Annotated in this window: 102 protein-coding genes, 1 tRNA gene and 13 pseudogenes (2 of these 116 running past the window's edge); 46 read left to right on the top strand and 70 right to left on the bottom strand. The window is 60.9% G+C overall.

Annotation, left to right across the window (positions count from 1 at the left end; translation table 11 throughout):
* The 4 genes and pseudogenes from HB777_33885 to HB777_33870 form a co-directional block, all read left to right on the top strand.
* Positions 1–725: the 3' portion of a COG4280 domain-containing protein gene (locus HB777_33885; protein ID QND68446.1), read on the top strand. The gene continues 25 nt to the left of window position 1, outside the view; only the last 725 of its 750 coding nucleotides appear in the window; its start codon lies beyond the left edge, outside the window; it ends in the stop codon at positions 723–725.
* Positions 722–925 carry a hypothetical protein gene (locus HB777_33880; GenBank protein ID QND68445.1) on the top strand — a complete coding sequence of 68 codons (204 nt, stop codon included), beginning with the start codon at positions 722–724 and terminating at the stop codon, positions 923–925. Before HB777_33885 ends, HB777_33880 begins: the two co-directional genes overlap by 4 nt.
* A 134-nt stretch (positions 926–1059) precedes the next feature.
* Positions 1060–2174 (top strand): annotated as a pseudogene (locus tag HB777_33875) (Fic family protein).
* Positions 2175–2642: 468 nt separating this feature from the next.
* Positions 2643–3179, top strand: coding sequence for a cytochrome b (locus HB777_33870; protein ID QND68444.1), 537 nt, complete (start codon positions 2643–2645; stop codon positions 3177–3179).
* 210 nt (positions 3180–3389) lie between these two features.
* On the opposite strand, the gene HB777_33865 is transcribed toward HB777_33870, so the two are convergent.
* Both HB777_33865 and HB777_33860 read right to left on the bottom strand, forming a co-directional pair.
* A complete protein-coding gene (locus tag HB777_33865) occupies positions 3390–3812 on the bottom strand; it encodes a DUF4112 domain-containing protein (protein QND68443.1) in 423 nt (140 codons plus the stop codon).
* A complete protein-coding gene (locus HB777_33860; GenBank protein QND68442.1) occupies positions 3805–4296 on the bottom strand; it encodes a YidB family protein in 492 nt (163 codons plus the stop codon). Before HB777_33860 ends, HB777_33865 begins: the two co-directional genes overlap by 8 nt.
* Positions 4297–4538: 242 nt before the next feature.
* Between HB777_33860 and HB777_33855 the strand changes: the two genes are divergently transcribed.
* Complete coding sequence (locus HB777_33855; protein ID QND68441.1) at positions 4539–4853, top strand: peptidoglycan-binding protein; 315 nt, start codon at positions 4539–4541, stop codon at positions 4851–4853.
* 71 nt (positions 4854–4924) lie between these two features.
* Positions 4925–5530, top strand: a complete 606-nt coding sequence (locus tag HB777_33850) for a L,D-transpeptidase (protein ID QND68440.1) — start codon at positions 4925–4927, stop codon at positions 5528–5530.
* A 1156-nt stretch (positions 5531–6686) separates the two neighbouring features.
* Here HB777_33850 and HB777_33845 read toward each other — a convergent pair.
* Positions 6687–7295, bottom strand: coding sequence for an ABC transporter (locus tag HB777_33845; protein QND68439.1), 609 nt, complete (start codon positions 7293–7295; stop codon positions 6687–6689).
* Between the two features lie 137 nt (positions 7296–7432).
* Between HB777_33845 and HB777_33840 the strand changes: the two genes are divergently transcribed.
* Positions 7433–8068 (top strand): DUF2062 domain-containing protein, encoded by a 636-nt coding sequence (locus HB777_33840; protein QND68438.1) that lies wholly within the window; start codon positions 7433–7435, stop codon positions 8066–8068.
* Between the two features lie 344 nt (positions 8069–8412).
* Here HB777_33840 and HB777_33835 read toward each other — a convergent pair whose 3' ends face one another.
* A complete protein-coding gene (locus HB777_33835; GenBank protein ID QND68437.1) occupies positions 8413–8688 on the bottom strand; it encodes a hypothetical protein in 276 nt (91 codons plus the stop codon).
* A gap of 170 nt (positions 8689–8858) precedes the next feature.
* Positions 8859–9068 carry a cold-shock protein gene (locus HB777_33830; protein ID QND69004.1) on the bottom strand — a complete coding sequence of 70 codons (210 nt, stop codon included), beginning with the start codon at positions 9066–9068 and terminating at the stop codon, positions 8859–8861.
* 1234 nt (positions 9069–10302) lie between these two features.
* Here HB777_33830 and HB777_33825 point away from each other — a divergent pair.
* From HB777_33825 to HB777_33815, 3 genes are all read left to right on the top strand, one after another.
* The gene (locus HB777_33825; GenBank protein QND69003.1) at positions 10303–11259 is read left to right on the top strand and encodes a magnesium transporter CorA family protein; all 957 of its coding nucleotides are present in this window, start codon (positions 10303–10305) and stop codon (positions 11257–11259) included.
* A gap of 212 nt (positions 11260–11471) precedes the next feature.
* Positions 11472–12224, top strand: coding sequence for a PRC-barrel domain containing protein (locus HB777_33820; protein ID QND68436.1), 753 nt, complete (start codon positions 11472–11474; stop codon positions 12222–12224).
* Positions 12225–12403: 179 nt separating this feature from the next.
* Complete coding sequence (locus HB777_33815) at positions 12404–12709, top strand: GlsB/YeaQ/YmgE family stress response membrane protein (GenBank protein QND68435.1); 306 nt, start codon at positions 12404–12406, stop codon at positions 12707–12709.
* Between the two features lie 137 nt (positions 12710–12846).
* On the opposite strand, the pseudogene HB777_33810 reads toward HB777_33815, so the two are convergent.
* Positions 12847–13135 (bottom strand): annotated as a pseudogene (locus HB777_33810) (ABC transporter).
* Between the two features lie 103 nt (positions 13136–13238).
* Here HB777_33810 and HB777_33805 point away from each other — a divergent pair.
* Both HB777_33805 and HB777_33800 read left to right on the top strand, forming a co-directional pair.
* Positions 13239–13544, top strand: coding sequence for a hypothetical protein (locus tag HB777_33805; GenBank protein QND68434.1), 306 nt, complete (start codon positions 13239–13241; stop codon positions 13542–13544).
* 147 nt (positions 13545–13691) lie between these two features.
* Positions 13692–15485, top strand: a complete 1794-nt coding sequence (locus HB777_33800) for a PAS domain S-box protein (protein ID QND68433.1) — start codon at positions 13692–13694, stop codon at positions 15483–15485.
* Positions 15486–15968: 483 nt separating this feature from the next.
* Here the strand turns inward: HB777_33800 and HB777_33795 are convergent, their stop codons facing one another.
* Positions 15969–16838, bottom strand: a complete 870-nt coding sequence (locus tag HB777_33795) for a PRC-barrel domain containing protein (GenBank protein ID QND68432.1) — start codon at positions 16836–16838, stop codon at positions 15969–15971.
* Between the two features lie 285 nt (positions 16839–17123).
* Between HB777_33795 and HB777_33790 the strand changes: the two genes are divergently transcribed.
* From HB777_33790 to HB777_33780, 3 genes are all read left to right on the top strand, one after another.
* A complete protein-coding gene (locus tag HB777_33790; GenBank protein QND68431.1) occupies positions 17124–17375 on the top strand; it encodes a GlsB/YeaQ/YmgE family stress response membrane protein in 252 nt (83 codons plus the stop codon).
* 186 nt (positions 17376–17561) lie between these two features.
* Positions 17562–17825, top strand: coding sequence for a hypothetical protein (locus HB777_33785; GenBank protein ID QND68430.1), 264 nt, complete (start codon positions 17562–17564; stop codon positions 17823–17825).
* Between the two features lie 656 nt (positions 17826–18481).
* The gene (locus HB777_33780; GenBank protein QND69002.1) at positions 18482–18787 is read left to right on the top strand and encodes a hypothetical protein; all 306 of its coding nucleotides are present in this window, start codon (positions 18482–18484) and stop codon (positions 18785–18787) included.
* Positions 18788–19219: 432 nt separating this feature from the next.
* Here the strand turns inward: HB777_33780 and HB777_33775 are convergent, their stop codons facing one another.
* On the bottom strand, positions 19220–20344 hold the full coding sequence (locus HB777_33775; GenBank protein QND68429.1) for an OmpA family protein: 1125 nt from the start codon (positions 20342–20344) through the stop codon (positions 19220–19222).
* Between the two features lie 1416 nt (positions 20345–21760).
* Between HB777_33775 and HB777_33770 the strand changes: the two genes are divergently transcribed.
* Positions 21761–22063, top strand: coding sequence for a hypothetical protein (locus HB777_33770; protein ID QND69001.1), 303 nt, complete (start codon positions 21761–21763; stop codon positions 22061–22063).
* Between the two features lie 62 nt (positions 22064–22125).
* On the opposite strand, the gene HB777_33765 is transcribed toward HB777_33770, so the two are convergent.
* Entirely contained in the window at positions 22126–22629 is a 504-nt protein-coding gene (locus HB777_33765) for a hypothetical protein (GenBank protein ID QND68428.1), read from the bottom strand.
* 79 nt (positions 22630–22708) lie between these two features.
* Complete coding sequence (locus HB777_33760) at positions 22709–23113, bottom strand: host cell attachment protein (GenBank protein QND69000.1); 405 nt, start codon at positions 23111–23113, stop codon at positions 22709–22711.
* A gap of 295 nt (positions 23114–23408) precedes the next feature.
* Between HB777_33760 and HB777_33755 the strand changes: the two genes are divergently transcribed.
* Together HB777_33755 and HB777_33750 are read left to right on the top strand one after the other, a co-directional pair.
* A complete protein-coding gene (locus HB777_33755) occupies positions 23409–23891 on the top strand; it encodes a DUF982 domain-containing protein (protein ID QND68427.1) in 483 nt (160 codons plus the stop codon).
* Positions 23892–24398: 507 nt separating this feature from the next.
* Positions 24399–25409: a PAS domain-containing protein gene (locus HB777_33750; GenBank protein ID QND68426.1), complete on the top strand. Its 1011-nt coding sequence runs from the start codon at positions 24399–24401 to the stop codon at positions 25407–25409.
* 92 nt (positions 25410–25501) lie between these two features.
* Here the strand turns inward: HB777_33750 and HB777_33745 are convergent, their stop codons facing one another.
* From HB777_33745 to HB777_33720, 6 genes and pseudogenes are all read right to left on the bottom strand, one after another.
* On the bottom strand, positions 25502–25849 hold the full coding sequence (locus HB777_33745; GenBank protein QND68999.1) for a response regulator: 348 nt from the start codon (positions 25847–25849) through the stop codon (positions 25502–25504).
* A 360-nt stretch (positions 25850–26209) separates the two neighbouring features.
* Entirely contained in the window at positions 26210–26512 is a 303-nt protein-coding gene (locus HB777_33740; GenBank protein ID QND68425.1) for a hypothetical protein, read from the bottom strand.
* Between the two features lie 209 nt (positions 26513–26721).
* The gene (locus HB777_33735) at positions 26722–26910 is read right to left on the bottom strand and encodes a hypothetical protein (protein QND68424.1); all 189 of its coding nucleotides are present in this window, start codon (positions 26908–26910) and stop codon (positions 26722–26724) included.
* A gap of 3 nt (positions 26911–26913) precedes the next feature.
* Positions 26914–27054, bottom strand: coding sequence for an EncA/B family entericidin (locus HB777_33730; protein ID QND68423.1), 141 nt, complete (start codon positions 27052–27054; stop codon positions 26914–26916).
* A 620-nt stretch (positions 27055–27674) separates the two neighbouring features.
* Positions 27675–28804: pseudogene (locus HB777_33725) on the bottom strand (murein L,D-transpeptidase).
* Between the two features lie 464 nt (positions 28805–29268).
* Positions 29269–29454, bottom strand: coding sequence for a hypothetical protein (locus tag HB777_33720; GenBank protein QND68422.1), 186 nt, complete (start codon positions 29452–29454; stop codon positions 29269–29271).
* Between the two features lie 371 nt (positions 29455–29825).
* Between HB777_33720 and HB777_33715 the strand changes: the two genes are divergently transcribed.
* The 3 genes and pseudogenes from HB777_33715 to HB777_33705 all read left to right on the top strand — a co-directional run bounded on the left by HB777_33715 (position 29826) and on the right by HB777_33705 (position 32319).
* Entirely contained in the window at positions 29826–30698 is an 873-nt protein-coding gene (locus tag HB777_33715) for a transglutaminase family protein (GenBank protein ID QND68998.1), read from the top strand.
* A 92-nt stretch (positions 30699–30790) separates the two neighbouring features.
* Positions 30791–31599 (top strand): annotated as a pseudogene (locus tag HB777_33710) (transglutaminase family protein).
* Positions 31600–31682: 83 nt separating this feature from the next.
* Positions 31683–32319, top strand: a pseudogene (locus tag HB777_33705) (IS630 family transposase).
* 276 nt (positions 32320–32595) lie between these two features.
* Here HB777_33705 and HB777_33700 read toward each other — a convergent pair.
* A complete protein-coding gene (locus tag HB777_33700) occupies positions 32596–32949 on the bottom strand; it encodes a hypothetical protein (protein ID QND68421.1) in 354 nt (117 codons plus the stop codon).
* A gap of 100 nt (positions 32950–33049) precedes the next feature.
* Positions 33050–33223 carry a DUF982 domain-containing protein gene (locus tag HB777_33695; protein ID QND68420.1) on the bottom strand — a complete coding sequence of 58 codons (174 nt, stop codon included), beginning with the start codon at positions 33221–33223 and terminating at the stop codon, positions 33050–33052.
* Between the two features lie 355 nt (positions 33224–33578).
* Between HB777_33695 and HB777_33690 the strand changes: the two genes are divergently transcribed.
* Positions 33579–33809: a hypothetical protein gene (locus HB777_33690; protein QND68419.1), complete on the top strand. Its 231-nt coding sequence runs from the start codon at positions 33579–33581 to the stop codon at positions 33807–33809.
* A gap of 315 nt (positions 33810–34124) precedes the next feature.
* On the opposite strand, the gene HB777_33685 is transcribed toward HB777_33690, so the two are convergent.
* Positions 34125–34577 carry a DUF982 domain-containing protein gene (locus HB777_33685; protein QND68997.1) on the bottom strand — a complete coding sequence of 151 codons (453 nt, stop codon included), beginning with the start codon at positions 34575–34577 and terminating at the stop codon, positions 34125–34127.
* Positions 34578–34797: 220 nt separating this feature from the next.
* Here HB777_33685 and HB777_33680 point away from each other — a divergent pair, with 220 nt between their 5' ends.
* Positions 34798–34956 (top strand): hypothetical protein, encoded by a 159-nt coding sequence (locus HB777_33680; protein ID QND68418.1) that lies wholly within the window; start codon positions 34798–34800, stop codon positions 34954–34956.
* Between the two features lie 223 nt (positions 34957–35179).
* Here the strand turns inward: HB777_33680 and HB777_33675 are convergent.
* From HB777_33675 to HB777_33650, 6 genes and pseudogenes are all read right to left on the bottom strand, one after another.
* Positions 35180–35328 (bottom strand): annotated as a pseudogene (locus HB777_33675) (DUF768 domain-containing protein).
* 1794 nt (positions 35329–37122) lie between these two features.
* On the bottom strand, positions 37123–37590 hold the full coding sequence (locus HB777_33670; GenBank protein ID QND68417.1) for a hypothetical protein: 468 nt from the start codon (positions 37588–37590) through the stop codon (positions 37123–37125).
* Between the two features lie 85 nt (positions 37591–37675).
* On the bottom strand, positions 37676–37885 hold the full coding sequence (locus tag HB777_33665; protein ID QND68416.1) for a hypothetical protein: 210 nt from the start codon (positions 37883–37885) through the stop codon (positions 37676–37678).
* 30 nt (positions 37886–37915) lie between these two features.
* Positions 37916–38260 (bottom strand): hypothetical protein, encoded by a 345-nt coding sequence (locus tag HB777_33660; protein QND68415.1) that lies wholly within the window; start codon positions 38258–38260, stop codon positions 37916–37918.
* A gap of 184 nt (positions 38261–38444) precedes the next feature.
* Complete coding sequence (locus tag HB777_33655) at positions 38445–38753, bottom strand: DUF1236 domain-containing protein (GenBank protein ID QND68414.1); 309 nt, start codon at positions 38751–38753, stop codon at positions 38445–38447.
* A gap of 49 nt (positions 38754–38802) precedes the next feature.
* Positions 38803–39057 carry a hypothetical protein gene (locus tag HB777_33650; protein QND62444.1) on the bottom strand — a complete coding sequence of 85 codons (255 nt, stop codon included), beginning with the start codon at positions 39055–39057 and terminating at the stop codon, positions 38803–38805.
* 233 nt (positions 39058–39290) lie between these two features.
* Here HB777_33650 and HB777_33645 point away from each other — a divergent pair, with 233 nt between their 5' ends.
* From HB777_33645 to HB777_33635, 3 genes are all read left to right on the top strand, one after another.
* Positions 39291–39554 (top strand): DUF1236 domain-containing protein, encoded by a 264-nt coding sequence (locus HB777_33645; GenBank protein QND68413.1) that lies wholly within the window; start codon positions 39291–39293, stop codon positions 39552–39554.
* Between the two features lie 217 nt (positions 39555–39771).
* Positions 39772–40248 carry a hypothetical protein gene (locus tag HB777_33640; GenBank protein ID QND68412.1) on the top strand — a complete coding sequence of 159 codons (477 nt, stop codon included), beginning with the start codon at positions 39772–39774 and terminating at the stop codon, positions 40246–40248.
* A gap of 799 nt (positions 40249–41047) precedes the next feature.
* Positions 41048–43735 (top strand): EAL domain-containing protein, encoded by a 2688-nt coding sequence (locus HB777_33635; protein ID QND68411.1) that lies wholly within the window; start codon positions 41048–41050, stop codon positions 43733–43735.
* A gap of 615 nt (positions 43736–44350) precedes the next feature.
* Here HB777_33635 and HB777_33630 read toward each other — a convergent pair.
* Complete coding sequence (locus HB777_33630) at positions 44351–45667, bottom strand: integrase family protein (GenBank protein ID QND68410.1); 1317 nt, start codon at positions 45665–45667, stop codon at positions 44351–44353.
* A gap of 153 nt (positions 45668–45820) precedes the next feature.
* Between HB777_33630 and HB777_33625 the strand changes: the two genes are divergently transcribed.
* Positions 45821–45890 (top strand) — tRNA-Arg (locus HB777_33625).
* Between the two features lie 238 nt (positions 45891–46128).
* On the opposite strand, the gene HB777_33620 is transcribed toward HB777_33625, so the two are convergent.
* From HB777_33620 to HB777_33605, 4 genes are all read right to left on the bottom strand, one after another.
* Entirely contained in the window at positions 46129–47376 is a 1248-nt protein-coding gene (locus HB777_33620; GenBank protein QND68409.1) for a hypothetical protein, read from the bottom strand.
* Positions 47377–47600: 224 nt separating this feature from the next.
* The gene (locus HB777_33615) at positions 47601–49241 is read right to left on the bottom strand and encodes an IS66 family transposase (GenBank protein ID QND68408.1); all 1641 of its coding nucleotides are present in this window, start codon (positions 49239–49241) and stop codon (positions 47601–47603) included.
* Between the two features lie 76 nt (positions 49242–49317).
* On the bottom strand, positions 49318–49662 hold the full coding sequence (gene tnpB, locus HB777_33610; GenBank protein ID QND68407.1) for an IS66 family insertion sequence element accessory protein TnpB: 345 nt from the start codon (positions 49660–49662) through the stop codon (positions 49318–49320).
* The gene (locus tag HB777_33605; GenBank protein ID QND68406.1) at positions 49659–50045 is read right to left on the bottom strand and encodes a transposase; all 387 of its coding nucleotides are present in this window, start codon (positions 50043–50045) and stop codon (positions 49659–49661) included. Before HB777_33605 ends, tnpB begins: the two co-directional genes overlap by 4 nt.
* 188 nt (positions 50046–50233) lie before the next feature.
* Here HB777_33605 and HB777_33600 point away from each other — a divergent pair, with 188 nt between their 5' ends.
* Positions 50234–50521: a hypothetical protein gene (locus tag HB777_33600; GenBank protein QND68405.1), complete on the top strand. Its 288-nt coding sequence runs from the start codon at positions 50234–50236 to the stop codon at positions 50519–50521.
* A gap of 270 nt (positions 50522–50791) precedes the next feature.
* Here the strand turns inward: HB777_33600 and HB777_33595 are convergent.
* The 3 genes and pseudogenes from HB777_33595 to HB777_33585 all read right to left on the bottom strand — a co-directional run bounded on the left by HB777_33595 (position 50792) and on the right by HB777_33585 (position 53644).
* A pseudogene (locus HB777_33595) lies at positions 50792–51295 on the bottom strand (mechanosensitive ion channel).
* A 151-nt stretch (positions 51296–51446) separates the two neighbouring features.
* A complete protein-coding gene (locus tag HB777_33590) occupies positions 51447–52790 on the bottom strand; it encodes an IS1380 family transposase (protein QND68404.1) in 1344 nt (447 codons plus the stop codon).
* A gap of 122 nt (positions 52791–52912) precedes the next feature.
* Positions 52913–53644, bottom strand: a pseudogene (locus tag HB777_33585) (mechanosensitive ion channel).
* Positions 53645–54099: 455 nt separating this feature from the next.
* Between HB777_33585 and HB777_33580 the strand changes: the two are divergent.
* Positions 54100–54738 (top strand): ankyrin repeat domain-containing protein, encoded by a 639-nt coding sequence (locus HB777_33580; GenBank protein QND68996.1) that lies wholly within the window; start codon positions 54100–54102, stop codon positions 54736–54738.
* 59 nt (positions 54739–54797) lie between these two features.
* A complete protein-coding gene (locus tag HB777_33575; GenBank protein ID QND68995.1) occupies positions 54798–55277 on the top strand; it encodes a hypothetical protein in 480 nt (159 codons plus the stop codon).
* Positions 55278–56653: 1376 nt separating this feature from the next.
* On the opposite strand, the gene HB777_33570 is transcribed toward HB777_33575, so the two are convergent.
* The 3 genes from HB777_33570 to HB777_33560 form a co-directional block, all read right to left on the bottom strand.
* Entirely contained in the window at positions 56654–57463 is an 810-nt protein-coding gene (locus tag HB777_33570; GenBank protein ID QND68403.1) for an adenylate/guanylate cyclase domain-containing protein, read from the bottom strand.
* 790 nt (positions 57464–58253) lie between these two features.
* On the bottom strand, positions 58254–59204 hold the full coding sequence (locus HB777_33565; protein ID QND68402.1) for a glyoxylate/hydroxypyruvate reductase A: 951 nt from the start codon (positions 59202–59204) through the stop codon (positions 58254–58256).
* 32 nt (positions 59205–59236) lie between these two features.
* The gene (locus HB777_33560) at positions 59237–59491 is read right to left on the bottom strand and encodes a hypothetical protein (GenBank protein ID QND68401.1); all 255 of its coding nucleotides are present in this window, start codon (positions 59489–59491) and stop codon (positions 59237–59239) included.
* Positions 59492–60142: 651 nt separating this feature from the next.
* Between HB777_33560 and HB777_33555 the strand changes: the two genes are divergently transcribed.
* Positions 60143–60739, top strand: coding sequence for a cytochrome b (locus tag HB777_33555; protein QND68400.1), 597 nt, complete (start codon positions 60143–60145; stop codon positions 60737–60739).
* Here HB777_33555 and HB777_33550 read toward each other — a convergent pair.
* From HB777_33550 to HB777_33510, 9 genes are all read right to left on the bottom strand, one after another.
* Entirely contained in the window at positions 60722–61156 is a 435-nt protein-coding gene (locus tag HB777_33550; protein QND68399.1) for a DedA family protein, read from the bottom strand. The genes HB777_33555 and HB777_33550 overlap by 18 nt on opposite strands.
* A gap of 6 nt (positions 61157–61162) precedes the next feature.
* Positions 61163–62671 carry a multicopper oxidase family protein gene (locus tag HB777_33545; GenBank protein ID QND68398.1) on the bottom strand — a complete coding sequence of 503 codons (1509 nt, stop codon included), beginning with the start codon at positions 62669–62671 and terminating at the stop codon, positions 61163–61165.
* Between the two features lie 204 nt (positions 62672–62875).
* Complete coding sequence (locus tag HB777_33540) at positions 62876–63229, bottom strand: cupin domain-containing protein (protein ID QND68397.1); 354 nt, start codon at positions 63227–63229, stop codon at positions 62876–62878.
* A 134-nt stretch (positions 63230–63363) separates the two neighbouring features.
* The gene (locus HB777_33535) at positions 63364–64257 is read right to left on the bottom strand and encodes a sugar phosphate isomerase/epimerase (GenBank protein ID QND68396.1); all 894 of its coding nucleotides are present in this window, start codon (positions 64255–64257) and stop codon (positions 63364–63366) included.
* Positions 64258–64361: 104 nt separating this feature from the next.
* The gene (locus tag HB777_33530; protein QND68395.1) at positions 64362–65300 is read right to left on the bottom strand and encodes an ABC transporter substrate-binding protein; all 939 of its coding nucleotides are present in this window, start codon (positions 65298–65300) and stop codon (positions 64362–64364) included.
* A 76-nt stretch (positions 65301–65376) separates the two neighbouring features.
* A complete protein-coding gene (locus HB777_33525; GenBank protein QND68394.1) occupies positions 65377–66375 on the bottom strand; it encodes a ribose ABC transporter permease in 999 nt (332 codons plus the stop codon).
* Positions 66372–67916 carry a sugar ABC transporter ATP-binding protein gene (locus HB777_33520; protein ID QND68393.1) on the bottom strand — a complete coding sequence of 515 codons (1545 nt, stop codon included), beginning with the start codon at positions 67914–67916 and terminating at the stop codon, positions 66372–66374. Before HB777_33520 ends, HB777_33525 begins: the two co-directional genes overlap by 4 nt.
* Positions 67913–69292 (bottom strand): carbohydrate kinase, encoded by a 1380-nt coding sequence (locus tag HB777_33515; protein QND68392.1) that lies wholly within the window; start codon positions 69290–69292, stop codon positions 67913–67915. The genes HB777_33520 and HB777_33515 overlap by 4 nt, the downstream gene beginning before the upstream one ends.
* Complete coding sequence (locus HB777_33510; GenBank protein QND68391.1) at positions 69289–70065, bottom strand: DeoR/GlpR transcriptional regulator; 777 nt, start codon at positions 70063–70065, stop codon at positions 69289–69291. The genes HB777_33515 and HB777_33510 overlap by 4 nt, the downstream gene beginning before the upstream one ends.
* Positions 70066–70258: 193 nt before the next feature.
* Here HB777_33510 and HB777_33505 point away from each other — a divergent pair, with 193 nt between their 5' ends.
* The 3 genes from HB777_33505 to HB777_33495 are packed head-to-tail and all read left to right on the top strand — an operon-like array spanning position 70259 to position 73440.
* Positions 70259–71302, top strand: coding sequence for a class II aldolase (locus HB777_33505; GenBank protein ID QND68390.1), 1044 nt, complete (start codon positions 70259–70261; stop codon positions 71300–71302).
* 15 nt (positions 71303–71317) lie between these two features.
* On the top strand, positions 71318–72592 hold the full coding sequence (locus HB777_33500) for an FGGY-family carbohydrate kinase (GenBank protein ID QND68389.1): 1275 nt from the start codon (positions 71318–71320) through the stop codon (positions 72590–72592).
* Positions 72589–73440 carry a TIGR01459 family HAD-type hydrolase gene (locus tag HB777_33495; GenBank protein ID QND68388.1) on the top strand — a complete coding sequence of 284 codons (852 nt, stop codon included), beginning with the start codon at positions 72589–72591 and terminating at the stop codon, positions 73438–73440. Before HB777_33500 ends, HB777_33495 begins: the two co-directional genes overlap by 4 nt.
* Here HB777_33495 and HB777_33490 read toward each other — a convergent pair.
* Complete coding sequence (locus HB777_33490; GenBank protein QND68994.1) at positions 73427–74332, bottom strand: sugar-binding transcriptional regulator; 906 nt, start codon at positions 74330–74332, stop codon at positions 73427–73429. The genes HB777_33495 and HB777_33490 overlap by 14 nt on opposite strands.
* Positions 74333–74595: 263 nt before the next feature.
* Between HB777_33490 and HB777_33485 the strand changes: the two genes are divergently transcribed.
* The gene (locus HB777_33485; protein QND68387.1) at positions 74596–75393 is read left to right on the top strand and encodes a hypothetical protein; all 798 of its coding nucleotides are present in this window, start codon (positions 74596–74598) and stop codon (positions 75391–75393) included.
* 23 nt (positions 75394–75416) lie between these two features.
* Here the strand turns inward: HB777_33485 and ptsP are convergent, their stop codons facing one another.
* The 5 genes and pseudogenes from ptsP to HB777_33460 form a co-directional block, all read right to left on the bottom strand.
* Positions 75417–77402 (bottom strand): phosphoenolpyruvate--protein phosphotransferase, encoded by a 1986-nt coding sequence (gene ptsP / locus HB777_33480; protein QND68386.1) that lies wholly within the window; start codon positions 77400–77402, stop codon positions 75417–75419.
* 56 nt (positions 77403–77458) lie between these two features.
* Positions 77459–77839: a PTS cellobiose transporter subunit IIB gene (locus tag HB777_33475; protein QND68385.1), complete on the bottom strand. Its 381-nt coding sequence runs from the start codon at positions 77837–77839 to the stop codon at positions 77459–77461.
* 27 nt (positions 77840–77866) lie between these two features.
* Positions 77867–78870: pseudogene (locus HB777_33470) on the bottom strand (PTS glucitol/sorbitol transporter subunit IIB).
* A gap of 16 nt (positions 78871–78886) precedes the next feature.
* Entirely contained in the window at positions 78887–79648 is a 762-nt protein-coding gene (locus HB777_33465; protein QND68384.1) for a PTS beta-glucoside transporter subunit IIABC, read from the bottom strand.
* 60 nt (positions 79649–79708) lie between these two features.
* Positions 79709–80146 carry a transcriptional regulator gene (locus HB777_33460; GenBank protein QND68383.1) on the bottom strand — a complete coding sequence of 146 codons (438 nt, stop codon included), beginning with the start codon at positions 80144–80146 and terminating at the stop codon, positions 79709–79711.
* Between the two features lie 195 nt (positions 80147–80341).
* On the opposite strand from HB777_33460, the gene HB777_33455 reads away from it, so the two are divergent.
* On the top strand, positions 80342–80983 hold the full coding sequence (locus tag HB777_33455; GenBank protein QND68382.1) for a hypothetical protein: 642 nt from the start codon (positions 80342–80344) through the stop codon (positions 80981–80983).
* Positions 80984–81085: 102 nt separating this feature from the next.
* Positions 81086–81844: an HAD family phosphatase gene (locus HB777_33450; protein ID QND68993.1), complete on the top strand. Its 759-nt coding sequence runs from the start codon at positions 81086–81088 to the stop codon at positions 81842–81844.
* Here HB777_33450 and HB777_33445 read toward each other — a convergent pair.
* The 10 genes and pseudogenes from HB777_33445 to HB777_33400 form a co-directional block, all read right to left on the bottom strand.
* Positions 81777–82824, bottom strand: a pseudogene (locus HB777_33445) (DUF930 domain-containing protein). The gene HB777_33450 and the pseudogene HB777_33445 sit on opposite strands and share 68 nt — an antisense overlap.
* A 105-nt stretch (positions 82825–82929) precedes the next feature.
* The gene (locus HB777_33440) at positions 82930–83673 is read right to left on the bottom strand and encodes a 5'/3'-nucleotidase SurE (protein ID QND68381.1); all 744 of its coding nucleotides are present in this window, start codon (positions 83671–83673) and stop codon (positions 82930–82932) included.
* Positions 83670–84836: an MBL fold metallo-hydrolase gene (locus HB777_33435; GenBank protein ID QND68992.1), complete on the bottom strand. Its 1167-nt coding sequence runs from the start codon at positions 84834–84836 to the stop codon at positions 83670–83672. Before HB777_33435 ends, HB777_33440 begins: the two co-directional genes overlap by 4 nt.
* Positions 84836–85915: an ABC transporter ATP-binding protein gene (locus HB777_33430; protein ID QND68380.1), complete on the bottom strand. Its 1080-nt coding sequence runs from the start codon at positions 85913–85915 to the stop codon at positions 84836–84838. Before HB777_33430 ends, HB777_33435 begins: the two co-directional genes overlap by 1 nt.
* Positions 85903–87606, bottom strand: a complete 1704-nt coding sequence (locus tag HB777_33425; GenBank protein QND68379.1) for an iron ABC transporter permease — start codon at positions 87604–87606, stop codon at positions 85903–85905. Before HB777_33425 ends, HB777_33430 begins: the two co-directional genes overlap by 13 nt.
* A 90-nt stretch (positions 87607–87696) precedes the next feature.
* Positions 87697–88683 carry an ABC transporter substrate-binding protein gene (locus HB777_33420; GenBank protein ID QND68378.1) on the bottom strand — a complete coding sequence of 329 codons (987 nt, stop codon included), beginning with the start codon at positions 88681–88683 and terminating at the stop codon, positions 87697–87699.
* Positions 88684–88949: 266 nt separating this feature from the next.
* A pseudogene (locus HB777_33415) lies at positions 88950–90319 on the bottom strand (pyruvate dehydrogenase complex dihydrolipoamide acetyltransferase).
* A gap of 3 nt (positions 90320–90322) precedes the next feature.
* Positions 90323–91321: an alpha-ketoacid dehydrogenase subunit beta gene (locus HB777_33410; GenBank protein QND68377.1), complete on the bottom strand. Its 999-nt coding sequence runs from the start codon at positions 91319–91321 to the stop codon at positions 90323–90325.
* Complete coding sequence (locus HB777_33405) at positions 91321–92349, bottom strand: thiamine pyrophosphate-dependent dehydrogenase E1 component subunit alpha (protein QND68376.1); 1029 nt, start codon at positions 92347–92349, stop codon at positions 91321–91323. Before HB777_33405 ends, HB777_33410 begins: the two co-directional genes overlap by 1 nt.
* Positions 92350–92351: 2 nt before the next feature.
* On the bottom strand, positions 92352–93680 hold the full coding sequence (locus HB777_33400) for a homoserine dehydrogenase (GenBank protein ID QND68375.1): 1329 nt from the start codon (positions 93678–93680) through the stop codon (positions 92352–92354).
* Positions 93681–93988: 308 nt separating this feature from the next.
* Here HB777_33400 and HB777_33395 point away from each other — a divergent pair, with 308 nt between their 5' ends.
* Positions 93989–95032, top strand: a complete 1044-nt coding sequence (locus HB777_33395) for an acyl-CoA transferase (GenBank protein ID QND68374.1) — start codon at positions 93989–93991, stop codon at positions 95030–95032.
* A gap of 57 nt (positions 95033–95089) precedes the next feature.
* Here HB777_33395 and HB777_33390 read toward each other — a convergent pair whose 3' ends face one another.
* Together HB777_33390 and HB777_33385 are read right to left on the bottom strand one after the other, a co-directional pair.
* The gene (locus HB777_33390; protein ID QND68373.1) at positions 95090–95854 is read right to left on the bottom strand and encodes a phosphodiesterase; all 765 of its coding nucleotides are present in this window, start codon (positions 95852–95854) and stop codon (positions 95090–95092) included.
* Positions 95855–95925: 71 nt separating this feature from the next.
* Positions 95926–96024: pseudogene (locus tag HB777_33385) on the bottom strand (3-hydroxybutyrate dehydrogenase).
* 176 nt (positions 96025–96200) lie between these two features.
* Between HB777_33385 and HB777_33380 the strand changes: the two are divergent.
* The 6 genes from HB777_33380 (at position 96201) to HB777_33355 (ending at position 103785) form a co-directional block, all read left to right on the top strand.
* Positions 96201–97151 (top strand): MurR/RpiR family transcriptional regulator, encoded by a 951-nt coding sequence (locus HB777_33380; GenBank protein QND68372.1) that lies wholly within the window; start codon positions 96201–96203, stop codon positions 97149–97151.
* 46 nt (positions 97152–97197) lie between these two features.
* On the top strand, positions 97198–98640 hold the full coding sequence (locus tag HB777_33375) for an amidase (GenBank protein ID QND68371.1): 1443 nt from the start codon (positions 97198–97200) through the stop codon (positions 98638–98640).
* 72 nt (positions 98641–98712) lie between these two features.
* Positions 98713–100245, top strand: coding sequence for an ABC transporter substrate-binding protein (locus HB777_33370; protein ID QND68370.1), 1533 nt, complete (start codon positions 98713–98715; stop codon positions 100243–100245).
* Between the two features lie 72 nt (positions 100246–100317).
* Positions 100318–101256, top strand: coding sequence for an ABC transporter permease (locus HB777_33365; protein QND68369.1), 939 nt, complete (start codon positions 100318–100320; stop codon positions 101254–101256).
* Between the two features lie 8 nt (positions 101257–101264).
* The gene (locus HB777_33360; protein ID QND68368.1) at positions 101265–102104 is read left to right on the top strand and encodes an ABC transporter permease; all 840 of its coding nucleotides are present in this window, start codon (positions 101265–101267) and stop codon (positions 102102–102104) included.
* 1 nt (position 102105) lies between these two features.
* Complete coding sequence (locus HB777_33355; GenBank protein ID QND68367.1) at positions 102106–103785, top strand: ABC transporter ATP-binding protein; 1680 nt, start codon at positions 102106–102108, stop codon at positions 103783–103785.
* A gap of 16 nt (positions 103786–103801) precedes the next feature.
* Here HB777_33355 and HB777_33350 read toward each other — a convergent pair whose 3' ends face one another.
* Positions 103802–104590 carry a 3-hydroxybutyrate dehydrogenase gene (locus tag HB777_33350; protein QND68366.1) on the bottom strand — a complete coding sequence of 263 codons (789 nt, stop codon included), beginning with the start codon at positions 104588–104590 and terminating at the stop codon, positions 103802–103804.
* Positions 104591–104811: 221 nt separating this feature from the next.
* Here HB777_33350 and HB777_33345 point away from each other — a divergent pair, with 221 nt between their 5' ends.
* Positions 104812–105558, top strand: coding sequence for an acetoacetate decarboxylase (locus HB777_33345; protein ID QND68365.1), 747 nt, complete (start codon positions 104812–104814; stop codon positions 105556–105558).
* 101 nt (positions 105559–105659) lie between these two features.
* Positions 105660–106819, top strand: a pseudogene (locus tag HB777_33340) (patatin-like phospholipase family protein).
* Positions 106820–107245: 426 nt separating this feature from the next.
* On the opposite strand, the gene HB777_33335 reads toward HB777_33340, so the two are convergent.
* The 6 genes from HB777_33335 to HB777_33310 all read right to left on the bottom strand — a co-directional run.
* Positions 107246–108847 (bottom strand): inorganic phosphate transporter, encoded by a 1602-nt coding sequence (locus tag HB777_33335; protein ID QND68364.1) that lies wholly within the window; start codon positions 108845–108847, stop codon positions 107246–107248.
* Positions 108848–108948: 101 nt separating this feature from the next.
* The gene (locus HB777_33330) at positions 108949–109647 is read right to left on the bottom strand and encodes an SDR family oxidoreductase (GenBank protein ID QND68363.1); all 699 of its coding nucleotides are present in this window, start codon (positions 109645–109647) and stop codon (positions 108949–108951) included.
* 1 nt (position 109648) lies between these two features.
* Positions 109649–111052 carry a beta-glucosidase gene (locus tag HB777_33325; protein QND68362.1) on the bottom strand — a complete coding sequence of 468 codons (1404 nt, stop codon included), beginning with the start codon at positions 111050–111052 and terminating at the stop codon, positions 109649–109651.
* The gene (locus HB777_33320; protein ID QND68361.1) at positions 111033–112682 is read right to left on the bottom strand and encodes an amino acid ABC transporter permease; all 1650 of its coding nucleotides are present in this window, start codon (positions 112680–112682) and stop codon (positions 111033–111035) included. The genes HB777_33325 and HB777_33320 overlap by 20 nt, the downstream gene beginning before the upstream one ends.
* 59 nt (positions 112683–112741) lie before the next feature.
* The gene (locus tag HB777_33315; GenBank protein QND68360.1) at positions 112742–113488 is read right to left on the bottom strand and encodes a transporter substrate-binding domain-containing protein; all 747 of its coding nucleotides are present in this window, start codon (positions 113486–113488) and stop codon (positions 112742–112744) included.
* 22 nt (positions 113489–113510) lie between these two features.
* Positions 113511–114391 carry the 3' portion of a substrate-binding domain-containing protein gene (locus HB777_33310; GenBank protein QND68359.1) on the bottom strand. 190 nt of this gene lie beyond the right edge of the window, so 881 of the gene's 1071 nt are visible here — the last part of the coding sequence; the start codon falls outside the window, past its right edge; it ends in the stop codon at positions 113511–113513.

The following is a 114391-nucleotide window of genomic DNA, read 5'->3' as shown; positions in this document are numbered from 1 at the left end:
CGACCATCACCGCCGCCTTCCTGGCTTCCTTCGTCGAGGTCGTCGAAGCTTTTACCATCGTGCTCGCGGTCGGGGTGACGCGCAGCTGGCGACCGGCGCTGACCGGCGCAGCACTGGCGCTGGCGCTGCTGGCCGCACTGGTGCTGGCGTTCGGACCGCTGCTGGCGCTGGTTCCCATCACCATTTTGCAATTCGTCGTCGGTGTGCTGTTGATCCTGTTTGGCATGCGCTGGCTGCGAAAAGCCATCCTGCGCAGCGTCGGCGTCATCGCCCTGCATGACGAGGAGGCGGCTTTTTCCAGGGAAACAGCAAGCCTGCAGCAGCAGGCCAATGACCGGCGCGCCGACTATCTGGCGGGAGTGGCGTCGTTCAAGGCGGTGCTGCTCGAAGGGATCGAGGTCGTGTTCATCGTTATTGCGGTCGGTGCCGCGCATGGGCAGACGCTTTACGCCAGCCTGGGCGCACTGGCGGCGTTCGTTCTGGTGATACTGATCGGCCTGGCCGTGCACCGGCCGCTGGCGCGCGTGCCGGAGAATGCGCTCAAATTCGTGGTCGGGCTGATGCTGACCAGCTTCGGCATCTTCTGGACCGGCGAAGGCATCGGTGCCGATTGGCCGGGCGCGGATCTCGCCCTTCCCGCCATTTTCGCTATCGTTGCGCTTGCGTCCTTTGCCGTCGTCCGCTGGCTGCGCAGCGCCTATCCCGCCGGAGGGCTCGCCCGATGAACATTGTCCGTCTTGTCATCAAGGAATTCGTCGACATGTTCATCGACGACGGCAATCTGGCGTTGCTGGCGCTGATCCTGATTGCGGCGGTGACAGCGGCGGTAAAGTTTCTGGCTATGCCGCCATTGCTTGGCGCCATCCTGCTCCTGGTCGGCTGCCTCGCCATCCTGATCCACAGCGTTCGCCGCGCGGCGCTATAAGCATTCGAAAAAATTGACCTGGATGGTAGTCGTGGGATCACGCCGGGGTAAAACCCGATTTCTGAGGCATAGCGAAGATTGCTATAGCTCACCATTTATGGCACGATGAGTTATAGAAAGGTGCCCTATAACTCATGCTATGGAATTGGGAGCAGGCTGACTGGCCGCATTTTACCTACGATAAAAGGTATTGGAACCGCTGGAAAGCGAGTTCCTGTTGCGATCGGGCGAGTTCCTGGGCGTCTTTCGTCATGTCGGTGCCGACGATCGTGATCAGATCCGCATTGATCTTATCAGCGAAGAAGCCTTGAAGACATCCGCGATCGAAGGGGAATACCTCAACCGCGAGAGTCTGCAATCATCCCTGCGCCAGCAACTTGGGCTGGGCAGCGAGACCAGGCGCATTCCACCTGCCGAGCGCGGCATCGCCGAAATGATGGCCGATGTTTACTTGCATTTTGCCGATGCCCTCTCGCACCGCACTCTCTACGCTTGGCACAAGATGGTGATGTCGGGTGAGCGGCGTATCGAGACCATCGGCAACTATCGCCAGCATGCCGATGCCATGCAAATCGTTTCCAATCGGCTGGATAAGGCCAAAGTGCATTTCGAAGCGCCGCCGTCGGCGCGGGTGAAAACCGAAATGGACGCCTTCGCCGCTTGGTTCAACGATACCTCACCCAAAGGCAAGACGCCGCTCCCTGCGTTGACGCGTGCCGGTATCGCTCACCTTTATTTCGAGAGCATTCACCCGTTCGAGGATGGCAACGGCCGCATAGGGCGCGCCCTATGCGAGAAGGCGCTGGCACAAAACCTGGGTGAGCCCACCCTCATCGCTTTGGCGTACACGATCGAACGCCACCGCAAGGCCTACTACGACAGCCTGGAGGCCAACAACAAGAACAACGCGGTTACGGACTGGCTGCTCTACTTCGCCAACACGATCCTTGAAGCGCAGCGCGTAACGCTCGCTCGTGTCGAATTTTCCGTCGCCAAGGCCAAGTTCTACGAACGCTACCGGGATCAGTTCAATGAGCGGCAGGAAAAGGTCATTGCCCGGATGTTCCGCGAAGGTATCGACGGCTTCAAAGGGGGGCTCAGCGCCGAGAATTACATCGCCATCACACAGGCATCACGCGCCACGACAACCAGAGATTTGCAGAACCTGATTGCCAAAGGTGCGCTAACAAAAACCGGGGAACGCAGACACACGCGCTACGCACTCCACGTGCCCGATTCCAACAGATAGCGATTCTACCATTCCCTATCCATGATCTCGCACGAAACGCCGCATGCGGTCGGTCACCGTCAGGGAACGCATCACCCATGGTTTCTGAATAATAATGTGCTGAGCTTGGATCAGCGCCTCCTTCCAGAAAACTTCCCGAGATGTTCATACGTCTCGGGAGCCAATCAGAAAAGCTCGTCGACAAATCATCAATTGCGATAGTCGCGACCCCGTTGCTGACAACCCAGTTCGCAATCAATGGCATCTTTGGATTGTGAAACTCCAAGCCGACGAAGCGGAGAAGGCAAAGGCGGCGAAATGGAAAAAGTGACGCGGAGCAGGCTTGGCAGGAGTGGCAGGCGATACAAACGGGCCAGCGGGCAGGGCTGAGAAAGCGAGAGGCATTACTAAATCGTAATTTAGCGGCCACAAGTCTGCCAGGAAGCCAACTGAAGGGGGAGAGACCCTTTTAACGGGAGCCGTCGTCGAATGACCTCTACCGCATACACGTCGATCCAGAAGTTTCTGCACTGGGCGCTCTTCGTGCTCGTCCTCCTGCTTTACGCACTGACCTACGGCGAAGACCTGTTGCCTCGTGGCGACCCGACAGTCGGTGCCATCTGGCGGCTGCACATTTCATTTGGTCTTCTGTTGGCCGGATTGCTGCTTTGGCGGGTTGTTCTGCGCGGCCTAAGAGGGGCACCAAGTCTTCCAGACGAAATGTCGGCGCCCGAGCGGACCGCAGCCAAGATCGGCCACTTTGTCCTCTATGCGCTGCTGATCGCGATCCCTGTCCTTGGCATCCTTTTGACATGGCTTAGGGGTGATGCGTTGAGTTTCTTCGGCCTATTCACAGTGCCGGCACCATTTGCACCCGATCGAACTACGGCTCGCACGATTCGAGAACTTCACTCGTTATCCGCCAATGGGATATTGATCGCGGCCAGCTTACATGCTGCAGCCGCGCTCTATCATCACTTCGTCCGCCGCGATGCAGTTCTGACAAGGATGCTCCCAAAGGGTTGAGCCTGGCGGGCTAAACGCTAAACCAAGGCGGGCCACCACGACGCGCGAGGTACTTCCACGCTGTCGGGCCGAAACGGGCGCTGGTGAGCCTGCCAGCGGCCCGACAGCCACAGTGCTAAACCATTGGGATGGCTGCTGTATTGCACCGAGCGAGTTATGACATCGTAACGCGAGGCCACTTCACGGCAGGCCAGCCTCCAAGCTTCGGCCTTACCTTTGGAGGTGACGGCGAAGCAGCCTTATGTTGCGATTGTTCGCCTTAAAATAGACGTCGAAGATTGAGCCGAGAATAGGAACGCTTCCTATCACAGTATCAAGCAGTACATTCCCTAACATGCGGGCGACCAAGCCATTTCCAGCCCCGCAGTTTCGGGCTCGCAAGACGATATAGGCCGAGACCAGGCCCGTCGCCACATCTCCGAGTACGGGCACCAGACCCACCAGGGCATCCAGTCCATAACGAACTGACGTCCCCGGAATGCGCCAGCGGGAATCAAGCAAAGCGGCCAATAGATCCAGCTCGGCGATTGCTTTTTCTGCCTCAGGGTCGCGATGGCCCTGCCCCCGCGTCCCAGCCGCCGGGCGTGTGCGATTTACCAGACCTCCCCGGTCTAGAGTTGTGACTCTAGACATTGCCGCCTGAATTCTTGGCTTGCGGCCTGCGCGGGGGCACGTCGTCGAGCAGGGTGGTCTCATCCGAGCCTTGCGTTGCCTCAGCTGGCAAATCACCATTTGGCGTCATCTTGTTGACTGCCTCGGGCAAGTCTCGTGTGATCCTGCGGATGAGGTCCTCGCGCGAAAGACCCGTCTGCATCGAAAGGGAAGTGAGCGTGTCTTCGTCAATAGCCGCTTCCACGTCGCTTGGCTGGATCGGCTCGTTCGGCCCGGTGCCAACCCAAGAGTCGACTTTCGATCCTGCCCCTGCCCCTCTGAATCGGTCGAGGATGTCGCCAAGGGCCGTCCCGGACACCCCTTTCGATATCTGATCCAGAATCCCGCCTTGCGGGTCGTTGGGATTACGATTTCCCGCTTCACGGATCATGTCGCCGATCTTGTCGCGATTCTGGTATGCCAGGACGCCAAGCATCGCGATCGCCAATTTTCCCAGATTTGCCATTTTGGTCTCCTCAACGGTTCACAAGAGGAAGGGCTCAGCTTCACAAAAGTTCCGCGAGATCTAATGTTGGTTGTCGTTGCGGCGCTGTCCGGAAGGTCGACCAATCTATCGACTGAGATGTGAGGGCCGTTACGAAGTTATGCTTGTGATAAAGCCTTGGATCCCAATGCCTTGGGCCGAGTTGACGGAACCAAACAGGGCGTGCCGCGTCATATAGGCAGGTCCCATCCGGAGTGAACTCGATGATCAGGCTCCTTTTCGCGGCAGCGTTCCTCCTCGCTTGTGGGGCAGCCGAAGCGGCGAAGCAGGATCTGGCCGACATCAACCAGGCGCAATTTGCATCCGACACCCCAAAGGGTTTCAGCCCCGCCGTTCTGAAGGCACAAATTCTCTTGGACCGCGCGCGCTTCTCGCCAGGCCTGATCGACGGCCACCTTGGTGAGAGCTTCACCAAGGCGATCAGCGCCTTCCAGACGGCGAACGGATTCCCGTCCGATGGCAAGCTCACCCAGGAAACCTGGGACAAGCTGCTGGCTACCTCGCGAGCCCGGTCCTGATCACCTATGAGCTGACGCGCAAGGATGTGCGCGGACCATTTACAAAGCGAATTCCGGCTCGCCTGGAGCGCATGGCCCGGCTGTCGAGGCTCGGCTATCACAATGCGGTCGAGAAGCTGGCGGAACGCTTCCACATCAGCGAACCGCTATTGCAAAAACTCAATCCTGGCATCGGCTCGAGAAAGGCCGGCACGAAGTTGCTGGTCCCCGATATTGGTCGGGGCGATCCTCCCGCCATTGCCGAGGTTGAGGTCGACAAGGAGGCTCGCGTGCTACGCGCGCTTGATCCTTCCGGTAAAGCGCTTGCAGTCTACCCCGCCTCGATCGGCAGCGACGAAAAGCCGGCGCCGAGTGGCCAGGCAGAAGTCAAACGCGTGGTGCACAATCCGACCTATCACTATGATCCCCACTTTGCTTTCAAGGGCGTCAAGGCCAAGCGCCCCTTCACCATTGCTGCCGGCCCTAACAATCCGGTGGGGTCTATATGGATCGATCTGTCGATCGAAAGCTACGGCATTCACGGCACGCCCGAACCCGGCAAGATCGGGAAGACCTTCTCGCATGGCTGCATCAGGCTGACGAACTGGGATGCCGAGGACCTCGCCTCGATGGTGCAAAAGGGCACGAAAGTTACCTTCAAGGGCGAAATGGCCGACTCTGGCGACAAACCTAAATAGGCATACCGCGCCAATCGGGTTCATTTTGAAATGATTCAGAATGCCTCCCCGAGGTCTGCTTTGCCGTGTCAAGTTTGGTGCACCGACGCGACGATCTCCGGGCTAGTTAGAGAACCATCGGTTCCTACTAGACCCACTAGCGTTGAGGGTGACCCCCAGTAGCAGACCCATTGCAGCGCCGATTATGAAGGCTGTCGACACAGTGCCCGGATTGTCCTGGACTGCCCCCGAAACAGATTGAGCCCCGCTCCGAAGCGCCTGAGCTGTACGGCCGGCCCGATCGGCAGCGCTGTCATACCAGCCTGTGGCTTCCTCGACGACCTCTTCTGCGCGCTCAGCAAGCGTCCGATTGATCTTGTTAATCTCGCGCTTCAACTGAGCAACCTGCTTCTCCAAGGCTTCCTGAGCTTCACGCTGCGTCGGCCTGGATGTCGCGGCTTCATTTGGGTCATCAGCCATCTTCAGACTCCTTGATTGTGAATCCTCAACGGCCAACGGCTGCGTAAGGTTCCTAAGACCGCGGGGACTGGCGTCCGATTCAGCTCGCTTTCTTTGCAGCCTCCAGCGAGCGGCGCCGGCTTTTCCAAGCGGCAGGAAGTAAAAATGAGCGATCAGATCAGCAGTAGACGAATGCCGACTGGCGCCCCCGGCAGGGCGTGGCGATTCAGATTTGGTGGTTACTCAGGGGTGTGGAGTGCGAACGAGCTTTGGAACCTTAGTGGTTGTGGACTGTTGAGGTAGTTATTCGAATGCCGCTTCTTAGCGTAAGAGGCGGGCCCGCATTGCCATCCGTCGCTCATTTGGCGGGCTCCTTTAGCAGAAAGCGAAAGATGATGAATCGGATTATTTGGATTGTTGGCGCGATCGTAATTGTCCTTTTTATCTTAGGCTTCCTAGGACTGCGATAAACCCTGCACGATAAGCCGTCCGCGGCCGCGCGGTCACGCTGCGCTTGACTTGCACCTCCTGCCTACGTCGCCTTTGGGGAGGGCAAACCCCTTTGTGCTTCAAAGTCGCTGGTGTCTTCGGATTATTGGATCCTCACCTTGGCGCAGCACCTGACGCTAAGGCGAGTCTCAATTACCAATCCAGATGCTAATCCGCTCATACGACGCATATTTGCATCGGACGCAGCGCAACCGTTGGCTTATCCGGATCAGATCGTCGTGTCCGTCCAGCGCACGATATTCTTGGCCGCCTCGCCGAAAGCGCTGTCCAGCGCGTTGACATAGGCCGGATTACCGCTGCCCGCGACGGGCGCGGATGCGGTGAAGTTTTTCGAAGCGCGCACTTCGCCGTTGCGGTCGTTCAGGATGCGCACGAACAGATTTACCTCGGCATGCTCGCCGCCATTGACGCGGACTTCGAAGGAGCGGACCTCGACGATCACCTGATAGTCGATCGCCAGCCCCTCGCCCGGCTTGCCGACACCGGCAAAGCTGCCGGAGCGCTGGAAGGTTTCGGCGAGCCTGGCCTGCACGATCAGCGGCAGCCGATCGGCCCATTGCGCGCCCTTGAGATACTGGATCGAGCCGTCGGACGGCTTGATGACGATATTCTGGCTGTCCAGCGCCTTGAGCGCGGAAGGCTGGGCGATCAGGATCTGGCGGCGGCTGTGGCCACGCGCATCGATCGAGGGGGCGGACAGCTCGAACGTATCGAGCGGCGCAGGCTTGCCTCCCAATGCCGCGCAGCCGGCGAGCGCCAGCGCAAGCAACGCCAAACTAGCTTTGAGGGCGTCCGATTTGACCCTAACCGATTTCACACGCGATCACCCTTATTACCGAATATTTTCTAAACCTGACAAACCGGAACAAAGCAACGCAGCCCGCGTTTTTTGTTTTTAGAGCCGATTTCATTCCGGCGGACAAGTCCGCAGCGTTGGCGAAGTTAGGAACGAGAGTGCTCTTTCGACGGCGCAACCCTGATGGCCTCTTCGAGCGCTTACGCACCTATATGTGGCCACGCAGTTCCTTCTCGCGCTCGCTTCAGTACTTTTCGAAGCGCATCCTGCGGCTGGACGCCACTCCACACGCCGTGGCGGCTGGGGTCGCGGCGGGGGTCTTCGCCTCATTCTTCCCGGTGGGTTTCCACTTCGCCATTGCCGCCGTCCTCTGCTGGCTGATTGCAGGAAACCTGGTGGCGGCAGCGCTGAGCGCAGTCGTTGCCGGCAATCCGTTGACGCTCCCCTTTTTGTGGGGTGCATCCTGGGAGACCGGCAAGATCATGTTGCACAACCGCCTGCCAAGTCATGGCCCGCCTGCGGATCTCAGTGAGATGCTGCATAACCTTTCCTTATCGCAATTGTGGGGACCGGTGCTGAAGCCGATGCTGATCGGCGCGGTGCCGCTTGGGTTGATCTTTGGCCTGTTGTTCTATGGCATCACGCTCTGGTGCATGACTGCCTTCCGCGAACAGAGAAGCAAACGGTTGGCCGAAAAGGCGAGTCGACTTCTTCAGCAAGAAGACGACGCGCTACTGCCCACTCTCCCTAGGCCGCCTGGAAGGCTATGGTGGAAGAGACCCCCGCCGGCTTGATGCAGGAAAGCGGCGACGAAGCTCTTGATAAAGCGCATGACGATTTCCGCGAGGTGACCAAGCAACTCGGCGGGGTAAATTTGGCGTAGCTACATTCTTGCAGGAGAAGGGCAGACAAATCCAGTTCAGTCAGGCGCTCCCGGCGAGCCGAAGTCCAGCTTCGCGGCGCACAGCTCGTTGAACGGCGACATGCCTAAACGCAATTGGAGCGAGTGCAGGCGCTGCGGTGGTGCCGAAGGGCCAAGGCGGAGTGGATCAGCCAGGTTGCGCGCCAATGGAAATTCTCGAAGGCGAGGAAAAGCTGGGCCACGCCTCGCGCGAGTTCGCGAAGACTGGCTTTGGTCTCAAACCCTATCGAAGGTGAAGGATGTCAGGAGCGTAGTGACGAAATTGCTGGCTTTTTCCTTGACGAGCAGTTCGGTCCATTCGTCCGTGCCTCGGAGCATGAGGCCAGTGTAGATGCTGTCCACCGCAGCCTCTTCTATGCGCTTGATATGCGACTTGAACACCGTTTCGTCGCCCGTCCTGTAAATATCTCGCACGACCATTCGCAGGATTTCCTGGATGGCGATTTGCCATGCGGTATTGATAGTCTGAAGCTCGCTCGTTGGTTCGGTCATCCAGATCTCCTTGATCTTGACGGCCATCGACAAGAGGCGGCGATACACGCGCAAATTAGTGGGTCGGTCGGCCGGACATAAAAAAGGTCAGGCAAATTTTGCCTGACCTCGCTTGGTCTCATGCTTTCAACAGTGCCAGTACATCCGTGGTCAAAGGAAAGCTGAACCGATCAGACGGCCTGCAGGTTGCAGGCCGACATTTTGCCCGACTTGTTGTCGCGTTCCATTTCATAGCCGATCTTCTGACCTTCGACGATTTCGCGCATTCCGGCGCGTTCGACGGCAGAGATATGAACGAAGGCGTCGGCGCCGCCGTTGTCAGGCTGGATGAAGCCGAAGCCCTTGGTGGAATTGAACCATTTAACTGTGCCAGTGGTCATGATGAACCCTTTCATAGCAATATTGGACGACGGCAACGCGAGAGCGCTGCCGATCTGTGACGATGACGATTTTGAAGGGAAGGTTCGTTCAGGGCGCGGTGCCAAACGCGCGATAACCAAAGCTCAGCAAGCAATATCGACAGGATTATTCATATCCTACCTCGATGGCGGCGTCAACTTTTGGTTTTGGAAATTGCGCCCTCAACTTTTTGTTGCCCTCTTCGAGGAGGAGGCAAATCGGCCTCCCACCCTCAGGACAGTGACTGGGAGAGAACGGCGTCTGGATCCACACGGCAGCCATGCAAAATTGTGCATTGCACAATGCCTCGCATCACTCGATGTTACGCAGATCGGCCATCTACTCCTCCCAGATGCGATGCCGATGCAAAGCGACCCACACCTCCTCCCGTGGTGAGCTTGATATAGAGCCCGCTGCCACCTCCTCCCGGCAGCGGGTTTTTCATGCCATGAATACGGCCCGACTAGGCAATTTCGCTCGCGAGAGCCAATGCCAGATCCAGTTCCCCGATTTCGTAACTGCTTGGAGGGCTTAAACTCTCCGCAGCTGTTCGTGACCGGCGCCTATCAGGATTGGACGTCGGCAGTGGCGGAGACGGATCTTCTGGAGCGCGGCCTGTACTGTGAAAGCCGTAATCACGCAGCGATCGCCTCATCTTTGCGCGACCTTCTCTCTACGAAAGCGCAAAAGTAATCGGCGCTCGGCTATTCGGCACAAGTACGTGAAATCATAAACGATGGAGATCCCCGGTGAGCGCTGGTGTAGCCGTTCTGCCACTATCGGGGTACGCACGGAGGCGAAGGGAGCCCCGGCCCAACAAATGCAGAGGCGGCTTTTCGATCCGAGCAGGGCATAGCAACAGCCCAGGCGTGCTGCCCTCCCACCAAAGGCGCACTCAGTCGCCGATTACTGCTTATGCCGGCTCATAACGGCGATCAGGGAAGTGCGCGGGCAATCCCGGAATCGAGGGGCGCACCATCGGAGAAATCGACGCGTTCCACTGACGATTGCCGCACTTACAACTTCCGAGATGAGAAGGTCTGGAACATTACCCTCAACCAGTCGTTCAAAATGGGAGGGCTCAACGGTTAGGATTGTCCAACTGGACGGCTTAGGAATGGCCAGAAGCCTGCTTCGTACACCGACCCTCAGTTCGATCTGGCTCACTGCCTAAGTCCCGTCCACGCAAGCCGGCCTTTCATGGCACTTCCGGAAATGTTGAGCATATATCCGCAGAGCAACTCCCCGAAAGCGACCATAAGGGCGCTCTGGCTGGATCTTATCGACCCCGATACGGTCGAGGTGAAAGAGGTCGAGGGGGTGGCCGGCGTTGCCCTCCCAAGCCGGGAAAATCTCAGCGAGATCGAAAGCTCCAGCCGACTAAAAGCCCGCGACGGCGTGCTTACCATGAGCGTTCCGATAGTCACCCATGTCGAAGGCGGCCCGCCGCTGGTTGCTCCCCTCGGCTTTGTGCTGTCGCGCGACCGTTTGATCACCGTTCGCTTCTCGGCTTTGCCGGCCTTTGACGCGGTTGCTAGGCGCTTCACCGATTCCGGCGAGCCGCCGACCTCGAGCCTTGAGGTGTTCCTAGATCTCTGTGATGAGCTTGTCGACCGCCTCGCCGACGGCCTTGAGCAGGCGGCGACGGACCTGCGCACCCTCTCTGCAACCGCCTTTCATGTCCCGGATAGCCAAGGTCGTAAGGCGATCCGCTCAAACAATGTTATTCGAGCCCAACTCCGCCATGTCGGCAGGCTGGGTGACGCTCTCTCGGAAAAGCGCGATGCGTTGCTTGCCCTTGGACGCGCCATCGATTTCGCATGCGGGATGACCGCAGGCTGGGGTGATGGAGAACTCGCGTCGCGTATGGACGGCCTCAAGCTCGACGTAGCGTCGCTCGACAATTACGAGGTTCATCTCTCCGACAAGGTGCAGTTCCTCCTCGACGCCATGGTTGGATTGATTGGCATTGCGCAAAACGACATCTTCAAAATCCTCACCATCGTCTCGATCGTCGGCATTCCTCCCACCCTAGCGGCGAGTATCTACGGCATGAATTTCAAGCACATGCCCGAATACGACTGGGCATTCGGCTATCCCTATGGTTTGGGGATCATCGCTCTCAGCGCAATTATTCCGCTGGCGTGGTTCAAATGGCGGGGTTGGTTCTAGGGGTCGTCCATTCCTGCGCAGGGAGTGGCGAGGACTCGCGCCGCGTGACACGGCGGAGCCAGTAAATGTTCTGTCACTCAATGATTAAGCTGCCGGAACCGAAATGCATTCGGTCCGTTGTTTCAAGCTGAACAAATGTCTTGCGGTACATTTCCACCTGATTTGCCTGCTCCAAGCACGAAGTCAAGGAAAGCCGCCGATGGGGAATTTTAATGAGATTTGTCTGGATCGCGGCGCCGGTGGCGTTGTTGCTGGGGCTTGGCGTCCAACCGGCGTTCGCCGTCTGTAATATATCCGATGCGAAGCTCGAAGAAGCTGTCCTCAAGAGCCCGGAATTGCGCAATCCGGAAAATCGCTATCTCGTTCGCGACCTGCGAACCCTTAGGGATGCCGCCTTCCTGCTGTGGTCGTATGGCCTACAGGACGACTGCGAACGCTTGCTCGCCAATATCCGACAGCTGATTGCCGCGCCATCAATGGCGAAGCTTGGGGGGAACGACGAGGACCTTGCCGATGAACAGGTGGCCGCCGAAGAACCACAACAGCATCAAGGTGGTGAAGTTCAGGGCAATCGCGGTGCTCCAGGCGCACGTCCTCTAATCAATATCGACGAACTTGGACCCGGTCTGCGTGTCGACGAGATCGTCGGCTCCGAGGTTCGCAGTTCGGACGACAAGATCGTTGGCGAAGTTCGCAACGTCGTAATTGGAACCAAGGACCGATGGGACTACGCAGTTATTGCCTCAGGCGGCTTTTTCATCGCCGGAAAAGACAGCATCGTCGTCCCGCTTCGGTATATGCAAGTCGATGAGGAGCGGAACAGTTTTTACCTGCGCATCTCCAGTGCCGATGTGAAAGCCGTTCCGTTGATGCCCGACCAGGAATATCAGTGGCTCGCAGATGAAGCATGGCGGGCGAAGAACGATGCGATCTTCCAGAAGTTGATCCCTGACTCGGTTCGATAAGTAGCGGTCGCAATTGATGATCATGCTGTCGACTGTCCTATTGCTTTGGGGCGCCGCGGCGGTCGCGTCGAACGACAGACGCGCTTTGGCTTTCGTGGGGATAGAGGATCGGCTATGGAACTAGTCGCTGGTTGCAGACATGAAATCGCGCTGCGAAAACGAAGGCCCGGAGGATCACTATGCATCTGACGAACGAGAGCATCATAGTCATATTGGTGGTCGGCCTTATTGCGGGATGGTTGGCCGGAAAGATCGTGCGGGGCTCAGGCTTTGGTCTAATCGGGGACATCGCAATTGGAATCATCGGCGCGTTTATCGGGGATTGGCTGCTGCCCCGCTTGGGCGTCCATCTCGGGAGCGGAACGATCAGCTTGATCGTCAATGCCACCGTCGGCGCGATTGTACTTCTCCTAATCATCCGGTTGGTTGCTGGTGGCGGTCGTTTCGGGGGCGGATGGAGGGGTCGATCTGGTCGGTGGCGGTAGCCCGGGGTTCGAACCCATCGCCCCAACGGACGGCGGCAATCGGATTTTGCACGGCCTCAGTCGAAGTCTGCATTTAGCCGGCGGGTCAAGACGACGCGCTCAACGTTCCACAGACCCAACGAATGTGCGGCCGGCACAATCGCGCTGACATAGGCCTGATTGCCGCCGCCCGAGACAGGCGCCGAAGCGGTGAAGCACTTCGAGGCAAGCAACCTCGCCATTGCGGTCGTTCAGGATGCGTACGAACAGGTCGACTGGGCATGGTCGCAGCCGTCGACGCGCGCTTCGAATGAACGGGTCTCGATCACCTGATAGTCGATCGCCAAGCCCTCGCTCGGGCTGCCGACGCCGGCAAACCTATCCGAACGCTGGAACGTCTCGGCCAGCCGCACCTGCACAATCAAGCAGCCGGTCGGCCCCCTGCGACGCTCAGGGCGCCATCACCGTAGACGCGTGACGCAGCGGTCTCGTTGTTATCTCAAATCAAATTTCGCTTGACGACCGACGTGACCGCTCCAGAGTCATATCCATGGCGTGGGACATAGAGATCGGTGATGAGATTACGTTGACAGCGACCATCATAAAGGTGCTGCCAAGCGGCCGCGCCAGCGTCAGTATTCCGACCTATGACTTCCCCTTCGCGATCGATGCTCCCAAGAAGAAAAGGTCCGGCGACAAGGTTAGTCTCGTCGGGCGTGTCATCCGCGTCGATGACCAAGATGGCAAGGTGACCGTGAAGGTTGGCGGTCTGGTCACGGTCGACATCGCCTCGATAACCGCGCACGGAAAGAGGCCGAAGTCAAAATCCCTACCGTCGAGAGATTGGCCCGACTAGTCGCTTTTGCCGGGATGACGGAAAAGTCTTCCGCACTCCCACGAACGACGGCGACAGGAGTCGTGCGAACCATCGACGGAACGACTGTTTTGGAACGAATTGCCATGAACCACATTTAGGTCGGTTAAGTCGCGATCGGGGACTCGGATGAAGGAAGTATCGCAGGCGAACGTTGTCGCCCTCAAGAGTCCGGACTTGTCTGGGGAGGATAGTCGGGCCTTCGACTACCAGGATTTCTTCGAGAACGGGGCCGTCGCGCTCCATCTGGTAAGCGCGGATGGTGTCATCCTTCACGCAAATCAGGCTGAGCTTGACCTTCTCGGGTTTAGTGCCGAAAATTATGTCGGCCGCCACATTGCAGAATTCTACCCCGACCGGGACGTGATCGACGACATTCTCGAACGTCTGACCCGTGGCGAGAAGATCACGCGATATCCGGCGCGATTGAGAGCCTGTAACGGATCGATCAAACATGTCGAAATCACGTCGAGCGGCCATTTTCGGGACGGCAAGCTGATCAACACCAGGTGCTTCACGGTCGATGTTACCGACCTGGAGCGGACACGCACCGAATTAAGGCAGCAGGGAAGCACCTATCACCAAATTCTCGACGCCCTTCCGGTTGCCATCTATACGACCGACCAGCACGGGACGATCACCTACTACAACCGCGCCGCCGCCGATCTTGCTGGCAGGGAGCCAAGAGTCGGCAAGGACAAATGGTGCGTCACGTTCAAGCTCTTCACTCCCGACGGCAACGAATTGCCGCATGACGAGTGCCCCATGGCCATCGCGCTCAAGGAAAACCGGCCGGTCCGCAACCAGGAAGCCATAGCGCGCCGTCCGGACGGATCCTTTTTTCCGTTCCTGCCCTACCCCACACCGCTGCGGGATGAGCACGGCAATCTGATTGGTGCCGTGAACATGCTCCTGGACCTGACCGACCGCCAACGTGCCGAAGAAGTCAGGCAGCATCTGTCAGAGATTGTGGAATCCTCGTTCGACGCAATTGTCAGCAAGGATCTGAATGCCATCATCAAGAGCTGGAATAACGGGGCCGAAAGGCTGTTCGGCTACACCGCCGAGGAAGCGATAGGCAGGCCGGTGACCATGTTGATCCCGGATAATCTCCAGGACGAGGAACCTCGCATCCTCGGACGCATTCGCCGTGGTGAGCGGGTCGAAACGTACGAAACAATACGTCAGCGCAAGGATGGCAGCCTTGTTCCGGTCTCGCTCACCGTATCGCCTATGCGCAACGCGACCGGGCGGATCGTCGGCGCATCGAAGATCGCGCGGGACATCACATCGGCAAAGGAAAACGAGCACCGTATCCGCATGCTGATGCGCGAGGTCAACCACCGCGTTAAAAATCAATACTCGGTCATCCTGTCAATGATCCGGGAGACCAACAAACGATCGGAGGCACCTGAGCAGTTTGAACGCCAGGTGCGCGAGCGCATCATGGCGCTGTCGCGATCCCACGACCTGTTGGTATCCGCCGACTGGAAGGGAGCCACCATCAATGAGCTCGTGGCGGCCCAAGCCCGGCCTTTCCCACGGGGTGAGGTTATCGATATGTCGGGGCCACCGGTGGTCCTCAGTCCCAATGCTGTGCAGTATCTTGGAATCGCCTTCCACGAACTCGCGACCAACTCAGCCAAATACGGCGTGCTCTCAGCGGACCTGGGCCGGATTTCGGTTCGATGGAACATTACCGGTTCCGGTGCCTCGAGGCTCATTCACCTTAGTTGGGCCGAAACAGATGGGCCGCAAGTTCAGGATACCAGACAGGGTGGGTTTGGAACCGTGGTGCTGAAGCGGGTTGCGCCTGCAGCTGTTGGAGGCCACGGAATTCTCGAGTACGGTCCGCATGGCATCACCTGGAGCCTGGAAGCGCCGCTGGCTGCCGTGGAAGCCTCTGTTGCCAATGGAGCTTAGAAACCTAGGCCTGGTTCTACAATACGCCGAGTTCAGCGAACTGTGACCACGGCGCCGGTGTCACTGCGTGGATGGCAGAAGGAACGCGCCTTCGGCTCCCACCAAATTGATTTGGCCAAGCAAACGCTTCCAACGCCGCTATCTCGATTGCGGCTACCATTTCACGCTGAACCTGAGTTTACCGCCTAAGGATGGCTGTCGCGAAATCCTTGAGTTGTCCGTAGCAGGCGTCCGTCCAGCTCAGCGAGCCACCAAGGCCACCACCGCCCCACAGCGCCTGCACTACATGTAGTTCCGAGAACCGATGGACGGCCTTCTCGAGAGCGCTGCTGCGTGCAACCGATAAGGAACCCTGAACGTGCTACGTTATTCAAATCGGAAGATCGAGATGATCTCGTGCTCACCTACCCGGGATAGTCAGTATCGACATACACGATCGAAAAAAGTGGCCCGCGCGCCTAACAGCGCGGGCCACGTTGGGGTCTACTGGGCAAGAATGATCCGCTGCTTGTCGCGATTCTGCGCGTAGGTGCCCTTGTCATAGGCAGTCTGCGCCTCAAGCTGAGCCTTGGTGAAATTGGTGTAGAGATACCGGTTTCCGTCTTTGTCGGAAAGGAACTTCAATTTCTCCAGGCCAACGGCCACCGGCTTTTCCCCCACGCCGAGGAATCCGCCCACGTCGACGACGACCGCGTCGACCTTCTTATCGCCACTGAGGACGACATCTCCAATCTCGCCGACTTTTGCATCGTCGGCGCCGTAGACCGTGGTGCCGATGAAATCCTTGGTGCTGATTTTGTCTATCGGCATCTCGGTCAGCGAAGACTTGTCGATTGCCGCGGTGGCCGTGTTGTCCGTCGTGGCTGGGGCAGCTTCATTGTTGGCGGTGGTAGCTGCGACATCATTGGAGTTCGAGGCCGCTGCCGTGTCGTAGACCTTCAGGTCAAAATCCTGTTGCGCTTGAAGGTCTTCCTTGGTGGTCTTCGCGACCAACCAGCGCTCACCCTTCTTCTCGACCCACTCAGCTTTGCTGAAATCGTAGGCGACGTTCTTTTCCCCCAGGCCTAGGAACCCGCCAACGCCGATGATGATGTACTTGGCTTTGCCGTCCTTGGAGAGGACGATGTCTTTGACGTCGCCGATCTTCGCGGCATCGTCTGCAGCGCTATCATAGACGTCGGCGCCTATGATCTTGGTGACGAGGCTGCCCTCTGCAACGGCCGCCGGCGCTGTCGCCGCAGTGGTCGTAGCGGCGGCAGGTTTGGTGGCATCTTCAGCGGCGGCCCCCGAGACCCACAGGCCAGACGACAGCAGGGTTGCAATAGCGGTGGTAGCCAAAAGTTTGCTGATCATGGTACGTTTCCTTTGTGCGTTAGTGTTGATGCACGCCGCGTTCGGCCGAACCGTCGCAGGGAGGCTGAGCGCGGCACAGTTTGCTACCTCACAACGGGCCGCACGAAGCGAAGTTCCCCTTGGAATTCGGAAGGCGCCTGGGAGGCGCTGACCGACGTAGAGTCAATTAAGCTGCTGCGATTCCGCAATTTTTTCGAGCTCGCACGCGCCTGTATCGCGGGAACCTTATTGGCTCCTTGACGTTCCCCGGTCGAACCAATTGCGGTTCGCGGAAAGGGGAAAACTATGCAGAATCCTGGCGTTGGCTGGCTGGCAGCGATCATCATCGGCGGCATTGCCGGATGGCTCGCCGAGATGTTCATGAAAAGCAACATGGGCGTCGTCATGAACATCATTTTGGGAATCGTGGGGGCGATCGTCGCCAACCTCATTCTTAGCGTGCTTGGCATATCGTTGGCCGGCTGGCTCGGCTATCTCGTCGCCGGCTTCATCGGCGCGTGTATCTTGATCGCGGTGGCCCGAGCGATCAAACGCTAATCCGCGAACTATTGCGGTCAACCTCAACCTGAGCCCTTCGCCCGACGAAGGGCTCGGCGTGCCTCAGCCTATGCAGTCCGCCCATGGAGCGGAGACGAGCCGTTCCATAAAGGCAACAGGGCCATGGATCGAAAAAACCGTTGGCGCATTTATGCTCCGGCCAATTAAGGCTTCAGGAGAGAACCCATGAAAAAGACACTGCTCATTTTGAGCCTGCTCATTCCGCTCGCAGCATGTTCCCGTACCGAACAAGGCGCTGCCGTAGGCGGCTTGGGAGGTGCCGCGGTCGGAGCAGCGGTGGCCGGCGATCCCGTGCAAGGGGCTGTCGTTGGTGGTGCAGTCGGCGCGATCGCCGGTGCGGTGATCGGGCACGCCAGTGAGGCCGGCCAGTGCCGGTATCGCGATCGTAATGGCCGCGTTTACATTGCCCGGTGCCCGGACGGCTACTGATACCAATACCTACGGCGCGTGATCTGTTGCGATCACGCGCCTCACTTGGCGGTCCGGGATGTTAAATTCGAACCAAAGGTCGGTTTCAGACAATCGGCAACCGGGGTATTGAGGCGGGCGAATTAGCCGGCTGAGCTTGGGCGTCCCTGCCGGCTAGGCCCGAGTTTCGATCGCTGTTTTGTCAGTATCAGGGACCGCAACGACAGCCTCGGTCTTTTGGGCGTGGTTCGTAGCGATTTTGAGTAGAGTTAAAGCCGTTTCATTGGGCGTCCACCCCTGGCCTTCTGCGGCAGTCACCAAGGCCGCGAAGGCGGCTTCCAAGGCGACCTCGCAGTTCACCTCCCTGTCTGGACTATTCTCGGGCAAGATAGGTGCTTCAACGGCTTGGGCCATGCTCAGAAAGCGGCTCGCCGACAAAAGGTTCCCATCTCTTTCAAGGCTTCCGCCGCAGCGTTCTTTCGTATCGGTTGGCACGATGCTCTATCCAGGGTTGCGGGTGTGGCGAATGAAGAGGAACGTCGATCTCCGCACCTGGAATGACACTTCCTGACCAAAACGCGGGCAAGGGCGGCACCGGGTGATTTTGTAGGGAACAACCTCCGCTCCAAAGCGTTTTTGTCCCGACGGGACACTCTCAGCTCAGGAGAGTTGTGATGATAAGGAAGCTAGTCCTCTCATCGGTGATCGCAGTCACTTGTGCCGCTACCGCCTTTCCGGCAAACGCCGGCGGCGTCATTATTGGTTTTGGTGGTGGTTACGGCGACGATTACGACTACTACCGTCGTGATCGGTATCCAGACTACTACGGTCAAGGCTATTCCCAATACTACGACATGTATGACAACGGCTATAGGCCCCGTTATTACCATCGGCATCATCGGCACCATTGCCGCGTCGTGCTGATCAAGCATTGGCGTCATCACCACCGCGTCATCGAGCGAGTTCGCATCTGCAGGAGGTAATGGTACAGGTCCGGCCAATCTGGCCGGACCTGCGCCTTCGACGAGCGCTCAGTACTCCAGTTCTCGCAGTCGATACGGTACTTAACGCGGGTGGTCTAGTTGGCGACATCGCTCGGCCGCGCGCCGTTTCGGCTCTAAGCCCTGCGCGAGCCACGCAGCCAGTCGGGGCATATTCCGGGGCGGCGGCCAGCCTACATAAGCGTCAATCCTGACAGCCGCGGCTTGTGCCTAAGGCAGGTACCCGTCGCTCTTAGGTGGACTGAGAACGACGGGCGGTGTTGCCTGAAAATGCGGAATTGCAACTTTAGCCGCAAGTGGGACGCTAAAACCGCACGGTAAATGAAGTCTTAAAAATGGGTCGGCCGGCCATTGGTCCGTTGGCTGGCAAGTCTCGCGATTCGGCGAGCTTTGCCGAACCGCGAGATGTCTTGGTCAGTTGGCGCTGGCGACGGGCGCCACCAGCGGCGTGATGCGTCGAATAGCGACGCGGCGGTTCTGTCGTTCAGGCCCTGTCGTGTTCACCTTAAGATAGCGCTCGCCGTAGCCTTGGGTCGTCAGGTTCTCTGGCGCGATGCCAAAGGCGTTGGTGAGGGCCTCGGCAACTGCCTCGGCTCGCTGGTCGGACAAGGCCAGGTTTGCATTGTCGCTGCCGACGGCATCGGTGTGACCTTCGATCAAGAATGTTTCCGCCGGGTTCTTCTTCAGCAGCCGCTCCATTGCGTCCGCAACGCCTTGCAGTTTTTTGACTTCGCTGTCCGAGATCGCCGCCGAACCGGACTCGAAATTCAACGTGTCCAGATCCACACGCCGGGCGATGTCGCGCACACGCGCCGAGCGCTTGACCTCGTCGACCGAGTAGAGGCGCTGGACCTTTTCCACCGGCGGTTGCTCGAGGAAGGTGTAATAATCCCCAGCATCCTCTACCAGATCGGACTCCAAGATGTATTGCTTGCGTGGGATGTTGAGCCGCATCGGTGGCAAGTCATCTCCAGGGTCGCGCCAATCCTGCACGTCCTGGTAATACCTCTCGTCGACATAGCTCAGAACATACTCGCGGCCGTCGGGCGTGATGCGGGAGCGCTGGATGACGTCGCCATAGCGGTTGCGGATGGTGATGATCTGGTTGCCGTTGCCGCGAACGATCGTCTCGCGTGTGCGGCCGCCCGGCAAATCCTCGTAATACACATCCTTGGCATCACGGTTCATTCGCCGCGCTTCGTCGCTCTCGACTATGGTCTGATTGTTGAACTGGATGATCACCCGGCCGCCAATTTCCGTGAGGACATCGGCTCCTTTGGGGCGTTCCGGCGCCTGGTTATCCGGCGCCTTTTCACGGCGGGTTCGGCACTCTCGCCCTCCTTGCACTTTAACTTGATAAAAATTGGCGGTGCGGATGCGACGAACCGTGCGGCACCGAATGCTGCGCTGAGCGGTGCTCCGAACGGCACTGAGGCGATGAGCAACCCGAGTGCGGTGCTGGCCAAAATCTTTGGTCGGCGTGTCATGTGAATTCTCCATGTCGTGTCCCGTCGCTATCCAAACTGGGCACTGCCACATTCGTTCCCCGTTCAATCTCGAATGACGCGCTTGCTGACAGACGACGGGCAGATTGCTCGGAAGCGGCGCGAGCCGAGGGCCGGAGATACCGTCGGAGGAAGCCGCAGCCTGTTCCGGTCTATTGTACGAAAACGCCCGCTGGCCGGGAGCCAGCGGGCGACGGGCCTTCCGGCCCTTTTGACCGCTTGGAGGGACCCAGCGGGCAAATGGCTTCGGTGCCGCGATCTGACTTGCGCGCCGCAGGCACACGACTTTAATCAGTGTAAAAAAATCGGCGGCTCGGGGACCTGGTCTGGATTGCTAACTGGAACCTGTTGCTTGTGCCGTTCATCGCCCTTGTTCGAAGGCTCATGCGCCTCGGAGAGGCTGCCATGGCTCAGATGCGTGCAGTGTTCATAACCATGGTCGCGCGCACCGCATCGAGAACAGCACATAGGGAATTGGTCTAACAGCATCCACTAAAATGCGCGACTTGGATTTTGGTTGCCCCAGCCGAGCAACGGTTGTTGGATTACGGCAAGGCACCGCCTCAAGCCGCCCCCGAGGATGCTGAGATGAGCTTCAATGTCCACGGGCCGTTTCGCGGTGCTCGGAGGCATCTAAGTTACAAGCGCCTCTGCTTGGCCGACAGGCGCCGCAGCCACCGCGCAGGCATCTGCCCAGCGGCTGCACAGATGCGCTAATCGGGCACTTACGCGGTTCGCTGGCCGCTGCGGGATTCTTGTTTTCGAAGACGCGAAATCCGGCTGGAACCTGTGCTGCATAGGTTCGGCTCCGTGCCGCAACTCGCGATACCTCGATAAGTACTATTCACTATCCGCGTCCGTTCTCCAACGCCGCAGGCGATGAAAAGTAGGAGAGCTCTGAAGATCTGTGCCGTAACGATTAGCAAGACCGCAAACAACAAGACCAGCGCAAACGCTAGCCCAAAAACCCAGCCCATCTAAAACTCTCCGTTACACCCGGACAACGCTCTCGTGGGCGTAAAGTTCACCAGATGGAGGGTTGCTTGTGCTAATTTCCGTTCCGAAGCGCTTTCGGTCGTTAGGCAGTTCAACCGGGCTGCAGGCGAGGCGTTAGTTACTTCCAGGGATGGGAAAACCGAGATAAGCACATGGTTTCGAATTCCGAGATGCGGGGTATTGAACTCTTGCCGCGAGTGCGGAAGCGCCTTAGTCCTCGAGGCCAAGCATGGCCTCGATGCGGCGGTCACAATGCAAATCGAGCAAGGTTCGTGGAACCGGTTAGAGCCCACTCTTCCACGGGCGCCTTCTTACTTTGCCGTTGCGATAAATCGAAGGCCGCGTGTCGCCGCCCACCCCTCGTACTCCATCGTTGACTCCCGTAATGCCAAAAGCGTAAGTGGCTCAGGCCTCACGTCCAAAGGCGCACGGTTTCACCTTCAAAGGTATCAAAATGGGCGGACAATATTCCAATGCGCGAGAGCACTTCTTCGCTGCGATCCGCACGCTCGCAGCCTCTTCCGACAGCATACAAACGCGCCTGATCGATGCGAATCTGAACATTTTGCACGTCACTCTCGATGAGTTCGATGGGGACCGGGAGCTCAAGTTCAAGTTTGCAAAAATACTGGATCTTCTGGCCGTCGATCAGGACGATATGGAAACGGTCGCTGTGGAGACAGCCGCGCACATGACGGATTTTGAAGCCGTCAAAGTTGCGGACCTCATTTGCGATTTTTACTACGAGCTCACGTAATAGTCGGCGCGGCAGCCCGTCTTCCCACTAGCGAGGCGCCGGATCTTGGCCAACCAACCACGCTAGGAGCGGCTGAGATCAATCCGGCTGATCACAATGGTCTTGCCGGTCGCCGGGTCCTTATCGATCGTCGTCAAGCGCATGCCATTGTCTCCAACCTTTTCCAGCCTTAGCTGGGCGGCACGGTCGCCATTGACTTCTTTTGCCCAATGGATGCCGAGGACCAGTGCGTTGCCCGAGCGACCGCCACTGAGGCCGGCCGGGCCGGTGCTCGATCCGGTGTATATGCCCGTATAGGTTTTGCCATTCGTCTTCACGTCGGCGCCGATCGCCCGCGAGAAGACCACGTAACCTGTACACTTGCCGTTAAGCGCCAAAGAGCTTTCCGTCGCGTCAGATGCAAATTTGCAGTTGATCTTGATGGGTTGGGAATCGGCGTCGACTTTGACCGTGCCCTTGCCAACCCAGTTGCCGGCAAACGATTTCAGAAAGGCGCCGTCAGCGGCCTGAGCAGGCGCTGCAATGCAAAGCATTGCTGCGGCTAGCCATCCAATGGATTTTGTCATGATAAAGTCCTTCAATTTGGCGCAGGCGCGAAAACGATCGTAGCGCGGGCGCGATGCAGATTTCTGTCGATGATGCGCCCTAGGCGCTGGCAACTGCCTTCTCTATCTCCTGGGCCGAATGGCCGGTCAGATCCTTGGCGATTTCGCCAATCAGAACGTCCGATAATTTCTGATGATAGTGCTTGCGCAGTTCGCCAAGCGTCCGAGGAGCGGCGATGATGATCAGGTTGGCGATTTGTCCGCCGAGGACCTGTCGGTTGAGCAGATCGGCGGATCCGGCTGCGAAACTGTCCTCCTCGATCTGGCTGCTGTCCGGATTGGCGGAGCTGCTCTGATGACGCGCACCGGATCCCTTGTTCTCGTTTGCCACGTCGTCCACTACCGAGGCCGTCAGCTTTGGATTGGCTTCGTCTCCTGAATTGCGGAACAGATTGAGCTTCTCGCCATCGGCCACAGCAACGGTCGCGCCTTTAGGAATATCCATGTGCGAATGTTCTCCGAGATTGCGCCAGCCCTTGGCTTTTCGGTTTGGAGGCCTGCTGACGTGAGTCTTAACTCCCCAACCCGCCAATGGATGCTTGAATCTGAGCCTTTCATCCACGCCCGGCCGACTAGGGGCCGCGCCGACCGGGCGCAAAGCCCCCAAACACCATGGGGCTTCATTGTGAGAACGGCATCAGCTGCCTGACGTTGGACGGATAGGCGGCATTACATGTTGCGCTGGAACGAATGTCGTCGCGCCTCGTTCGCTAAGAGATGGTGGGGACAGGGGTGGCGCGATGCACGATGCTTTTTTCAGGGTTCCAGTAACGATTGAGTTGCCAAATGGAGAACTTCGCAGGTTGTCCAGTGCCTCCGAGGCTGCGATCTTGCTGATGGAGAAGTGGCCGGAAGAGCACGGATCGATATACCGAGACGCGTTGCAGGCCTGCACCGGCTCACTGGCTTCGGAGGACGAGGTGGAGAATGCCCGGCAGGCGTTTTTGGCGGCTGCGGAGGAGGCAGGGCTGACCGTGCAAGGCGTGCACCACAACGAGGACGCTCCATCGCGGCGTTCGGTAGAACAGTTAAAATCGTCATACATCGCCGACGAGAAACGACGGGATCGTGGACACAGAGAGGAGCAAGAAGACTTTCTCATCCGTTTCCTAGCGCGCGAAACCGGGATTACGGAAGCCCAGGCGCGCGAGCTGATCAATATGGTCGGTACTGATCGTGGATCACTCCTGCGAGAGGCCAGAATATTGAAGGCGCAGCGCTGAGACCCCGGAATCTGGCAATGGTCGGGAAGGAATGAGCCGCCTAGGCTGATGATGGGGGTGCTGGACAGCCCCACGTTCAGTGCCTGATGCCGTCGCCGTGCAGCCTCATAGCCGGTTGAATGCAGAGGCCTCTTCGGCTGTGTCGAAACGCGTTGCGATCGCAGTTCCGTCAGGTGCCAGAACGACCGCCAGGTATGGGAAGCCGTTCATTGGCGGATGGTAGACTACATATACAGGTTGTGAATTTTTCATCGCCCTTTGTAGAAGGCGCGCAGGCTTTCGCCAAGGAGGCTTGCCCAAGGCCCACATAGCCACTCGTGCGCTAGGATTGGTTGATTTGAAACTGAGGGCGAAACAGCCGTGCCTCAAGTATGGTCAGGGGGATAAAACTCGTGGCATGATCTGTGGTTTTTTCTCATATGCCGGATGAATTGGGCTAATAGAACCGCCAGCCTGCTTGTTTATGACGTCACAACCGTTCCTTTTTCGACATCTTTGCGAGTTTCCATGACGACAACTGCGGAACATCTAAAACCCCTCCTCTGGGAACCCAAGAACCTGGTCCGAGCCATCGAAGCCGCAGGGGTCGCCCTTTGGTCATGGAACGTGGATAGCGACGCATTGGCAATGGATGACCGAGCCTATGACCTGTGGGGCATCCCTCGCACCACAGACGTCAAGTTCGAAGACCTGTCCGCACACATCCATCCGGCCGACCGCGACCGAGTACGGGCGGCCTTCAACGCCACGCGGGCGATTGTCGGCCCCTATGAGATCGACTTCCGGATCATGATAGGCGACGAACTCAAATGGATCTCCGCCCGCGGTCAAGGCGACGACGAAGGGATCGTCCAGCGGCTGATGTTCGGCATCTTCATTGATGTGACCGGCCGCAAACAGGCGGAAGAAAGCCGCGAGCTTCTCGCCGGCGAAATGAGCCATCGCGTCAAGAACCTGCTGACCATAGCCTCGGGCCTTACTGCCATCACCTCGCGTTCGACGACCACCACCAATGACATGGCGCGGGAGCTTACACAGCGGCTGACTGCCTTGGGGCGAGCCCATGATCTGGTGCGGCCTGTGCCCGGCCAGACCGAGGCCGCCTCAGCGCTGCTTGGCGACCTGCTTACGGTACTACTTGCGCCTTATGACGATCTGGGAGCGTTCAGCGGGCGCATTCGAGTGTCGGTACCAAGGATGAGCGTCGGCGAGTCCTCGGCAACTATCCTCGCGCTTATCATTCACGAGCTTGCAACCAACTCTCTCAAATACGGTGCCTTGTCTGCCGAGACGGGGACGCTGGACGTTTCCTGCTCGGCGCATGACGACGACGTCACCATCGTCTGGACAGAAAGTGGCGGACCGCTCGTTGAGGCACCTGCAGGTCCGCCCGGCTACGGCAGCAGATTGGTCGAGCGCAGCGTAACTGGGCATCTGCGCGGCTCGATCGCTTATGACTGGTCAAAACATGGCCTGGTCGTCACGCTGAAAATCCAGCCGCAGCGCCTCGCACAATAACCGCGCGCTCGCCTTCAAAGGCCGAAGCTAGTGATCGAGACCCGACCTACCCACGCCATGGAGGAGGAGGAAGAACTGGCTGGCTGGCCATGTCAAGTTGAGACCAGGTCGCGTAAACTTCCCGCTATGGCTGCGTTGTCATACGGCTTGGCATAGAACAGGCTGCCTTTCGGAAGGTCCGTGACCGACACCGCACGATGGCCTGACGTCGCTACAATTCTGACGGGTGGCCAGCGGTCGCGAACAGCAGCGGCGAGCTTTATGCCATCCATGCTCCCCGGCATGTCGATGTCGGTGAACATGATTTGGATCTGGGCATTGGCTTCGAGCAAGTCGATTGCCTCATCGGCATTGGCAGCCTCCAATACCTCGAAACCCTCGCCGAGCAGGAAATCCACGATGTCCATGCGGATTAGCGGCTCGTCCTCGACAACCAACACGCAGATGCTAGGCGCCAATGGACCCTCCTGCCAAAATGATGCTGGTGGTCCACAACTCTCTTGTGCCCAGATCGCTCCACAAAAACTTGCAATACAAGCATTTACGCCAAGAGCCGAAGTTCGCGGCCTATTAGCGTCGACGGGCAAGGGATTTGGGATAACGTGATGCTTCGCGTCCGAAACCCGCCTGACCTAGGCGGGCTTTTTATTGGTTGTCGCTATCAACGCGGTCAATTCCCCTTCGACCCGAGCAAACCATTGATCTAAAAGTGAGCCGATCGGCGGCCCCAGCACTGCATGGATTTGCGCCAAGATGGCGTAGCATGCGAGTTCGACGGTTACCGGCCCGACCTTTTATCCTCAGCTTCCACAGGCCGAGGTCTCTGGCTCGAGCAGGGCAGCGCCGTACTTGGCCCATAACCGCTCGCAGTCAATCAACCTAAGGCTTGGTGTGCCTGATTCCCCATAGAAGACCATCGCCGCGCGGACATCATATCCGAGCACTGAGGCATTTGCGACGAACTGGATTGCCTCTCCGAGGCGGGCGATGGGGAATTTGGCCTCCGTTTTGTTGCTGAGGTCGAGCACTCCAAGAATTTCCGCGTCGGCATTCCTGGACGACAGTGCCTCGGTCTCAGGCGCACTGCCCAACGCCAGCAGCATCACATTAGCCTCCACTAATATTTAACTACGCACCATACGTTTTGTTCCCTAGCCAATGCAGCCGCGCAGACGAGAGAGATCATTCACACCCGCACAGAGTTTCCGCCGAAATAGGTGACTTCGTAACGCCACGCAGGCGGCGAGGCAAGAATTCACAGGCCCGGTGCAGACGGGTTGCTTAAGTTATCCCTGACCTGGGTGGGGCCTACCTATTCGAGCCGGAATTCAAGCAAACGCGCATCAGCCTCATTGATGAGGCCGCTGTCGACTGCAGCTTCGAACGCCTTCGCGAAATACTCATCATCCGAGGATTGGTGAACTTGGCCTGCAAGATCGATTGGCAGTGCGCCGATCACCCGACCAGTTGCCTTCTCGATAACCGTGACGGTCCGCTGCATCGATCAGGGTTTTGTGACGGTGTCGTCAACTGCGTTGGCCGTCGATTTGACGTCCCTACCGACGCCTCGGACGGTATTAGCGCAAGCGGACAGAGCCAGGGCGCAGGCAAGAATAGCGATGGGGGCAAGGTGCAGCAATTTCACGGCGATGTCTCCTCTTCATGACGTAACCCACGGGTGCCCATCAAGTTCCAATCAAATAGAGGATCAGCCGGAAAGCCGAGCGTAGGGTCCAACAACATCTTTCGGCTTCCGCCCCACCTTGCGACTGGAGCACGCCTAAAACGAACAAGCCTATCAGGACGACAAAGAAAGCACTGGCAATCGCCGCACCCCACATGAGGGGGCGCCGTCTCGCCTGCGAGGTAGTTCCTTCAGCATTGCACCGGTCCTTTCATGATGGTGGGTGGCGTGCGGGCAACGCTCCTTCGTAATGCTTGTTCCGCAAACGCCCCGCGATTTAGACAAGTGTACAGCGTGCGACGAGATCTCCGGCTTATTCGGCGGTGCAAGGCGGCGACGCGCGGATTTCGACACCGACCCTGGTCATAATGTCGGTAGGAGACTGCCCGCTATCGTCGCGCGAGGCCCGGACTGCGTGGTGAAGTTGAATCCAAGGTTCAGCCGTAATGCAATTCTGGCTTCGTCTCGGTACCATTGAACTGGACTTCGACTCGATCATTCGGGCGCCAGCGCAGTTTCGGGGGCCTGCTCCTCGACATCGGGCTGATAGTCGAGGTCTACGCCCGGATTCTCTTCGCCGCTCAGAGGAACTGGACCGGCACGCCGGGTCTGAGAAGCTTGCCAAGCTCTCCAGCATCCCAATTGGTCAAGCGTACACAGCCATGGGACCCGGTCTTGTCGATACGGGCGGGCTCGGAGGTCCCGTGGATACCGAAGCTCGGTTCAGACAGGTCGATCCACACCGTGCCGACGGGGCCATTGGGGCCGGGCGGAAGGGTCAGGACCTTGTCGTTGTTGCCCTGTTTGAAATTGAGCTTGGGATTGTAGGTATAGGTCGGGTTCGAAACTACCCCCTGACCGTATGTGTTCCGGATGGCGATGGGTTTTCCTCGCTGCCAATGGTGGCAGGATAGGCCGCCAGAAGGGACCCGTCTTCCGTGTAGGCGCGAACCTGGCCTTCGGCCTTGTCCACTTCGAGCCTGACGGCTTTCCCGCGCTTGCCCGGGCCGAGATCGGGCACGGAGATCGTTTCGCCCTCGGCGAAGGTCGCCCCCGGATTGAGTGCCTTCAGAAAATCCTCGTCCATGTGGAAGCGCTCGGCCAGGGCCTCGCTTGGACGAGCGTAGCCGAGATACTTCATCTCGGCCATTTTGGCGTAGTCCTTCGGAATGGCACCCACTACCGTGGAAAGATCGTCCGCCGTGACGACGTAGCTGCCGATCACCTGCTTGTCCCCGTCTATGGCGGCGATGACCTGGGGCCCGATCTTTCCGTCGACCGGAAGGCCACGCATCAATTCAAAGGCTGCGATGGCGTGCCGCAGGTTGCCCCCATCAAGACCGTCAATTACTCCTGGCGACGCCCCTGCCCTGTCCAGCAATACCTGCAGGCGGACAATGGACGGTGAGGGCGTGTCGCTCACGGCGGCCGTGGTGAATTCCGTAGAAGGGGCGGCGGCACCGACATTGAACGTGCTACCGGTGGTCAGCGGATCGATCTTCGAATCCCGGGGCGCATACGTCGGCGAAATTGCGTCGAGGGGCGCTTCGTTGACGGTATCGGGGGTAAGCAATGACGCGGCGTGAGCTGGTGAGATGACCAACGTTGCCGTGCCAGTGCCAAGCGCCGTGCTGAAGGTGAGTACAAGTAGGCCGAGGCCGCGACGCATGTGCAGTGTCTCCTGGCAGCGAAAAGAGGCCGCAAGCGACATTCTTCCGGATTGGTTACTGATCTCTTAACATCGACGTCCACTTGAACCTCACTGTCCCTGCAGACCTGCGAGGGGGGGTTAGCGCCGTGACGCCCCTGGGTTCCGACGTCGTTCAGAAAGCATGCGATCCGCCCGGGAGGAGCCAGAAGACTCCGATCCGTTCCTTGCGCGCGAACCCGGATTACCGAAGCTCGGACGCGAGATGATCAACATCACGGTACCGGTCGTGGATCAAGCTGGGAGACCCCGACTGTAAGGCGCAGCGGAATTCTCGACGGTACAGAAGCAATACGTCGTTGGTCTACAGGCCAGGGCAAAGGTCTGCTAAGCCCCAGGTCTCGATAGGTTGGCGTTCAGTGCCTGATGCCGGCGCCGTGCTGCGTCTTAGCCCGTTGAGGGCTTTCGCCAAAGGAGCAGGGATGGGGACGGAAAATCTCATTCTAAGCCTGACAAGATGCGGACGATTAGTTGCTGCCAGCTTGGCTGAATACAACCGTGCCGTCGTCCTTGCGAACCTCGACCGCTACGATACCGCCTATGTTTCGAGCGGAAAAGGTCGCCAGCGCGTTATCCCGTGCAGCTTTCTCGGTCTCGAACGACGCTTTCTCGACGATGCCTTGCTTGCCGTACCAAATCACAGTGTAAGCCAAACGTTTCGGCGTCCTTCTCTGCCTTAGTTTTCTTCGCGCGCTCGCAAGGGGTCGAAAGAGACCGGCGGGACATTACGCCTTGGGCAGGATATTTCAAATCCATAGATCAGACGTATCTCGGCGGGAAAGTTCGAACCGAGAGGTGAGCAGGTTTGAGGCAACGCCTATCCCGATCTCGCGTGGGTCTTGATGCCCTGCCGCCTCCGGCATCGACATTGTAGGAAGCCCGGCAGTAGCGACATTGTCCGACTAGCGACCGGTTTTTGGCCGCTTTGATTTGTTTAGTCAGGCGTTGAGTCTCTCCGCGCCCGAGGCCATTCGATCGTCCCGGAGAAACCGGTGTGTGTATGCAGAAGGCATTAAACGACGTCATGCCAATTTTTTCAGTGAGGCACTCGACTGTCTATCGTTACAGCCGACCTGTAAGGTTTGGCGAACACCGGCTGATATTCAGACCGCGCGACAGCTTCGACCAGAGACTTCTAGACCACGCCATGTCCATTGATCCCGAGCCGAAAGAGCTCCGGTGGATCCACGACGTTTTTGGAAACTGCGTTGCGGTGCTCGATTTCAAGGGGGCGGCTAAAACACTGCACTTCGAAACAGCCATTCGGCTTGATCATACGCCTCAGCACGCCCCCGATTTCCGCATCGACGAAGCGGCACTCAGCTATCCGTTCTCCTACGAATCTGACGAGGCAGCCGACCTTTCCCAAACCATCATGCGTCATCATCCCGATGAAGGCGACGAGATTGGAAAATGGGCACGACAATTCTTGAGCGCCGGTGGCCAGACAGAGACGGGCACACTGTTGATGACACTCTGCTATGCCATCCACGAAAGCTTTGTGTATTCCCGTCGAACGGAACCCGGGACGCAACCCCCTCTTGTCACGCTACATCTGCGGCGAGGCACATGCCGTGACTTCGCACTCTTTATGATGGAAGCTGTTCGATCGCTTGGTTTCGCTGCGCGTTTCGTGACCGGATATATCTACGTCCCAACCCGAGACAAGTTGGAGGTACGAGGGGGAGGATCGACCCACGCCTGGTGCCAGGTCTATTTGCCTGGAGCCGGTTGGGTCGAGTTTGATCCGACCAATGGCATTGTCGGTAATCGTGAACTGATCAGGGTGGCAGTCGCTCGACACCCACGGCAGGCGATCCCACTTTCCGGCAGCTATTCGGGAAGTGCTTCGAGTTTTCTGGGCATGGACGTCGAGGTGAAAGTTACCAAGGAATAGAGCAGACTAGATCCTCACCCGTTGATTTTCGTGGAACCGATTGGTCAAAGCGGAGTTTGGTCGTCTCCTCAAACAAGACCATTGGAGCGACGATGCGGATACGCGCAGGGTACAATCTGACCTACGAGTGTCCGAAGCCAACGCCGATGCTGCTGGTCCTGGAAATCCACCCGTCACGTCGGGTCGACCTTCTGACGGAACAGGTGATCGGTTTTGATCGGCCGATCGAAGCGAGGGGCTACATCGACAGTTTCGGCAATGCCTGCACGAGGATCGAGGCTCCTGCTGGACTGACTAGGATTTCAACCACCTTTGAAATCTACGACAGTGGCAAACCGGACGTCGTCGCACCCGAGGCCATACAACACGATATAAAAGACCTGCCGGATGAAGTGCTAACTTTTCTTCTAGGAAGCCGATACTGCGATACCGATCGCCTTGGGGATTTCGCCTGGGCGACTTTTGGCAATACAAGGCCTGGATGGCCTCGCGTCCAGGCGATCTGCGATTTCGTTCACAACCACATAGCGTTCAACTACCAGAACGCCGACGCGCTGCGCACCGCCCATGGGGGCTTCATCGATCGAACCGGTGTTTGCCGTGACTTTGCCCATCTGGCGATTACACTGTGCCGCTGCATGAACATTCCCGCGCGCTATTGTACCGGCTATCTCGGGGATATCGGAATTCCCCCGTGCCAGATCCAATGGATTTCAGCGCTTGGTTCCAAGCCTATCTCGGTGGTCATTGGTTCACCTTCGACGCTCGGCACAACCACCCTCGCATCGGAAGAATCCTGATGGCGACGGGCCGCGACGCGACTGACGTTGCCCTCTCGACCAGCTTTGGGTCGTCGAGCCTGACCCACTTCGAAGTTATTGCTGAAGAGGTGGACACCTAGAGCACGTCCTTGATCGATGAATCGATTGTGATGTGACGGCTGCGTTTTGTGCTTGATCCAACATCCACCTCGATGGTGTGACGATGGGAAGAGCATTGAGCGTGGGGCTTCGGTTGCGGGTCTTGAAGGCATCGGACGAGGGCATGTCGGCGCGGCAAGCGGCGCGGTTCGGCGTGGGGGTGTCCAGCGCGATCCGCTGGATTGCGCGGGCGAAGATCGGCGAACTGGCGCCACGCCGCGGCGCCGCCGCGCCAGCCTCGATGCGCATGAACTTCATCGTCGAGTGATCGAGGAGCGCAAGGACATCACGCTGAACGAGATGGCGGAGGGGCTCGTCGCCGAGCAGTCGGTGCGGATCAGCCGCAGCACCTTGAGCGCCTAGCTTCGGCCACGGCTGGACATTCAAAAAAAAGGAGTCCGCGCACGCACTGGAGCAGGATCCGGCGAAACTCGTGTTCATCGATGAGACCGGCCTCTTCACAAAGATGGCCCGCCTGCGTGGAAGAACGCCGCGCGGCGAGCGCTGCCGGGCCTGCGTGCCGCATGGCCACTGGAAGACCACGACCTTCACCGGAGCGCTGCGGCTGACGGCATGACTGGGCCCTTCATCTACGACGGCTCAACGTGTTCCTGGCCTATGTCGAGCAGGTGCTGGTCCCGACATTGACGGAGGGCGACGTAGTCGTCATGGACAATCTGCCCGCCCCTAAGGCCGCCGGGCGTGCGCGACGTCTTTGTCAGTTGCCTGTAACTGCGGTGCTTGAGCCGCTTGGATATGGTGATCTCAAATGGCTAGCAGGAATGTTAAACAGAGCGCTCATGTCTAAATGACGCCCGCCGTTCGACATCGCCAATCACGCACCGAAACCTTTCCCGACAACACAGCTCCAACAGGGATTAGCGTGAAGATACGGCAAGCTTACCAGCGGCGGCTCGCGGTCGCCAAGCGCATGCATTGTGCCGGAACGACACCGGCGTGCTAGCTGACCATCGATGTTAATATCGCGGCCTTTTATCGGAAACCACGACCAGCCTCCCTCCAACATTCTGGCAGCGTTTGCAGACAAGCTTCGATGCCAGCCGCTTTTCGGTGATGAAATCATAGTGCGTTCCGTAGGTCTCAATTAGACCATCGAGATCGAGCGGACGTAGATGACCGCATCGGGGATTGCCGCAATATACGCTGAGGCCCATGCCTTGATCGCGAAGCTCGCCAAGGTTCGCGTGCTGAGCGATCGGCAGGACAATAGCTGCCGTGTCCGCGGGATGAACCGCTGCGCGATCAATGACGCCGATTGCCTGGACCGCCTTATCTTGGGCGACGCCGATGAGGGAATCGATCTCTTCCATTGCAGCGGTATGCCCGCGGACAAACAAGGCCCTTCGCAGCACGTGCAGCGCATCTCTTGTCTCGCAAAGTGTCGTCCGGAGCGTGAGAGGCATTTCGTGCTCAATTCTTCATGTAGCTGTCGGGAAGGCATTCGGCTTCAATGGCCGCCGCTATGAAGGCTCGGTGAACTTCCCTTGTGCTGCAACATCCCGCCCGTTCCCCCACCAAGGCGGCAAGGGCGGCTAGAAACATTGGGCCATCGGATGGCCAGTCGTTCGCCAAGGCGTCGGCCATTTGAGGCAGCGTAGCAAGGACTGAGATCGTGCCGTCCCTGTTCGCGATCGGGATCCCCGAAATATGTTTGGCTGGCTGATTGTCACTGCATAGCTCCCGCTGGGGCGGGAGAATGTTATGCTCTCTCAAGCACCAGCGCCCGTACAATGGCTGATGACAAACTTGTTTAAGCACTTAAACAAGTTCACGTCCATTAACTATAGGGCTGCAGATTATTTACTTTGCATCGGTACCTGCGGATTTGACTCGCTACCCGAATGTCGGAAGCGTACAGTTGGGCCGTCGCTCGGTCTTTAACGGCAACGAGCGCTTGAAAGAGTCGATCACGCTTTCGCCCTCTGAGGGAGTATGCGAGATGACCATTCGCGGAACGGCTGACGAAATACAGTTGGCAACACTCACCAGGATTTTGGACGACTATTGCGAGCAGGCCGGGATCGAAGGCTCCCACCCAGCACGGGAGCATCTGGCGCGGCGCCTGATCGCTCTTTTTAGCGGCGGGATCGATAGTCCGGACGACATCAGAATGGCCTTGGATGGCGCTGTGAAGGACTGGAGCGGGACATCTGCAGCCAATCCTTCTTAGCCAAGGCCGTCTTTTCCAGCAGGTGTTTTAGGAGGTTCGGTGCGGTGGATCGAGAATTCCGAAATCGACGGATCGCGCCCCTTGCAGTCCATCATATCCGGTCGCCGACTGACCGAGCCGAAGCAACTCCCGCACCGCGTCAGATCGGCTCGACATTCTTTTCTCAAACCGCCAAGCGTCCAAGACGGCGAGTTCCTCGGCATTGAGCATGATCTGTAGACGGTATGTTCGCTTACGGGGCGGCAAGGCGCTCCTCTTTCTTAGAACTGGAATGCCATACTGACGTCCTGATGGAGGCGCCGCGCCTTCGCATGACTACCGCTCCTTCAATATTCTGGCCTCTCCCAGCAATGATGATCTATCCGTGCCAATCACTTTGATCAGTCCACGGGCCTGCGCCTCGGTGATGCCTGTTTCCCGCGCGAGGAACCGGACGAGAAAATCCTCCTGCTCCTCCCTATCCCCGCGGTCGCGTCGTTTCTGATCGGCGATGTAGGACGACTTGGGCTGCTCAAGTGAGCGGGGCAATGGAGCATCATCCTGTACCGAAACAGCCTTCACATTCAGCCCAGCTTCCTTGGCAGCCGTCAGAAAGGCGCGCCGAGCATTCTCAACATCTTCGGCTGTACCCAGAGGGCCCGTGCAGGCCTGAAGTGCAGCCCGATATCTTCGCCCGTGCGATTCCGGCCAGCATTCCATCATGAAAATGGCGACCTCGGAGACGCTGCTCAAGGTGCGAAACTCCCCCACCTTTTCCGTTTCAACCATGATTGGAACTGCAAAAAACGGGTCGTGCATAGGTACCCCCCTGGCAATTCCAGGAGCGAACGGCGGAGCACTGTTTTCGTTCCGGTCGCCGCGAGAAAAGCACATCGGACCATGCGTCAATAGGCATGTAGACGGGTCGCCGGGCGGTCGCTAAACACATCCAATGGATAACAAGCGGCTCGACCACAAACTGGATTGTAAGGCGTGCGGGACGATCCAGATGGACATTCCCGCGGGTGCTGAAGAGCACACGCCGATTCACTGCAGGAAGTGCGGTGGCTACCTCGGAGAATGGGGAGCACTGCAGGACGATTTTTATGCCCAGACGCGCGGCATTGAGGCCTTTGACCTGAACAACGGCAACATCACCAAGAAGTAGCCTTTGGGGGTGATGCTCCTGATGGTCGGCTGAAAGCGTGGTGAGGGTGATGATGAAGCGGCCGATCCACTACAACTCCATCCACCATATCACGCCAGTGCCACCACGATGCCGACGAAACAGAACGCGACCCCGACGCTGGGCATGGGTTGCAGGGCATGGCTTTAGTCAGCCAAGCTGGCATCCGCGTCGGGGATAGTCTCGTAGACAAGCCGGTCTCCTCCTAGATCTCGACGCTGCTTATCCCGATCATTTGGGGTCGGCGAATAGATTTTGAGTGAACTCGGCAACTGAGATAGATGTCGGCGCCGACCGTTTCGGCGACGTTGCCGGAAGCCACTTGTGAAGGAAGTTGGTGCCGCGTGTGCTCATGAGTGGATAAAGCGCGCGGCTTTTATTAGGTTCCGTTTAAAGACATTCCACTAGGGAAGAACGCATCCCGTACTCAAGGTGAACGAAGCGTTCTATAACCGCGTGACCTAGTTGAGATGCAGGCGCGGGTCTTCCTCGCCCGCTTTCCCTCGACCATGCGGACAAACCATTCGCCGCAGGCTTCGTTCACTACAACCGTTTAGTTTTGGGTGTTTTTGACTGTGCCGTCCATCGCAATGCCTCGCGCCAGGACAGGAAAAATTCCGGGATTTATAAGACCGATTTTATCGGTCTTTCAAGTGGAGTTTTTGGACGGTTTTTACCAATTACAGAAATCGTGAAAGCCCGCGCCTCTGTGGGAGAGCGCGGGCCGATCGGAGGCCCGATCTTCGGCAGGCAATGGAGGGCACCGCCTACCGCTCGCATCAACCTTTAGCAACCAGCAATGTTCCGAATTCCTAGATAGCCCGGCCTGCTTATCGAGGGTGACACAGGATTTGGCACGCCGGGCTATGCCCCGGCCTTTGTGGGGGGACAAAGCGCGCCCATTGTGCGTACGATGAGAGATCGGCAGCAAGCGCTCATGCTTCGCGGAATCCTGCAATGAGGCAACCGTGTCGCCTCAACCCTGATAACCGCGCTCGGCGCCGTAGCCTTACTGCGCGTGAGAATCCGCCAAGCTAGGCCCATCCCCAGCCATCGCGGTTCTTTATCGCATCGAGGAGACCTCGTGGCCCGTTCTCGGCGTTGAGCCGGAACGGGCCAAGGAGCAACAGTCACAAGCTAAAATCGCAGGACGACTGAAGGGCCGCGTCTGCGATAGCACCGGACGCGGCGGCGACCATGTCGCCAGTATCTCCTACAAACCCGTCTCCAACCCCGCCGGCGGTGATAGCGGCGATGGTGCCAGTGCCGATGGTACACTTGCTGCACTTCTGCCTGGGGATCTTCGTCGATGGCCTCGGTTCGTGGGGCGTCAAGTTCATCGAGGACACCGCTTCCAGCGCCTGGAACACCAGCCATGGTTTCGATTGGCCGAAGAGTAACTGCGAGAGCTGCTGCCCCGGCCACGCCAAACATTGCTGTCAAGAAGGATCGCCTATCCATTAATGCCTCCCAAGTTATCGTTTGCGGAACAAGGCGCAGGGCTTGCCGAATGAAGCTCCAGCGCAGGTCTATCGAGGACCCGCCGCCACCGCAGTGGCTGGCGGGTCCTATCAGCGCAGGAAGGGACGTGGCTGCGCCAATTCATGAGATGTCAGCCAAGCACCATACCCATCACCAGAAAGGTGACGGCTGTCGCGAAAATTGGCGCGAGCAACCAACGCGCTTGACCAATGCTTTTATCCATCTGTTTTCTCCGAATTTGGAGAAACAACTAACTAAAGCCTAAGCCGTTCCGCCTAGTCACAGGTGTAGGACCATTGCATTTATTTCAATGGTACTTAGTCTTATAGGGCTTCGGGCCGAAGTCCGGTACAACACGAAGCATAGTTATCCACAAGTTGACAAGATCGATAAAACTGTCTGGATTTTATCAATGTGTAATCTGTCTAGGTCCCAGCGACAACGCAACGAACTCGGCGTGATTTGACGCCCTGCCGGCATATCGGGTTCGGTGCACTACCGCGCGCTTCGTAAGGTCCATGAGCCCTGTTGAAATCGATCGAGACCATCACCGGGAAAAGGCGCCTTTTATTCGGCTGATCGGTCCATCCGCATGACTGCGTCGATCAGAGATCAGAACGTCCAAACCTTCGCAGGCTTGGTTCTGCTCAAAGCCCAAGACCTATTCTAGCAACCATCCGCTTTCAGGGATCGCACCATCCGAACAACAACTGGGTCATACGGGACTTTTTCCGATCTGCTGTAATTTATGGTGAAGAGTGCGGCACGGTCGTTGCAGATCGCTATAGCGCGGACATATCGAATCTGGCCATCCTTAATGCCCGAGTAACTCGCCCACCTCGGGGTGACGCGACGGTAGGTCAGCTTCCAACCGACCTTTTCGTCCTCAATCATGCGGTGCTCGATCTCAGCGGGAAAACTGGCGTTCCCGAGTCTGGCACCCCACACAGCAAGGAAGGCATCGTTTTCGCCTTGAAAAGCCGCGCCTTGGTCCGAACGCTGCGTTAGGACAAAACCCGGCGGAACATCAAATGTAAAACCGAACTGCCTGACACCGAACTGCTGCCACGCCTGGGCCTGAAGAAGCGTGCTGCAAAATAGGACCGGAACTAGGCTCAGCAGAAAACGTACCATGACGGGAAAAGGGTAGCCCTGCGATTCCGTTCCATCAGCAACAAATGATATTCCCAAGACAATAGGGCCAAATCGGGATGCGCCTTTAGCGGCCGAGCGGTAGCCTTGAAAGCGTAATCAGCTCCGCTTCATCAACCACGCCGGCCATATAGTTGGCGATGATCCGGGAGGCCAGTCTGCCCTGCGCATCAGCTGATTGGTCTGCGAGTTTCAGCTGTTCGAAAACTCGGCCCAGCAATGCCAATTCGGCAGGATCAAAAATCCCCGCGTCCACAGCTTTTCGTCTGATCGGCATGGCTACGCGTCCTCCTCCTGCAACCAAGCGTCACGTAGATCTTACTTGCCGTGCGAGTGCCTCTTCTTCCAGCGTATGAAGCTTTTCCCGAATCTCCTCCGGCTCGGCATGCTCTAATCCGACGACGTCATTTCTGGTTTCTTCCAGGGAGACGATGATTTCGTCAAGTTTGGCGTGAATGGCAGCTGTGTCGCGATAGCCTTGGATCAGCACCACGCCAGTGATCACGATGGCCGCAACCGACAATGCGTAAGTGACTACATTTGTCAGGCCGAAAGGGACCAGCGCTGTGCAAAGCAACATGGCGATAAGCAGGACATAAAAACCCGGAGGGCGAGATAGGAAGTCCCCCGCTAAAAATAGGTAGCGGTTCATATCCAGGCTGAAGTCAAGAGGACGACCAGTGCCGTGAAGGCGACGGAAATAGGCACTGCCGCGAGCCAGCTCGCCTCCAGGAACCAAGTCTCCTTGTTACGAAGCATTGGACATCCTCCTCTTATGTTCTCTGCAGCCGCCAAACAACACCCACCGCTCCTGTTTGGAGCGGCGGGCACTCCGATTATTCGATGATCTGCACGACCTTGCGGGTGTCTGGGTCGACGAGAACTGCATGGTCTCCGACAACGGTGTACTTGTACCGGACGTCCGGAACGTCGATCGTGTGGAGCTCAACGGTATCGGGAAGCGCCGTACCGACGTTGAGTTCGACACCGAGCAAGCTTACCGACGCCAGCTTCTGCTTGTGAATGTATTCGCGAACGACGGTCTGCTGTTCGGGCTTGAGAACTATCACGTCCTCAGCAAACGAAGTGCCGATGCCGGCCATGAGAACGAGGGCGCCGGCGGCGCTGACGAAATATTTGGTCATGATAGTCTTCCTTCACAACAATCGGTTTGAGAGCTTTGGATGCGAGTGATCAGCCGCCACTGGCCGGGGCTGGGGCAGCAGGCTTTGCCGGTTCGGCTGGAGCTTCCACCTTAGGCGCTTCAACCTTTGGCGCTTCCGCCTTTGGCGCCTCAACCTTGACATTGATGTCCTGACCGCCGCCACCATGGATATTGATGACGCCGGTAAATATCAGCAAGACTACGATTGCGATAAGTCCAATAACGACAGCAATCGCAGTGCCGCCGCCCCCACCAGAATTAACAACAGTTGGGCCGTCAGCCATGAATTCCGCTCCTATTTTAATTGCCTACATTGAACAACGGTCGCCACGGGTTAGCGTTCCACTGAGGGGGCTTGGGTCTGAGAGAGGGTAGGACATTGGTCTGATAGACTTCGGACCGAAGTCCCAAGGTAGGAACAATCTGCCTGCATTCCAGTTCGGGTTCCTGGCGAGTTGGCCTGGTGCTGTCGCCATGTTGAAGAGGTACCCAACTTATCGGCGCTGGTGCAGCGCTTATGCTGTTGGCAGGCGCTGGCGCTGTCGCAGCACAGGACGTGATCATCACACCGGAACAGGACACGGTCGTCCGCGAATACGTGAAGAAGCAGCCGCTGGCCTCCCTGAAGCTTCCGGGTGTGGAACTGAATGTCGGCACGGCTTTGCCTGACACAGTTGAACTTCACGAGGTTCCCAACGTCAAATATCGCTATGTCGTGGTCGACAACCGCACCGTTCTGGTCGACCCTGGCACCCGGAAAATCATCAAGGTCTACGACTGATGAAATAGCTGTCGCCCGCCGCCATGACTGGCGGCGGGCTGCGGCTTCACATAGCCAACCAGGACGATTAAAATGATGAATGACGTCGAGACTTCGCCAGCCCTCGATAGCCGATTGGCTAGTCTCAAAGCCAGAATGCGCGACGCCCGCATAACAGAGACTGAGATGCAGACCTTCCAACGAGTCGCATCCATCATGGGCGACAGGAGCGGTCGAATTGACGGCGATGACCTCATTGCAGCTTCGTTCTTTCTCGATGGCCAGCACGACGACCCCTAAGCCTTTATCCGACATCAAATCGCTCACGGTTCTTGGCGTGATTTCGGACGCCGGAATACAGACGCGTCGGCTGGCACTAAGGGCATTGAATAACGAAGCACATTTTCATCGCGATCCTGCGCATGCGGGCATTTGGAAAATATTGCTGAGCTTTCAGGAAGTTGGTCCATTCGTCGAAGCCGGGTTTGTACGTTCCCGAACCTTGATTGGCGCCGCCGGCGGTGATTGGTTTCAACTCCGATCTACGGGAGAGCAGCGCGATGTCAACACCGTTGGCGATCTTGCCGAGAATAGCTATCGAGGGTCTCGGCGCGATCGTGATAAGATTCTGGTGAAGTCACAGTTAGCTTGGTCCGGCGCGCCAAAGCACCTCGCCAAGATGTACGGAGGGGATGGCGTCCGAAGACGGACCTGACCACGACGTATGATGGGCTCCATCCCGCAAGGACTTATAATCATAATCGTGCATGATCCTTGCGAATAGTAGGTCCGTGGTGATGATTTCTGATTGCACCCGATTGAGTTCGCTCATTTGTTTTTGCCTTTACTCGCCATACCAACCTACAGTATAGGCATAGGTTCCAGGACAAACCTAAGTTGCTTCACTCGATCAGCGCCACAGGGCTCAATCTGAGGCGGCAGCGGCAGGCGGCTGGACGTTCGCAAGAAGAGCTGGCTGACCGCGTGGAAGCCAAATGGCATCTATATCAGTGCGTTGGAACGCAGCGTCTACGGCGACAATCGACCTCGTCGACAAGTGGCAAAATTCTCGGGATCGAGGCCGCGGACCTTCTAACGCGACCTCCATTGCGCACTAGAAAGTAGAGAAACCGATCCCTTGTATCTTGTAGGGCAGTTGCCTCGCTAGCCAGTTGAGGCCAACGAATGGCCGCCGTATTTGTAATCGGCAATACGCTGAGGCTCCGCATTGGCACCGTCAATTTCGGCCAAGATGCTGGGCCGCGCATCAGCTTTGGCGGCGACCCTAGTCCCGATGAGGCACTAAGCCCGACCGGCCGTCGCCCAGTCGCATCGCCGGGCGGCGAGAGCTTACTTTTCAGGAGCATGGCGTTTATTTGCAGGCATATGGCTCTAGTGGCCTCAATCATTGAGGCCGATTCATCTGCGATTAGTACATTTAAGAGTAGCCTTCGCAACTTCAGTTCACAACTTCCTCTTTGCTTTCTCCAAGCACCAAACCGGAGGAGCTCTGTTTGGTCACGAAATCATCCGCGAAAGCCGCCGAAGCGCCGGATTCGCCCGGTCTAGCCGCACTGGCAAAACTGGCGACTGCTTCCTACCAAACTCTTGAGCATGAGTTTGGAGCTAGGATCGCCGAACTCGAAGGCCAGGCGCTTCGATTATCCACGCTGATCGACAACATCTCGCAAGGCATCTGCTTTTTTGACGCCGATGAACGGCTGATATTGTCCAACCGACGTTATGCGCAGATCTATCGCATTGCACCCGAGCAAATGGGGCCGGGTCTGACGCTCGGTGAGATTGTGGAACGACGTGTCGCCGCCGGAACATCCGCTATGTCAGCCGACGACTATCTCGCATTGGCCCGGACGGTCAATTCGGGCACCGCGTCGAGAACATGGACGACCAGCCTAGCAGATGGGCGGACAATTCAGGTTTGTCACCAACCTATGTCCGACGGCGGTTGGGTCTCAACGCACGAGGACATCACCGAACTTGCCACCAAACGCCAGATCGTCGACGAGCGCATCTCGCTGCAAACGTTGATCGACTGGGTGCCCGACTATCTCTGGGTCAAGGATACGCAAAGCCGTTTCGTCGTGGTGAACAGCGCCCTTGCAGCCGACAGTGGCCGCGTCAAGACCAGCGATATGATCGGCTTGACCGATTTTGATCTGCATGCTCCGGAACTGGCCCAAAAATTCCGCCTCATCGAGCAGAATGTCCTCAACAGCGGGCAGCCGATGATCGACGAGGAAGAGTATGTTGTCGATGCGTCGGGCGCCGGCAAATGGCTCTCGTCGACCAAGGTGCCGTTGCGCAATGTCCAGAATGAGATATTCGGCCTGGTCGGCATTGCTCACGACATCACCGCCCGCAAACAAGCGGACATCCTTCGAAACGGACAGGCGCAAATCCTGGAAATGATCGCGATGAGTGCTCCGCTTGAAGATGTGCTCGATAGTCTCATGCGCCTCGTGGAATCCCAGTTGAGCGGGATATTCGGTTCCGTCTTGCTGCTCGACAAAGACGGCATCCACTTGCGGCACGGCGCCGCGCCGAGCCTGGCGAAAGACTATACCGTTCTCATCGACGGGATCGCCATCGGTCCCAAGGTAGGGTCCTGTGGGACCGCCGTTGATCGGCGGGAACCGGTCATTGTCGCCGACATCCTGCAGAATCCCCTATGGGAAGATTACCGCGAGCTGGTGGCGCCCTACGGCTATCGTTCGTGCTGGTCGACCCCGATCCTGTCGCATCAAGGTGCCGTGTTGGGTGTCTTTGCGATGTATTCGATGACGGTGCGTGAACCGGCCGAAGCAGAGACCCGATTGATTGATTTCACGACCCGCATCGCCGGAATCGCGATCGAGCGCAAATTGGCTGAAGATCAGATCCACTTCATGGCCAATCATGATGTGCTTACCGGACTTCCCAATCGCGCCTTGCTGGAGGACCGGCTATCTCAAGCGATCCTGTACGCGCAGCGATACGATCGCTGGGTGACAGTGGTGTTCATCGATCTGGACAATTTCAAACTCGTTAATGACACGCTGGGCCATAATGCCGGAGACGAACTGCTGAAGGCTGTCGCCGGCCGCATGGTCGAATGCGTAAGGGCGACCGATACCGTGGTGCGGCTTGGCGGCGATGAATTTGTCATCGTTCTGTTCGACCAGCCTACGAATGTCGATCTCATTTCGGAGACCTTGCAAATGATCCGGGCAGCGATTGCAGCGCCGGTTCATATCGGAGAGCATCACCTGAGGACGACGGCCAGCATCGGCATTGCAAACTATCCCAAGGATGGGACGAGCCCGGATAGGCTCCTGGCCAATGCCGATGCGGCCCTGTATCGAGCGAAAGAATTCGGCCGCGACAATTTCCAGTTCTACGCTCCCGAATTCAACACCAGGGCGCATGAAAAATTCGTGCTTCAGGAGGAATTGCGAAACGCCGTGGCCCGCTCGGAATTCGTCTTGCTTTATCAGCCGCAAGTCGATCTTCGCTCGGGGCGCGTCTTTGCGGTAGAAGCGCTAATACGCTGGAACCATCCGACATTAGGCATGGTAGCACCGATGACGTTCATCCCGACGGCCGAGGAGACAGGTCTGATCGTGCCGATCGGCGACTGGGTCCTGCACGAAGCCTGTCGACAAAACAAGGCCTGGCAGGATGCGGGTCTGCCGCCGATGACCGTTTGCGTCAATGTGTCGGCACGGCAGTTCAAGGAAAAGAACCTGGTCGGACGTGTCGTCAATGCACTTACGGAGAGCGGCCTGGAGGCAAGCTATCTTGAGCTGGAGTTGACCGAGAGCCTCATCATGCAAGACATCGACCTGGCGGTCGCGACGATGAACGAACTGCAACATCTCGGCGTTCAGATATCGATCGACGATTTCGGAACGGGCTACTCCAGCCTCAGCGCACTCAAGAGATTTCCGGTTGCCCGGCTGAAGATCGATAAATCGTTCATCAACGACGTCGCCGAAGACGAAAACGATCAAGCTGTTGCGAGCGCCGTGATTTCGTTGGGTCAAAAGTTGAACATGAGGGTTATCGCCGAAGGCGTAGAAACCGACGATCAAATCGCCTTCCTGCTCAAAAACAATTGCGATGAAATGCAGGGCTATCATTTCAGCAAACCGGTCTCCGCACGGGATATAGAGAAATTGCTCAACGTGCCCGGCAACTCCTAGTCAGTCCTGAACCTGCGCTGCAATGAAGCACGTGCACCCGCAATGTCGCCTGAGCACGCGATGAGATTGTCGGCACCCTTATGAGGTCGTGACACCTGACATGTCTCCAAAGCAGCTTATGAAGGCGGCTAAGAAAGCCCGCCCAAAGGCCGCGAGGAAAGACACCGCGCCGCCGACCCCGTTGCGGGACATCGATCGCCAAGGAGTCGCCAAAAGTTGCCCACGGGGCCCCGGTCAGATTATGATCGATGATGAGCGAAAAAAAGATGATCTGAAGCGAGAGATTGACAGAGCGGTGACTCAGCTACGTGAGTGCGAGACCGCTATGCGCCTTGGCGAAAGCAGTCGCGCGCACGACATTGTTCGGGACACGATTGTTAGGCTGGAGCAACTGCTCCATGACGCCCGACGCCCCCCTCACACATGATGACGGTCTCCCTGTCGGACCGATGGTGAAGGCCCGCCCCCGGTGCCCACGTCGAGCAAGCATCAGCGCGAATATCAGCGGGTGTCCGCGCGTGAGCGCTACTGCAAACCGTGCGATCGTGGCCACCACATTGAGGCTATTCTGATTGAAACGCCCTCCCGACTCGACCTCAAACATGTTTGAAGCCGCTATTCCTTCGCGCTCACCAGATCAGAAAACACGCGCCTGCTTGGAAGTGCAGGCCAAGCGCAACCTAGGGGTTTCGCGGCCTTCTGGCGCGACCGACCGGCCTCCATCATCCGCCGTGAAATGGCTTCCTGCTGCTGGCGCAGGTGGTCGCTCAGCAGCTTGTTGCGGGTGATGTAGCCTGCATTAACGCCCGGGATGGAGTGATTCATCAGAAGGTGAACGTCCAGCTCCGCAACGCCCGCAGTTTGGGCGATTGTGCGGAAAGTCTGCCGCAAATCATTGCCCCATTTCGACAGATCGCAACGCTTTTCCTTGTGCTCGATAATGTGACCGCTTTTGCTTTCGGCCGGGAAGAGCCATTCACGCGATTGCTCGCTATAGAGAGCCCTACCGATGCGCATGACACGAACCAGACAGCGGATCATGGCTCGGGAAAGCGGGATATCGAATGCCTTGACCTCGCCCCCCTTCGGCTTGGGTATGTGCAAGACACGCGCGCGAAAGTCGACATGCTCGACCCGCGCCTTCCTGATCGCTTCCGGGCGATGGCCTGACAGCAGCATGAACAGATGGAGCTCCCGACGAACTGGGTTCTTCAATGCTGCGAGTTGAGTGAACCAGTCCTCGAGATCCGAAAGCCCGAGCGCGGTATTGCGCCGATGTTCGGCATTCCAGTCTATGGCTGAAACCGGGTTGTCGGCAGGGAGTGTGCGGGCGACCTTGCGAGCATGGTTGTAGACGGCGCGCAGCGTTCGCATGCAGCCATTGGCGATATAGGCACCGTTCTCCTTTGAGAGTTTCTCGTGTCGCACAGTCACGAGGGACGGATCGTTACCCAGCTTGGAAACCGGCTCGTCGAGCCAATCGACCAATAGCCGCTCAATGTGATCGCGATAGTTGTTGATCGTCCCATCGCTTCGGCCTTTGTTCTTCATATGCCCGTCGCGATAGCGCTCCCAGGCAGTGCGCAGCGTGGGGTTCGTGATAGACGGCAGATCAACCGCTTCAGCATCTCCGTCCCGCTTGCGCGTCGACGCGCGAGGGTCAACGCCGTTGGCGATCTTGCCGAGAATGTCCTTAGCCTTCGCCCGCGCCGCGCGCGTTGTGAGTTCTCCAACCTCGGCAACCTTCATTCGGACGGAAAGACGCTTCCCCGCCTTCATTCGATCACCTTGGACAACGAACGTCTTTTTCCGTTTGCCCACGAGCACCATGAAACCCGGCAGATCGGTGTCGCGAGCAAAATATTGCCCTGAGGATGCCAGATCAAGGCTTGCGATGGCTCGGTCTGTAAGGGGGAGTCGAAGGTCTGTCATGAGATTAGTACGGGATTAGTACGACAATTGCGCTCTGTTAGATCAGACTCGATCTGTTGGTTTGTCCACGCTACCATAGCCGCGCAGTGCGAAAACTACAACAGCTTGAGCATGTTAGCACGATACAAATCGTATAACGACCGGCATTGGGAAAGGACAGGAAAGGCCGTCTGACAAATTCCTAATCTGTAGGTCACAGGTTCGATTCCTGTCGGGATCACCATTCAGTCACAGGTAGATATAGCCCATATCCGCTGGCTCGAAATTCGGCGGACTTATCCGAGAGTTAGCCGCAGCAGTCTCCGAACGGTCGGGCTGAGCCGCGCAATCCGTCTCTGTTTCCGCCGAGTTTTGAAGGTCCGTCTCTGTGACTGGCTTTCCGTGCCCTATTGTTTTCGTGACTGATGCAGGGGATCGCCTATGTCTCTCGCCGGATGGAGCTGGGTAGATTTGGGCTGTGACTAAAAGCCTAGGAGGGGGCGTTGCCGGTTCCAATCAACCGGAAGATCGGCGATCCGAGCGAGCCGCCGGGCGGTTAGACTGACAGGTTGGTTGCCCGCCAAGATGTCGCCCACGATCGCCGGAGAGAGGAAGGCCAACGGCAATGCCTTGCTTAGGTCAGCGCGATGGACACCGGTAGCTTTCGAGAGTCCAGAGATGCTTCGAGCCGATCCATTTGTGAGCGCCGACAGCATCGAGTGCGACCTAGCCAGCAGGTTGACGAGGCTCGGGTCAGGAGCTTTTTCGCGCGTTGGCTGATTTCCAATGATCAAGCGCGCCTCATTTCCACGCCTCTGAACCTGGTATGCGATGGTGATTTTGTGAGTCTCTGCCGCGGTGACAGGTCGTTGGGAGTTTGTAGAATCGGATTGTCCGTTGCCGCCCTGTGATCTTAGGATCACACTCACCAAAGCAGCAGGGTTGATTGCGAGCTCAATCGTCTGGGACGAAAGCGTTATCCTCAGGATCGCGCTTTTGACGATCGATCTACGCTTTGCACTACATCCTGGCGAGTCGCTCAAGAACCCGTCCGCCTTGTTCAACCCGCTCGCGATCGCCTCCTTAGAGGCGTATCGCTGGATCCATTCAGCCAGCAGTGATTTGCCTTTGAGCAAAGCAATTAGCTGCTGATCGACGAACGCTTCCAGTTCGTCGGCTGGAACTCGCCAGCAGGTATCGTCTTTGCGCCTTGCGACCTTCAGCCGGTTGGAGATGTAGTAGCGGTAGCGTTTGCCGTGATTGTTCGCATAGGCAGGGCTCAATCTGTCGCCTGTCTCATCGAAGAGGAGGCCCGTAAGCAGATGCAGGTCCGGGGCATTCGATCGGGAACGGCGTTTCGGCCCTTGCTCCTTCAACAGTGCCTGAACCGATGCAAACAATTCCGCGTCTACGATCGGCTCATGAGCGCCTTCGTAGCATGTGTTTTTGTGACGAGCCTGGCCGATGTAAACGGGGTTTGAAAGCAGGTGATAGAGTCGTCCGCGACTGACCCGGGCTCGAAGCGGCGTGGACCCGTCCACCGTTTGGCTTTGATTAAGCTCATCGGCCAAGGCCAGCACTGACTTCAATTCCAGATAACGCTGGAATATCGACCGGACGATTGTCGCTGCCGCTTCATCAACCACCAGCTTCTTATCAACTGCACAGTAGCCGAGCGGAACGGTACCGCCCAAGGGACGAAAACGCGATATGGCTATGCTGGCATCCATATGTTCGAGCGCACGTCCAGCCTTAGGCGCCCATCGAAGTCGCAGAACATCATTACGGAACAGCGATAAGCGGATCGGACGCCGGGCAGCAGACGTGCTCGGCCGAAGAATCTAGCGATTAGACTAGACAGTGATCGGTCGGGTCCTAAGCCAATTTCCGCCTGTCGCGCTCCACGTTATTGCAAGACGTTCAAATTTGAGCTTCCGCACTCATGCGTAAGCGGTCAGCCGATAACGTCAGGCCTAAAGTTCCAAGGCATGAGCATTTCGATTTCGGATGCCGGCCAGCCTTGAGCGATGCGGGTCAAGGTCTGCGAGAGCCAGTCGAGCGGATCGACGCTGTTCATTTTGCAGGTTTGCAGCAAGGTGGCTACCGTCGCCCAGGTTCGTCCACCGCCGTGGCTGCCGGCGAATAGACTATTCTTTCGCGTGATCGTCTGGGGCCTGATTGCACGCTCGACGATATTGGAGTCGATTTCGATGCGACCGTCCATCAGAAAGCGTTCCAGCGCCTCCCGCCGGGTGAGCGCGTAGCGGATCGCCTCGGCGGTCTTGGATTTTCCGGAGACCTTGCCCAGTTCCGCTTCCCATAGATCGAAGAGGCTCGCGACAATGGCCACGGACTTTTCCTGACGCAGCGCGGCGCGGCTTCCGGCATCCTTGCCGCGAACCTCGTCCTCGACCTTCCACAATTCGGTCATGGCGATGATCGAATCCGTCGCGGCCTGCGAGACCCCGCTGATGTGCAGGTCGTAGAATTTGCGCCGCAGGTGAGCCCAGCACCCGGCGAGCCGGATTGTTTCATTGCTGCCGGCTTTGGCCCGTGCCTTGACCAGGTTGGTATAGGCCGAGTAGCCATCCACTTGCAGGATACCGCTGAATCCGGCGAGGTGGCGCGCCACGCAATCCGCACCTCTGCTGTCTTCAAAACGATAGGCAACCATTGGCGGACTGGTTCCGCCATAGGGTCGGTCATCCCGTGCGTAGGCCCACAACCAGGCTTTCGTGGTTTTCCCGGAACCAGGGGCAAGGGTGGGCAAGGTCGTCTCGTCGGCGAAGACCCTTTCGCCCTCCTTGATGCGCTCCAGTATGTAATCAGCAAGCATCTGCAGCTCGAAGCCCAGATGCCCCATCCATTGCGCCATCAACGACCGGCTGATCTCGACGCCGTCGCGCAGATAGATCGCCTCCTGCCGATAAAGCGGGAGGCCGTCGGCGTATTTGGAGACGGCGATATAGGCGAGCAGCCGCTCCGTCGGCAGGCCGCTTTCGATGATGTGCGCCGGCGCCAGAGCCTGGACCACGCCGTCACGGCCCCGGAAGGCGTATTTGGGACGGCGCGTGACGATGACCTGGAACTTCGGCGGCACGACGTCCAGCCGCTCGGATCGATCCTCGCCGATCAGAACCTTTTCAAGCCCCTCGCAGTCGGCCGGGATTTCCGGCTCGACGACCTCCTCGATGCGTTCGAGGTGGGCAGCAAAGCCCTTGCGCGGACGCGGGGCGCGCTTCGGCTTGTTCCCGACCGCGCGGTCGAGTTCGCTCCGGATTTCCGAAAGGCCGGTCTCGACCTCTTCGAAGGCAAAGGAGGCCTGCTCGTCGTCGATGGCCAGGCGTAGCCGCTCGGAACGCGTGCCATGTTGCGTGCGCTGTAAAACTTTCAGGATTGACGTGAGATTGGCGATCCGCTCGCTGGCGCTTTTCTCGACAGCTTTCAGCCGGGCGACCTCCGCCTCAGATGCTGCGATCCGAGCGTCGGCGACTGCGATCCGGGCCTCGCTTGCAGCCTGCTCGCGAGCCATGGAAAGGATCATCGCCTTCAGCGCATCAACGTCGTCGGGAAGGGCAAGACCCGGTAGAACCATGGCAAGCAACAGAGCACAAAAACAGCCGCTTTCCCAACCGTTCCAGCCGCATGATTCATCTTGCCGCAGGCCGGTTTCAGCCCGTCGATAACGGCCGCCTGACCCTGGCCGGACGAATCTTTTTCCAGTCCAGTCCGGCCAGAAGCGCCATCAACTGGGCGTGGTCGAGACGCATGCGCGCGGCCGATATCCCCGGCCAGCAGAAGCTGTGATCTTCCAGAGTCTTCGAATAAAGACAAACCCCGCTGCCGTCCCACCACACGATGCGAACCCGGTCCGCACGCTTCGAACGGAATACGTGAAGTGCCCCCGAGAATGGGTCCAGGCCGCCATCCCTGACCAGCGCCATCAAAGATGCCGCGCCCTTGCGGAAGTCGACCGGCTGGCACGACACGTAAACCACCACACCGGAAGCGATCATGCCTTACGAACCGCGCGGATGATCCTCGCCAGGCGATCGGGATCGACATCGCCGCCGGCGCGCACCACTGCGTCGCCAATGACGATTTCCACCGTGTCGCTGCCCACCGCTTCAAAGCGCGTGAACTTCGCCGGCTTGCTCGCTCCCTCCGTCAGTGGCGCAACCATGCCCGACGAAAGCGCCTTGCGGCGCCACGCATAGAGCTGCGAGGGGTCCAGCCCCTCGGAACGCGCAACCGCCGAGACATTGCCCCCTGGCGAGAACGCTTCGGCGACAAGCCGTGCCTTCTCTTCGTCCGACCGATGGCGCGGCTTGCGTCGGGACGGCACAGGCTCCGCCGTCAAAATCTCGAATGTTCGATGATGGCTCATACTGTCGCTCATAGGATTCTCCGCATGATTCATGCTGAAAATGAGCGATCAACCGCCTGCACGCTACGTGGGGATGCCTACGCGCTTACACTCATGCTTTGTCGAGAGTATCTCCTGTAGTCATTTAGACCTTCTGCGCCGCGAGGTCCCGCCGTTCTGAATGGCCGTCGGCGACGATGACGAAGAAATAGGAGAACGCAATGACTCGCAGTCATGTTGAACGTCTTGATGAGTTCAGGGAAATCCTGGTCGCGACTCGACGCGAAGGAGTCCGTAACGTGCACCATACTCGCGACGCAATGCGGGCAAGTGGCTTTCAGATCGGGGACAGCGACGGCTCCAGCTACGGAGCCGAGCTGAAGGCGCTCCAAGAGGAAATTGAGGCAGTCGATCGCGCCATCGAAGACGAGAAGCGGCTGGCCCTGGCCCTCGAGAGCGCCGCCCAATCCCGACGACCGACCAAACCGAGAATCGTGAAAGGGGCATAGATTCAGATACGGCTCTTGGCGCCCGTCGATCGCCTTCGGCACCCTGCCGATCAGGACAATGCCGGCCGGGTGCGTGCATCGATAGGCGCGTGTCGCTCACGGACGAACGCGGATGATCGCCTTTCCATTCAAACTGTGGTCGCGCGTCTGCGCGCGAGCGGCGCGGCGGGCGGCGGCCGCGAGGTGATCCGCAGCTGAGAAAGGAGATCGCGGCATCTTGGAGCCAGCGTGCGTAGCAACCGCTGGCGCGATCATGACTAGCCGGTATGCTCACGCAGATGCCCCGAAATTAGATGTCAGTGGCTTTGGGACGGCCTGAATGCTGTGTTCCTGAAATGCTTGGTGTACTGCGGTCAACGCGGCGCGGCGGATCAATATGTGTTTGCCTGCTTTCGCCTTGAATTTGGCCCGGATGACCAATGTGCCGTCCTCAAGTTCGGCAATTCCCTGGCTCTTGAACGGCTCGAGCAGATCTCCGGCAAGTTCCGGATTGTCCGAAATATCCTGGCCGATCTTCTTGAAAATCTTGCGGACTTTCTCGACATCGGTGTTCAATGCAACGCGAAAGGTCAGTTTCTCGATCATCCAGTCGCGGCTGAAATTCTGGATCTTGCCAATCTGGCCATAGGGAATTGTCGCCAAGGCACCGCGCTGATGGCGTAGCGAAACCGACCGGACCGAGATTTTCTCTACGGTCCCTTTGGCGCCTGACGTTTCGATATATTCGCCAAAGCGGAACGCATCGTCGATCAGGAAAAACAACCCGGAGACTAGCCCGTCCTATTCACGAGCGGCCTGGTTCCTTGCCGCTTGGCGTTCGGTCATGAAGGTGTGAGGCGTCTTTTTCACCGCAGCTGAGACTGGACTTTGGAACGCGCTGGAGGGTCAAGGTATCGGGTTCGGTGGGGCTTTGATGCCCCGGCGCTCATGGCCCTGCGGGCTGCAGCGTGATGGCGATCGTTCGGAACAGACTTGCTTCGGGACAGGCGGCGGCGAAGGCCAGACGGATGCGCGAGACGGTTTCGGTGACGCGGGCGCCGAGCTTGAGAAGCCTGAGCCGCAGTGTAGAGAACTCGGCGTTGCACAGATGATGGGTCGTGGGCACTGCCTCGCGCAGGGTGAGCATCAACCAGTATGCGGCGGTGTGCAGGACGAGACGGACCTGGTTGGCAATCGGTGAGCGGCAGCTGGTGCGGTCGGAGGCGAGCTGGCTCTTGTGCATCTTGATCAGGTTTTCGGCCTGGCCGCGGGCGCAGTAGATCACATCGTAGACATGCTCGGCGGAGCCTTTGTCGAGATTGGTGACGACGAAGCGGATGTCGAGGCCGAGGGTGGTTGCCTCGATGCGGGCGCAGGCGCGGCGTTCCGTCCTCCAGGATTTCGCCTTGTATCGGGTCTCGGCATAGCCGCGCAGCACCGGCTTCTGCTCGAGCGCGCGGCGGGTGCGGATATCGTCGGCGGCTTCATCAACGAGACGCTGGAGAACCTTGTTGCCGGGCAATCCGAAGAGGTAGTCGACCGCATTGTCCTCGCACCATGCCATGACTTGCGCCCGGCCATAGTGGCCATCGCCGCGGATCAGAATGCGGGTGGTCGGCCAGCGGGCGCGGATGCGCCGGACAAGCCGGCGCAGATGGCCGCGGATCTCCTTGCCCGCCGGGGTCCTGCCAGGACGCAGGATCATGGCGACCGGGCGTCCTGTCGCGGCGTCGTAGATGTGGATCGGCAGGAAGCAACGCTCGTCGTAATGGGCGTTGAACAGCGAGAGCTGCTGATGGCCGTGAACGACATCCACCGTGTCGTCGATGTCGAGCGTGACGCTTTTGGGCGGCGCGGCATAGCTCGACAGCCACAGATCGACCAGCACCCAGCCGAGCCGGATGACGGTGCGCAGGTCGGGCAGGTTCTCGAGGCGCGAGCATGTCGGCTGCGAGCACAGATCAATCCCGCTGTCGGGCAGCCGCCCGCAGGCGAGCTTGAAGGCCGGGTCGGTGCGCAGCCGGTCGAGATCGTTGGCATCCTCGTAGCCGCATGCGATCGCAAAGATGCGGGCGCGCACAATGTCGGCCATGGCGTGCGTCACCCGCGCTGGATCGCGCGGATCGTGGATCGCGGCGGCCAGCCTGTCGGCCAGTTGCAGGCGTCGCTCGGCCGCTGCCAAAAGCATGACGCCACCATCCGAGGTGATGCGTCCGCCGTCAAACGCAGCTGTGATCTTCTTGCGTCCAACGGCTGGAAATGAGAGCGGCAGCAACGTATCATCGGTCATGGCGGGTGTGGCTCGCGAGAGGCGGTGGCAGGGTTGGCTTAGACAACCGAATCCTACGCTAAATCAATCGCTTAGGCTACATCCGCCAACCTCTCAGACGCAACGTCGTGCATAAGACGGGCTAGGTCCTTCACCAGCGTCTGCGAACCGAAGCCAATGGCAAGTCCGAACACACTCAGGCCGGCGATCAGCGGCCAGACATTGACCCCGATCGACACCAGGATCGAGAGCAGCGCCAAGGCCACAATGCTCGATTTGCCGATCGCGCTGAGCAGCGGCACCAGCGTGCCCAGCCGTGAGCGCGGTGCACCCACCTCCTCGTCGACACCCGCTGCGGGTAACTCCGCGCGCATGGCGCGAGCCGTCCCCGTGCCTACCACGTTCCACATAAACGCCGCCCCCAACATGATCAGCGCCACACCGGATGCGCCCTTGACGACCTCTCGCAGATCTATGCCGAACCCGGCAGCCAGCGGTGTCGCCCATAGTGTTCCCAGCATGGCAATCATGATAGCCACGACGGCGAAGCGGGCGGTCTGTCGCCCTGCCGCTGCCAAGATCGAGATGTCAGGGGACTCCAATCCGCGCTGCGCCCAGTTCCCGATCATTGCGTCGAGATGCGGCGCGGCGAGAAACATCAAGGTGGTCAGCAGAACGGCCGATCCACGAAGCGATGCTCCCAGGGTTAGCGCGGGCTGAGTGCTGAGCAAGGTGATTGTCAGGAACGCGATCACGATTGCCGGCCATATTTTGGCGAGACGGGTGCGCCAGCGGCTTCTGGGGCGCGGACCGGCGGCGGCGGCTGCCATGGTGCGTCTGTGCCTCCATACCACCCATGCAAACAGAAGGTAGATAACTGCGAGACGCTCGGCGCCCTCGACTGTTCAAACCCCGTTCAAAGACCGTTTTAGAGCCGTTTTAGGATTTGGCGTTTTGAATGAGTGCAATAATTGCACTCATTCACGAGCCATAGAGCTGGCTGTTCCAGCCGTACGACGGTTTGGAAACACGAGAAGAAGCCAAACCGGACGGTGGTGATTCGCAGTTCTGGCCCCCGAGATTTTTCCAAAGTCGCCATTCCAACACCCAGAGAGATCTACCCGGCATGCAGCGGAACGGTGGGGCAACTGGGAGTGGATCTCGCGTTCCGGCACCTCCGGGAAGAAGCTCAGCCGCCGACTCGCGCACAATCTGGACACCCTATGGCTCCGCTGCGCCAAATGTATTAGACTGATCTTATACACGTCCATCCGCGGGCGAGCGCCCGGAGGGTTAGACGATGACGGTCTACAGGCGATTGTTGCTGCCGATGGCCTTCCCGATCCGGGTCAGGCTTTTCGAAACCGGTTGGCTTCTGCTTGTCAGTCGGGCTCTGGTCGTTGCTTTCATTTCTTGGTTTGCCGTCGGTGCGGTGACGGCCGGGCCGCTCAACGACGCTGCTCGGGAGGGCGATGCCAGAAAGGTTGCCGAACTCTTGGCACAAGGCGCCAATGTGAACGATCGCGACGAGAGCCGTCAGACCCCGCTAATCGATGCGGCGCTTGCCGGCAAGACCGAGGTCTCCATTGCGTTGATCGGGGCCAAGGCGGACATCGAAGCCCGCAACGATCGTGGCTTCACCGCGCTACATGCGGCAGCCTACTCAGGAAGCCTGGACATCGCAAAATTGCTGCTCGACCACGGGGCCGAGGTCGACGCGTTGAGCACGCACAAGATCACGCCGCTGCATGTGGCAGCAGAGGAGAACCAGACGGCCATCGCGGAACTGTTGCTCGCGCACGGCGCACAGCTAGAGGCAATCCAGGAATACGGGTACACGCCTCTCAGCCGCGCGACATTTTTTCAGAGCGCCGACGTGATGGTCTTGCTCAAGAAGCACGGCGCAAAATGCCAACCTAGGGAGACGATGGGGTCGTCGTATAAGGTGTGCATCGCGCTCGGCAACTGACATCGAGAAGGTTACGGGAGAGGAACATGACAGAGAACCGTTCCAAGACGTTTGACAGCATGCTTTGCGCGGGACTGGCCGCCGCGTCTCTCCTGCTCTTCGGCACTGGGGTATCCTACGCTGGCGACGGAGTGAACACCGGATACTTCGGCAACGTCGCCATACTTGGCTACGATCCGGTGGCATATTTCACAGATGGTCGCGCGACGATGGGTTCGCCCAAGATCTCGAAGAAGTGGCTCGGAGCGACCTGGTATTTCGCCAGCGTCCAACATCGTGATGCCTTCATTTCCCAGCCGGTGCGCTACGCTCCTCAGTTCGGCGGCTTCTGCACGGGTGGAATGTCCGCGAAGGAGGCATCGGCGAACCTTGACCCGGAAGCCTTCCGCATTGTCGATGGCAAGCTCTTCCTTTTCTCTGGGAAGGAGGGCTTGGAGGAGGATTTCGATGCCAACCCGGCCCCTGTCATTGCGAAGGCGGAAGCCCAATGGCCGGCGGTGGCGGCGAATGAATTCAAGGCCCGAGAGGCAGCCAATTAGCTCAGGCGCGAGGTTGCGAGCCCGCGAGTTGCATGGAGCCCGTCACCGAGACACCGAGAAATACCAGACGGAAACGGAGTCCGGCCAAACATATTCGTCCTGCGTCTCGTTGCTCCCTTGGGGATTGCGATAGACCGGGGCGCAGAACTTGCGGCCGAGCAAGGTTGCGGTGGATTGCGTGCAGAAGAGGTTGCCATCCACGCTGAACGCGCCGGTGATGATGCTGCTTTGCGAACTCAGGGCGAAATCTCCATCTGCACTCAGCTCCATGACGAACGTCGCACCATTGTGTTGACGTCCGACCCATGTCCGATCACCTGTTAGGGCTCGTATCGCGGAGGCATCCAGGCGGTCCTCCGCCCGCCCGCGAAAATCGAAGCTCCGCTCGGGAATCCCGGCGGCGCGAAGGGCGTCCAGCCGGTGATCGAGGTCCTCTTCGCGCCGATGGTGGGCGTAAACGACACGATAAGCAGCGAGGTTCTGCTCGGGTACCTTGTTCAGGATTGCTGCAGCCGCATCGTGCGCCTCGGCCATGCGGCCAAGCCGTGCATTTGCCATGGCAAGCGTCTCGAGGCCGATATCGCTGCGCTCCTCCGACGGAACTTCGCTCAGCGCCTGCAGTGCCTTCTCGTATTGATGGTTCATGTAGAGCACGAAGCCGTAATAGTCGAAGACTTGGGCGCGTGGCTTTGGGTCGAGCTGCAACACACGTCCCATCGCCGCCAGCGCCTCCGGGTTCTGTCCCGCGTAGGTCAGCACGATCGCCAGGTTGAGCTCCGCCTGCGCGCCGTTCGGGTCGAGCCCGACGGCTTTCTTGACGGACGCGAGCGCCTCGTCGATTTCGCCATCCAGCATCTGCAGGATGCCGAGAACTGCATAGGCGCGCGAGGACTGGGGATTGAGCTCCAGTGCCCGCCCCGCTGCTTCATAGGCGCGCTGGCGGGCGACGGCGCTGAGCATGACCGTCTGGAAATCAAAGCCGAGCACGTCCACGGTGGCCCGAGCATAGCCCGAATAGGCGTCCGCGAACACAGGATCGAGCTTGATGGCCTTTTTATAGAGGGACAGAGCCTCACCGAGAGACCTGAAGTCGACCGCGTATGCTTTCTGCTCGGCGCGGGTGTAGAAATCGTACGCTTCGAGATTTCGGGTCGGCAGGCGGTTGATCTGGTCCTTTTCGCCTTCCGTCAGGCGCACCGAGAGAGCGTCGACGATGCGTCCGATCACTTCGTCCTGAAGGGCAAATATCTTGGAGTAATCGCGGTCATAGCGCTCGGCCCAGATGTTGCTCCCCGTTTTGGCATCGATGAGCTGAACATTGATCCGGACTGCGTCGCCCTCCCGGCGGACACTGCCCTCGACCACGTAGCGGACGTTCAACTGTTCCGCGATCTTGTCGATATCGAGGGATCGATCGTTGAAGGAGAACGCGGAGTTGCGTGCGATGACGAGGAGCCCCGAGATCTTCGAGAGATCGGTGATGAGATCGTCTGCGAGCCCTTCCGCAAAATAATCCTGGCCTGCCTTCTCGCTAAGATCGGTAAACGGTAGCACGGCGATGGAGGGCTTGCCGACCGACGAACCGACCGGGGGGAACCGTGACCGGGCAGCAGGGCAATCGCTTGCGGCCAGAGCATCACCGCAATCCCCGCTATCAGAGCCAAAACGAGCACCGTGGCGCCGATCACAGGCCATCGCCGAGAGCGCGACTTATTGGCTCCTGCGGTCTGTTCCAGCAGAACCCGATAGGCGCGGACCCGCTCCGGAATGTTCTTGAGACGCCGTTCGCCGAGCGACTTGAAGGTCAGGCCGAGCTTGTTGTGAGCCTGATCGTAGGCCGTTCCCGAGATGACGATGCCGCCAGGATCGCTCAGTCCTTCCAGCCGGGCCGCGATGTTGACGCCGTCGCCGTAGAAATCGTCCTTGTCGATGATGACGTCACCAAGGTTGATCCCGATACGGAACACTAGCTGGGTATCTTCGGGAAGACCGAGGTTCTGCTGCGCGGCGACCCGTTGGATTTCGACGGCGCAGGCTACCGCATCGACGACGCTCTCGAACGCGACCAGAGCACCGTCGCCCATGAGCTTTACGATGCGGCCATGGTACCCTTCGATCGACGGTTCGATGAGTTCGCGCCGGAGCGCCTTGAGCCGCGAGAGGGTGCCAGTCTCGTCCAGCCCCATCAGCCGGCTGTACCCCACCACGTCGGCGGCGAGGATAGCGACTAGCTTCCGTTCAAGATGTTGGGCCTGCTCCACAGCGCATGACTATAGGGAAAGCTCCATGGCAAGACCATATGCGCGGTCAAGGAGCCGGAACCTGGGATGCGGCACGTCGCGCACTAAGCCAAGTCTTTGAAAACGCCCAGTGCGGGAAACCTTTGCGCTAAATCGTGTACCACACAGGTTTTGTGAAGCATTACAGGGATCGCGAACGCGGATCCGATATCGCCGATCTCGAGCAGGCCGGCGTCACACCGCTGGGTTCACGCGGAACAGAGCGTCAAGGGCATGCTTTTGCTACATAAGGCCGGAAACCGCCCTGGCCCGGTCCGGCCGGACTCGGAGCATTTGAGAGGTTCGACAGGGCCACGAGCATGCCAAAGACGGCCAGCCGCTTCATCGGATGCTCCCCAGCACGCTTTTTAAGGCCGGCCGGATCGCAGAAGCGCCGGGAATATCCGGCCGGAACACCACCTCCTAGGCAGGTATCAGGACGGCAATGCGATGGATGCCGACCACCTTGCTCGTGTTCGTCGCCGTCGGTCTTGCCCTTGGAACACGTATACATGTCGCCTTCCTTGAGCTTGAATTCCTTATGGGACCGGCCCCTCCAGGCTTGCCGTCCCCCTAATGCCCCGTATGCGGAGGTATCCACTCGGCTGCCCATGCAATAGCCGGGTGACGCACGCGCTGATGTCCGCACTTCATGAATATCGGAACCTGCTAAAGTGGGTAAAGACGCTACTTCGATTCAATAACCCCGTTCTAGGTCGATCCTATTGGACAGAGGCTCTCCTCTAGCGACTTGACCGCAGAGATCGACGGCCTGGTCGATTCCAGAATCCACCCAGAAGCTCGCGACATGAGGTGTGATGGTCACCCTGGGATGAGTCCACAACGGCGATGAAGCCTCCAGCGGTTCACGCTCAAACACGTCAAGACAAGCACCAGAAAGCTGACCTTCGTCGAGAGCGCCGATCAGGGCGGCTTCGTTGACATGCGCGCCCCTGCCGACATTCACAAGGTAGGCACCTCGCTTCATTTTTCCAAAGGCACTGGAGTCCAGTATCCCACGAGTGTCACCAGTCAGGGGAAGTGAACAGATAACGTAGTCCCGACTTGTGAGTGCGTCCGCAAGCTGGGCACGGCCAAAGTAACTATGTATACCGGGAAGCGTCTTTTGATGACGAGACCAGACTGCCGTGTCGTATCCCAAGTCCGCAAACAGCTTTGCGGCCCAGCCACCGATCCGGCCCGCACCCAGCACAACAATTCTTGTCTCGGAGATCTTCCGCGGCGCGATCGGATTCCAAAGCTTGCGGGCTTGCAGGCTCATGTAATCCGCAACATGCCGTTGCTGGCAGAGAACGCGAAGGACGATGTACTGCGCCACTTCCGAAGCCTGCTCACGCGTTGCGAGCCTGATGAGCGGAACACTCTCGGGAAAGCTCTGAAGATCAATCCCCTCGACACCGGCCCCCAAATAGACGACGGCGCTTAGCCCCGTCATGGCGTCAAAAAAGCCAGGACTGGCGCCCTTGTCGATCAGCACGATATCTATGTCACTTTTGTTTCCGGCGTCTGGCCAAAGCCTGAACTCCAGCTGCGGCACACGGGTTTTCAGCTCAGCAGCCCATACTTGTGCATCAATGTAGTCAGGATACTCATTGACCATCAGAACGGTAATGGACTCGCCGAACACTTCGCCCCTCGCAGATTCAGGTAATTAGGCATTCACCGCGATGAAACACCATCGTCTCGACGCAGTGGTTTAACGGGGCTGGCGGGCTCCGGTTTTGCGTCCGTGCTTTCAGTCGAACGCTGATAGAAAAGCCCGAAAGCCAGGAGGAAATACCCGACCTGCAAAATAATCAACGTAAGTGCGGTCCAGACGAGCGCCTTCCAGACGGACCCCGCTGCTATGTAGGTCCAGATCGCCACCACGGCCGACGTGGTGAACATCCCAACCAAGAACCGCGGAAGATGCATCGTGCTCATTACCTGGGGCAGAGTAAGTAATAACTAATTTAGCAATCGCTTACGTTATATGTCGAGTTGTTTTTGGAAATGATCCTCGCGGGCTGGAATGAACCCCTGCCCTTCATAGTGCGACAATCACATCCCAGCTAATCGCACCCCGTTTTCGGGAAGGAGCAAACCGTTCCCGACTTTCTTCACTGCGCAACCGCTATAGGACATCCGGTTCCCATCAAACGACAGCGCGTTCCCGGACAACGACAATTCGATCCCACCTAATGACAATCGCACACCGGATAGCGACAACGGATTTCCCTGTTAAATCATCGCCGACGGCAGAATTTGCCTGATACCTGGTCGAATTTCCCTGATAGGTCGTACTGGGAATTTTCCCCTAAATAACTGAAACCGCACGATGATATCGCCCTTCCACACCACGCAAATCGAGCGTTTCGCGTAAATACCCTGTTTTTTGCCTGTTATCAGGGAATATCAAACGGAGACTGGTTCGCCTGTGACTGCTCGGTTCACCATGCATTTCAAAGGCTTAGTGAGCCGCCAACCTTTTTGCGAAATTGGGTTCGTTGGAGTGGACGAAACCATCACGCCCTCCTTCGCGCATTTGACAACGGTCGGGCCTCGGATGTGAAAGAGAATCCTCGCTTGCGCTGGCATTTCGGCATTCGTCTGCTGCATTGGCTGACCGTGATCGCTCTCGCGGCGCAAATCGCCATTGCCTTCGGACCGATGGACGGGCCGGGGATGGCAACGATGAACTGGCTTCCGCTTCACATGTCGGTCGGCGTGACGATCCTTGCCGTCATCGTCCTCAGGCTTTGCTGGCGCATCTTCACCCGGGCCCCTGTCAGGCAAACCTCACGGTTCATGCGGTTTGCGACGGCTTTCTTCCACATGTTTCTCTACGTTGCGATTCTCGCTGTCCTGATAACGGGATGGCTGGGCTATCGGCCAATGCCTTTCATGCCTCCTGCACGGCTTTTCGGAAACTTGCCTGTCCCGTTGGCGCCATCCGTCGGCGCGCTGTCGGCAAGGGGTTTCGCGCTCATCCATGCAAAGCTGGTCTGGATATTGCTCGGATTTGTCGGCGTTCACGCGCTGGCTGCGCTTGTGCATTTCCTGGTGCTTCGCGATGGTGTCATGCGCACCATGTTCTTTGGGCGGCCGGACATCGCTTCGCGGGAAGAGCAAGCGCCACTTGCGGTCGGTGATGAAGCCGGCGGCTCACGCGATCACCCATAATCCTCCCGCAATGATCACCGCATAGCGCGCGGCCTTGCCTATTGCGACAAGAGCAACGAACACGCCAAGGTTCACGCGTGCCGCGCCCGCCGCAAGGGTGAAAGCATCTCCGACAACCGGCAGCCAGGCAAACAGCAGCGTCCATTCGCCAAAGCGTCGGAACGTCCGGCTTGCCTGCTCATAGCGCTCGGGACTTACAGGAAACCAGCGTCTGGTCCGCAACGTCTCAATGCCACGCCCCAGAATCCAGTTCACCACGGAGCCGAGCGTGTTGCCGATCGTGGCGACCGCAAGGAGCAGCCAAGGATCACCGCGGCCCGAGACGATCAGGCCAGCGAGCACCGCCTCCGACGAGACCGGCAGCACGGTTGCGGCGAGGAACGCGCTGATGAACAGCGCGCCATAGAGCGCGCCCACGCCGGACTATGCCTGCACGTCGACAATGCCCATCATACCGAGCTGCTCATGCTCGAGGATGTGGCAGTGATACATCCTCGGCCCTGGCCGGTCTTGCCGCAACAGCAGACGCACCGTCTCTCCGCGCGCGACATTGACGGTGTCTTTCCAGGCGCGATAGGCCGGCTTTGATATGTTGCCACCGCGTTCATGCTCGACCACTTGGAACTGCGTCCCATGCACATGGAATGGATGATCCATGTCCGCCTTGTTGACGATTTCCCAGAGTTCGACCTGTCCAGCCTGGGCGACGACATCGACGCGGTTCATATCGAAGGCGGCGCCGTTGATCAGGAACCCCATCTCCATGCCGTTGGCGTTCATGGCCATGGTTTCGGTGAAGACGAAGCGGCGGCGGACGGCAGGAGCGCCGAGCTGCGCGATCGGCCGCAGCCTGTCGGGCAAGGGCGGGACCGGCCCGGCCGGCGTCTCTGAAACATTGACCGTGAAGAGCGTCAGCCCGGCATCGGCGGGACGTCCAGCGCCCATCCAGCCGCGATCGTATTCGAGCGTGGTAAGCGTGGCCGCGCCGGGCTTGTCGAAAGAGACGACCAGCTCAAGCCGTTCCGCCGGGCTGAGCAGGATGTCGCCGGCTGCCACCGGCGCCTCCAGCAGACCGCCATCCGTTCCGATGATCGTCATCGGCGCGCCGTCGAAGGAGAGCCGCAAGAAGCGCGCGTTGGTCGCATTGTAGAACCGGAAGCGCCGCTTCGCGCCCAAGGGGACGGTCAGTGCAGGATTCTTCTGGCCGTTGACCAGCACATGGTCGCCGACGCGCCCGTTCATCAGGTCCGTCATCGTGTTGTCGGGCAAGGTACCGTCGGCCGCAAGGCGCAGGTCGGTGAACACCAGCACGGTGTCGCCATAGGCGGCCGGGATCGGATCGGCCTTCGGCTTGACCACGAACGCGCCGGCAAGGCCGCGATAGACCTGCTCGGCCGTCTTGCCGTGCGGATGCGGGTGATACCAGTAGGAACCGGCACTGCCTTCCGGCAGGTCGAAGCTGTAGGTGCGATCGGTGCCGGTCGCGACCGGATCCATCGGATTGCCGTCCTGGTCGGCCGGCACCGGCATGCCGTGCCAATGGATGGTGCTCGCCTCGTCCACAATCCGGTTGGCGAAGGTGATCTCAACGCGGTCGCCCTCGACCGCCTCGATCAGCGGCCCCGGGCTGGTGCCGTTGTAGCCGAGGATCGGCGTGTCCAGCCCTTCCGCAAAACGCACCGTGGCGGACCCGGCCGTCAGCCTCGCCTTGAACAGGCCGGGCGTGCCGGCTTCGTTCGCCAGCAGGGGCAATTCGCGAAGTGCTTCTCCTTCCGGCAGCACGGCCGCGCCTTGCGGCTCGGCGCCCATGTCGTGGCCCGCGTGGCCACCCATGTCCATGCCGGGCATGTCGTCCATCTTCATCTGGGCGACGGCACGCCCGCTCACAAGAACCGTCGCAAGACCAGCCGCCAGAAAACCACGTCGATGCATCTGTCGTCTCCTCGATCAGCCATGAACGCCAGGGGCGATCCCAAGAAGACTGCCGAAGCCCAACCAGGTCAATGCGGCGTTTAGGCCGCCTGACCGGCCCAGCATCATGGCCGTTGGAAAGCCGCGTCTAGCAGAGCGGGCAACCATCGCGCCAAAGACCCGCCAGGGGCGCCAACCGACGGCGGCCCACGCAATCAGGCCGCTTCAGCCGACCCTGACGACAAAATGCTTCGTCACCGGCTCGATGATCTTCCAGGTGCCCTTGAAATCGGCTTCCACCACGAAAGCGTCGCCGGCGCCGACTTCAACAGGCGTGCCGCCGTCTGGCGTGATGATGATGCGGCCGGTGATCATGTGCACGAACTCATAGTCGGTGTAGGTCGCGTGGTAGGTGCCGGGCGTCGCCTGCCAGGTGCCCGACAGCACCTTGCCGTCCTCGGTCGTGTGCTGGACGGCGGTTTTCATGGTCGGCTTGCCCTCGACCACGACCCAGCCGGCCAGATCGCCGGCGTCCGCGTTCTCGACGGCGCCGAATTTGAGGATCGTGCTGCGTGTCATGTCCTTGGCTCCGTCTGGTCCGTTGTGCCGGCGTTATGTGCCTGGACGGTCAGATAGCCGATGCCCCTGCCGCGGGCAATGCCGGCGCCATGCGGCGCATGGCGCGCTTGCGCCTCCGGTTCGACGGGCGGGGTCTAGGGTTTGTGTTGTGCCGAGACAAGTTCGGCCTTGCGCCGCGCCGTCTCCAGCCCGAGGCCGATGAAGGCGCGCGCGTGCCTGGCGAGCGCCATATTGTCTGTCCACAGATTGCGCCAGATGGCGGTTTTCTTCGACAGGTTCTCATCGACGATCTCCGACGAGAAGGATTCGAAGCTGAGGTCGTCGCTGTAGCCGATGGCCGTCAGCGCATCGAAGATTGCAGCGAAGTCGATATTACCGGTGCCGAGGAAACCGCGATGGCTCTCGCCGATATGGACGTAGCCGATCTTACTCGCGGCATGGCGGATGGCCAGCCCGACATCGGCTTCCTCGATGTTCATGTGGAAGGTGTCGAGATGCAGGAAGATGTTGTCCGAGCCGGTATCCTCGATGAAGGCCAGCCCTTGCGCGGCGGTGTTGAGCAGGTTGCTTTCGAAGCGGTTGACGATCTCGAGGTTGAGCGTGACGCCGGCCGCCTTGGCCGTCTCGGCGACCTTCGCCAACGTGCCGGCGCTGCGCTGCCATTGATCGCGCGTCGGCGCCAGCGTCTGCAGTCCGTGGCTGGTTGAGAGAATGCCGCCAATCTTCTGGCCGCCAAGATCGCGCGTCAGCGCGACGGTGTCGTTGAGGATCTCGACGCCGCGCGCGGCAATCGCCTTGTCGGAGCTCGAAATGTCGCCATCCCCAGGCAACCCGATGCTGATCGCGACGCCGAGGCCGAGATCGGCGATGCGCCTGGCAAGCCCGCTGATGTCGACATCGGCCGGGTCGAGATAGGAGAATTCGATGAGGTCGAAGCCGGCCTCCCTGGTGTTGGCCAGCGTCCGCTCGAGATCGGCCTGTGCCGAGCTCGCCGACCAGACGAAAGAATGGATTCCAATGCGCGACATCATCGTCTCCCGGCTTCTGCGCAGCATCGGACCCAGAAGCGGAAACCGATGCCTGGACAAAACGTGCGGCCGGGTGATCCCGGCCGCACTCTACTGGTGGAAGTCTAGCGGGCCGCGGTCCAGCCCTTGTAGTCCTTCAGGTTCTCGGCCGTGATCAGCTTCGGGTCGAGCAGCACGATCGGCTCCGCCGGCTTCTTGCCGGCAAGAAGCTCGGCCGCCATCGTCAGCGACTGGCCGGCCATCACATAGGGATCCTGCGAGGCCGAAGCCTTGATCATCGAGGTGCCGGAGGAGAGTTCCTTCTCGATATCGGGCGCGCCGTCGACGGCGGTGAAGATGAACTCCGCGCGATTGAGCTGCTTGGCGGCGAGCTGGGCGCCGATCGCCGTCGGATCGTTGATGGCGAACACCGCATCGATCTTGTCGAAGCGGGTGAGCAGCGACTGGAACACCTTCAGGCCGCCGTCGCGCGAGCCTTCGGCATTCTGGTCGTCGGAGAGGATCTTGATGTCGGGATGCTGCGCCAGCACGTTCTTGCAGCCCTTCACCCGCTCCAGGATCGACGACGATGCCGGGCCGTTGAGGATGACGTAGTCACCCTTGCCGCCGGTATGATCGACCAGGTACTGGCAGGCCTCTTCGCCGGCCTTGACGTTGTTGGTCATCACCGTGACGTCGGCGCCCGGCGCCGAAACGTCGAAAGCGGCAACGACGATGCCTGCGGCTTGCGCCTTCTTCACAGCCGGCGCGATCGCCTTGGCGTCGACGGCATTGAGCATGATCACGTCGACGCCGGCGGCGATGAACGAATCGACCTGCGAGACCTGCTTGTTGAGGTCATAGTCGGCCGATACCGAGGTCACCTCGACCTTCGGATTGATCTTCTTGGCCGCGTCCTCGATGCCCTTGATGGTGGCGACGAAGAAGGGGTTGCCGAGCAGGCCGACCGAGATACCGACCTTGTTGAGGTCCTTGGCCGAAGCAGGCGCGATGGCGAGCGACGCGAGTGCGACGCCGCAGAGCAGTTTGGCGATGGTCTTCATTGCTTTCCTCCGATTGCCCCGCGCCTCTCACGGTGCGTTACACAAACCGGTCGTTTACGCCGGCGACTAAGGTCAATCACGTTCTTGCTCCTGCCTGGAGCCTGTAGCGGTCGAGGGCGACCGCCACGATGATGACCAATCCCTTGATGATGTACTGCCAGATGTCAGAGACACCGGCCAAGATGAGCCCGTTGGAGAGCACCGCGATGATCAGGCCGCCGATCAGCGTGCCCCAGATCGAGCCGACGCCGCCGACGAAGCTGGTGCCGCCGAGAATGACCGCGGCAATGGCGTCGAGCTCGTAGGACTGGCCCAGCTGCAGGCCGTTGGCGGCGTAAAGCCGGGCCGCCGACATGGCGCCGCCAAGGCCGGCCAGCATGCCGGAAACGCCATAGACGAAGAGCAGCACCAGCGGCACCTTGATGCCGGTCAGCCGCGCCGCTTCGGCATTGCCGCCGACGGCATAGATCCAGGTGCCGAGCACGGTGCGCTTGAGCACCAGCCAGGACAGCACGACTACCGATAGCGCGATAATGACCAGCCAGGGAATGCCGAACAGCGAACCGTTGCCGATGAAATCGAACGGCAGGTCCGAATTGAACACCGTCGTGTCCTGGCCGAGCAGGCGGGCAACACCGCGCACCGCGGTCAGCGAACCGAGCGTGACGATGAAGGGCGGCAGCTTGATGTAGGCGATGAGCAGCCCGTTGATCAGGCCAAAGCCGAGGCCGACCAGAATGGCCGCCGGCACGCCGAGCAGGCCCCAGTCCGGCACCAGCGACACCATCACCGCGACCATCGCCGAGGCGGCAAGGATGGCGCCGACGGACAGGTCGATGCCGCCGGTCAGGATGACGAAGGTCATGCCGGCCGCCAGCACGATGTTGATCGACGACTGCTGGGTGACGATCAGCAGATTGGTCTCGGTCAGGAAGCGCGGGTTCAGGAATTGGAAGCCGGCCGCCAGCAGGATCAGCACCGGCAGCATGCCAAGGGCAGCGAAAGCGGTGCGCAGCCGCCGGCTTGTGCCGGTGACCTGGTCGCCTGCGCTGGTCTCGGTCGCCTTGTCGGTCATTGCTGAGCCGCTCCCGTTGCAAGTTCCATGATTTTCTCCTGGCTGAGCGGCTCGCCTTGCGATGCCGTCACCTCGCCCGATATCGTGCCGTCGCGCATCACCAGCACGCGGTCGGCGACGCCGATCACCTCCGGCAGTTCGCTGGAGATCATCAGGATGGCGATGCCCTGCTTGGCGAGATTGTCGATCAGCCGGTAGATTTCCGATTTCGCCCCGACATCGACGCCGCGGGTCGGCTCGTCGAGGATGACGACCCTCGGCTTGGTTTCGAGCAGGCGGGCGAGCAGCACCTTCTGCTGGTTGCCGCCCGACAGCGAGCCGGCATTGGCCTGCACCGAGCCGGTGCGGATGGAGAGATCGGCAACAGCCTTGGAAGCGCGCCTTTCGGCGGCCGCGAAGTCGCGCAAGCCGCCGGCGCGCGAATCCCTTGCCAGCACGCCCATGCTGATGTTGTCGGAAATCGACATGTCGAGGAACAGGCCGAGTTCCTTGCGGTCCTCGGTCAGATAGGCGATGCCGGCATCCAGCGCCTCGCGCGGCGAGCCGATGGTTACAGGTTTGCCGTCGAGCTCCAGCGTGCCGGAGGTGCGCCTGTCGGCGCCGAAGATCAGCCGCGCAAGCTCGGTGCGGCCGGAGCCGACCAGGCCCGCCAGCGCCAGCACCTCGCCCTTGTGCAGGTCGAACGAGCAGTTCTTCAGGAGACGGCCGTCGGACATGCCGCGCACCGAGAGCGCCACCGCGCGCTTTGCGTCCGGCGGCCGATGGTCCTTCTTGTAGAAGACGGACAAATCGCGGCCGACCATCATCGAGACGAGGCGCGAGGCGCTGAGTTCGGCGCGCTCGAGCGTACCGACATAACCGCTGTCGCGCAGCACGCTGACGCGGTCGGCGAGCTGGTAGACCTCTTCCATGCGGTGGCTGATGTAGATGATGGCGATGCCTTGCGATTTGAGCGTCGCAATGACCTCGAACAGCCGGTCGGTTTCGCGCGAGGTCAGCGACGTGGTCGGCTCGTCCATGACGATGATGCGCGCATTGGTCGACAGCGCGCGGGCGATCTCGACCAGCTGACGCTCGCCGAGCGACAGGCTGGAGACCATGTCGCGGGCAGAGAAGGAGACACCCAGACGCGCGATGATCTCTCTGGCGCGCCGGGTGCACTCGTCGCGGTCGACGATGCCGAAGCGGCGCGGCTCGTTGCCGAGGAAGATGTTCTGCGCCACCGTCAGATTGGGCGCCAGCGACAGCTCCTGATAGATCACCGCGACGCCGCTGGCGCGCGCCTTGATCGGATCGCCTGTCACGGCGGGCATGCCGTCGATCAGGATCTCGCCACCGGCATCAGGCCGATAGGCGCCTGAAAGCACCTTCATCAGCGTCGACTTTCCGGCGCCGTTTTCGCCCATCAAGGCGTGCAACTCGCCTGCATGGACGCTGAGCGAGACATCCTGCAAGGCGCGGATGGCGCCGAACGTCTTGGAGATGTGCCGCATTTCCAGCACCGGCTGGCGCGCCGCCTCGACCTTGGCGGCCGCACTCATCGCGCGCCTCCCACCGCCGCACCGGCGATGCCACGGTCCACGGCGAAGGCACGCCAATCACTGCGATAGCCGGCCAATCCAGTGAAACGCGACGCACGCACCGGCTCCGGAACCTCGGCGGCGAATTCGCGCCCGACGCTCTCGAAGGCGAGCGCCGCCGCGCCCGTGGCGCTGCCTTCCAGCGTGGCACCCTGCAGGAAAGCTTGGCCGGGACGCAGCTCAGCCAACAGCCCGGCGAGCAGGCCGCCTGTGTTCAGCCCGCCATCGACGATCACGGTGTTGTTCGAATGGATGAGGTCGAGGCAGAGATCGACCATCAGCGCGACATAGAGCAGCGCGACCGCCGCGCGCTCTTCGGCATCGGGCGTGCGCCCGACCAGCCGGCCGGAATGGCCGGACATCGGCCCGCCCGGTGCGAAGCTCGGCAGCGCCATGATGCCGGCGTCGATCACCCGCTGGATCGAGGACAGGCCGATCTCGCCTTGCCAGCCGGCGCTGATGGTCGCGAATTCGCGTCCTCCCATGAAGCGGATGGTCGGCACCGGGCCGCCATCGACATCGACATTGACCAGCATGTCGCGATCCCGGTCGAGCACGTCGAGCGGGCAGTCCGGATTGAGCACGATGACCCAGGTGCCGGTCGAAACGACGGTGACCGGGCCGAGCTCCTGCCGGCGATAGGCATGCAGCGCCGCATTCGAGTCATGGACGCCATTGTGAATGGCAACCGGCCGCGCCGTCCCGCCAAGGTAATGCTGGCCGGTCACGGCGCCGGCGCGCTCGAAGGAGGGCATCCGGTCGCGCCAGCCCTGGGCGTCGACCAGCGAGGAGAAATCGCGCTTGCGCGGCGCCCATAGATGCGAGTGACAGCCGAGATAGGACACTTCCGAAACCGCCCGCCCGCCAAGGCGCCAGCTCCAGTATTGCGGATAGCCGAGGATCGATTTCGACGCCGCGAACGTGTCCGGATCGACCTCCTGCAGCCACAGCATGTGGCGACCGTAGTTGAAGCCGAGCGGCAGCCGCGGCGAGAAGGTCTCGGCAAAATCCGGAATGCGGCGATCGATCCGCGCGGCAATCTCGGCCGGCGGCTCTTGTTCGTAGTCGAGGATCGGATGCGTCAGCGCCGCCTCGTCGATCAAGGCAAAGGTGCAGCCATGGCCCGAAACCATCAGCCCCTCGACGCCGTGGCTGTCGACAGCATCGGCGACGGCACTGAGTGCCCAATCGTGGAGCGCTGTCTCGTCGAGCACGCTGAAGCCGCCCTGGCGCACCCATTTCGGCTGCGTGCGACGCTCGTCGATGATGCGCCCGTCCTGACCGAAGACGAACAGCTTCGAATTGGTCTTGCCGAAATCGAGGACCGCCACCTTCACTGGATGGCTCCCGAGGCTATCCGCACCATGACGCCGGCATCTTCCAGCATGCGCGCATCGGTGTCGGAGAGGCCGTCGTCGGTGACCAGCGTGCCGATGCGGGAAAGCGGCAGCGCGACGTTGCGTGCATGGATCGACAGTTTGCGGCTGTCGGCCAGCACCACGATCTGGTCGGCGCACAGGCTGAGATCGATGATGGAGCGCACCAGCAGCGGATGCGATTCCATCACGCCTTCCTGACCAAGGCCTTGCGCGCCGAGAAAGAATTTCGAGGCGTAGAAGGGCACGGCCTGGCTGAGCGAATGGATGATGCCGGGTTCGCGATGCAGGTCGCCGCCGGCAACTGTCAGGCTGCAATGGCCGTGGTCGCTGAGATAGGCCGCCAGCGGCATGGAGTTGGTGTAAAGGCGGATGTTGCGCTCGGCGAGCTTGACCCCGAGATGGAAGCAGGTCGAGCCGCCATGCACGATGACCGCATCGCCGTCGCGCACCATGGTCGCCGCGAGAGCTGCGATCTGCCGCTTGGCCTCGACCGCAAGGTCGCGGTTCTCGTCATAGGGCCTGGCATAGGCGACCTCAGCCTGGGAAGCGCCTTCGAGCGCCGAGATGCCGCCATAGACCTTCCGTGCTTCACCAGCCTCGTCGATCCTGTCGATGTCGCGCCTGACCGTCGCGGCCGAAACGCCGAGCCGCTCCTGCAGCTCGCGCACCGAGGCGAACGGGCGATCCCGCAGCAGTTCGACGATCTGACGCTGGCGGCCGGAGTCGCTCAACACTTTCCTCCCGAATGCCCTTTTTTATGGCAATTGGCGCAACTTACTCAACATTAGCCAGATTGCAAGCGGGTTTTGATGATAGTAGATCACTGTTGACGTAGATCACTCGTATCTGCGATATCAGCGCCAATTCGATCCCGGCAACGGGATTTCGCGCAGGACACGGCCGAGCCGTTGGAGGAAAAGCGCCATGGCGACCCAAGCTGATGCGCAGGAACTGGCGGCCTTGCGGGCGCTTTCGGCCAGCATCGGGCAGAGCCCGCATCTGACCCAGGCAGCAGGCGGCAACACTTCGCTGAAAGCTGGCGACACGCTGTGGATCAAGGCCTCCGGCACCTGGCTGAAGGACGCGCTCACCGACGACATCATGGTGCCGGTGGCGATGGCGCCGCTGCTCAGGGCGGTCGAACAGCGCGACCGCGCCGCCGACCAGCCGCAGGGTTTCACCATTGCGGCGCTCAACCCGCGCGGCTTGCGTCCATCGATCGAGACCACGGTACACGCCTTGATGCCGCAGCGCGTCGTCCTGCATGTCCATTGCGTCGACACCATCTCGCTTGCCGTGCAGACCGATGGCGCGGCCGAGGTCGCCAGGCGGCTCGATGGCATCGAATGGGCCTATGTGCCCTATTTCCGGCCAGGCCTGCCGCTTGCCCGAGGCATTGCCGAAAAGCTTCGGCCTGATGTCGACGTGCTGATCCTTGGCAATCACGGGCTGGTCGTCGCTGCCGAAACCGTCGCCGAGGCGGAGCTTCTGCTGCGCCGCGTCCGGTCGCTGCTGGCCCGGCCGGCGCGCGCGACCGCCGCACCCGACTTCGCGGCTTTGACGGTGCTTGCCGGCGACAGCGGTTACAGATTGCCGGCCGATGTCGAAGCGCATGCGGTCGCGCTCGACCCGGAGAGCCGCCGCATGGCGGAGGCCGGCAGCCTCTATCCGGACCATGTCATCTTCCTCGGCCAGGGCTCGGTCGTGGCGGGGCCCGGCGAGACCGTGGCCGACGTCATCGCACGACTGGGCACACCACCGGCCGCGATCCTGTTTCCCGGCGCCGGCGTGTTGATGCGCAGCGACGCCAGCGCCGGCGCCGACGCCATGCAACGCTGCCTCGCCGACGTGACGGCGCGCATCGACGTCGCGGCGCGGTTGAATTATCTCACCGCCGCCGAGAATGACGAGCTGGTCAACTGGGACGCCGAGCAGTATCGCCAGAAGCTCAACGCGGCCGGCGGCTAGCAAAGGACAGATGACATGATGCCACTCGTCATCGGCATCGACATCGGCACTTCAGGTGCGCGCGCCGTCGCCATGCGCCCGGATTTTTCCCTAGCCGGGCATTCCGCCGTTCCGCTCGACAGATTTGGTCGCAATGGCCGCGACCCCACGGCATGGTGGCAAGCGGTTCAGGCGGCACTGACGGAGTTGCTTTCCGGCATCGACCGCGCAGCGGTCCGCGCCATCGCCATCGATGGCACGTCGGGCACACTGCTGCCGGTCGATATTGCCGGGCGGCCGCTGGCCGAGCCGCTGATGTACAACGACAAGGTCGCCGACGGCGACATCCTGGCCGCGATCGCCCGCGAGGCGCCGGCTGCAAGCGCCGCGCACGGAGCGACATCCGGCCTCGCCAAGGCGCTGCGCTTCCAGAGCGTAGCTGGCACTGCGGCGGTGCTGCACCAGGCCGACTGGATCGCCGGAAACTTCTCCGGCCGCTTCGATATCAGCGACGAGAACAATGCGCTGAAGACAGGCTATGACGTCGAGGCTCGCCGCTGGCCGGACTGGATCGCGGCGGCCGGAATGCGCATGGAACTGCTGCCGCGCGTCGTCGAGCCGGGCGATGTCACCGGCACCCTCGCCGCTGCCGCCGCGGAGCTGTTCGGCTTGCGGCGCGATGTGGCCGTTGTCGCCGGAACGACGGACGGCTGCGCCTCGTTCCTGGCGACCGGCGCCGCGGCCACCGGCGACTGCGTCACGGCGCTGGGATCCTCGCTGACCATCAAGATCCTGTCCGACCGGCCGATCTCGGCGCCGCGCTTCGGCATCTACAGCCATCGGCTCGGCAACGCCTGGCTGGCGGGCGGCGCTTCGAATTCCGGCGGCAAGGTGCTCGCCCAGCATTTTCCGCTCGCGCGCATCATCGAACTCAGCGCGGTAATCGACCCCACGACCACGACCGGCCTCGACTACTACCCGCTCAGCACTTCAGGCGAACGCTTCCCGATCGCCGATCCGGCGTTGCCGCCACGCCTCACGCCCCGGCCAGCGGACGACGCCGACTATCTGAAAGCGATGTTCGAAGGCATCGCCGCGATCGAGGCTCTTGGCTATGACAGGCTCGCCGAACTCGGCGCGCCTGCGCTGACATCGGTCAGGAGCGTCGGTGGCGGTGCGGCAAACCCGGCCTGGACGGCAATCCGGCAGCGCAAGCTCGGCGTCACCTTCCTGCCGGCACTTTCGGACGAGGCCGCCGCCGGCACGGCGCGGCTGGCGCTGAAGGGCGCGGCCAAGGCGGGGCTTCTATGAGCACGAAAACAATCGAACGTCTCGATGGCATCGGGCCACTGGCGGAGCGCTACGAGACCTTCCTGCTCGACCAGTTCGGCGTTCTGCATGACGGCACGCGGCCCTATCCGGGCGCGGTGGCGGCCCTGTCGGCTCTGAAGCGCGCCGGCAAGACCGTCGTGCTGATTTCCAATTCCGGCAAGCGGGCACAACCCAATGAAAGCCGGCTCATTAAACTCGGCTTCGAGCCGGGAAGCTGGGACCATTTTGTCTCTTCCGGCGAGGTGGCGTGGCGATCCTTTAGTGAGATGGCGGCAACGGGAAAGCTGCGCCCCGGGACAAAATGCCTGCTGATCAGCCGCGACGGCGACCGCACCGCGATCGAAGGTCTGCCCTTCGTGCTGACGGAGGCCGGTGAAGACGCCGAACTGGTGCTGATCTCGGCCAGCGAGGGCGATCGCTACGACCTCGACCATTACATCAGGCTGCTTGCCCCGGCAGCGGCGCGACAGGTGCCGTGCTTCTGCACCAATCCCGACAAGATCATGCTGACGGCTGTCGGCCCCCGCTTCGGCGCCGGCGAGATCGCCGATCTCTACGAAACCCTCGGCGGCAGCGTCACCCGTATCGGCAAACCCTACAAGGCGATTTTCGACGCGGCACTGGAGATGGCGGGCAATCCAGACCGTGGCACCGTGGTCTGCGTCGGCGACAGCGTCGAGCACGACATATCAGGGGGAAACAACGCCGGCATCGCCACGGCGCTGGTTCTGAGTGGAATACTGGCGGACACACCGGATCTCGCCGCTGTTTTCAACGAACAGCAGGCCTGGCCGGACTACATCACGGACAGCTTCAGCTTCCGCTGACCGCTTCCAGCATGCGCCGCGCGCTTTCCTCGTCGGTGATCAGGATGGTCGGGGCGATGAGGGTCATGGCGCCGAGCAGCGCCTCGGTCTTCTCCGCACCGCCGGAGGTGAGGATGCGGATCGGCGCCGCGCGCAAACGGTCGACATCCACCGACATCACGTGGCTGTTGACGGGATGGTCGACCAGATCGCCATTGCGGTCGAAGAAATGGAACAGAAGGTCGCCAACGGCGCCACGCGCAAGCAGGGCCTCGCGATCCGCTTCCTTGAGAAAGCCGCCGCGAGAGAAGGTGGTGGCCGAGGCAATGCCGCCGACGCTCAGCAGAACTGCATCGAGCACGTTGGCCATCTCGAAAACCTCCTGCAGGCCGCAGCGCTCGACCAGCGCGATCTTGGTCTCGACGCTGTCGACGACGGCCGGCGTCGGGATCAGATAACCGTCGCCCTGGAAGATTTGGGCGAAGCGCCAGGCGAACTCGGCCGGGTTGTAGCGGCGCACGACGCCAACACCGCCAAGCAGCGAAATGACCTTGAAGTCGGTGAGCGACTTGGCGCTGATGAAGGGCAGGCTCGAGAACAGCGTCTGACCCCAGCCGACGCCGACACGCATGCCGGACTTCATCGTGTCGGCGAGGAAACTGCCGGTCTTGGCGCTGATCGCCGGTATCGGGTCGGCATCGGGCGTGGAAAGCGGCGCCACCAGCGCCTGCTGCAGCCCGAAGGTCTTTTCCAGTGCGCGCTCCAGCCGCACGATTTCCGACAATTCGCTCTCGATGCTGATCTTCACCTCGTTGCGCGCACGGGCGTCCGCCAGCATGCGCACGATGGTGACGCGGCCGACGCCGAGCACATCGGCGATCTCGTTCTGCGTCATCTGCTCGACGAAATACATCCAGGCGGCGCGGATCCTGAGGCGATCCGTCCGGCTTTCGCTGGCGACCTGCTCGGTTGCCGCGCCTCGCCCGTCTTCGCTTTCGCCCTGTCGTCGCCTGCCCACGCCTGTCTCTCCCCCTGCAGCGACGGACGAGCGCGCCGTCGCCGATTCTGCATGCTGGTCTAGTATCGCCTATTGATCTACCAATCGATAGGAACAATGTAGAGGTGGTGGCCGCCCCCTGTTGGCGGCCATCCGCAGCAATTTCGAGGCGATCCGCGATGCTCCGACAAATCTCCGAAGATGTCCGCGTCAATCTCAAGGACCGGCTGCGGGAAGTCCGCGAAATCATCCGCCAAAGCCGCCACGACGGCAGTGGCGACGCCAGTGTGCTGCGCGAAGCAACCAGCCATCTGCCGCCGTTTCCGGGCAAGGGCATCGAAGGCCTGCTCAGCCATGCCGCGAGTGCCGTCGACGAAGCGCTGTCGATCGCCGAATCCTTTGTCCCGCATGAGCGCCCGATCAAGGTGGACGGCACGACGGTAAAAGGCCTCGGCACCTACTTCCCGGTCGGCAACGAGGATCGCCAGCTGAGCGCCGAGCGCCTGTTCCGGCGCGATATGTATTATCTGACCAAGGCGGTGCTTGCCGGCCTGAACATCGACAATGCCCGCATCCTCGAAGCCGATTTCGCCGCCGTCCATGCCGCGATGCGCAAGCGGCATGGCGATCTCCTGGCCGCATTGGCCGCGCCGGATGCTGGACTGCAGGCAATCGCGGCCAGCTGTTCGGCGCTGCTGGTCGAGTGCCTCAACCACCGTCCCGTTCGCTTTGCCGAGACCGCGCCGGAAACGCCGGCGGCCGGCCGGACGCAAGACATAAGCTGCCTGGCGCCGCTCGCTCTGGCCTGCGGCCTGGCGACCACCGGCAGGGACGGCGCGCCGGAGCCGGACATGCTGGAGATCGCCATCCTGGCCGCCGATATCCGTCATGACCGTATCGTTCAGGCCTGCGCCAAGGCGAGCCCGATCGCTGAATTGACACCCGTTTTCGCCACCTTGCTTGCCCATTTGCCGTAACTGACGGTAGCGGTCACTCAGGTTTAGTCTCCAGAAGCCATCGCCATGATCGTCTTCTTGGCGCGCTGGATCGAGGCCGGGCTCATCGAGAGCTCGGTCAGCCCCATCTTCACGAACGTCGCAATGAGGTCGGGACGGCCGGCCGCCTCACCACACATGCCGACCATGATGCCGGCGGCGACCCCGGCTTTTGCCGTCATCTCGATCGCCGACATGACGGCTGGATTGGTGACATCGTTGAGCTTGGCCACGGTCGGGTTGAGCCGGTCGGCGGCCATGATGTACTGGGTGAGGTCATTGGTGCCGATCGAGAAGAAAGCCACCTTCTTGGCCAGTGCCGGCGCGATCAGCACGGCAGCCGGGGTCTCGATCATCACGCCGAGATCGAACGTCGCATGCGGCACGCCTTCGGCTTTCAGTTCGGCGGCACATTCCTCAACGAGTGCGCGGGTGCGCGTGACTTCGGAAATATCCGACACCATCGGCAGCATCACCTTGATGTTGCCGAGCACGGCGGCCCGCAGCAGCGCCCTGAGTTGACGCTTGAAGATGTCGGGCCGGTCGAGACACATGCGAATGCCGCGCCAGCCGAGGAAGGGGTTTTCCTCATCGGGAAATTCGATGCCGGCGATCGGCTTGTCGCCGCCAATGTCGAGCGTGCGCACGATGACCGGATAAGGCGCAAAAGCCTTGGCCAGCGCCGCATAGGTCTCGGCCTGCATGTCTTCCGAGGGCAGATGCATATGGCGCATGAACAGAAGCTCGGTGCGGAACAGGCCGACGCCCATGGCGCCAGCCTCTAGTGCTGCCTCGATCTCCTCCAGCGAGCCGATATTGGCCGCGACCTCGATGATCCTGCCGTCGGCGAGCTTCGGCGTCACCGTCTTGAAGACGGTCAAGCCGGCGCGCTCCTTCGCCGCCGCTTCAACGCGGCCGGCGAAATCGGCGCGGGTCGCCGCGTCGGGATCGATGATCACATGGCCGCCATTGCCGTCGAGCGCGACGTCTCGCGCGATGCGCAAGGCATTGATCTGGTCGCCGAGGCCGAGCACGGCCGGAATGCCGTGCGAGCGGGCAATGATGGCGATGTGCGAGGTGGCGCCGCCATGGCCGCACACCACGCCGCCGATGCGCTTCAGCGGCGCGCGCGCCAGATCCCAGGCGCCGATATCGTCGGCGATCAGAATGGCGCCTTCGGGGATGTTTTCGAGGCTGACATCGTCTTGGCCCAGCAACACCAGGCAAATCTGCCGCCCAACGGCGTGGACATCGTCCGCCCGCGCATTGAGATAGTGGTCATCGACAGCGCTGAAATCGGCGGCGATGGTGGAGGCTGCGGTGATGACCGCCGAAATCGCATCGTTGCCGCCCTTGATCAGGCCCTCGGCCTCGCCAGTCAGACTGTCGTCGGCGGCAATGTCCCGGAGTGCGGCGACGATGCCGCGGTCTCCAGCCGACAGGCTGTCCTGCGCCAACGCATGGTCCATGCGTGCCTGGACCGCGCGGACCGCAGCGCGGAACCTGTCGATCTCTCCGCCGATCTCCTCGGCCTGCAACATGCGGCCTTGTCCGGCTATATCAGGCGGGAAATGCGCAAAGGCCGGGCCAATGGCGAAACCCTCGCTTGCGGCCACGCCGCGCAAGCCGTTTGTTCGGCCAAGTGCTGCCGGCGCTGATTCGGGCACTGGCGCGGGTACCGCTTCCTGCCCGGCATCATTCGCCGGGCTCTGCGCTTCCGCTTCATCATCCAGGCCAGCCCTCGGATTCTCGAGATAGCCGATCAGCGCCTCGAGCGCCTCGATGGCATCGGCGCCGTTCGCCCGCACCGTGACTTCCTGGTTTTCCTTGACCGCCAAAAGCATCAGCTTGACCGAACTCTTGGCGCTGACCGCCTTTCCGTCCTTGACCAGTTCGACATCGGATTCGAAGCCCTTGGCGAGCTTCACGAACCGCGTCGCGGGACGGGCGTGCAAACCTTCATGCACTCTGACGATGGTCGAGCGTTCCATGGCAAATACTCTGGTTTTGGGCGCCGCTCCCAACATAGACCGCGGCGCGAATGCTGTCAGGCGGCGATGGTGATGATCGCGCCGGTCTTCAGGGCGGCCACGAGCGCTTGCGGATCGACTTGCGATGCACAGATTTCGCCCGGCCTCTCGGCCTCGGTGGCGCCGTTGAACGAGATGACGACATGGCCCATTTCGAGCACCTTGCTCCAGGCGCTGGAACCGACCGCCGTTATAACTGCGGCAACCGGGCCGAGGGTGATCGAAGCGCCCTTGGCGGGCGCTCCGTCACTTGGTCCCTGCTCCGTCTTGTGGAGCACCGAAACCTCGGCAAGCTCCGGTGGCGAGCCATCCGCGAACAGGATGACCACGCCCCCTTCGGCAAGGTCCGCCACTTCGGGTCCGATGGCAGTGACCCGTGTTCTCAGCAGAACCGTCATATGGCGAACCTCATTTTTGTATCTGTCTTAGAACACGATCAGGCTGACGACCCAGGCGATCAGCACCGAGACCGGGCCCATGATCTGGCGGCTGATGAGCACCGCCGGAACACCGATTTCGATCGTCTTGGGTTTGGCCTCACCGAGCGCCAGGCCAACGGGGACGAAGTCGCAGCCCACCTGGGTATTGTAGGCAAACAGCGCCGGCAGTGCCATCGCAGGCGAAATCGTGCCGTTGGCGATCTGCGGGCCGATGATGGCGACGCCGATGACCTGCGCGATGACAGCGCCTGGCCCGAGGATGGGCGACAGGAACGGCAAGCCGCAGATCGCCGAGATGATCAGCAGGCCGACGATGTTGTTGGCCAGCGGACCCATCGGCTGCGCCAGCACATCGCCGATGCCGGTGTACAGGATCAGACCGATGAGCATGGTTACGAAGGCCATGAACGGCAGCACGTTGCGGATGACCTGGTCGATGGTGCGACGGCCGGCATTGAAGAAGATGCCGACGATGCGTCCCATGACGCGGCCGATCGTGCTGATGAGGCCGATCAGCCCACCTTCGCTTGGCAGCGGCTGTGGTGCCGCGGCCGCATTGTTATTGCTCGAACTCATCGCTGCTGCTCCCCCGCAGTCGTGACCGTTTCGGATCCGTCCGCCATTGTGATGTTGGCCGGCTTCACGCCCGAAACGTAGATGTCCTCGGTGATGAACTGGGCCAGCGGCCCGGATTGACCGACCGGCGTCAGATTGACGGTCGGGATACGCTTGCGCGGATAGACGCCGCATCGTGCGGTGCCGCCGCAATCGACGACGACAACCGCCATCTCGCTTTCGATCGGCGGCGCCCTGAAGCCGTCGACGGCTTCGGCACCGGTCATGTCGGCGATGAGCTGCGCCACCGGGTGAATGCCACCACCGGTGACGGAAACAACCTTGCTGCGCTGTTCGGTCGGCTCGATGACGAGCGGGCCACCCCAGCCGGTTTTGCCCTGGGTGATCCTTACGGCTTTGTATGTCTTGGCCATGATGTCCTCCCCGCCCTTACAGCTCGACGCCCTGGCGGCGTGCCATGATGGCGGTGATGCGTTCGGTCAGCATGCCCTTGAGCAGGATGACGACGAGGCCGACAATGGCGTACCAGATCGCCACCTTGACGTGGTAGCCGGCGACGACGACGCCCTTCTTCTCCAGCTCCAGCAGCGCGACGAGAATGCCGCCCCAGACGAAATACTCGCCGGGATTGATGTGCGGGAACAGGCCGAGCGGCGGGTGCACATAGGACACGGCCGCGTCATAGAAGGCCGGCTTGTGTTTTTCTTCCAGGAACGATCCGAACGTATAGGCCATCGGATTGGTGAGGAAGAACACCGCCAGCAGCGGCAGAAGCGTATAGCGCGTCAGTGCGATCCGGCCGGCGCCGCGCGCCAGGCCATGCACGCGCTCTTCACCGACCAGTTCGGTGACGGCGTAGAAGGCCGTCATCAGCACCACCAGCGTCGGAATGATGCCGGTGACGAAGCCGGCAAACACCTCGCCGCCCTTCTGGAAGATGCCGATGAAGTACTTGCCGATGGCGGTCAGCCAGCCGAGTTGCTCTTCCTGCTGGACGTCCTTCAGCTTTTCCTTGAACTGATCGACGGTGATCGGTCCGCTGTCCGCCTGTGCGAGGACAACGAGATGGTCAGAGGCATGCTCGACGGCGAGCTTGCCATGCAATGCAGCATCCGAGACCATGGCACCTGCGACATGCAGATTGTGCACGGCCATGTCGGCATGCTGCGCCAACAACGAAAATACAGACATTTCTCCTCCTTATGCCGCCCGCCGGTTGATCCCAGTCGGTGCGCGGCGTCCTCTCGTCCTCTAGGCCCTTGCTATGTTCAAGCCGGACAAACCCGGCTTCTTTCCCGGCTCCGACCGTGTTTTGTCGATCTGTTCGATCGCCCGTTTCACGGCCTCGGCCACACCGGGTTCCCCCTCCCCCATGATTGCAGGGTTGGACCGGAGTCGATCGAGGGGAACGCCCTCGAACTCTTCATGTCTCTTGAATTTGGTGAAGACGGAACGGCCGCTCATCACCATCAGGCGGCGCACGACCATATCCGGCGTCACCACGACGAGTGCGATGGTGCCCTTGGCCAATCGACCGCGAAAATTGCCGGCTCCGACGAAGCCATCCTTGTACTGATCGGTGACGCCCCTGAAGACATCCGAATAGTGCCGCATCTGCAGCCAGACGCCGAGCGACTGCAGCGCCCACACGATAACCAGCAGAAGCAGTCCCCACTGCCAAATCGCCATTCGGTTCTCCTCCCGAAGCCTCAGTTGAACCGCACCTTGGACCGGCGCGTGACAACAGCAAAGTGAGAACATTTGTTTCCGAGAATGTCAATATGTATGATATTGGCCTCAGCTGTCTTCATCCACAGGGACGCTGACAGATTTCGGCGGCGGCGCCATTGTGCTAGCCTGACCGGGAAACAGGATACGAGGAACATGGATCTGCCCTTCAGGGACGAACTGGCCTTGATGCCCGACCTTCGCCATCGGTTGCGGCAGTTGCGCTGGTTCCGCGCCACCTTTCGCGGCAGCGCCAAGGTGGTCTCGGACACATTCGGCGTGCGCTTCGAGATCGATGAAGCCAAGCTCACCAGGGCCTTTCTCGACTGGGTCGAGATCATGGAGGCACAGAAACGCTTCGCCGCGATCGATCGCGCCGACTTCATCGTCTTTGCCGCCGGCCTTGTGCTGCGTGAACTGATAAAACAGGCGCCGGCCCGGGAAATCTCCGGTCTCACCCAGCTGATCGAGACGGAAACGAATGCCGGCACACTGGAAATCATCCGCTTCTGGCCGGAGGGTTTCCTCTACACCAACTACTGCGTCTCGGTGATTTCGGCGATCCACGAGCAGGAATTCGGCAGCGCACCCAGCATCGACAAATGCGCCGACGATCTGCGCACATGGTGGTCCTATCGCGAGAATGTGACCGAGATGCCGGCCTATGCGGTGGCCTTCCTCGACCGCTTCCTCGGCGCCGAACCGAACTGGATCACGCCGGATCGCGCACAGTCCCGGCAAGCCATGCAACGGGCGCTCGGATCTTCCCGTGCGACCGACGCGCTGCGCCAGCTTTGACTGCGCGCCGGGTTTCGCACTCCAGACGACGCAAACCGTCAAAAGCACTCGCGCTATTGAACATTTGACTTTTTGCCGATAGCGATGTGCGAAATTGACTCGATGGAGAAGCGCGTGGCGCGAGCAAGGCCTATCATTTTCGATTGCGACGGCGTTCTCGTCGACAGCGAGCCGCTGGCCGCACGGGCCTATGAGCGGGTCTATGAAAAGCACGGCATGCCCGGCGTCAACACCAGCATCATCGCCCAGTGCATCGGCATGAAGCAGTCCGATATCATCGCCAAGATCAAGGAATTGACCGGTCACCAGTTTCCAGCGGCGGCGGACAACGACATCTGGGCCGAGACCAAGGCGCTGTTCTCGCAGGAATTGAAGCCGACACCCGGAATCACAGCGTTTCTGCAGACGCTTGCCGGCGACCGCTGCGTTGCCTCGTCATCCTCCGTCGAGCGCATCAACCACAGCCTGGCCGTGACCGGACTGGCAGGGTTTTTCGGCGACGCGATCTACAGCTCCTCGATGGTCAGGAACGGCAAGCCGGCGCCAGACATCTTCCTGTTTGCGGCCGACAAGATGGGCGCCAACCCGGCCGACTGCATCGTCATCGAGGATTCGCCCTTCGGCATCCAGGGCGCGGTTGCCGCCGGCATGACGGCGATCGGCTACACAGGCGGCGGCCACACCTATCGCGAGCACGGCGCGCGGCTGACGGCGGCCGGCGCCGATTTCGTATGCGCTGACTGGCAAGAAGTTAGCCGGCAATTGGCTGGACTCGGTGTGCCGGCCCAATCTGCTAGCGAACAGGCAGTCCAAGGCGGACCCATTGGTCGGGCGGAATCACTGGCCCGACACGGAAATTGAAGGACAAGACCTTCGTTGCATCGGTGTCGACCTCGCACCGAAAACCCAGATGATACCATGTGGTTGTGGTGCGGAAGGCGACATCCGGAGCGTCAAGGATATTGCCGGCCTTCAGCGGAACACTTGGGATCAACTCGGGGAAATAGGAGGCGTCCAGCAATTGCTGCTGCAACGCGCTGGCGCAAAGTTGGGCGGCCCGCTTGCCACGAGGCACACTGGCCATCGAAGTCGTGGCCGACGTATCACCGGTCGCGCCTTGCGAATAGAGTCTGTGAACACCCGGAAGGCCGGAATAAGTCCGCGACTTGGCAACGGCCACCTCCTTCGAGCTTGGCTTCCCGGCGCCCCCCGCTTCCGGATTTCGAGACCTTTGACGGGCCGGGTTTCGGCGTATTTGCGGGTTTGGGCTTCGGCGCTTCTGCCGACGTGGGAAGCTCGATCTCACCTTCGCCGGCAGCCAATGGCGTTGGTGACGCTTCCGGCTCTTGTTTGTCTGCCTGCTGTTTGTCCATCTCCTGGGTCGGCGTTTCCTGCTTCTCCGCATCCTGTGTGGGCTCGGCCGATTTGTTCTCTGCCTGCTTCGGCACGACAGGCGGCTTCGACGCGTCATCCTTGGTCGGCGACGGCGAGTTGTCCTGAGCGCTGCCCCCATCCAGGGATTTCCTCGGGCCGGTATCCTTCTCGCCGAACTGAAAAACAGGCTTCAGCACCTCGATTGGCGACGGCTTGCTCGGTTGCTTTTCCGGCGGAGATGGCTTTTCGGCTTTGGCTTCCTTTGGCGGTGGTATCGGAGCAGGTTTAGGTTTCGGCTGCTCGGGCGGAGGCACGAGCGCTACATTGACCGGCTGCTCCTCCTGCGGCTGTTGGGGAGGCGTGGGTATGCCGTATACCAGGAGCGCCGCGACAAGCGCATGCAGGATCAGCGAAGCGGGGATGCCCCACAACAGATTCCGACGCCGTTCTCGTGCCTCGTCCTTCATCCTGACCGATGTGGAATGAAATAGCGGCGGCTTCAAGCATAAGGACTGGATTGGCGCAATTTGGCCGCTGACAGCTTGGTGATCTGGATGATCACACGCAGAAGATCAGCCCAGAATCCCGTCCAGAAACCGGTCGTCCAGCCGTGTCTCGCCAAACCAGTTCAGCCGGTTGATGCTGGCGAAGCCGGCATCAATCGCCGCGTTCTCGTCGCCCGGCTGGCTGGCGTGAGTCCGACCGCGCGGGACCGTGATGACAGTGCGATCGCCATCGCTCTTCACGATCTCGGCCGTGCGCGCGATCTTGTCGCGGCCTATGCGCGGCTGGCGGATTTCGGCCGGCAGCGCGGTCGGCAGGTTGACGCTCAGCCAATGACCCTCCGTCGCCCAGTCGGCGCGCGATTGCCACAGGGCCGCGATCAGCGCACCAAGCCATTGGTCATCGCCATCGGTGAAATCAGGATCCTTTACACGCGAAAAGCCGATCGCCGGCACGCCCCAGAAGGTCGCCTCCCGCGCAATCCCGAGCGTGCCCGAATAGGCAAGGTCCTCGGCAACGTTGCGCCCGTCATTGACGCCCGCCAGCACCAGGTCCGGTTTCTCTGCATCGGCAAACAGCCACGTCATCGCGCTCACCACGCAATCGGCCGGCGTGCCGGAGCAAGAGTACCAGTTCGGTTTGACGCGCTGCACCGTCAGCGGCCTGGCGATCGTCAATGAGGATCCGGCAGCGGTGCGCTTGCCATCAGGTGCGACCACCCAGACATCGTCGCTCAACGCACTTGCGGCCTTGGCGAGACGGGCAAGGCCCGGCGCTTCGATGCCGTCGTCGTTGCAGATCAGGATTCTCATCGTTTACTTGCCTCTGGCACCGGGATGCGCTGGCCGGTGCGGCATTGCGTGCGCAGCGACGGAATGTGGTTTTTGAGATCGCCGAGAAGATCCGGCGCGCAGGAGTGACCGAGTGCCGTAGGCCGCCCGGCCTTCTCCCAGATATCGACATTGCCGGACAGCGTCGGATGGGTCGGCATGCGCACCCAGTCCGCCCGGCCGGCCTTGTGCAGCAGATCGCCCGGGGAACCTGACGGCAGATGGCCCGTAAGCAGCACCGGAAAGCCTGCCTGACCGGCGCGCGGCAGCAGCCGTGACGACGGGCCGGCCTCACCCATGCCATCATCGGCAAGCAACGGCATTGACGGCAGGGGATCAGCATCGGTCCAGTCGGATGCGTCTTGCAGGCGGGCAAGCAAGAGCTCTGAAACACCTGGCAACAGGGATGCGGTGGCGCCGATCTGTACCTCCAGCGACGAGCGCATGCTGGCATGGATTGCAAACGGCCCCGGCAAGGCCGCGATCAGCTCCAGCGACCGCCCCGACAGCGGCGTCGGCAAAAGACATCCGTCCGAATGGCTCGCCACCCACCGCGAGATTTCGCGCGCGCGCGCCGTCCCCGGCACCGGATCGGCACCATAGGAAGCATCAAGGACAAGCAGATCGCAGTGCGGGATCGTGTCCATGACGAAGACATTGCTGTCCGGCACCACATCGGCCGAATAGGCGACGCGGCTCTCGCCGTCGTCCACGGCAAACCAGACGCCGCCGACCACATGTCCCGATCGTCCCGTCCGGATCGTGAGGTTGCCGCTCTTCAGCATGTCGCCGGGCTCGAACAATTCGATGCGATCCGATGGAAAAGGAAATCGCCTGAGATCCCCGGGATCGGCATAGCCGGCGAGCGTGGCCGACGCCTCATTGCGGGTCTCTTCGGTCATGAAAATCGGGCCGGTATAGCCGCGCGCCAAAAGCCAGCTCAGCGCGCCGATATGATCCTCATGCGCATGCGAGACGAACAGCGCGTCGATGTCGGCGATCGACCCGTTCAGCGCCGGATAATGGTCCGCGCCCGACGCGCCGACCTTGATGCCGACATCGAGCAAGATGCGATCGTTGCCGCTGCTGACAGCGAGGCTGGTGCGGCCCTTTTCCCCAAAACCGCCGAGCAGATCGAGCATCATCACGATGCTGCCTCCGCCGCCGGGATCAGCCAGCCCGATCGTATCCGCAGACGCGCCTTCGCTCCGCTCTCCAGCACGACCGGGTCGAGCTGTTCGAAATGCAAGGTGAGGTCGGGACTGGTCAAAGGCGTGAATTCGATCCGCGCCGAACCACCCTGATAGATCACCCGCTTGACCAGGCCGTCGAAGCCGGGACCGTCCGGCGACACGTCGAGATCCGCCGACCGGCAGCAGATCTTTGCCCCAGTTCGAGGCCGCTCGCCAACCCGGCAACGGACGACCAGTTCAGCGCCGAGAATCCGGACCTTGCAATGGCCCCTTTCTTCCGCGCTCAACACATCCGCGGGCAGCAAAATGCCCTGCGAAATAAAGGAGGCCACCATTTCATTAGCCGGATCATGATATAGCTCGCGCGGCGTCGCCAGCTGGGCAAGGCGCCCGCCATCCATCACCGCGATCCGATCGGCCAGCGCCATCGCCTCGGCTTGATCATGGGTGATGTAGACGATGGTGGTGCCAGTGCGCTTATGGAAGGACGCGAACTCGTCCTCCATCGAGGCCCGCAGATGCACGTCGAGATTGGCGAGTGGCTCGTCGAACAGCACCAGCGAAGGCGCGGCGACAAGGCAGCGTGCCAGCGCCACGCGCTGGCGCTGGCCGCCGGAAAGATTGGCCGGCCTGCGCTCGCCCAGCCCTTGCAGATTGACCAAAGCGAGTGCGTCTTCAACCTTCTGGCGCGCGACGGCCTTGTCCAGCTTCGCCACCTTCAGCGAATAGCCGATGTTTTCGGCGACCGTCATGTGCGGCCACAGCGCATAATTCTGGAAGACGATACCGACGCGCCGCTTTTCCGGCGCGACGCTGCCGCCCTTGCCCGACACGACCTCGCTGCCGATGCGGATTTCGCCTGACGTCACTTTCTCGAATCCCGCGACCAGCCGCAGCAACGTCGTCTTGCCGCAACCGGAGGGGCCGAGCACTGCCAGGAATTCGCCGTCGGCGACGTCGATCGACACATCCTTGACGGCATCGAAATTGGCGAAGCTCTTGGTCACATTGTCCAGGCTCAATCGCGCCATGGCAGCACTCCGCTGGGAAGGTAGGGGGCAAGCAGGTTGGTCACCAGCATCAGCACGAAGGTGACCGCGACGGTGATGACGGACATCGCCGCCGCGTAGTTGGAATCGCCGCCCTGCTCGAAGGAGAACATGACCACACCGATCGTTTCCGACCCTGACGACCACAGCAGCGCCGAAACGGTGAGCTCGCTGAGCGCCGTCATGAAGATCAGCAGGCCGCCGGCGATCGCCGCTGGTGCCACCAGCGGGAAGATGATGGTGCGCATGCGCGTGAACAGCCCGGCGCCCGCCACTTGCGCCGCCTCCTCCAGCGCCCGATCGATCTGGTGATAGCCGCTGATGGTCGGCCGCAGCGCCAGCACCAGGAAGCGGGCGAGATAAGCGTAGAGGATGATCCAGACGGTGTTGTAGAGCTGGATGCCGGTCAGCGGGATCGGCCGCAGGAACATGAGCAGCGAGGCGATCGCCAGCACCACGCCGGGCAAGGCATAAGGCAGCTCGACCGACAGATTGAGCAGCCGAACCCAGCGCTGCTTGCCCCAGGCGATCAGATAGCCGATCGGCACGGCGACCAGGACCGCGAAGAAGGCCGCCGCGATCGACAGCCAGAAGCTGTTGAAGAAGGCGCGGCTGGCCGCGTCATGCTCGAACAGCACGAAGCGGTAATTGTCGAGCGTCGCCGTATTGGCGGTGAGCGCGATGCCATAGCCCGGCACCAGCGATGTCAGCACCAGCCCGAACAGCGGCAGGATCAGCACCACGACGATCAGCAGCCACATGCCCGCCTGGACGGCGGGCCGCCAACGGCCGAGCTCATAGGGCTCGGCCGCCAGCGAGGTGGAGCTGATGCGATAGTCGCGGCGGCGGCTCATGACCTCCTGGGCGAGGATGCCAGCCATGGCGATGACGCCGATCAGCACCGACAGGAAGGCGGCTTCGCCGAGCACGGCGGGACCGCCGCCGGCCAGCCGTTGATAGATCAAGGTCGGCAGCACGAGATAGTTGGCGGGAATGCCGAGAAAGGCCGGAATGCCGAAATTGCCGACGCAGGACACGAAGGCGAGTGCCGCGGCCGCCATGATCGACGGCGTCATCAAAGGCAGCACGATGGTGACCAGCACGGTGAACCAGCCGGCGCCGCCGGCCCGCGCCGCCTCGACCAGCTCACGCGGCAGCTTGCGCAGCCCAGCGCGCACCAGCAGGAAGACCAGCGGGCCGTACTGCACGCCGAGCAGCAGGATGATGCCCGATGTGGAGTAGAGCGGGTTTTTGGTACCGAGCGGCGGTGCCGCCCCGAACAGTTTCAGGAATGGACTTGCCGGGCCAAACAATTGCAGCCAGGCCAGCGCCGTCACCTGCGGCGCGATCATCAGGGGCATGACGTAACAGAGCACCATGGCGCTGCGAGCGCGGATATCGGTCAGGGTGACGAGGACGGCCACCAGCGTTCCCGACAGCACCGCAAGCAGGGTGCCACCGATGCCGACGACCAGCGTGTGCCAGGTGGCGATCCAGGTCGCCGGGCTGGCGAGACCCGCTTTTATCGCGACGGTCGAGACCGTGCCGCCGGGCGCCACGATCTCCTTGATCAGGCGCAGCATCGGCAGCAGCGAAAGCAGGACGATGACGATGGCCACCGCCGCCGTCAGAGCCATTTCCTGGCCCCGGCTTTCCCTGATCCGTGTTGACATGATTGCTTTTCCTGGGATCGATCGGCCAATGCGATCGGGTTTCGCCCGTCAGGGATGCCGCTGGGACGGCATCCCGCCGGGATTGCCGGCTCAGCCGCCGAACAGTTCCGAGAACTTCGCCTTGTCGGCGTCGGTCGTGGCGACGATTGCCTTGGTGTCGAACGGCATCACCTTGACCTTGACGCCTTCCGGCAGCCATTCGGGGCGGCCAACCGAGGCGCGCGCCGGCAGATAGCCCATGGAAAGCGCCAGCTTCTGGCCGTCATCCGAGAGAATGAAGTCGACGAACTTCTTGGCGCCGTCGACATTCTTGGCCGTCTTCATGATGGCAACCGGTTCGGTCACCGCCGGCACGCCTTCTGAGGGGAACACGAATTCGACCGGCGAGCCCTTCTTCTTGGCGTTCATCGCCATGAAGTCGACGAGGATGCCATAAGGCTTCTCGCCTGATGCCACCGACTTCAGCACGGCACCATTGCCGCGCACGCTGACGGTGTTGTTGGTCTTCAGCTTCTGGAAGAAGTCCCAGCCATAATTGGTATCGCCGACGAAGCCTGAAAGCAGGTAGGCGGCCGCACCCGAATAGAGCGGGCTCGGCATGACCAGGCCATCGGCATAGGCCGGCTTGGCGAGATCGGCCCAATGCTCCGGCTTTTCGGCTGCGGCGGTGTTGTAGACGATGCCGGTGGTGATCAGCTTGCTGCCGAAATAGGTCTTGTCGGCGTCATAGGCATCCGCCTCGATGCCATCGAGCTTGGCCTCGGGATAGGGCAGCAGCCGGTCGTCCTTCTTCAGCAGCTCCATGGAGACCGCGTCGGCGATCAAAAGCACATCGGGCTGCGGGCTGCCGGCGGCAAACTCTGCCGCCAACTTGGTCAGGATGTCGCTGGTTCCGGAGCGATAGATGGTGACGTCGATGCCGGGCTGCGCCTTCTTGAACGCATCCACGGTCTTGGCCGCGTCGGCTTCCGGCTGTGATGTATAGAGCGTCAGCGTTTCGGCGTTTGCCACGCCGGCAAACAAAGTTGCCGCGAGCGCCAGCTGGCTGGCCAGCAGCTTGATGAATTGCGTCTTCATGAGACCTCCTGTCTTGTCTGTGCATGACCGGTCCGGCTCCTGGCCGGCTCCCCGTCTCTTCCTCCCTGCACGGCGCATATGACTGGTGGATGACAGTGCGCGTGTGCGACCCGATCAGGCAGCAGCTTCGCGCGAAATGCTCTCACGGCACAACGATTAAGGCCCGCGGAACGGGCGTTCCACGAGCCTCATGGCCCTCTGGCGGGCTGGCGATCCTTCGATGCAACTGGCCGCCCCACCCGAGGGTTTCGCTACCTCGACAGCGCCTAGACCAACATGCCCATCGGGTTCTCGATCAGGCGCTTGAAGGCGACCAGCAGTTCGGCACCGAGCGCACCGTCGACGGCGCGATGGTCGGTCGACAGCGTCACCGACATCACGGTCGCTATCTTGATCTCGCCATTCTTGACCACCGCCCGCTCCTCGCCGGCACCGACCGCCAGGATCGTCGCGTGCGGCGGGTTGATGACGGCGGCAAAGTCCTTGATGCCGAACATGCCGAGGTTGGACACCGCCGTGGTGCCGCCCTGATACTCTTCCGGCTTCAGCTTGCGGCTGCGCGCCCGGCTGGCCAGATCCTTCATCTCGTTGGAGATGGTGGACAGCGTCTTTTCATCGGCATGCCGAATGATCGGCGTGATCAGGCCACCGGGGATCGACACGGCAACGCCGACATCCGCATGCTTGTGCTTGACCATGGCGGTTTCGGTCCATGAGGCATTGGCATCCGGCACCGCTTTCAGCGCCATCGCCATCGCCTTGATGACCATGTCGTTGACCGACAGCTTGTAGGCCGGTGCTTCGCCCTTGTCGGTCTTCTTCACCGGGGCTGCGGCATTGATCTGCGTGCGCAACGCCAGGAGCGCGTCGAGCTCACAGTCGAGCGTCAGGTAGAAATGCGGAATGGTGGTCTTGGCCTCGACCAGGCGCCGCGCAATGGTCTTGCGCATGTTGTCATGCGGGACGAGGTCGTAGGAGCCAGCTTCGAACAGCTTCAGCACCTGATCGTCCGACATCGCCTTCACGGCTGGTGTAGCAGCAGGAGCAGCAGCGGGTGCTGCCTTGGCGGCTGGCTTGGCACCGCCACCGGCAATCGCCGCGTCGACATCGGCCTTCACCACCCGGCCATGCGGGCCGGTGCCTGCGATGTCGGCAAGGACAAGGCCCGCCTCACGGGCCAAACGTCGGGCCAACGGTGTCGCACGAGCGACCGATGGCGATTGGCCGATCTCCCCCCTTGTGGGGGAGATGCCCGGTAGGGCAGAGGGGGGCGTGACAGAACGAGACGTTGGCGGGGCAGCGCCCCCCTCTGTCGACTTCGTCGACATCTCCCCCACAAGGGGGAGATTGGCGCCTCGTGCTGCTTGGCCGCAGCCACATCGGCCCCATACGCCTCATCGTCCGCATAAATCCACGCAACAGCCGCACCGACCGCGATATCGACACCTTCCTTGCCGGTCACATCGCGCAGCACACCGCTGGCCGGCGCGTCGATCTCCATCGCCGCCTTGTCGGTTTCGATCTCGAACAGCACATCGCCCTTCTTGACGTGCGCGCCTTCCTCGGCAAACCAACGCGAGATCTGTCCGGTCGCCATGTCCATGTCGACCTTGGGAAGAATGACTTCGGTCGGCATGGGCTAGCGGACCCCTTTCACGAGGTCGCGCGCGGCGGTGATGATGTCGGGAATTTGCGGCACCGTCGCTTTCTCGAGTTCCGGATTGTAGGGGATCGGTGTCTCGGCGCCGCCCAGCCGCACGATCGGCGCATCGAGATAGTCGAACGCCTCGCTCTCGGCGATCATGGCGCTGACCTCGGCGCCAATGCCCAGCGTCTTGACCGCTTCGTAGACACACATCAGCCGCGACGTCTTCTTGACGCTGTCGATGACGGTCTGCTTGTCCATCGGCCGGATGGTGCGCAGATCAACGACTTCGACGTCGATGCCTTCGCTCTCCAGCGCCGCCGCGGCGTCGAGCGCCTTCTGCACCATGATAGAGGTGGCGACGATGGTCAGGTCGCGGCCCTCGCGGCGGATATCGGCCTTGCCGATCGGCACGGTGTAATAGCCTTCGGGCACCGGGCCTTTCATCTTGTAGAGCAGCTTGTGCTCGAAGATCATCACCGGATCGGGATCGGCGACCGCCGCCAAAAGCATGCCTTTGGCATCATAGGGCGTCGCCGGCTGGATGACTTTCAGACCCGGCACATGGCCGAGCCAGGCTTCCAGGCTCTGGCTGTGCTGGGCCGCCGCACCGGTGCCGGAACCGGCGGGAAAGCGCATCACCACGGGAACCGAAACCTCGCCGCCCAGCATGAAGCGCATCTTGGCCGCCTGGTTGACGATCTGCTCCATGGCCAGCGTGGCGAAATCGGAGAACTGGAATTCAAAGATCGGCCGCATGCCGGTGAGGGCGGCACCCACCGCGACGCCTGCACCGCCCAACTCCGAAATCGGCGTGTCGATCACCCGCTCGGTGCCGAAACGCTCGACCAGATCGCCGGTCACCTGGAAGGCGCCGCCATAGACGCCGATATCCTCGCCCATCAGGAAGACGCGTTCGTCCATGTCCATGGCGATCGCCATGGCTTCCTGGATCGCCTGGGCGTAGCTCAGTTCACGCACCATCGCGTCCATCACGCCTGCTCCGTATAGACATAATTGCCGGTGTCGCGAACGTCGGGCGACGGGCTCGCCTTGGCGAACTCGATGCCGTCGGCGATCTCTTGCGCCACCGCATCGCGAATGGCCTCGATGCCCTTGTTGTCGATGAAGCCGAATTCCCTGAGCTCGCTTTCGAACAGGGTGATCGGATCGCGATTCGACATCCAGTCCTCGATCTCCTCCTTGGTGCGATAACGGTTGCGGTCGCTCTTGGAATGGCCGCGATGGCGATAGGTCTTGGACTCGATCAGCGTCGGCCCCTCGCCCGCGCGGGCCCGGGCGACAGCCTGATGCGACGCCTCGGCAACCTCGGAGAAGATGTTGCCGTTGACGATGACGCCCGGCATCGAATAGGCGGCGGCGCGTTCGGCGATGTTCTTGACGGCGGTCGAGCGGGCCGTCGATGTCGACATGCCGTAGCCGTTGTTCTCGCAGACGAAAATGACAGGCAGCTTCCAGATCGCCGCCATGTTCAGCGCCTCATGGAAGGCGCCTTCATTGTTGGCGCCGTCGCCGAAGAACGAGACCACGACCTTGCCGGTCTTCATCATCTTGGAAGAGAGCCCCGCCCCGACGGCGATCGGGATGCCGCCGGCGACGATGCCATTGGCGCCGAGATTGCCCTTGCCGACATCGGCGATGTGCATCGAGCCGCCACGGCCCTTGCAATAGCCGGTGGTCTTGCCGAAGAACTCGGCGAACATGCGCTTGACCTCGGCGCCCTTGGCGATGCAGTGGCCATGACCGCGATGCGTCGAGGTGATCTGGTCATCCTCGGCAAGCGGCATGCAGATGCCCATGGCGCTGGCTTCCTGGCCGATCGACAAATGCATGGTGCCGTGGATGAGGCCGCGCGTGTAGCACTCCTCCGCGCCCTCTTCGAAGCGGCGGATGAGGTACATCTTGTAGAGCACCTCCCTGAGCTGCTCGGCGCTGTACTGGCGGTAGACGAAGGGCAGATTGGCGCGACTATCAGTGACGGCTTTGCTGGCTCCGGCCATGATCACGCTCCCACGGACCCGTAGACGAGCTTGTCCTGGCGGGCGCGCAGTTCGGCGATCTTGGAGCCCGCTGCGGGCGCGGCATTCGCATAGGTGATGAGCTCGCCCTTCTTGATCGGCGCGGTGACCGAGCCGCCCTGCAGCAGGCCGCAGGGAATGGCCTTGGCGGCGCGCGCCTCCGGCGTCGTCATGATCCAGGCGCGGTAGCAATATTCGCCGATCGCATCGAGCTTCTCGCCCGGCTTCATGTCCTTCTTGGCCACCGCGGCGACCTCGGCCACGGGCTTCGCCAGCGGCACCATGTCGGCCTTGCCGTAGAGCACGACGCGGGCGCAGGTCAGCGGCACTTCGAGCGAGGTCAGGTGATAGGGACGGTGGAAGGTGAAGTACGGGCCTTTGCCCATCTTCAGATCTTCCATGCGCTCGGAGATGCGCGGATGCGACATGTCGGCGACGACGAAGACGCCGGGCGCGACACCCTTTCCGATCGAATAGTCGACGACGCCGACCTTCGACAGCACGCCGCCATCCTTCTGCGGCACCAGCACCTTGGACAATTCGCCGAGCGTCGCGGCCGGGCCGTGCATGCCGGCCTTGTCGGGAACCAGCCCGGTGGCATTGGCGATCGCCGCCATCTCGACCATGGTCTTGGAGCCGTCGACGAACTCGACCAGCATGCGCACATTCATGTGCCGGCGCTTGGCTTCCTCCTCATAGTCGGGGGGAATGGCGTCGATATTGAGTGGATTGTTCTTGCCCTTGCCGGCGGCAACGATCGGGTGACCCATGGCCGAGACGAATTCGATCAGCTCCATGCAGGAAGACGGCTCGTCGCCGGCGCCCAGCGAATAGGTGACGCCGAGCCGGTCGGCCTCGCTTTTCAGATAGGCGCCGATGGTGACGTCGGCCTCGACATTCATCATCACCAGATGCTTGCCATGTTCCATGGCGCGCAGCCCGATCTCGGCGCCGACGGCGGGAACACCGGTGGCGTCGATGACGACGTCGATCAGATCATTGTTGATGACCAGGCTGGCATCATTGGTGACCGCCACCTTGCCAGCCTCCATCGCCGCCGTCATCGCCGACGCGTTCGAGACTTCGCGCGCATGCCCGGTCTCCTGGAACGCGATATCGACCGCCTTGCTGGCCGCGGGCAGGTTCAGTTCGGAAATGGCGCCGATCTCGATGCCCGACATATGGGCGACGCGGGTGACGATGTCGGTTCCCATCTCGCCGGAGCCGATCAGGCCGATGCGGATAGGCTTGCCCGACTTGGCGCGTTCCTCGAGATCGCGGGCAAGACCCGTCAACGAAACATTGGAAGCCATACCGCTTATTCCTCCCACATTGCAGGCTTGTTCAATTGCTTGACGGGTATTGAACATCTGTATTTCTGTCAAGACTAATGTCCAAATCCGTGTGCATTTAGGGCACTTTCCCTGCAGCCCTGGCGGGGGCGAAAAAGCGCTGGGCAAAGCCTGATGTCGCGCAGTCAAGCGGTTCACCGCAGGCCCCGATGACGCCCATAAAAGTCAGGCGATTCGACGCCGCTTCTTCCGGCACAAGGCAGCCGGGGTTGTTCGCTGGACTGTCAGTGCGTAAAAGGCGCATAGAGGCATCGGTTAGGGGCTTTCCGATGAACGTTCAACAATGGGTGCGGCCCGCCGCGCTGCCGGGCGATGGCCCGGCGCACGCGATCGCCGGCATCTTCGCCGCGGAACTGCAGATACCGACGGTTCAGCTCGACGACAACTTCTTCGATCTCGGCGGCGACTCGCTGACGGCCGAGACTTTGGTACTGGCCGTGCAGAAGCGGTTCGGCGTCAAGTTGCAGACCTCTGTCCTGCTGGGGGCGCAGACACCGCGTGAGTTCGGCCGGCTGATCGGATCGCTGGTGCCGGTCCATCCTGCCCGTCAGCTGATCGTGCCGGTTTCGGGCAATGTCGGCCATGAGCCGATCGCCATGATCCATGGCATTTCCGGCTCGGCCCTGTTCGCCAATCGCTTCGGCAAGCGACTGAAGCAGAAATACGCCGTCATGGCCGTGCGCGGCATGGGGCTCGAGCCCGGCGAGACACCCTATTCCAGCATGGCCGAATTCAGCTCCAACTACTTTGAAGCACTCACTTCGGTGACCGGCCAGCATCCCGACATCATCGGCGGCATATGCGCAGGTGGCCTGCTGGCGATCGAGGTCGGCCGGCTGAGCCATGAAGCGACCGGCAAGCGGCCGGCGCTCGTGCTCATCGATCCGCCCTCGCCCGGCTCGGCCTGGCTGAAACCGATGCCGGACGATCGGATCACCGAGAGCAGGCGTCGCCAGATCGCCCGCAAGATGATCTACTGGCGCCTGTTGCGCGACGGGCTGAGCGCCGTGGGTCTTGGACAGACACGCCTTGGGCGACACCTGCGCAAGAAGGCGTTCAAGAGCGCGCTGTTGCAGGCAGCGGCCGGATTCGTGCCCTCGTCCTATCCCTGCGATATCCTCATTCTCGCCAGTTCCGAATGGGGTGCCACGACAGTGACGCAATACAAGGGCTGGGCATCCGACATGGCCACCATGAAAACGGTCGTCATGCCGGGCGCGCATGAGAAGTTCCGTGCGGCCAACATGGATGCGATCGACGCTGAGATCATCGCTTTCCTCGCCGCAAGAGACACGGCAGCCTCCAGCCAATAGCGTCACTCGAAGTCGCGTCCACCGCATCGGAGAAGCTGGTGCCGTGGGTGACGGGTGTTATTGCGCCGCGCCGGTGGGAAAATCGTGGAAGTGGACGACCACCCCGTCCGCATCGATCAGGATCACGGCATAGGCGGGAGGTTCGTGGCCAAGGCTCCAGCTGTTCGAAAAATCGAGCGCGGTCTGATGGTTGGTGCTGCGCAGCGTGCTCACCGGAATGCCGCGCCAGCTGCCGGCGATCAGCCGATGGACGTGTCCGGCGAAGATATGACGGACATTGCCGTGGCGCAGCAGCACATCGTGCAACGCATCGGCGTCGGCGAGCATGACCCGGTCAAGCACGGGGATGTGAATCCGGAACGGCGGATGGTGCATGAACAGGAAGACCGGCCTGTCGCGCACTTCCTGTAACCTTTCGTCGAGCCAGTCGAGGCGCGCCTCGCACAGCCTGCCCTCGACATGGCCGCTGTCCAGCGTGTCGAGCAGGATCAGACGGCCCTCACCACTGTCGACGACGCTCTGGACGAAACCGTTTTCCGCAACCACTTCCGGGAACATCTCGAGAAACAGCGCCCGGTCGTCATGGTTGCCGAGCATCAGCCGGCAGGGCGGAACGAACCTTGCCAGCGTCTCCCGCAGCGCCGCATAGGCGGCGCGCTCGCCGTCATTGGTCAGGTCGCCGGAAATCACCACCAGTTCGGCATCGGCGTGATTGCTGCCGATGTCGGCAAGGCAGGCTTCCAGCCGGGAGAGCGGATCGGAGCCGTACAGAAGACCACCCGGTGTCATCAGATGCGGATCAGAGACCTGGATGATTTTCATGAACCTGACCGCAGTACTTCATGCCGGCGCCCGGCGGCGCCAGCCGGAAAATGAAATGTTGAGACCACCCTCTAACGTGCGGTCCAGCCGCCGTCCATCGGCAAGGTCGTACCGCTGATCTGCTTGGCTGAATCCGAACACAGGAACGGCGCCAGCGCCGCAAGCTCGTCTCAATTTGGCCGATTGTGAAATAAAAATACCGAAATACAAAACTGTAAAATTTATCTTTCACAACGTGTTTTCGCGTGCTAGCGTCGCTTCCGTAAGCTGGAAATGAAATGCGCTTCTTTGGGCGGCATTTCCCGGCCTGACCGAAAATGAACCTGTCGTTGGGACGCTGCAGCCGATGAAGACGAAGGCGCCTAGCAAGAAGGCTGTGTCTGGTGAGAATGAGGTGGCCAGTGCGCTGGAAGCCAGGTTGCGTGAGGGGTGGCTGGATTTCGCCCGGACCGAGCAAGCAATCGCGCGATACCTGCTCGCCAACCTCCATGACATCCCCTTTGAAACTGGCGCCACCATTGCCGCCGGCGCTGGTGTGAGCGAGGCAAGTGTTACCCGTTTCGTGCGGCGTCTCGGCTACACCGACCTCAAGGAAATGAAGCGTGGCCTGCGCTCCGCGCCGAAAGTCACAAGCCCGGGCCTGGATAGTGCCGAATTGCGTTTTCGCATCGGCGGCGAGAAGCAGGAGCGGTTGGCTCGCAGCCTGGAGATGGAGCAGCAGGCCTTGGCCGCGGCCTATGGCCTTGCCCAGGGCGAAATGTGGTCCGAAATCGTTCATCTGCTCAGCAGCTGCGACCGCGTGAACTGCGTGAGCTTTCAGGCGGTGAAGGGACTGGGGCTCGATTTCGCGACGCGTCTGCGCTGGGTGCGCAGCGGTGTTCGCTTTGCCGAAGGTTTGGGCGGCACGTTCTCGGAAATCCTCACCGACGGCGGCGAAAATTCATGCGTCCTGCTGATCGACACCGCGGAATACGCCGCGATGAGCTTCCGGCTTTGCGCTCAAATCAAGCGACGCAATATTCCGCTGATCATTGTTACCGATAAATACAGTCATTGGGCATCCGAATACACAAAGCTAGCGCTCGAAGTATCGACGCGCGTCGACCTGTACTGGGATTCGACGGCCGCGATTAGTTCGGTGCTGAACCTGCTGACGCATTCCGTTGCTGAGAAACTCGGCAAACCGGCCGAGACACGGATGAATGAGCTGGAAGATATCGCCGGGATCCTGCGGACCTTCCACAAACCGCCACGGCGCGTAGCGCGGCATATCAAAGAGGAAGAAGGCGAAGAATGACGATGCATCACCCGTTGCTGAAACCGTGGACGGTCAGGGCAAGCGCATGAAGCTGACGGAATACGCCGCCCATGACGGCCTTGGTCTGGCCGAGCTTCTGCGCAAGCGGGAGGTTACGCCGCGCGAACTGGGAAATTGCATCCTTTCGGGGATCGCCGAGGTCAATCCACAGCTCAATGCCGTGATCGAAACCTATGCCGATGCGATCGAAGCCCTTGGCGATGGTCCAGGGCCGGCACCTTTCCATGGCATGCCGACATTGACCAAGGATTTCCCCATCGAAGCCGGCCGGCCGGGAGAGTTCGGCAGCGTTTTCGCCAAGGGCTTCACCTCGGGCGGCGATCACGCCTTCTGGGTGAAAATGCGATCCGGCGGCCTTGCCAATGTCGGGCGTACCACCACGTCGGAATTCGGCATCGCGGCGGCAACCGAATCCTCGCTCTACGGTGCGACGCGCAACCCCTGGGATACCAGCAGGGGTGTTTCGGGATCGAGCGGCGGCGCGGCCGCCGCCGTTGCCGCCGGCATCGTTCCCTTCGCGCAAGGCGCCGATGGCGGTGGTTCCATTCGCACACCCGCCTCCTTTTGCGGTGTCGTCGGCCTGAAGCCGTCCCGTGGCCGGATCAGCGGCGCGCCGGAATCGAATGCGCCAATGCTGGGTCTCGCCATTTCCTTCATGCTGACACGCTCGATCCGCGACACGGCGGCTTTGCTTGATCTGGGGTCTGGCGCGCTTCCCGGCGACAGCTATGAGATCGTCCATCCAACCACCAGCTATGCCCAGGCGATCAAGACGCCACCCAAGGCTTTGCGCGTTGCCCTGTGCACAACGTCCTGGTCCGGCCATCCGCTCGACGCCGAGGTGAAGGCGACGGTCCTCGACGTGGGCAAGAGGCTGGAGCAACTGGGCCACAAGGTCGTCGAAGCCAGTCCCGTGTTCGACTATGAGCGCTATCTGGCGGCACAGAAAGTGATCTGGGCAGCCTCTACGGCGCAGTCGCTCGACGAGTTGGCGGGCCTGCTGCGGCGGCCGGTCGAAGAGGCCTGCCTGCAGCAGACGACACTTGCCGTCTATCGCCATGGCCGAACGCTTGATGCGGCGAGCTTGATCGCGGCTCTCGCTGTTTATGACCAGATCACGCGGACAGTCGGCGAATTCCTGGCCGTCCATGACGTGCTGGTGACGCCGACTTGTCCGATCTCGCCGGAGCTGCTCGGTACGCACAACCCGGATCGTGCTGGCCGCGACATCGATACGGTGTTCGCGGATCTGGCGCCGAAGGAAACGTTCAGCGCGCTCTTCAACGGCACCGGATCGCCAGCGATATCCCTGCCGCTCGGCTGGACGCAAAACGGCCTGCCGATCGGAGTGCAGTTTGTCGCCGCATTCGGGCGCGACGACCTGCTGCTGCGGTTGGGTGCGGTACTCGAGGCCGAATACGCCTGGCACGAACGTAAGCCACCCATCCACATCACCAAGACTGTTTGAACGAACAAAGACTGCTTGAACCAACAAGCATGGACTGCCCGGGAACATCATCAACGCAAATGGGAGATTGTCATGGACCGCAGAGTATTCCTCAAGAGCGCGGCGTTTGCCGGCTTCAGCATCGCGACATTGCCGGCGACATTGCTTCGAGCCAATGCCGATGGCAGCAAGATTCTGCGCATGGGCTATGGGTCTGAAGTTCTCACCCTGGACCCGATCAAGACCACTTATGGAGCCGACATCCTCATTCAGGGCATGATGTATGCGCGCCTGCTGCATGCCAATCCCGATCGCACCGAAGTCGGCCCGGGTCTCGCCGAGAGCTGGGACATCGCGGATGACGGCAAGACCTACACCTTCCACCTGCGCGAGGCCAAATTTTCCGATGGGTCGCCGATCACGGCCGAGGATGTAGCGTTCAGCTGGAACCGCATGCGCTTCCAGAAGGACTCCGCCTATGCAGCGCCGTTCCAGCCCCTGACCAGGATCGAGGCAAAAGATGCCAAGACAGTGGTGATGACGCTCGATCGCAAATTCACGCCCTTCCTGACGCTGACCGAAATCTGGAACACCGGCATTGTGCCGAAGGCAGCGGTCGAGAAGATGGGAGACGACGCTTTCGCCAAGGCACCGGTCACGTCAGGGCCATTCAAATTCGTCGAATTGAAGCCGGGGGACCGCGTGGTCCTTGGTCGCAACGAGCACTATTACCGCGAAGGCGAGCCTAAGATCGACGGCGTCGAATTCCGCTATGTCCCGGACGACAACACCAGGGTCTCGATGTTGCAGGCGGGCGAGCTCGACGTCTGCCTCGGAGTTCCAGCCCCGCGTATGGCCGAATTGAAGGCCGCCGGCTTCCGGGCCGACCCTGAACCTTCAAGCACCACCTACGACATGCTGATCAACCATTCGGCAGAACCCTTCAACGACCTCAAATTCTGCCAGGCTGTCAGTTATGGCATCGACCGCACGGCGATCAACGCCGCAGTGACGCTGGGTCTCGGCACGCCGGCCAGTTCCGTCATGAGCCCGACGCTCGATTACTTCGACAAATCGCTGCCGGTCATTGCCCGGGACGTCGAAAAGGCCAAGGCCCTGCTGGCCGAATCCGGCAAGACCGGAGCCAGTTTCGAACTCATCCAGAATGCCGGCAGTGCCGACGAGGAAAAGGCGGCCGTGCTGATCCAGGCGCAACTGGCGGAGGTCGGCATCACCGTCAACATTGCCAAGATCGATTCGACCCAGGCATGGACCCGCCTCGCCGACGGCGAATATCAGGCGGAAATGAACTGGTGGTACAACGAGACGCGAGATCCCGACAACGCACTACGCTGGTGCGTCTGGGGTGCGGGCGACAACAAGTCCTATTACACCCGCTACAACAACGAAACGGTCAACAAGCTGATCGATGAAGCCTCGGGTGAGGCGGACAATGCCAAACGGGCCAAGCTCTATGCCCAGATCCAGAAGATCGTGGTCGATGAAGTGGCGCAGGTGGCGCTCTATCACCCGACATGGCTCAACGCCTACGCTCCGAGCGTGAAAGGACTGGTCCTGAACGTCGGCCTGCAGTTCTCGTCCATCGGCGGGGCAAGCCTGGATTAATCGGCAGAGACGCGGGGCGGGACGAGACAGTTCGTCCATGCCTCGCATCAGTTTGACACCAGGATCCCAACCATGAATCGATTCTCCTTCGTGCTCAGGCGGCCGATACAGTTGATACCCGTGCTGCTGGGTATCAGCGTGATCACCTTCCTGCTGCTGCAAATGACGCCCGGCGATCCGGTTCGCCTCATGCTTGGTCCCAAGGCCAGTCAGGAGACGATCGAGTTCGTGCGGGCGCGATACGGTCTCGATCAGCCCGTCCCCGTGCAGTATTTCTACTATGTGTTGAATTGCCTGCGTGGCGATTTCGGTCAGTCGATTGCCTTTCGCGGCCCCGTCAGTGGCGTCATCGTGGCACGGATCGCGCCAACGGTTTTCTTGATCCTTTATGGCCTCGTCATCTCGCTGCTGTTGACATTCGCGCTCGCGGTCACCGCTGCCCGGCAGCGCGGACGGTGGATCGATCATCTCATCCGTCTTGTCTGCGTTGCGGGCGTCGGCGTGCCGTCCTATTTTGTCGGCCTGCTGCTGATCATGGGCTTCTGCCTACGGCTGAAGATCTTCCCCGTATCCGGATACGGACCGACCTTTATCAACAATCTATGGCATCTGTTCCTGCCAGCCCTGACGATCGGTATCGGGGTGACGCCGATCCTCGCCCGCAATCTGCGCGCGACCTTCATTCAACAGCTGGACAAGGACTACGCGATCGCCTGCCGCTCCAGGGGCCTGCCGGAAAGCTACATCTTTTCCCGGCATGTGTTCTGGAATTCCCTGTTGCCGACAGTCAATCTGCTGGGCGTCGTGGTCGCCTTCCTGATCGGCGGGACGGTCGTTGTCGAAAATGTCTTCAATATTCCAGGGCTCGGCAACCTGCTCATCCGCGGCGTTCTCACGCACGACCAGTTCGTTGTCCAGGCAGTGGCCCTGCTGCTTGCCGTAGGTGTCGTCATTTCGAATTTTGCCGTCGACATCTTGACCGCCATTCTCGATCCACGGGTGGAATTGTGAGCGATGTGATGCGGGGCAGCGGCCCCTTGGCCATGGCGCGACTCCGGACGATGCCGGCAACCTTGGCCATTGGCGGCGCCATCACCTTGGCCTGGATCGTCGTGGCCATACTGGCGCCGGTGCTGACTGATTTCGACCCGGTCAAGGTCGATGTGATGCAGGCGCTGAAACCACCTGGCGCCGTGCATTGGTTTGGCACGGACGCTATCGGCCGCGATGTACTGGCGCGGACACTGTTTGCCGCACGCTACGATCTCGCCATGGCCTTCTTCGGCGTGGTCGGTCCGATCATCCTGGGGACGATCATCGGCCTCATCGCCGGGTATCTGGGTGGCCGGATCGATGCGGCGCTGATGCGCATCCTCGAGGTCACCGTATCATTTCCCTATTTCGTCCTGGTGATCGCCATCGTCGCCGTGCTGGGGCCTGGCCTCAAGAGCTACTTCATCTCGCTCACCTTGGTGAACTGGGTCAGCTATGCACGACTTGTGCGGAGCCAGGCGCTGGTGCTGCGCGGCGTCGATTTCGTGCTGGCGGCACGCGGCATGGGTTTTGGCCATTTGCGCATCATGCTGTTCCACATCCTGCCAAATGCCATCGTCCCATCGATCGTCTTCGTCATGACCGATGCCGTGCTCGCCATCGTGCTCGGATCGTCATTGGGCTTTCTCGGCCTCGGCGTACAACCGCCGACGCCGGAATGGGGCGCCATGATCGCGGACGGGCAGACCTACCTGACCACCGCCTGGTGGATTGCGATCTTTCCAGGCATCGCCATCTGCCTTCTGGCGCTCGGCCTCTCCTTGACCGCTGATGGTCTCGCCCGCCTCTTGAATACGGAATCCTGAGATGAGCGACCTCGTCAGCGTCGAGAACCTCACCATCGACTTCGCCACCGATTTTGGCGACGTCCACGCCCTGCGCGACGTCAGCTTTTCATTGAAGGAAGGCGAGGTCCTCGGGATCGTCGGTGAATCTGGGTCGGGCAAGACGGTGGCCTGCAGAGCCATCCTGAAGCTGATTGCCGGCAACGCGCTGGTGAAGTCGGGCCGGATCATGTTCGAGGGTAGCAATGTCCTCACCATGAAGGATGTCGAGCTGGGCCAGCTGCGTGGCGGGCAAGCGGCGATGATCTTCCAGAATCCGTCGACGCATCTCGATCCGATCATGACGGTTGGGCGTCAGGTAGGCGAGGCGATGGTGGTTCATCAGGGCATATCCTGGCGGCAGGCCAATGCGCGGGCGATCGGCCTGCTCGAAGACATGCATATCAAGGACGCGCCCAGGCGGGCGGGCGCGTATCCACACGAGCTGTCGGGTGGCATGCGTCAGCGGGTGATGATCGCGGCGGCCCTTGCCTGCGAACCGAAACTGCTGATTGCCGACGAGCCTACGACGGCGCTTGACGTCACGGTGCAAGCTCAGATACTCGACCTGCTCCGCGGCATCCGGCGTGAACGCAAGCTGTCGGTCATTCTGGTCTCTCACGACCTTGGCGTGATTGCGGAAATGTGCGACCGCGTCGTCGTCATGAAGGACGGTGCCGTGCTGGAGATCGGGTCGGTCGATCAGATCCTGCGTGACCCCGCCCATGAATACACGAAGCGCCTGATCGCTTCCCAACCCTCGCTGATGACGCCAACCACGCATGCCCGCCCCGTGGCGACGGAACCGCATCTGCTGGTGAAGAACCTGTGCGTGAACTTCTATCCGGGGCAGAGTCTTGCGGCTTGGGCGACGCGTAAGCCGCCGCTGATCGTGCGCGCGGTCGACAATGTTTCGCTGGCACTGCGTCGCGGCGGGGCGCTGGGGATTGTCGGCGAGTCCGGTTCCGGCAAAAGCACCATCGCCCGGGCCATTGCAGGCCTTGTGCAGCCCGAACAAGGTGAGATCGAGGTGGACGGCCAATTGCTCGATCGCGCGCTCAGGCGGCGCCGGCCGGAGCAGGTTCGCAAACTGCAGATGGTGTTCCAGGATCCGTTCATGTCGCTCAATCCGGCCTTTACGGTTGCACGGACTCTGGCCGAACCGCTGCGGCAACAGAATATTTGCCCGCAAGGAGACATTCCGGCGCGGATCCGCGAGCTGATGGAAAAAGTGGAATTGCCGCGCCAGCTGCTGGACCGACGCACCACGCAACTTTCCGGCGGCCAGCGGCAGCGCGTCGGCATCGCCAGAGCCCTGGCGCTGGAGCCAGAGATTTTGATCGCCGATGAAGTCACCTCCGCTCTGGATGTCACCATCCAGGCCCAGGTCCTTGGACTTTTTGCGCGGCTGCGCCGCGAATTGTCGCTGACGCTGATCCTGATTTCCCACGATTTGGGCGTGGTGCGTTATCTCTGTGAACAGGTTGCGGTCATGCAGCACGGTAAGCTGGTTGAATATGGCAACACGGGAGACGTTCTGGATCGGCCGCAGCAGGCCTATACCCGCGAGTTGATCGCCGCTATCCCGAAACTCTCGCGTCCAACGAGCAGCGGAGTCCACCCCGGAGATACACCGCTACTCGCCGCCGGAAGCGAATGCTGAAGCCTTCAGGGTCGGGCTACTGTGCCGTCCAGCCGCCGTCCATCGGCAAGGTCGTGCCGGTGATCTGCTTGGCTGAGTCCGAGCACAGGAACAACGTCAGCGCGGCAAGCTCGTCGACGGTGACGAATTCCTTGGTCGGCTGGGCAGCGAGCAGCACATCGTGCTTGACCTGTTCCTCGGTCATGCCGCGCGCCTTCATCGTGTCCGGGATCTGCTTTTCGACCAGCGGCGTCCAGACATAGCCCGGCGCGATCGCATTGACGGTGACACCGTCTAGCGCTGCTTCCAGCGCCACCGTCTTGGTCAGACCTGATATGCCGTGCTTGGCCGACACATAGGCGGATTTGAACGGCGAGGCGACCAGCGCATGCGCCGAGGCCGTGTTGATGATACGGCCCCATTTGCGCGCCTTCATGCCGGGCAGTGCCGCCTTGATGGCGTAGAACGCGGCGAGCAGGTTGATGCGGATGATGGCTTCCCATTTGTCGTCCGGAAACTCCTCGATCGGCGCGACGTGCTGGATGCCGGCATTGTTGACCAGGATATCGAGACTGCCGAAAGCGGCCTCGGCCTCGTGCACCATGGCGCTCACCGCCGCGCCGTCCATCATGTTGGCGTCTGAATAGCGGCACCTCACGCCGAAATCCGTCTCGATGCCGGCCCGCTCCTGCTCGATGGCAGCCGCATCGCCGAGACCATTGATGGTGACGTTGGCGCCTTCGGCGGCAAAGGCGCGGGCGATGGCCAGGCCGATGCCACTGGTCGAGCCGGTGACGAGGGCGTTCTTTGAAGACAGGAAACCCATGATGATCTCGCAAGGGGTGGGAGGGAATGAACAAGGCGGCTTTGTGCGCCGCACCATGACACTGCCACAGCCATATGTCGGTGCGATTACAGGGTTGCGACGGCGTCGACGGGCCTGTTGGAAGGGCTGTCAGGCGGTTGACACGGCATTGTCATGGTGCCGTGCAACATAATCCGGAGCGCATTCGCGCAGTTATTCCTGAACCGAATGGGGCACCCGCCTTGCAGATCGCCGATGTCGTGAAGCGCGCCTATGCGATGCCGCTCACCAACCCCTCCTTCCCGCCCGGGCCGTACCGTTTCTTCAACCGCGAATATGTCATCATCACCTACCGCACGACGCGCGAGGCGCTTGAGGCTGTCGTGCCGGAGCCGCTGGAAATCGACGAGCCGCTGGTCAAGTACGAGTTCATCCGCATGCCTGACTCAACCGGCTTCGGCGACTACACCGAGACCGGCCAGGTCATCCCGGTGCGCTACAAGGGCCAGCACGGCGCCTACGTCCATTCGATGTATCTCGACGACGACGCGCCGATCGCCGGCGGCCGCGAACTGTGGGGCTTTCCCAAGAAGCTCGCCAACCCCAAGATCGTGCATGAAGGCGAGGTGATCGTCGGCACGCTGCACTATGGCAGCGTTCTGTGCGCCACCGGCACGATGGGCTACAAGCACAAGGCCGCCGATCACGGCTCGGTCCTGGCTTCGCTGGCGGCGCCCAATTTCCTGATCAAGATCATCCCGCATGTCGACGGCACGCCGCGCATCTGCGAGCTGGTCCGCTACCACCTCACCGACATCACGCTGAAGGAAGCCTGGACGGCGCCAGCCGCGCTCGATCTGCGGCCGCACGTCATGGCCGACGTGGCGCGGCTGCCGGTGCTCGACATCGTGTCCGCTGTCCACTTCACCGCCGACCTGACGCTTGGCCTGGGCGAAGTGGTTCACGACTATCTCGCCGACCGCACCTGAGCGCATCGGCCTTTCAGGGCTCAAAACAGAGCATGATCCCGAAAAGTGGGAACCGGTTTTCGGACAAGATCATGCTCAAACAAAAGTCGGAGACCAAAGCCGTGCTCGAACGCAATCGCAAGAAGGAGGCCACCGCCACCATAGCGGAGATCTCGGCGCAGTATGACCGCATCGCGCTGGTGTTTCAGGGGGCGGCGCGCTCGGCGCCTATCAGGCCGGGGTCTACCAGGCGCTGGCCGACGCCGGCTGCGAGCCGAGCTGGCTTTCCGGCGTGTCGATCGGCGCCATCAATGCGGCGATCATCGCCGGCAATGAATCAAGCCGCCGCCTGCAGCGGCTCGAGCAATTCTGGCAGACGATTTCGGGCCGCTAGATCTGGGCCTATACGCCCGAAGGCGACATCTACCGCGACATCCGCAACCGCACCAGCTCGTGGATGACCATGGTCATGGGACAGCCCGGCTTCTTCAAGCCGCGCAATCCCAATCCGTGGATGGAGCAACCGGGCGCCGAGGGCGCCACCAGCTTCTACGACACCGCCGAATTGAAGGAGACGCTGGAAAGCCTGATCGACTTCGACATCCTGAACGACGGCAAGAAGCGGCTGAGCGTCGGAGCGGTCAATGTCCGGACCGGCAACTTCGTCTATTTCGACACCGACAAGGTCCGCATCGAGCCGGAGCACATCATGGCCAGCGGCGCGCTGCCGCCGGCCTTCCCGTCGATCCGCATCGAAGGCGAGTACTACTGGGACGGCGGCATCGTCTCCAACACGCCGCTGCAATATCTGCTCGACCAGGAAGAGGACCGTTCTTCGCTGGTCTTCCAGGTCGACCTGTTCAGCGCGCGTGGCGTCCTGCCGCGCAGCATGCCGGACGTGCTGTCCCGCCACAAGGACATCATGTATTCGAGCCGCACGCGGCAGAACACCGACAATTTCAAACGCATCCATGGCCTCAAGATGCGCCTGCTCGATGCGCTGAAGCGGGTGCCGAAGGAGTTGCGGACGCCGGCCGAGGAAGCGCTGATCGAGGATTATTCGGACGCCGGCACCGTCAACATCGTGCACCTGATCTACCAGCACAAAGGCTATGAGGGTCACGCCAAGGACTATGAGTTCTCAGGCACCTCGATGCGCGAGCATTGGGAGACAGGGCTTGAGGACACGCAGCGCACCTTGCGCCATCGCCAATGGCTGACCATGCCGACCAATGTCGACGGCGTCGCCATCCACGACCTGCATCGCGAAGATCCGACCTAACTAGGGCGCTGATTCTCAACGGTTTCCTTCCTGGCCAGAATTTCAACGCCCGTTTTGAGCAGCCATCGCCAACGTTCGAGATTGGCTGCAGCCTCTCCAACGTCGTCATCCACGGGCGAAGCAGGAGCGAAGCTCCGTCGCGGAGACCCGAGGATCCATGCCGTGACCCTGGCCGTAGAGTGCAGCGGAAGGGAATTCTGCACCGTTGCAGCGCTCTGAAGTCGCGGCATGGATCCTCCGGTCTGCGCCGCGTCGCTACGCTCCTTGCTCCGCCCTAGGATGACGAAGCGATGGGCGTTTCGCGCCAATGCCCTGGGAGGTTCAACGTCAACATAATGTGCCGACTTGAACACAGTGCTCGCTTAAAGAAAAAGGGCAGCGCCGGTGACCGGCGCTGCCTTTTATTTGGACGCTAATACGCTCCGCTCAGAACACCTGGCGGAAGATGATGAACAGCACGAATGCCAAGGTGATCGAGCACGGCAACGTCAGCACCCAGGCAAGCAGCAGGTTGCGCACCGTCGACCATTGCAGCCCCGAACCATTGGCGGCCATCGTTCCGGCAACGCCCGACGACAGCACATGGGTTGTCGACACCGGCAGTCCCAGCCGGTCGGCCATGCCGATCGTCACCATGGCGACGAGTTCGGCCGCCGCCCCCTGGCCGTAGGTCAGATGGCTTTTGCCGATCTTCTCGCCCACGGTGACGACAATGCGTTTCCAGCCGACCATGGTGCCGAGGCCGAGCGCCAAGGCGACGGCGACCTTCACCCAGATCGGGATGAACTTCGTCGCGTTGTCGACCGCCTTGTGATAGTCGGTGACCGCTTTCAGATCGGCCGCCTCCATCGGCAGCAGCTTCTTCTTGTCGATCAGCTTGAGCGCCTCGCCGATCAGATAGATGTCGTTGCGGGCGTTGCTGACCAGATCGGTCGGCACCGTCTCGACCGAGGCATAGGGCTGCAGGCCCGCCGTCGTGTTGTGGATGTAGGTCTGCAGCGCAACCGTCGTCTGGTCGCTCCAGGTCCTGGTGCGCACGGCGTCCTGGACGGCGGCCTTGGCATCAGTGACGGTGACGCCGGGCTTGGCATATTTGCCCAGTGCCGTTTCGACGCTGACCGAAGCCGACTTGTAGGCTTCGAGATAGTTGATGTCGGGGGTGCGGTTGAGCGCATAGGCCGTCGGCACGACGCCGATCAGGATCAGCATGATCAGGCCCATGCCCTTCTGTCCGTCATTTGAACCATGCGCGAAGCTGACGCCGGTGCAGGTGAAGATCAGCAGGCCACGGATCCACCATGGCGGCGGCGTGTTGCCCTTCGGCGCCTCGTAGAGCGCCGGATTGCGCACCAGCAGCTTCATCACATAGAGCAGGATCGCCGCGGCGAAGAAGCCGATGATCGGCGACACCAGCAAGGTGATGCCGACATTGGTAGCTTGCGACCAGTCGACACCGCTGGTGGCACTGCCGGCTGGCGCCATGAACTGGTTGGCGAGGCCGACGCCGATGATCGAGCCGACCATCGTGTGCGAGCTCGACGCCGGCAGCCCAAGGAACCAGGTGCCGAGATTCCACAGGATCGCCGCGACGAGCAGTGCGAACACCATGGCAAAGCCGGAGGAGGAGCCGACCTGCAGGATCAGTTCGACCGGCAGCAGCGACAGGATGCCGAAGGCGACCGCGCCGCTGGAGGTGAGAACGCCGAGAAAATTGAAGGCGCCCGACCACATGACCGCGAATTCGGCAGGCATCGAGCGTGTGTAGATGACCGTCGCCACCGCATTGGCGGTATCATGGAAGCCGTTGACGAACTCGAAGCCGAGCGCGATCAGCAGGGCGATGCCAAGCAGGATCCACGGCACGGTCTTGGCCACCGCCAGGTCCTGGCTGAGCGCATAGCCGACATAGACGATGCCGACGAGCACCAGCACGCCAAAGGCCGGCAGGAACCACTTCGCGCTGCCCGATTGATCCAGCGGATGATCCGGTCTCGGAATACCCGCCTCGCTAGAAACTATGTCCACCATGTCCCACTCCTATTGCATCGCAGCAAAGAACTGAGAAAGACGCTATGTTCGCACGATGAACCCTGTATGACGCCGGCGAACACGGCGGATGTGCCATTCGGCTACCATCGAATATGCATGCCATCGAAAGTCCGGAAGGAGCCGCTATCCCTAGGCGTCGCGCCGTCGATGACAGTGCGCAGGCCCCGCGCGCTGTCCTCGACCGCCAGGACCGCCTGATCGCCTCCCATATCCGTCTTCACCCAACCCGGATGCAGCGACAACACCGTTATCCTGTCGACGCGCAAATCCTGCGACAGCTGGGCGCAGACCATGTTGAGCGCTGCCTTTGAACAGCGATAGGCATAATCGTCGTCGTAGTCGTCGAGCAGCCCCTCCGCCATCGAGCCGGCGCGGCTGCCGATGTTGGCGATGATCCGCATGCGCCCCGCAACCAGGTTCGGGCGCAGTGCCCTCGCCAGCAACAGTGGGCCAAGCGTGTTCGTCCGCATAACCCTCAGGAATTCGTCCGGGGCGAAACCGTGCAGGCCGCTGATTTCGCTGCGGATGGCGGCGTTGTTGACAAGCACGTCCAGCGGCCTGCCGGCGAGACGCGTGGCAAGGTCGAAGATGGAAGCCGGATCGGCGACATCGAGCGGCTGGAACTCGATTCCACCTTCGAACTCTTGGGCCGGACGGGTGCGCCCGCAAGCGATCACGCGCCAACCATCCTGGGCGTATTGCCGCGCCAGATCGCGGCCGAGCCCTCGCCCGGCGCCGGTTATGAGGACCGTGCGGTCGCCTTGCCCGTCTCCGGCCAAGTCAGGCGCTCTTCGCAACGGGCACGGTCTCCTGCCGGGCGATCATGGCGTAGACGCCGCCGGAATATTTGATGTGGCGTTGCTGTGTGGCGAAATCGACATGGGTGATGCCGAAGGGCGTGGTATAGCCATAGGCCCACTCGAAATTATCGGTCAGCGTCCAGGCGAAATAGCCGCGCACCGGCACACCCTCGGCCGCCGCCTTGGCCACCTGCTCCAGGTGATCGACGTAGTAGGCAGCGCGCAGATCGTCCCAGACACACCCGTCTTCACCAACCGTCTCAGGCATCGTAGCGACGCCGTTTTCGGAAATGTAGATCGCGGGCGGCGCGTAGCGGTCATTCACATAGTGCAGGATGTCATACATGCAGCGAGGCCAGATCTCGTAGTCGACCGCGGAATAGATGCCTTCCGGTTGCACCCGTCGGTAGCTGAGCGGCGCCAGTTCATCACCCGCCGCAATCACCGAGCGGCGGTAGATGTTGATGCCCAGATAATCTACCGGCGCGGCGATGATCTCGTTGTCTTGCGCCTGGATCGGCGGCAGCAGATCGCCGTAGAGCGCCAGCATGTCCTGCGGATATGCGCCCTTGAAGACGGCATCGAGAAACCAGCGGTTCTGGGCGCCATCGAAGCGCCGTGCCGCCGCGGCATCGCGCGGGTCGTCGGTGGCGGGCTCCGCGACATTGAGGTCGAACACGATGCCGACGCAGGCGTCCGCCACCTCGGCCCGGATGGCCGGAACAGCCAGGCCGTGTCCCAGCAGGGCATGATGGCTGGCGGTCACGCCGCCTTTCACGCCGTCCCGCAATCCCGGCGCATCCTCACCGGTCGCGTGTCCCGACCAGCAGAACGTCCAGGGCTCGTTGAGCGTCGTCCATCTCTTGACGCGATCACCGAAGCTGCGGGCGGCAAGCCGGGCATAATCGGCAAAGGCGATGGCCGTTTCGCGGCTGTACCAGCCGCCACGGTCTTGCAGCGCCTGTGGAAGATCCCAGTGATAGAGCGTTGCATAGGGCTCGATACCGGCTTCAAGCAGGTCGTCGATCAGCCGGTCGTAGAACGCGATACCCCTGGCATTGACCTCGCCACGACCTTCGGGAAGAAGCCGTGTCCATGCGAGGGAAAAGCGATACGCGCCAAGGCCAAGCGCCTTGAGCACGGCGATATCCTCCTTCCAGCGATGATAGTGGTCACAGGCGACGTCACCGCTCGAACCGTCCACGATCACGCCGGGAACGCGGCAGAACCGGTCCCAGATGCTTTCACCTTTGCCATCCGCGTCATGCGCACCCTCGATCTGATAGGCGGCGGTCGCGGCGCCGAACACGAAGCCGTGCGGGAAGACCAGTCCGGAGGCGCGGGCTTCGAGGGCCCGGCGCGCGTTATCGATGCTTGATGTCATATTTTCTCTCGATGGTGCTGACGAGGCTCGCCGCGGCCAGCGTCAGGAAAATGTAGAAGATGGCGGCTGAGTTGTAGGGCGCGAACGGCAGGAAACTTGCCGACTGGAATTCCCGCATGCGCTGCGTGATGTCGCGGATCGACAGGATCGACAGCAGCGACGTGTCTTTGAGGATAGCGATAAGTTCGTTGCCGAGCGGCGGGATGATGATGCGGAAGGCCTGCGGCAGCACGACCAGCCGGGCGGTACGCCAGCCGTTCAGACCAAGGCTGTGCGCGGCCTCGATCTGGCCGGCGGGGATTGCATTGATGCCGGAACGGAATATCTCGGCCAGATAGGCCGAATAGGCGAGCGCCATGGCGGCAATGCCACGCACCAGGTTCGGCGGATCGACCACGCCCTGGGTCGCATCCTTGAGCGCTCCGGCGAGCGGCAGGCCGACATAGAGCACGATAACCAGCATCGGGATGCCGCGGATCGTATCGACGATAAACTCCGACCCGATCGAGAGCGGATGCCTGCGGTGGATATGGCCGCCGAAGGTCAGCAGGCCAAGCACGATCGCCAGCGCGGCGAGCGTGATGCCGAACGCCCTGTCGCGATCGTTCAACGCCTCCGTCTGCCACAGCACCGGCAAGCTGGCCGGCGCTGTTGCCGCCGGGACAAGCGCTGCGCTGACGCCGGGGATCTTGCCGATCGCATCGATCGCTTCCGGCGCACCGCGAGAGGTGCGCAGCGGCACCTCGCTGTCGGGGCCGCCGGGAAATTGCCCGTAGCGGACGGCGTCAAGTATGCCGGACGGCGTGCCGGGCGTGACCGCGACCTTCCCGGCGAGAGAACCCGCGAGCACGAAGCTTTCGCGCGGCTGAAGCAGGAACCACGCGGCGGCGCAGATCATGAGGATGGTTGCCACGATGCAGATCAGGTCTGCCCGCCAGCTGTATTTGAGCTTGAGGAGCCCAACCCAGAGCAACCCCATCATGGCCGCCAGCATGTAGGCCGCGACGGCCGCGCGGATCGTCGTGGTAACACCCGCCGCGAATGCGATATGCGCGAAAAGCAGGATGAAGACCAACCCGGCGCCGTTCACCGCCGCCAGCACGAGGCGGGAAAAACGATACGTCGCCTTACCGGTCCCGTTGCGGACGGCGATGAAGAACGCACCGAGGATCACGACCGTCAGGCCGAGATAGGTTCGCAACAGGAGCGTGGCCTGGCCGCTCACCATGAGGTCGGCGGCGTCCGTCAATCGCCGCGGCGTAACGCCCTGAACCACCAGATCGGAGATGAACGGATCGACAGCGTTCGCCACGACCGATGCCATAAAGGGATAGACCAGGCCGGTTGTCACAAGCAGCACGGCGGCGGCAAGATTGATCCCGGCGGCAATCGTTACAAGACGAGGCGATCTGGACGAAGCGCGCGAGAACACGAACACGGCAAGGCCGGCGGAAAAGGCGACAGCCAGCATCAGGAAGCCGGGCACGAAGGCCGACGAGCCGTTCTCCACGCCGAGGATGGCGCGAAGCGAGCGCTGGTAGTTTACCGACGAAGCAAAGAGATAGACGATGAACGGCAATGCCGCGACGATGATCAGATTGCTCGGCCGCAGGCGCATCAGAAACTGCATCCGGTCCCGTCCTCCCCCAACGACAGCTCCGGCGCCAGGCGCCGGAGCCTTTCAAGCGGCTATTTTGCGCCCCAGTATTTGGCGATCAGCACGTCAAGGCTGCCGTCGGCTTTGATCGCCTTCAACCCTTCATTGAAGGCGGCGACATTCTCGTCGCCTTTGCGGAAGACCAACCCCAGCGGATCGGACTGGAGATCCCGGATCGGCACGACCAGTTCACCCGCGAATTCCTTTTCATAGGCGGCGGCATTGGCGCCGTTGATCACAACGCCGTCCACGTCCTTGTTCTTCAGCGCGATGACGGAGGCCGCGAAACTGTCATACGCGACCACATTGTCCTTGCCGACGATGCTTTCAGCGACCTGCGCGTCGGTGGTGTTGGCCTGCGCCGAGAGCCTCTTGCCTTTCGCCTTGAAGTCATCGAGAGACAGGCCCTCGTCTTCCACGCGCATGAGCACAGCCTGGCTGTTGACGATGTAGGGGTCCGAGAAATCCATCGCCTTCTTGCGTTCATCGGTGATGGACACGCCGGAGGCGACCAGGTCGAAACTGCCTTGGTCGAGAGCCGCGAAGATGCCGTCCCAGCCAGTGGTGACGAATTCAGCCTTGCAGTTGATCTTGCCGCAGACCGCCTTGATCACGTCGACGTCGAAGCCGACGATCTGGCCGGTCGCCGTGTCGACGCTTTCCATCGGCGGCGATGTGGTGTCGGAACCCACCTTCAGCACCTTGCCGCCAAGGTCGGCGGCGCCGGCAGCACCGGCCGTCAACAACGCAAGCGCAAGTCCAATCGCGATCTTCTTCATGCTCTTCCTCCCATTTTGATGATTAGCGGCGGCTTCGCCCGCCGAGATTGTCCGGCTGCCGGCCGATGAGCTCGGGCCTCGAGACCATGGCGAGCTTTGCCGGGTCCTCGCCCGCCATGCGCCGCAGCAGGAACTCGCCCAGCTTGCGGCCGAGAAGTTCGATCGGCTGGTAGAATGTCGTGATCGGCGGGGTGAAATAGGCGCTGACGTTGATGTCGTCATAGGCGATGACGTCGACATCCACCCCGACGCGCCGGTCAAGGCTGCCCAGCGCCGACAGGACGCCCAGGGTGGTGGATTCGTTGATGCACACCAGGGCCGTGGGCGGATTGGGCAAGCCAAGAAGCCTGAGAGCGGCATCGCGGCCGAAGCGGGTGGACAGATCGCCGCCAGCCACAAGGTCCGTCGATGCGGCTAGCCCTGCCTCGTCAAAGGCACGCGAAAATCCGTCGATCCTGTCGAGGGCGTAGGAAAGACGGCGATCGGCGTTGATCAGGGCGATACGCCTATGTCCGCCTGCGATCAGCCGCGCGGTGGCGGTGAACGCCGCCCACTCATTGTCGACATCGACATGGGCGTAGATGAGGGGCTTGCGACACCGGCCGAGCGACACGAATGGAAAATCGCTTTCGACCAGCATATCGATACGAGGATCGTCGGCCTGCACGCCGGAAAAGATCAGGCCGTCGGCCGCGCTCTGATCGACGATGCGGCGGGCTGTTTCGAAGGCATCGCCGAAATCCCGGAAGCCGTGCACGGACAGTTGATAGTCGCTGCCTTCCAGCGCCTGGCTTATGCCGCTCAGGATCTGCGTGTATTCGACGCCGTCCCATTCATAGCCGGCCGCGGACGTTATCGGCATCAGCACCGCCGCCCGATAGGTCCTGCCTGTCCTCAGCGCCA

Origin of the sequence: Mesorhizobium loti (assembly GCA_014189435.1) — a bacterium.
Lineage (GTDB): Bacteria > Pseudomonadota > Alphaproteobacteria > Rhizobiales > Rhizobiaceae > Mesorhizobium > Mesorhizobium loti_G.
The sequence above is the reverse complement of the archived record's forward strand: the minus strand, read 5'-3'. Positions and strand labels throughout refer to the sequence as shown.

What these genes read in the sequence shown, in the direction of transcription:
- HB777_33665 (QND68416.1), bottom strand. Translation starts at nt 37,885, where the DNA reads ATGCCGATCAGACGAAAAGCTGTGGACGCGGGGATTTTTGATCCTGCC.
- HB777_33650 (QND62444.1), bottom strand. Translation starts at nt 39,057, where the DNA reads ATGGCTGACGGCCCAACTGTTGTTAATTCTGGTGGGGGCGGCGGCACT.
- HB777_33880 (QND68445.1), top strand. Translation starts at nt 722, where the DNA reads ATGAACATTGTCCGTCTTGTCATCAAGGAATTCGTCGACATGTTCATC.
- HB777_33530 (QND68395.1), bottom strand. Translation starts at nt 65,300, where the DNA reads ATGAAGACCATCGCCAAACTGCTCTGCGGCGTCGCACTCGCGTCGCTC.
- HB777_33735 (QND68424.1), bottom strand. Translation starts at nt 26,910, where the DNA reads ATGCAGCGGACCGTCACGGTTATCGAGAAGGCAACTGGTCGGGTGATC.
- HB777_33740 (QND68425.1), bottom strand. Translation starts at nt 26,512, where the DNA reads ATGCTGCTGGCGTTGGGCAGTGCGCCTGAGACCGAGGCACTGTCGTCC.
- tnpB (QND68407.1), bottom strand. Translation starts at nt 49,662, where the DNA reads ATGATCGCTTCCGGTGTGGTGGTTTACGTGTCGTGCCAGCCGGTCGAC.
- HB777_33560 (QND68401.1), bottom strand. Translation starts at nt 59,491, where the DNA reads ATGCATCTTCCGCGGTTCTTGGTTGGGATGTTCACCACGTCGGCCGTG.
- HB777_33750 (QND68426.1), top strand. Translation starts at nt 24,399, where the DNA reads ATGACGACAACTGCGGAACATCTAAAACCCCTCCTCTGGGAACCCAAG.
- HB777_33315 (QND68360.1), bottom strand. Translation starts at nt 113,488, where the DNA reads ATGAAGAAGATCGCGATTGGACTTGCGCTTGCGTTGTTGACGGCCGGT.
- HB777_33865 (QND68443.1), bottom strand. Translation starts at nt 3,812, where the DNA reads ATGTCTAGAGTCACAACTCTAGACCGGGGAGGTCTGGTAAATCGCACA.
- HB777_33855 (QND68441.1), top strand. Translation starts at nt 4,539, where the DNA reads ATGATCAGGCTCCTTTTCGCGGCAGCGTTCCTCCTCGCTTGTGGGGCA.
- HB777_33520 (QND68393.1), bottom strand. Translation starts at nt 67,916, where the DNA reads ATGAGTGCGGCCGCCAAGGTCGAGGCGGCGCGCCAGCCGGTGCTGGAA.
- HB777_33655 (QND68414.1), bottom strand. Translation starts at nt 38,753, where the DNA reads ATGACCAAATATTTCGTCAGCGCCGCCGGCGCCCTCGTTCTCATGGCC.
- HB777_33350 (QND68366.1), bottom strand. Translation starts at nt 104,590, where the DNA reads ATGGGTTTCCTGTCTTCAAAGAACGCCCTCGTCACCGGCTCGACCAGT.
- HB777_33785 (QND68430.1), top strand. Translation starts at nt 17,562, where the DNA reads ATGAAAAAGACACTGCTCATTTTGAGCCTGCTCATTCCGCTCGCAGCA.
- HB777_33320 (QND68361.1), bottom strand. Translation starts at nt 112,682, where the DNA reads ATGCAGTTTCTGATGCGCCTGCGGCCGAGCAATCTGATCATCGTCGCG.
- HB777_33405 (QND68376.1), bottom strand. Translation starts at nt 92,349, where the DNA reads ATGGCCGGAGCCAGCAAAGCCGTCACTGATAGTCGCGCCAATCTGCCC.
- HB777_33535 (QND68396.1), bottom strand. Translation starts at nt 64,257, where the DNA reads ATGTCGCGCATTGGAATCCATTCTTTCGTCTGGTCGGCGAGCTCGGCA.
- HB777_33575 (QND68995.1), top strand. Translation starts at nt 54,798, where the DNA reads ATGCTTTGCGCGGGACTGGCCGCCGCGTCTCTCCTGCTCTTCGGCACT.
- HB777_33410 (QND68377.1), bottom strand. Translation starts at nt 91,321, where the DNA reads ATGGACGCGATGGTGCGTGAACTGAGCTACGCCCAGGCGATCCAGGAA.
- HB777_33545 (QND68398.1), bottom strand. Translation starts at nt 62,671, where the DNA reads ATGCATCGACGTGGTTTTCTGGCGGCTGGTCTTGCGACGGTTCTTGTG.
- HB777_33540 (QND68397.1), bottom strand. Translation starts at nt 63,229, where the DNA reads ATGACACGCAGCACGATCCTCAAATTCGGCGCCGTCGAGAACGCGGAC.
- HB777_33830 (QND69004.1), bottom strand. Translation starts at nt 9,068, where the DNA reads ATGACCACTGGCACAGTTAAATGGTTCAATTCCACCAAGGGCTTCGGC.
- HB777_33475 (QND68385.1), bottom strand. Translation starts at nt 77,839, where the DNA reads ATGACGGTTCTGCTGAGAACACGGGTCACTGCCATCGGACCCGAAGTG.
- HB777_33590 (QND68404.1), bottom strand. Translation starts at nt 52,790, where the DNA reads ATGACCGATGATACGTTGCTGCCGCTCTCATTTCCAGCCGTTGGACGC.
- HB777_33440 (QND68381.1), bottom strand. Translation starts at nt 83,673, where the DNA reads ATGAGAATCCTGATCTGCAACGACGACGGCATCGAAGCGCCGGGCCTT.
- HB777_33685 (QND68997.1), bottom strand. Translation starts at nt 34,577, where the DNA reads ATGGTTGAAACGGAAAAGGTGGGGGAGTTTCGCACCTTGAGCAGCGTC.
- HB777_33460 (QND68383.1), bottom strand. Translation starts at nt 80,146, where the DNA reads ATGGCGATTTGGCAGTGGGGACTGCTTCTGCTGGTTATCGTGTGGGCG.
- HB777_33490 (QND68994.1), bottom strand. Translation starts at nt 74,332, where the DNA reads ATGTATTTCGTCGAGCAGATGACGCAGAACGAGATCGCCGATGTGCTC.
- HB777_33500 (QND68389.1), top strand. Translation starts at nt 71,318, where the DNA reads ATGATGCCACTCGTCATCGGCATCGACATCGGCACTTCAGGTGCGCGC.
- HB777_33390 (QND68373.1), bottom strand. Translation starts at nt 95,854, where the DNA reads ATGAAAATCATCCAGGTCTCTGATCCGCATCTGATGACACCGGGTGGT.
- HB777_33615 (QND68408.1), bottom strand. Translation starts at nt 49,241, where the DNA reads ATGGTTCTACCGGGTCTTGCCCTTCCCGACGACGTTGATGCGCTGAAG.
- HB777_33825 (QND69003.1), top strand. Translation starts at nt 10,303, where the DNA reads ATGTTGAGCATATATCCGCAGAGCAACTCCCCGAAAGCGACCATAAGG.
- HB777_33700 (QND68421.1), bottom strand. Translation starts at nt 32,949, where the DNA reads ATGGAAGAGATCGATTCCCTCATCGGCGTCGCCCAAGATAAGGCGGTC.
- HB777_33815 (QND68435.1), top strand. Translation starts at nt 12,404, where the DNA reads ATGCATCTGACGAACGAGAGCATCATAGTCATATTGGTGGTCGGCCTT.
- HB777_33395 (QND68374.1), top strand. Translation starts at nt 93,989, where the DNA reads ATGAACGTTCAACAATGGGTGCGGCCCGCCGCGCTGCCGGGCGATGGC.
- HB777_33355 (QND68367.1), top strand. Translation starts at nt 102,106, where the DNA reads ATGAGCGACCTCGTCAGCGTCGAGAACCTCACCATCGACTTCGCCACC.
- HB777_33820 (QND68436.1), top strand. Translation starts at nt 11,472, where the DNA reads ATGAGATTTGTCTGGATCGCGGCGCCGGTGGCGTTGTTGCTGGGGCTT.
- HB777_33485 (QND68387.1), top strand. Translation starts at nt 74,596, where the DNA reads ATGCTCCGACAAATCTCCGAAGATGTCCGCGTCAATCTCAAGGACCGG.
- HB777_33645 (QND68413.1), top strand. Translation starts at nt 39,291, where the DNA reads ATGCTGTTGGCAGGCGCTGGCGCTGTCGCAGCACAGGACGTGATCATC.
- HB777_33335 (QND68364.1), bottom strand. Translation starts at nt 108,847, where the DNA reads ATGGTGGACATAGTTTCTAGCGAGGCGGGTATTCCGAGACCGGATCAT.
- HB777_33775 (QND68429.1), bottom strand. Translation starts at nt 20,344, where the DNA reads ATGTGGCAGTGCCCAGTTTGGATAGCGACGGGACACGACATGGAGAAT.
- HB777_33870 (QND68444.1), top strand. Translation starts at nt 2,643, where the DNA reads ATGACCTCTACCGCATACACGTCGATCCAGAAGTTTCTGCACTGGGCG.
- HB777_33505 (QND68390.1), top strand. Translation starts at nt 70,259, where the DNA reads ATGGCGACCCAAGCTGATGCGCAGGAACTGGCGGCCTTGCGGGCGCTT.
- HB777_33660 (QND68415.1), bottom strand. Translation starts at nt 38,260, where the DNA reads ATGAACCGCTACCTATTTTTAGCGGGGGACTTCCTATCTCGCCCTCCG.
- HB777_33435 (QND68992.1), bottom strand. Translation starts at nt 84,836, where the DNA reads ATGATGCTCGATCTGCTCGGCGGTTTTGGGGAAAAGGGCCGCACCAGC.
- HB777_33425 (QND68379.1), bottom strand. Translation starts at nt 87,606, where the DNA reads ATGTCAACACGGATCAGGGAAAGCCGGGGCCAGGAAATGGCTCTGACG.
- HB777_33420 (QND68378.1), bottom strand. Translation starts at nt 88,683, where the DNA reads ATGAAGACGCAATTCATCAAGCTGCTGGCCAGCCAGCTGGCGCTCGCG.
- HB777_33465 (QND68384.1), bottom strand. Translation starts at nt 79,648, where the DNA reads ATGTCTGTATTTTCGTTGTTGGCGCAGCATGCCGACATGGCCGTGCAC.
- HB777_33600 (QND68405.1), top strand. Translation starts at nt 50,234, where the DNA reads ATGACTCGCAGTCATGTTGAACGTCTTGATGAGTTCAGGGAAATCCTG.
- HB777_33755 (QND68427.1), top strand. Translation starts at nt 23,409, where the DNA reads ATGCACGATGCTTTTTTCAGGGTTCCAGTAACGATTGAGTTGCCAAAT.
- HB777_33495 (QND68388.1), top strand. Translation starts at nt 72,589, where the DNA reads ATGAGCACGAAAACAATCGAACGTCTCGATGGCATCGGGCCACTGGCG.
- HB777_33605 (QND68406.1), bottom strand. Translation starts at nt 50,045, where the DNA reads ATGAGCGACAGTATGAGCCATCATCGAACATTCGAGATTTTGACGGCG.
- HB777_33680 (QND68418.1), top strand. Translation starts at nt 34,798, where the DNA reads ATGGACATTCCCGCGGGTGCTGAAGAGCACACGCCGATTCACTGCAGG.
- HB777_33790 (QND68431.1), top strand. Translation starts at nt 17,124, where the DNA reads ATGCAGAATCCTGGCGTTGGCTGGCTGGCAGCGATCATCATCGGCGGC.
- HB777_33325 (QND68362.1), bottom strand. Translation starts at nt 111,052, where the DNA reads ATGACATCAAGCATCGATAACGCGCGCCGGGCCCTCGAAGCCCGCGCC.
- HB777_33765 (QND68428.1), bottom strand. Translation starts at nt 22,629, where the DNA reads ATGACAAAATCCATTGGATGGCTAGCCGCAGCAATGCTTTGCATTGCA.
- HB777_33570 (QND68403.1), bottom strand. Translation starts at nt 57,463, where the DNA reads ATGGGGCTGGACGAGACTGGCACCCTCTCGCGGCTCAAGGCGCTCCGG.
- HB777_33695 (QND68420.1), bottom strand. Translation starts at nt 33,223, where the DNA reads ATGGCCGACGCCTTGGCGAACGACTGGCCATCCGATGGCCCAATGTTT.
- HB777_33800 (QND68433.1), top strand. Translation starts at nt 13,692, where the DNA reads ATGAAGGAAGTATCGCAGGCGAACGTTGTCGCCCTCAAGAGTCCGGAC.
- HB777_33715 (QND68998.1), top strand. Translation starts at nt 29,826, where the DNA reads ATGCCAATTTTTTCAGTGAGGCACTCGACTGTCTATCGTTACAGCCGA.
- HB777_33620 (QND68409.1), bottom strand. Translation starts at nt 47,376, where the DNA reads ATGGATGCCAGCATAGCCATATCGCGTTTTCGTCCCTTGGGCGGTACC.
- HB777_33690 (QND68419.1), top strand. Translation starts at nt 33,579, where the DNA reads ATGACCATTCGCGGAACGGCTGACGAAATACAGTTGGCAACACTCACC.
- HB777_33670 (QND68417.1), bottom strand. Translation starts at nt 37,590, where the DNA reads ATGGTACGTTTTCTGCTGAGCCTAGTTCCGGTCCTATTTTGCAGCACG.
- HB777_33525 (QND68394.1), bottom strand. Translation starts at nt 66,375, where the DNA reads ATGACCGACAAGGCGACCGAGACCAGCGCAGGCGACCAGGTCACCGGC.
- HB777_33580 (QND68996.1), top strand. Translation starts at nt 54,100, where the DNA reads ATGGCCTTCCCGATCCGGGTCAGGCTTTTCGAAACCGGTTGGCTTCTG.
- HB777_33860 (QND68442.1), bottom strand. Translation starts at nt 4,296, where the DNA reads ATGGCAAATCTGGGAAAATTGGCGATCGCGATGCTTGGCGTCCTGGCA.
- HB777_33430 (QND68380.1), bottom strand. Translation starts at nt 85,915, where the DNA reads ATGGCGCGATTGAGCCTGGACAATGTGACCAAGAGCTTCGCCAATTTC.
- HB777_33835 (QND68437.1), bottom strand. Translation starts at nt 8,688, where the DNA reads ATGACCGAACCAACGAGCGAGCTTCAGACTATCAATACCGCATGGCAA.
- HB777_33365 (QND68369.1), top strand. Translation starts at nt 100,318, where the DNA reads ATGAATCGATTCTCCTTCGTGCTCAGGCGGCCGATACAGTTGATACCC.
- HB777_33805 (QND68434.1), top strand. Translation starts at nt 13,239, where the DNA reads ATGGCGTGGGACATAGAGATCGGTGATGAGATTACGTTGACAGCGACC.
- HB777_33630 (QND68410.1), bottom strand. Translation starts at nt 45,667, where the DNA reads ATGACAGACCTTCGACTCCCCCTTACAGACCGAGCCATCGCAAGCCTT.
- HB777_33375 (QND68371.1), top strand. Translation starts at nt 97,198, where the DNA reads ATGAAGCTGACGGAATACGCCGCCCATGACGGCCTTGGTCTGGCCGAG.
- ptsP (QND68386.1), bottom strand. Translation starts at nt 77,402, where the DNA reads ATGGAACGCTCGACCATCGTCAGAGTGCATGAAGGTTTGCACGCCCGT.
- HB777_33380 (QND68372.1), top strand. Translation starts at nt 96,201, where the DNA reads ATGAAGACGAAGGCGCCTAGCAAGAAGGCTGTGTCTGGTGAGAATGAG.
- HB777_33455 (QND68382.1), top strand. Translation starts at nt 80,342, where the DNA reads ATGGATCTGCCCTTCAGGGACGAACTGGCCTTGATGCCCGACCTTCGC.
- HB777_33770 (QND69001.1), top strand. Translation starts at nt 21,761, where the DNA reads ATGGGCGGACAATATTCCAATGCGCGAGAGCACTTCTTCGCTGCGATC.
- HB777_33400 (QND68375.1), bottom strand. Translation starts at nt 93,680, where the DNA reads ATGGCTTCCAATGTTTCGTTGACGGGTCTTGCCCGCGATCTCGAGGAA.
- HB777_33450 (QND68993.1), top strand. Translation starts at nt 81,086, where the DNA reads ATGGAGAAGCGCGTGGCGCGAGCAAGGCCTATCATTTTCGATTGCGAC.
- HB777_33360 (QND68368.1), top strand. Translation starts at nt 101,265, where the DNA reads ATGCGGGGCAGCGGCCCCTTGGCCATGGCGCGACTCCGGACGATGCCG.
- HB777_33795 (QND68432.1), bottom strand. Translation starts at nt 16,838, where the DNA reads ATGATCAGCAAACTTTTGGCTACCACCGCTATTGCAACCCTGCTGTCG.
- HB777_33370 (QND68370.1), top strand. Translation starts at nt 98,713, where the DNA reads ATGGACCGCAGAGTATTCCTCAAGAGCGCGGCGTTTGCCGGCTTCAGC.
- HB777_33760 (QND69000.1), bottom strand. Translation starts at nt 23,113, where the DNA reads ATGGATATTCCTAAAGGCGCGACCGTTGCTGTGGCCGATGGCGAGAAG.
- HB777_33850 (QND68440.1), top strand. Translation starts at nt 4,925, where the DNA reads ATGGCCCGGCTGTCGAGGCTCGGCTATCACAATGCGGTCGAGAAGCTG.